Raw genomic sequence first — 115,343 nt, 5'->3', positions numbered from 1 at the left:
CATTTAATGAAGAAGGGCGGATGCATCTTACTGTCTCGCTGCTGTTGCAGTGCGAAGGCAGTATTGAAGGTGGCGAACAGGGCGCGGCGGCGCTGGCGCAGCACCTTTATAAGCTTTGCCAGATGCAGCGGCTGGCCGGCGGCATAATCTACAACCTTGAACGAGTTGATGTAATCAGCTGGCCAGAAGAAGAGCAAGCGACGCGAAAGATCCTGCGTCGTCTGTTGCCTGGCTTTGCGCTGCTGGATCGCTCGCCATTGTTGGCTGAACATTTTAAACAACTTCAGCAGCAGCATCCGCAGGCGGAAATGCTGGATGCCTGGCTTGATTTCGCCAGTCTGAAAATGCGGGCCGTAACGGAAGTCGAAGATCCGCAGCCGGGCGATAAGGCGCGCTGGGAATATCAGCCGAAACCGGCGAGCGGTTTTCTGGTGCCGTTAATGACAGGTTATCGCGCTATCTCCCCAGTATTTGAACCAGGCCAGGTCGCTAACTCACGGGATAACGAGACACAATTCTGCTTTGTCGAAGCGGTATATGGTGTTGGAGAATGGCGCAGTTTGCATCGTATAAATCAGCTCGAAGAGCTGCTATGGCATCATCTGTATGAAAACGAACATTACCTTTGCCGCAGCGGCCAGGCGGTAAGCTCAATGATTTACGAAGAATTCGAAGACGAATTTAATGACGATTAATTAATAAGGAAATTAACAATGGCTAAAGCAACTATCAAAACCGCTTCCGTACTTGCTTTCGAGAAAAAGTTAGCTAATTCCGACGGCATAATGTTTGCCGGGAAATGGCAGCAGGAAGAGCCGTGGCAGCCAATAGCGATAAAGGAAAAAGCAGTGCGCGGCACCATCTCTAATCGTCTTAAAAATGCATTAGCGAGCGATCCGGCGAAGCTGGATGCTGAAATCCAAAAAGCTAATCTTCAGCGTGTGGATGTGGCGGCGCTGTCGGCAGATAACGACACGTTAAAAGTTGTTTTCACACTGCGCGTTTTGGGGAATCTTGCCACGCCTTCAGTTTGTAACGATCAGCCTTACCAGGCTGAACTGACGCAAGTTATTAAGGGGTATATAGCTGAGCACGGTTTTGGCGAACTGGCCGCACGCTATGCCGAAAATATCGCTAACGGGCGTTTTTTGTGGCGCAACAGAATTGGCGCGGAAACGATCAAAGTTAACGTAAGCCGTGGCGAGAAAAGCTGGGAATTTAATGCTCACGATTACAATATGCGTGCTTTTTCTCAACCGCAGGGTGATTTGGCACAGCTGGCGGAGGCTATTGCCGAAGGATTGGCCGGAAAAGCTTTTGTCCTGCTAAACGTGGAGGCTTTTGTACGGCTGGGCAATGGGCAGGAAATCTTTCCTTCTCAGGAGCTGGTACTGGACAGCAACAGTAAAAAAAGCAAGGTGCTGTATCAGGTTGAAGGAACGGCAGCCATGCACTCGCAAAAAATTGGCAACGCGTTGCGCACTATCGATACCTGGTATCCTAAAGCTGACGAACCCGATATGGGGCCGATTGCAGTAGAGCCCTATGGCTCGGTGACCAGCCGTGGTCTGGCTTATCGCCAGCCAAAACAAAAAATGGACTTTTATACGCTGTTAGATAACTGGGTGACCAAAGGAGAGACGCCACCAGTTGAGCAACAGCATTATGTTATCGCCACATTGATCCGTGGCGGCGTCTTTGGCGAGAAAAGCGAATAGGACGGCGGCATGAAATATTATCAGGATGTCATTATCTTACCCGATCCGGAAATTACGGATGAGGTCTTGATGGCTGCGCTTTTCGCTCAACTTCATCTGAAATTAAATCAGGCTGGGGAAGGACGAATTGGCGTCAGTTTTCCTGCCGTAGGATTAACGCCTGGCAACCGCTTGCGGCTGCATGGCAATCAGGAAGACTTAAAAGCGCTTGCTGCTACTCAGTGGTTCGATAACCTTAAGGAATACATTTTTTGCAAATCGATTCGGCCAGTGCCAGAAGGCTGTCGTTATCGTACAGTAAGAAGGGTGCAGTATAAAAGCAGCGCCGAACGGTTACGCCGCCGTTCAATAAGAAAAGGCTGGCTGACGCCAGCACAAGCACAAGAGAAAATCACTGTGCTAAACGAAAAGCGCGGCAGGCTGCCTTTTCTGCCGATGAAAAGCCATTCAAACGGCCATACATGGCTGCTTTTTTTTGAACACGGGCCGCTAAAAGAAAAGCCGTCTGCAGGCATGTTCAGCAGCTATGGCCTGAGCGCCGAAGCAACGATCCCCTGGTTCTGACAGTGAAGACCCTTTTTTTATAGCCTTACGTAACTGATTGAATATAAAGGACGATATTTACAGTCGGAAAAAAGGGTTTTTTAACCAAAAATGAAAGAACTATTAGTTGTACAGATATTTACGTGCTAAAGCTAACAGTTCACTGCCGCACAGGCAGCTTAGAAAATGCCGACGCTCTGTAATGCCCGAATAACCACGTTCACTGCCGCACAGGCAGCTTAGAAAATTATCAACGGCGAAAGACTGGCACATCTCTGGTTCACTGCCGCACAGGCAGCTTAGAAAAATGCCCAGGCCACTATTGATCAGCTGCAGCGGTTCACTGCCGCACAGGCAGCTTAGAAAAGCTGCATTAGATCGACGCGATAATTTTGCCAGTTCACTGCCGCACAGGCAGCTTAGAAAGTCGCCGGATCCGTTGTGGCCTCATGCATATCGTTCACTGCCGCACAGGCAGCTTAGAAACGGTACTTGCCGAAGTCACCGGCGGCCCGAAAGTTCACTGCCGTACAGGCAGCTTAGAAACCAGCCGCCGCTATCAGTGCTGCTGGTGCTGTCGTTCACTGCCGTACAGGCAGCTTAGAAACATTAAAGCCTCCGGAGCCGTTGCGCCTTAGCGTTCACTGCCGTACAGGCAGCAAAAAGAGCCTGGCCGGAAGCGGGCTCGTTTACCGCTATGCCGCCTTAACAACAAGCTCTGACTGGTTAACTGGCTAAATTAACACCCAAGGCAATAAAGATAAGGCTTGCACACTATGTGGATAATTTACCATGTTAACGATGTTGCTTTTTTGTAAACAGATTAACATCGCACCAAAATCCTGCTATGCTGGCCTCCGCGAAACCGGGCACCTCACCCTACAGAAAAGAACGCAAAACCTTTTGCGGTTAGCCTGAAGGCGCCCGGTTATTACACTGTGAGCGAGGAGAACGTCGTGCTAGAAGAATACCGCAAGCACGTTGCCGAGCGTGCTGCCGAAGGGATCGTTCCTAAACCATTAGATGCTTCCCAAATGGCCGCGCTGGTTGAACTGCTTAAAAACCCGCCAGCGGGTGAAGAAGAATTCCTGTCCGATCTGTTAATTAATCGAGTTCCGCCGGGCGTTGACGAAGCGGCCTATGTAAAAGCCGGATTCCTGGCTGCTGTCGCCAAAGGCGAAGCGACCTCTCCTCTGGTTACTCCTGAAAAAGCCGTTGAGCTGCTGGGCACCATGCAGGGCGGCTACAACATTCATCCGCTGATTGAAGCGCTGGACGACGAAAAGCTGGCACCGATTGCCGCCAAAGCGCTGTCCCATACGCTGCTGATGTTTGACAACTTCTACGATGTGGAAGAAAAAGCCAAAGCCGGTAATCCGCACGCCAAACAAATCATGCAGTCCTGGGCCGATGCCGAATGGTATCTGTCGCGCCCAGAGCTGGCGGAAAAAATTACTGTTACCGTCTTTAAAGTTACCGGCGAAACCAATACCGACGATCTTTCTCCTGCGCCAGATGCCTGGTCACGCCCGGATATTCCACTGCACGCGCTGGCGATGCTGAAGAACGCCCGTGATGGCATCGAACCGGATCAGCCTGGCACGATCGGCCCAATCAAACAGATTGAAGCGCTACAGGCAAAAGGTTTCCCACTGGCCTATGTTGGCGACGTAGTAGGTACCGGCTCTTCTCGTAAATCCGCTACCAACTCGGTGCTGTGGTTTATGGGCGACGACATCCCGAACGTGCCGAACAAAAAAGGCGGCGGCGTGGTGCTGGGCGGTAAAATCGCGCCAATCTTCTTTAACACTATGGAAGATGCGGGCGCGCTGCCGATCGAAGTGGATGTCGACAAGCTGAATATGGGCGATGTGATCGACATCTTCCCTTATAAAGGCGAAGTGCTGAACCACGAAACCGGCGAGCTGCTGGCGAATTTCGAGCTGAAAACCGACGTGCTGCTGGATGAAGTGCGCGCGGGTGGCCGTATTCCGCTGATTATCGGTCGCGGCCTGACTACTAAAGCTCGCGAAGCTTTAGGCCTGCCGCACAGCGACGTATTCCGTCAGGCGAAAGATGTGGCGCCAAGCACGCGCGGCTACTCGCTGGCGCAGAAAATGGTTGGCCGCGCTTGTGGCACCGAAGGCGTGCGTCCGGGCGCCTACTGCGAACCGAAAATGACTTCCGTAGGTTCGCAGGATACCACCGGCCCAATGACCCGCGACGAGCTGAAAGATCTGGCCTGTCTGGGCTTCTCCGCCGATCTGGTGATGCAGTCATTCTGTCATACGGCGGCCTATCCGAAGCCTGTTGACGTCTCCACGCACCATACGCTGCCGGACTTTATTATGAACCGTGGCGGCGTATCGCTGCGTCCGGGCGACGGCATCATCCACAGCTGGCTGAACCGTATGCTGCTGCCGGATACCGTTGGTACAGGCGGCGACTCCCATACCCGTTTCCCGATCGGCATCTCTTTCCCGGCGGGTTCTGGTCTGGTGGCCTTTGCGGCAGCAACCGGCGTGATGCCTCTGGATATGCCAGAGTCCGTGCTGGTGCGCTTTAAGGGTAAAATGGAGCCGGGCATTACGCTGCGCGATCTGGTTCACGCCATTCCGCTGTATGCCATCAAGCAAGGTTTGCTGACCGTAGAGAAGAAGGGCAAGAAAAACATTTTCTCTGGCCGTATCCTGGAAATCGAAGGCCTGCCGGATCTGAAAGTCGAGCAGGCGTTTGAGCTGTCCGATGCCTCTGCCGAACGTTCTGCGGCTGGCTGTACCATTAAGCTGGGCAAAGATCCGATCATTGAATACCTCAACTCCAACATCGTTCTGCTGAAGTGGATGATCGCGGAAGGCTATGGCGATCGCCGCACGCTGGAACGTCGTATTCAGGGCATGGAAAAATGGCTGGCGGATCCGCAGCTGCTGGAAGGCGACGCGGATGCGGAATACGCAGCGGTGATCGAAATCGATCTGGCCGATATCAAAGAGCCAATCCTGTGCGCGCCAAACGATCCGGACGATGCTCGTCTGCTGTCGGATGTGCAGGGCGAGCAGATCGACGAGGTCTTTATCGGTTCCTGTATGACCAACATCGGCCACTTCCGTGCGGCTGGCAAACTGCTGGATAGCCACAAAGGCCAGTTGCCGACGCGTCTGTGGGTGGCGCCGCCAACCAAGATGGATGCGGCGCAGCTAACAGAAGAAGGGTATTACAGCGTCTTCGGTAAAAGCGGAGCGCGCATCGAAATCCCAGGCTGCTCGCTGTGTATGGGCAACCAGGCGCGCGTAGCTGACGGGGCGACGGTGGTTTCCACTTCGACCCGTAACTTCCCGAACCGTCTGGGTACCGGCGCGAACGTTTACCTGGCTTCTGCCGAGCTGGCTGCGGTCGCCTCGCTGCTGGGCAAACTGCCGACGCCGGACGAGTACCAGCAGTTTATGGCGCAGGTGGATAAGACAGCGGTGGATACCTATCGCTATCTGAACTTCGATCAGCTTAACCAGTACACTGAGAAAGCCGACGGCGTGATTTTCCAGACGGCGGTTTAACGCTTAAGCTACTAAATAAAAATCCGGGGCTGTTTTCAGCGCCGGATTTTTTTATGCGCCAATAAACACCACTGGCTGTGGAGGTGGTCGCTGTTTTTCCGGCAGATTGTTGCGATAATTATAACTATCGGCGATTATGCGCGCCCTCGGCAAAGCCGTTCAGAGGAAAACAGCATGGAATACGAATTTTTACGCGACGTTACCGGTCAGGTAAAAGTACGCATGTCGATGGGCCACGAGGCTATCGGCCACTGGTTTAACGAAGAAGCGGCAGACAATTTAGTGCTGCTGGATGAGGTGGAAGCCGCCGTAGCGGAAGTTAAAGGCAGCGAGCGCCAGTGGCAACGAGTGGGCCGCGAATACACCATCTGGCTGGATGAAGAGGAGGTGATCGTGCGTGCTAACCTGCTCAGCATTGAGGGCGACGAGATGGAAGAGGGCATGAGCTACTACGATGAAGAAAGCCTCTGCTTCTGTGGCGTGGAAGATTTTCTGGCGGTGATTGCCGCTTACCGCAGCTTCCTGCAGGGACGCTAAACCAGCCTGTAACTATTTGCTCATTTTTAATGTTTTCATCTGCGATCTTGATCATTTTTATTCACGATTGATTTATTAAAATCAACTCGGGATAACAAATGAGGCAGGATGCTAATGAAACTGAAAAAAACCATCGAAAAAATTCCCGGCGGCATGATGGTGCTGCCGCTGGTCACCGGAACCGCCATCAATACCTTCGCACCGCAGCTGCTGGAAATCGGCGGCTTTACCACAGCACTCTTCAAACAGGGTGCCGCGCCGCTTATTGGCGCTTTCCTGGTCTGTATGGGCGCCGGGATTAGCTTCGGCGCGGCGCCAAAAGCCATTCTGCAAGGCGGCAGCATTACGCTGACCAAACTGCTTGTCGCGGTGGCGCTTGGGTTTAGCGTAGATAAACTGGCAGGCGCAGAAGGTTTTTTTGGCCTCAGCAGCGTGGCCATCATCGCCGCGATGAGCAATGCCAACGGCGGTTTATATGCGGCGCTGACTGGCGAGTTTGGCAGTGAAATTGATGTAGGCGCAACGCCGCTGATGAGTATGAGCGACGGCCCCTTTTTCACGCTTATCGCGTTGGGCGCGGCGGGCATGGCAAGTATCCCATTAATGGCGCTGGTCGCCGTCATAGTGCCGCTGTTGATCGGTATGCTGCTGGGCAACCTTGATGCGGAGATGCGGCAGTTTCTTACCGCTGGCGGCCCGGTACTAATCCCTTTTTTCGCCTTCGCGCTCGGCACCAATATCAATCTGGCGATGTTGCTGGAAGGCGGTATCGCTGGCGTGGCGCTCGGTCTGCTGACCACCTTCTTCGGCGGCTATTTTAACGTACGCGTCGATCGGCTGGTGGGCGGAACGGGCGTAGCGGGCGCGGCGGCCTCCAGTACGGCTGGAAACGCGGTTGCCACGCCGCTGGCAATAGCCCAGGCCGATCCTTCTCTGTTGCAGGTAGCTTCAGCCGCAACGCCGCTGATCGCTGCTTCTGTCATAACCACGGCGATCCTCACGCCGCTCTTCACTTCATGGATAGCTAGACGTAACGTTCTGCAGGAGGCTAAATTATGAAAATGCTGGTGATTGCCGATGATTTTACCGGCGCGAATGATACGGGCGTGCAGCTGGCGAAAAAAGGCGCACGTACAGAGGTACAGCTGCAAAGCGGAGCGGCGGTGAATAGTCGGGCAGATGTGTTGGTGATTAATACGGAAAGCCGCGCCGTCAATCCGCAGACGGCTGCGCAACGCGTTACCAAAGCAGTGCTGCAATACGCCTCGCAGCATCCAATTATTTATAAAAAGATTGATTCCACTTTTCGCGGCAATCCTGGTGCGGAGATCGCCGCAGCGCTGGAGGCGACCGGCGCGCGTCTGGCTATTGTCGCGGCGGCGATCCCTGCGGCAGGCAGGACGACGCAGGATGGCTACTGCCTGGTCAATCAGCAGCCTCTGCACACCACCGAATTCGCCAGCGATCCGAAAACGCCTATCCGCAGTTCGCGCATTGCGACCATTCTTGCCAGCCAGACTGCTTTGCCTGTGCAGGAGCTTTCACTGACCGCGATACGCTCGGCTTCCCTCAACGAACAGTTAACCGCGCTGGCGGAACAGCGGCAGACGCTGGTGGTTATGGATGCAGAAACGGAAGAAGACCTGAATGCTATCGCCCATGCCTCAGCGCGGTTGGCTTGTCCCGTCGTCTATGCGGGCGCAGCCGGGCTGGCTAACGCCTTGCCTACAGCCTTATACCTGCAGCCGCGTAGCCGCCTGCCGTTGCTGATAGTTGCCGGATCGATGAGCGAAGCGACTCGCACACAGATTCGCTATGCCAGCGAACGTAATCAAACAGGGATAGTCGATATTTTTCCGGAAGCTTTATTGGACGATGAGGCAGTTTTTTGCATTAACCGGTTGGCTGATGAAGCGGCGGCTATTTTACTACGCCAGCAACACTGCATTTTGCGCACCAGCCGCAGTGAGCAAGAAAGAGCCTTAATCGACAGCCTGTGTGAGCAGTGGAAGCTGACCCGTCAGCAGCTTGGCGAAACCCTCAGCCAACGCCTGGCTGAGTTAACGCTGGCTATTCTCCGCCGGGCGCAAATTGGCGCCCTGTTTCTGACCGGCGGCGATATCGCTACGGCGGTTGCCGCAGGCGTTCACGCTCAGGGCTATCGTATTGCAGGCGAGCTCGCGCCCTGTATTCCCTGGGGCTATTTTACCCACAGCGATATCGACGATTTGCCGGTAGTGACTAAAGCAGGCGGTTTTGGCGGGGAAAAGGCGCTAAGCGAAGTCATTGAATTTCTGGAGCAGTTGGTTGATGCCGGCAAATAACAATATGCACGGGAGATTACAGGCTTTTTTTGCAAGTATTTCGCCAATGAGCCAGTTAGGCTTAGCCCCTTTTAAGAGGTAGCTATGTTCGTTAACAGAGCGGGAAATACATCCCCAACTAATCAGGTATCCTCCACCCAGGAAGCATGCCAGAAAAGCAGCAGTAAAGTCGGTAGCAACTTAAACGGCGTTGGCAACAGCCATGCAGAGCTGAAAAAACAGTTCGGGCATCGGCGACAAAATGCGATTTACATTGAGCCTTATAAAAAAAACGAGGCAAAAGGTCTATCGCGCATTTCAGAGTAAATTCGCCAGCCATAAACAGATAAAGTCCTGGTTTTGCCAGGACTTTATCTGTAATCCAATGCCAGCGCTAAAGAGAAGCGCCGCCGCAGATAACCAGCTCCTGACCGGTGATGGCGCTGGCGGCGGGCGAGAGCAGATAGCTCACCAGCGCGGCCACCTCCTGCGGCTGGATATAGCGCCCGATAGGCGGCAGTTTCGGCGGCGAGCTTTCGCGGCCCGGCTGGCTCAGCATTGGCGTTTGTGTAGCGCCAGGCGCGACGATATTAACGGTAATGTCGCGCGGCGCCAGCTCCGCCGCCCAGCTTCTTACCATGCCTTTCATTGCCGATTTGGTGGTCACGTACTGGCTACGACCCGCCGCGCCGGTAGAGGTACGGCTGCCAAGCAGCACGATACGTCCGCCTTCCGGTAGCTGTGTTGCCAGCTGGTTCGCCAGCACTTCCGCTACGCGAATATGCAGTTGCCAGAGCTTCTCGCTTATTTCCTCATCCAAATCGCCCAGCGGCGCGGCTTTCATCATGCCTGCTGCGTGGATCACCGCGTCTACTTGTGGCAGCGTGGTAAGCGCCTGCTTCAGCGCTGCGGTATCAAACAAATCCACAGAGAGCGAGTTAAAAGCTGGGTTATCGCGCTTAACCAGCGTGCGGCTCAGCCCGGTTACGCGCCAGCCTTCCTGCAACAAAAGCTCAGCGATGGCGGCCCCAATACCTGAGCTAACGCCGGTAATCAGCGCGTGACGGCTCATACTGCCTCCAGAGGGATCTTAAAGACCGCTTTGCGGATCGATGCCGGTTCGCCAACGGCGCAGAGCGCCTGATGCGCTTCGCCAGGATAAAAAATAGCGAAGTCACCCGGCTGTAAATGCACCGAATGCGGGAGTTGCGGCTGCCCAACGATAAACAGATCCGGCTTGCGCTCTTCTGCCTGCTGCTGGCGGGCATCGGCGCAGGAAAAGTAAATGATCTCTTCGCCCTCCAGCAATACCTGAATATCAAGATACTGACGATGGAACTCGGTATGGCGCGTTTCACGCGGCGCGGTTTGCGCCATACCGATGTTACAAAACCAGTTTTCGCCCTGCGGCTGAATCTTTCCGTCATCATGGGCCAGCAGCGCGGAAAGACTATATTCAGGTCTGGAAAGTAGCGCATATAGCGAAGAAGGCAGCGTTGCCATGGTCAGCGTCGCCAGATTACCGGTAATCATTGCGCCTCCTCAGCCCAGGCTTCGTCCACTCGAACATATTTAATCGCCTGGCGGAAATAAGTGTAGGCAATATGCAGTTCGCCGTTTACGCCCTGTTTAATGCTGGGATAGGAGAACTCGCGGTTCAGCTTCTGCTGCGAGTTATTGGTCATGCAGTAGCCGTCTCCCTCGTCGAGATTACGCTGCCACGGCCAGCTTTTACCGCCATCTTTTGAAATCGCCAGCGTCATCGGCGCTCGCGGCGCGCCCCAAAAAGCGGTTTTGCCCCTGTGAACTACAGGCTCTGCGGCAACGGCCACGTCGTCGTCTTCATCCTCGATTTCGTCGTAAAGCGAAAGCCGACGCTCGCTGGCCCCTTCAGCGCTCATAGCATTAAACACCAGCGCCAGATCGCCATTCGCCAGCGTGGTAGCCTGAATCGATGAGTTATTATTTGGTAGCTCAGTCGGCTGCGGCGCTGACCAGCTTTCGCCGTTATCGTCTGAGCGGCTGGCATAGATATTATCCGCCCAGCGGCTGCGGAACAGCGCCAGTAGCGAGCCGTCTTTCAGCAGCGTAATATTCATATGCACGCAGCCGGTGCTTTCCGGCACCGCTACGTCGCGCCAGGTTTTGCCCTGGTCGGCGGAGATTTTTACCGCGCTGGTATCATAGTTACCGACCCATTTTTCGCCGGGATGCGTGGTGCAGTAGAACACCGGCAGCAGCCAGTTGCCATTGGGCAACACCACAATTGGCTGGCGGATAAAGGTGCCGGGCTTATCCAGCAGCGTGGCAATCGGCCCCCAACTTTTGCCGAAATCGTGCGACTGGCGAAAGCGCACGATGGCCGTATCCTGATTGCCCGACTTCTGCGCTGTCCACAGTAGCCACAGCACGTTGTCGGGTGCAAGAAACAGCACCGGATTCTGCTCGGAACGGCTGCTGTCATCAGAGAGCTTCTGCGGCTCGCTCCAGCGCTCGCTGTTTTTTGCCAGCCGCGAGCACCAGACGGAGATATCGGCAATGCCTTCCTGAGTGCCGCCGAACCAGACGCAAAGCAGGTCGCCGTTCGGCAGCGGCAGCAGGTTGGCCGCGTGGTTCTGCGGGCAAGTCGAAGGCAGCATCGCTACCAGCTGGCGTGGATCCTCGTTGGCCGGATGCACCAGGCCGTTACGTTCCACTGTCAGGGATTCACTCATATCAGGCTCCACTTTTTTGCATGCTGTTGTCGGTTTTCTTCAGGCTCTGACGGCTCGGGATCATATAGTCGATAGCCATAATCACTGCTGGCGTAATCAGCGCGATATACATGTTGTTAATGCCGAAGGGGTCGCCCAGCACAAACCAGACGGAAGTCATTACGCAGGCGCCAATCAGTCCCCAGTTCGCGCCGCGAGCGCTTTTAAACATCGGCAGATAGAAAGCGATAATCGCCACCACGGAGATCGACAGGCGGATCGCGCGGGTAAAGAAAGAGAGTTTCAGCACTTCCGGCACGAACAGCACGAAAACCAGCGGCGCGAAGCCGATCGCCAGCGACAGCCAGCGGGTCATTTTAAACTCGCGTTCCGGCGTAGGGTTGCGGTACGGCACGTAGAAATCTTTCACGATCAAGGAAGCGATAGCCAGCGCCACGGTGCCGACGCTGACAAAAATCGAAGCGACCAGCGAAGTGGTGACGACGCCTGCCAGCCACGGGCTCATATCCTGTAAAAATACCGGCAGCGCATAGAGGCTATGAATATCCGGATGCAGATATTTTGCCGCTACGCCAATCAGCGCGATGGCGATACCGATCGGCAAGCAGAAAAAGAAGGCAACCCAGGTCGCGCGCCGCGCCGCAGCGGGACTTTTAGTGGAAGAGATAGCCTGGATCACAAACTGGGTGCAGAAGATCGAGCCGATAGTGCCGATTAACCAGGCGACGATAGTGCTGGCACCCACGTGGCCGTCCCACGTCCAGTAGAAGGAAGGCATTTTCTCTACCATTGGCGTAATGCCGCCGGTCATCTTCAGCGCTACGCCCAGAATAATCAGGATGCCGACATATTTCAGCGCGCTGTGCAGCATAGTGACCCACGCCATGCCTTTCATGCCGCCAAAAGCAAAATAGAAAGTACTGACGACAGCGGTAATAAAAGCCGCCACGGGAAGATTAACTTTTAATACGGTGGAAATAGCCGCCGCGCCGCTGACATAATTACCTACGTTTACCAGTAGCAAGGCGTAAATCATAATAATGGAGATAATATTTTTGGTGGTGCTGCCATATTTCTCCGCTACCGCGCCGGAAATGGTAATTTTGCCGGTATTATAAATTCTTTTAACCAGCAGCAGCCCAAAAATGGGAAAGCCGATCGCTGCGCCTATTACCGACCAGGAAGCGGCGAAGCCATTTTCAAATGCGGCCTGCGCCGTGCCGATAGTGGATTTGGCGCCAATATATTCCGACATCAGCATAATACCGACAATAAAAGCCGGCATGGCGCGCGAGCCTTCCATAAAGTCGCCGGAGCTTTTACTTCTTAATCTGTAGGTCAGCCAGGTAGTAAATAAAATATAGGCGACCACCATGCCAATAATAATTAACGTGCCTTCAGCAGAAAACTCTTTCATTGTGATGCCTCACTATGATTGGGCGCGGCGGCCTTGCGGCTCTTTTCACGTCCCTGTAGGGTTAAGCGCCTGAGGCGGCGCTGGAGTAAAATATTCCCGTACGGCCTGCATACTGCCGCACGGGCGAAAAAACTATGCCCGGCCTGGCACCGCCTGATGTGTTGGTGCCTGCTCTTCGTCGGAAATCGGCTCGACCTTGCCCATCAGGAACAGATAATTAAGGATGCCGATCACTACCAGTGCGGCGGAAAACACCAGCGCCCAGGTAAAGGATCCGGTCGCGGCGACAATAGCGCCAGTAACGATCGGCCCAACGGCGCCGCCCATATTGGAAACCGTGTTCTGCAAGCCGGCCACGATGGAGACGCTATTTTTCGGCGCGACATCGCCAGGCAGCGCCCAAACCTGCGAAGCGGCGACCGTGGTGCCGGATTTCGCCACGCACAGCAGGAATACGGTCATAAATACCGAATCGGTAAAGGGCGCAAAGCCGATGCAGAGCGCCATCAGCAGGCCGATAGTCAGGAAAAGCTTGCGGGTGGCGGTCAGTGACAGCACTTTCTTGTGCACCATTCGGTCGGAAGCCCAGCCCGCGACTACCTCGATAATCATCCCGCACAGCAGCGGCAGCGCGGCGATCATTCCCATCTTGATAAAATCCATGCCTTTCTCTTTCACCAGGTAAGTCGGCAGCCAGGTAATAAAGAAATAGGAGGTGTAATTGATGGTGAAAAAGCCGATGCACATCGCCCAGATATTGCGGTAACGCAGCAGTTTGTACCATTTCATCGGGCGTACGCTTTTGTCGCCATGTTTGCGTGCCTGGCCATCGCGGATTAGGCTGACTTCCTGTTTGCTAATCGCTTTGTGATCTTCCGGGTTCTCCGCATAAATAAAATACCAGGCAATAACCCAGAACAGACCGACCGCACCAATAATCAGGAAGGTCAGCCGCCAGTCGAACATATAGATCATCCAGACGATCAGCGGCATCGCTACCGCGCCGCCGAACTTCGAGGCGCTGTCAAACAGGCCGGAAACGGTAGCGCGCTCTTTATCCGGGAACCAGCGCGCGGTAATGCCCGCGTTGCTGGGATAGGCCGCCGCTTCGCCGACGCCCAGCGCCAGGCGCAGCGCCAGCAGTGATTTAAAACCGGTTGCCAGCCCCATCATGGAAGTGGCGATTGACCACCAGGCCACCGCCAGCCCCAGGCCTTTTTTCTGCCCGAAGCGATCGGCGAACCAGCCCGCCGGGATTTGCAGCAGCGAGTAAGACCAGAAGAAAGCCGCCATAATAAAGCCCATCAGTTCCGGGCTCAGGCTCAGCTCGTCGATCAGGTGTGGCGCGGCCGCCGAAAGCACGGTACGGTCGATATAGTTGATAGCGATCGCCAGCCACATCAGGCCAGCTATCCACCAGCGGATTCGGGTAGTGTTTGCAGTTTTCATCGTCTTAGCCCGCTACAGAGGTTGTTATTGGCCGAATCGGCGTCCGGCTTCTTCAGGGCGGAACGGCCCCGGGTTCGACTACAGGGCGTTCACGGGCCGCTGTTGTTCCTTTACGCACTGAATAATCTGCTGCACGCAGCGCTCGCCGATGGCGCTGATGGCACCGTCGGTATAGCCCGCGATATGCGAGGTCGGCATAAAATTGGTCAGGGAAAACAGCGGATGGCTCTCCAGCGGCTCGTGGTCGAATACGTCCGCGGCGGCACCGGCAATGACGTTGTCGGCCAGCGCCTGGTAAAGGTCGTTTTCATTCACCACGCCGCCGCGCGAAACGTTAATCAGAAAGGCGGATTTCTTCATTCTGCCGATGCGCGCACTATCAAACAGGTTGCGCGTCTCATTAGTCAGCGGCGTATGCAAGGTGATGAAATCGCTTTGTGCGGTCAGTTCATCCAGAGAAACGAACTGAATATTGTGTTCGGCGGCAAACTTCTCGTCGGGATAAAAATCGAAAGCCAGTACACGCATATTAAAGCCGCTGGCGCGCAGCGCGACCTGCTTGCCAATATTGCCCAGGCCAATAATGCCCAGCGTTTTGCCATAAACATCGGTGGCGAAGATGCGCGGCCAGTTACCGGCGCGCGTTTCCGTAACTGCCTGCGTTACCTGACGAGCGGCGTTAAGGATTAGCGCAAAGGCGAAATCCGCTACAGCATGTTTATTGGCGTCCGGCACGTTAGTGACCGTCACACCGCGAGCTTTAGCTGCGGCAAGGTCGATGTTGTCCACGCCGACGCCATGCTTACAGACAATTTTTAACTGCGGTGCCAGCGCCAGCAGCGCCTCGTTTACCTCGGTAAAGGCGACGATCATCGCTACGGTATCGGCCAGATGCGGCATCAGAGCGTCCAGCGTCGCATCGGCGGGTAGCATGACCAGCTCAAAGCCCTGCGCTTTCAGCGTGGCGACGGGCTGCGCATCATATTTTGCGAACGAGGGTGAAGTACAAATCACTTTCATCTTACTTGTCCTGGTATTAAAAGCGGACGCGCCGCAGAAACCACAGCGCGTTGCCGCGCTGCTGTTATCGGATTAATGGGTGTACTGATTGACGATCTGGCGGATGCGCTGCTCTTCTTCAGCGCTGAAGCGCACGGCATAGCGGCTTTCGCCTACCTCATAGCCCATCAGCGCCACGGCTTTTTTCACTGCCGCAGGCGAGAAGGCGACGCTGTAAAGGTCGGTGCGCAGACCGGTGACGTTCTCTTGTGCCTTGCGGGAACCTTCGATATCGCCAGCATTGAAGCGCGCCCAGATGGCGTTAATCTCTTTCGGCGCAACGTTGGCCAGCCCGGAAATACAGGCTGAGCAGCCGTCAACGAATCCCTGATGGATCAGCGAATCCGGGCCGTTCAGCACGCTGAAGTTTTCCGCGCCTTCCGCTGCCTGCAAAAAGCCGCTCAGGCTTTCGTAGCTGCCCGCGCTGTCCTTGATGCCGATGATATTGGGATGCGCTGCCAACTTGCGTACCGTCTCTGGCTGTAGCGTATTGCCGGTGCGCGCCGGGATGTTGTAGAGAAACACCGGCACTTCCAGCGCGTCGGCGACCGCCTCGTAATGAGCGATTAGTTCTTCCTGCTTCAGCGGCACAAAGTAAGGCGTAATCACCGAAACGGCATCCACGCCCATTCTTGCAACCTGCTTGCCCAGCCGAATGGTTTCGCGTGTGGAAATTTCACCCACATGCGCCACCAGTGAGGCTTTGCCCGCCACTTCTTCCACGCAGGTTGCGGTCACGGCCAGCTTTTCCTGCTCGTTCAGCACGAAAAATTCGCCGTTGGTGCCGCCGCAGAAAATGCCGTTACCTGCGGAAAGCTGGCGCTGGATCTGCTGGCGCATCGCGCTTTCGTTGTAGTCGCCGTCAGCGGTAAAAGGGGTAACAATGGCGGTCAGTACGCCGGTAATTTCTTTCATCATGGCCTCGTAATTTGCTTAGTGATTCAGAGTCGGAAACAGCGTCAGATAGACCTCGCGGACATCGCTGGCGCTAACCGTGCCGGGCACGTTTTTCATCAGGCGCTGCACATCCAGCGCGGCCTCGACCAGATAGGGAAGGTGATCGGCGTTGATGCCCAGCTCATCCAGGCTGGCAGGCAGCTTCAGGCGCTGCACCAGCGCGGCGAAATAGTCGACCAGCGCCACGGATTTCTCTTCTTCGCTCAGCGAAGCGTCGGCATCCGGCAGCAGATCGTAAACCTGGGCGAATTTGCCAGTCGCGGCAGGACGCACGAAACGCATGCACGGTGCCAGCAAAATGGCGTTCGCCACGCCGTGCGGCAGATGGTATTTGCCGCCTAGCGGATAGGACATGGCGTGCACCAGATGCGTCCCGGCATGAGCAATAGCCGCGCCGCCGTAGTAAGAAGCCCAGAGCATATCCAGGCGCGCCGCCAGGTTAGCCGGCTCCGCCACCGTTTTTTCCAGGCTGGCGAAAAGCTTTTTCATGCCGATCAGCGCGTAGTTATCACTGACCGGATTGGCGACGTTAGCGGTAAAGCACTCGAATAAATGGCAAAGCGCATCAATACCGGTGGAAGAGGCGATATGCGCAGGCATGCTGGTGGTCAGCTCTGGCGCCAGCACCACGTAATCCGGCAGCATTACCGGCGAAATAATACCGACTTTGGTCTCTTTCTCCGGAATAGCGAGGATCGCGTTCGGCGTGGCTTCCGAGCCTGTGCCTGCGGTAGTAGGGATTAATAGCGAGGCGGTACGACGCTGCGGCTTTTCACCAGCCAGCAGCGCTTCCAGCGAAGGCGCGTTATCGCTACAGAGCACGGAGAGCAGCTTGGCGACATCCAGCACGCTGCCGCCGCCGATACCGATTACCAGATCCGGCTTTTGCGCCCTCAGCGAAGCAAGCACGGCGGAAACGTCATGCTGGCTTGGCTCCGGCGGCACCGAATCAACGATGCTGAGCGTTGTCTGGCCGCCAACCTGCTCAATCAGCCTTTGGACAGCCGGAAGAGTGACGATATTTTTGTCCGTCACTATCAGCACCTGCTGATGCTGCTGCAGCAGATAGCCAATATCGTTAAGCGTCTGGTAACCCGCGATCACGGTGCTGTTGATATGCATGCCTTTCACCCTGTTTTTGCCGCTATGATTGCGCGGCGTGATTGTATTTGCTCATTTAGTAATTTCCCCAGCGGGGCGATGGCTAATTTTATAGGACAAATTGATTTTGATTAATTTGATCATGCTCACATATAATCAATCATGATTGAATATAATCATATCCAGCGAGAGCACATCGCTTTCGTATCTGTCAGGAGAGAAGATGACGCGCTTAAGGTGGAAGACGCCTGTTCTGGTGATTGCCGATGACTTTACCGGTGCGAACGATGCAGGCGTTGGGCTGGCCAGCGTCGGCGCGCGTGTTCATGTGCTGTTCGATGCAGCAATGCCAGCAGAACAAAGCGATGTGCGGGTAGTGAATACGGACAGCCGGGCGGTAAGCGCAGAACTGGCGGCAAGCCGCACTGCTGCTGCTGTAAGCGCGCAGCAGGAAATGACGCGCGACGGCTGGCTGTTTAAAAAAATTGACTCAACGCTACGTGGCAATCCCGGCGCAGAAATCGAGGCTGCACTGCTGGCAAGCGGCAAAAAAATTGCGCTGATTACACCAGCGGTGCCTGCGCTTGGCCGCACTACTCTGGAAGGCTGCTGTTATATCGATGGCCGCCTGCTGACGGAAACGGAATACGCCAGCGACCCCAAAACGCCGGTAACCAGCGCCAGCGTAATAGCGCGGCTGAGCGAGCAAAGCACTTTGTCGATCGGCCTGATCCCGCTTGCAAAACAGGAGAATCTGCCGGGGCAAATTGAAGCGGCTATTGCTGAAGGCAAGCGGCTGATAGTGCTGGATGCGCAAACAAATGAAGATCTGCAACGTATTATGCAGGCGGCGGACGAGCTGGCAGAGCGGCCTTTACTGGCTGGCGCAGCCGGGCTGAGCGACGCGCTGGGCAGACAGCTGGCTGGCAGGGCGCAACAGGAATACGGGAGCACGACACCGAATTCGGTAACGCCTGCCTCCGTCAGCCGATTCTCCTCAATATTGCAGCAAGCTAAAGCCGGTTCGGCAAAGCCTGTGCTGGCAGTTATAGGATCGATGAGCGAGGCAGCGCAGCGGCAGATCGCCCGGCTGGCACAGCAGCAGCCGATCCAACTGATTGATGTGGATATCGGCCAGCTTTTTAACGCCAGCAGCCTGGCATGGCGACAGGCTGCGACGGAAGCGCTCCAGCAAGGCCGACACTGCGTCATTCGCACCTGCCAACAGCTTGAACAGCGTCAGGAAATTGCCGCGCTGTGCGAGCGCTACGGCCTTAGCCGCCAGCAGCTTGGCGAACAGATTTGCACTTACCTGGCAGAGCTGACCGCCGATGTGCTGCGTGATGTTACTCCTTCAGCGCTTTATCTTTCCGGCGGCGATGTGGCGATAGCAGTAGCGCGTGGGTTAGGCGCACAAGGCTTTCAGATTAAAGGGCAGGTAGCGGGCTGCGTGCCTTACGGCTACCTGTTGCAGGGCAAAGATAACCTGCTGGTGCTTACCAAGGCTGGCGGTTTTGGTGATGAAAACACCCTGGTAGAAGTTTTTCGTTTTATTGAGGAGAAGGCGAGTGAGTAAAATTATTGCGGTTACCATGGGCGATCCGGCAGGCATTGGCCCGGAAATTATCATCAAATCCCTGGCCGAGGGAGAACTCTCAGGCGCGCCAGCCGTCGTAGTGGGCTGCGCCAGCACACTGCGGCGGATCATGTCGATGGGCATTACGCCACAGGCTGAACTGCGCGTACTGGATAAAGTGGCCGACGCGCACTTTGCGCCGGGCATAATTAACATTATTGATGAGCCTTTGGCCGATCCTGAAGCTTTGAAACCGGGCGTGGTACAGAAAGCGGCAGGTGATTTGGCTTACCGCTGCGTTAAACGCGCTACCGAGCTGGCGCTGGCGGGCGAAGTGCAGGCTATCGCTACCGCGCCGCTGAATAAAGAGGCATTGCATTCGGCCGGGCATCTTTATCCGGGCCACACTGAATTGCTGGCGAAGCTGACCGACAGCAAAAACTACGCCATGGTGCTCTATACCGACAAGCTGAAGGTCATTCACGTCACCACGCATATCGCGCTGCGTAAGTTCCTGGATACGCTGAACCGCGATCGTGTGGAAACGGTGATTGGCATGGCGGAAACTTTCCTGAAGCGCGTCGGCTATGAAAATCCGCGTATTGCGGTAGCGGGCGTCAATCCGCACGCGGGCGAAAACGGCCTGTTCGGCGACGAGGAGATCAAAATTGTCGGGCCATCGGTGGAAGCGATGAAGGCAAAAGGCATTAACGCCTTCGGGCCGTGCCCGCCAGATACGGTCTTTTTGCAGTGTTACGAAGGGCAATACGACATTGTGGTAGCGATGTATCACGATCAGGGACATATCCCGCTTAAGCTGCTGGGCTTCTACGACGGCGTTAATATTACCGCTGGCCTGCCGTTTATCCGCACCTCGGCCGACCATGGCACGGCGTTTGATATTGCCTGGACAGGTAAAGCGAAGTCTGAGAGCATGGCGATTTCCATTCAGCTGGCAATGCAGCTTGCATAAGGACGTATGAAGGGACAAAGTCGCCTTGACCAGATCATGGACTATCTGAAAAGCCATAATCTGGTAACCGTCGATCAGCTGGTGGCGGCTATTTCCGCGTCACCGGCCACGATCCGGCGGGATCTCATTAAATTGGATCGGGAAGGGGTAATCAGCCGTACGCACGGCGGCGTTACTCTTAACCGCTTTATTCCCGCTCAGCCTACCACGGTCGAAAAGATGCAGCGTCATCTTAGCGAGAAACAGGCTATCGCTATGGCTGCCACTAACCTGGTAAAAGCTAACGACGCCGTAGTGTTGGATGCAGGCACCACCATGCTGGAGCTGGCGCGCCAGCTAACGCATCTGCCGCTGCGGGTCATTACTGCCGATTTGCATATTGCGCTGTTTCTGTCGGAGTTTAAACAGATTGAAGTCACCATTATCGGCGGGCGAATCGATGACTCCAGCCAATCCTGCATTGGCGAGCATGGTCGCAGGCTGCTGCGCAACATCTACCCCGACGTGGCTTTCGTCAGCTGCAACTCCTGGAGCCTGGAAAAAGGCATTACCACACCGACCGAAGAAAAAGCGGGGCTGAAAGAAGATCTGCTGCTTAACGCCCGGCGCAGAGTACTGCTGGCGGACAGCAGTAAGTATGGCTCCTGGTCGCTGTTTTGCGCCACGCCGCTGCAAAACCTGACCGATATTATTACGGATGAACAGCTGGGTGAGAAAGAGATGCAGGAGCTAAGCGGCCAGCCGTTTACGCTGACGCTGGCGCGTTAACTGGCTGGCGAGGTTTTCAGGCGTTTAAGCCCATGCAATGAGGCTGTTAAAACGAAAAAAACCGGTTTGGAAGACCGGTTTTTTTCGTTCCTGCTACGGTTGGAAGCCGCGCCAGGAAGCAAGGTGCTGCATGTATCGACTCGCAGCATAATTTTAGCACGCTTAAAGGCATGGTCAATATAGCACCAGCTAAAAATTGACTTTATAATCACCAGGCGTGTCGGCAGTAGATGTAGCGCCAGCGGGTGAAAAGCAACGCATTCTCCCGACCGGAAACGGGTGGAGCCGTCTGGTTTGCTCCCACTCAGAGGTGCTGCATGTATCGACTCGCCATTGATACGCGCCGTGAGGGAAGTTCAAGAGCATAAGCGGTGTGCGGCAGCTCCTGAAAGGGAGTAGCCAGGTGATAACGCTGGGATTTATCCTGCTAATATTGCAAATAGTGCATGTTAGCTTAGGCATTATCGTTGTTATCAAGCAACTAACCGGACGCCGTTAAAAGCGGAAGGGACCTGAACAAAGGCGGGGATTTTCCACCCCGCCTTTTTTCGTGCCGGAGCCGTTTTACAGCGTTTTAAAACCTACGGATGGAATATTGCGGCCGTAGTAGATTTCCCGCATTTCCTTCCACAGCAGATCGGTAATACGCTTGTGCTCCTGCGGCGTAAGATCTTCCGGCTTGGTATGGAACAAATAATGTTTTAAATCAAACTCTTTCAGCAGCATCTTGGTATGAAAGATGTTCTCCTGATAGACGTTGACATCCATCATGTCATACATCGACTTCATATCTTCCGACATAAAATTCTGGATTGAGTTGATCTCGTGATCGATAAAGTGCTTCACGCCGTTCACATCGCGGGTAAAACCGCGCACGCGATAGTCGATAGTGACGATATCTGACTCAAGCTGGTGAATCAGGTAGTTCAGCGCCTTCAGCGGTGAAATCACGCCGCAGGTTGAAACCTCGATATCTGCGCGGAAGGTGCAGAGGCCGCCTTCAGGATGGCTTTCCGGGTAGGTGTGCACGCAGATATGGCTCTTGTCCAGATGCGCGACCACCGAACCGGGCAGCGGGCCGGGATGCTCCGAATTGTCGATATCTTTTGGATCTATCGGCTCCTCGCTCACCAGAATGGTGACGCTGGCGCCCTGCGGCTCGTAATCCTGACGCGCGATATTCAGCACGTTGGCGCCGATAATCGAACAGGTTTCGCTGAGGATCTCCGTCAGACGGTTAGCATTGTACTGCTCATCAATGTACGCAATGTAGCCGTCACGCTCCGCATCGGTATTTGCGTAACAGATATCGTAGATACAAAAACTCAGGCTTTTCGTCAGGTTATTGAAGCCATGTAGTTTAAGCTTTTGCAATTTCGTTCACCCCCTTAACATGCCCGGTTAGTCAGCCAGCGCATTCAACAAATATTGCGGCAGGGCAAAGCTGCCGGTGTGGATCGCCGGATTGTAGTAGCGGCAGGTCAGGCCGGATTGCTGATAGCGTGCCGCAAGCGTGACCGTATCCAGCTGGCGCAGCGCCGGGTTATCGCTCGCCCAGGCGAAGGTCATGATGCCGCCATAGTAAGTCGGCACCGCCGCCTGATAGAAGCTGACGTCTTTGAAATAATGGCTCAGCTTACGGTGGCTGTTAACGGCTTCGTCCTGCTGGAGAAAGCAGACGCCATTCTGCGCCACAAAAATGCCGTTTTCATTGAGGCAGCGCCGGCATCCTTCATAAAATTCTGAAGTAAACAGACTTTCGCCCGGGCCGATAGGGTCGGTACAGTCAGAAATAATAACGTCGAATTTTTCGGTGCAGTTGCGCACAAAATTTACGCCGTCATCGATAACCAGATTGAAACGCGGATCTTCATAAGCGCCTGCATTATGGTTCGGTAAGTACTGCTTGCAGAAGGTCACGACGCCGGCGTCGATCTCTACCATCGTAATCTGTTCGATATTTTTGTGGCGGCTGACCTCACGCAGCATCGCGCCATCGCCGCCGCCGATAATCAGCACGCGCTTCGCTGCGCCGTGCGCCAGCAGCGGGACGTGAGTCATCATTTCGTGATAGATAAACTCATCGCGCTCGGTGGTTTGCACTACGCCGTCCAGCGCCATTACGCGACCCAGCTCGGCGTTTTCAAAAATCACTAAATCCTGATGCCCGGTTTGCTCGCGGTAGAGGATTTTATCTACGGCGAAATACTGTCCAAAACCGGTATGAAGCGTCTCATACCACATCTCTTTATCGGCCATGATAAGGCTCTCCTGGTGATAACAGCCACGAAAAATGGGCGCAATATGATAGCTAACTCTGACCGTGGTTGCACGGTCAAACTATCAGCAGAAACGGGCGGACAGGCGGGGATTATTTCACGTAGGCAAGCAGGCTGAGCGAATCGCGGGCCAGCGATTTGCATTTGGTATCGTTGGGCACGGCGATGCCGCTTAAATCCTGATAGCTGTCCGCGCCCAGCGATTTCATATTGAAACTGCCGTAGTTGCTTAAATCCCAACGGTTTTGCCGGGCGAAAAACACCAGCGCCCGCCGGATTTGCGCATCCGGCAGATCCTGATAGCCGCAATCATTTTTCAGATAAACAAAAACGGCGGTCAGATCCGCCAGATCTTCCGCTTCCGACTCGCTCAGCGCAAAACTTGTCGATGAGAAGCCAAACAGACTCAGTAACAACAGAGCCTTGATGCTTTTCTTCATAACTCTACTCAATCAATGACGATACTCTGACGTTAGCACAGTTACCGCGGGGCAGCAGTTAATTTCAGCGGGGAAATGTCCGGAAAGGGTAATTTTCAGGGCAGGCGAGGCGAAACTTGACCTTCCCTCGGGGGAAAGGTTTATGCTGCGGGCAGATAAGTAATAGCCGGGTTGAGGAAGGACTGATGCAACGTCGAGATTTTATCAAGCTGAGCGCCGCGTTGGGGGCGGCCAGCGCTTTACCGTTATGGAGCCGTTCGCTGATGGCCGCACAGCCGCGACCCGAGCTGCCAATCCCTAAACTGCTGACGCCAGATGCGCGAGGAGCGATGACCATAACGGCGCAGCAGGGCACCACCAACTGGTTGGGACAATCAGTATCGACATGGGGCTATAACGGCAATCTGCTGGGCCCGGCGATTCAGCTGGAACGTGGAAAGCCGGTAACGCTGAACTTACGCAATCAGTTACCGGAAGCCACCACGGTTCACTGGCACGGGCTGGAACTGCCTGGCGAAGTGGATGGCGGCCCGCAGGCGCAGATTGCGCCTGGGGCCACGCGTACCGTTAATTTTACGCCCGATCAGCCTGGCGCGACCTGCTGGTTCCATCCGCACCAGCATGGCCGTTCCGGCTATCAGGTAGCTCAGGGTCTGGCTGGGCTGGTCATTTTGAAAGACGAGGCAACAGAAAAACTACTGCTGCCAAAAATCTGGGGCATCGACGATATTCCGGTGATCATGCAGGACAAAAGGCTGTCGGCAGACGGCAGCAAGATTGACTATGAGCTGGATATTATGAGCGCTGCCGTAGGCTGGTTTGGCAATACCATGCTGACCAATGGCGCAATCTATCCGCAGCATGCTGTGCCACGCGGTTGGCTGCGTCTGCGTCTGCTTAACGGCTGTAATGCTCGCTCGCTGAATATTACGGCCAGCGACCATCGGCCGCTTTATGTGATCGGCGGCGACGGCGGCTTACTAAGCGAACCGGTAAAAGTTACCGAGCTGTCAATGATGCCTGGCGAGCGTTTCGAGGTGCTGGTGAATACGCTGGACGGCAAACCATTTGATTTGCAGACGCTGCCGGTGCGGCAGATGGGTATGCCGCTGGCGCCTTTCGATCGGCCGCTGCCGCTGCTAAGTATCAAGCCGTTACAGGTGATGGCGAGCGGATCGCTGCCGGATAAGCTGGTGGAAATACCGCCGCTGTCCGCGCAGGACAATCTGAAAAGTCGTTGGCTGCAGTTGTCGATGGATCCTGAACTGGATCGGCGCGGCATGCTGGCGCTAATGGAGCGCTACGGCCACGCAGCCATGGCGGGAATGAGCGGCGACGCGCATGATAACGAATCAATGGGTGGAGGCTCGCATAGCGGCCATCAAATGAACACTATGGAAAATGGCACGGCTCAGTCAATGCCAGGGATGGAAGGGCATACGATGGAGCATAACCCAGGCAGTGCCAGCAAAGGGGATGCGCCGTATGATTTCCGTAATGGCAACAAGATCAACGGCGTTGCCTTCGATATGACCAAACCTTCTTTCGATGTAAAGCAGGGCGTTACGGAAAAATGGACGATTTCTGGCGAAGGCGACGAAATGCTGCATCCCTTTCATATTCACGGCACTCAGTTCCGCATTATCTCTGAAAACGGTAAGCCGCCAGCCCCGCACCGCAGCGGCTGGAAGGATACGGTGCGCGTAGAAGGCTGGCGTAGCGAAGTACTGGTGCGTTTTAATCATCTGGCGGATAAAGAGCGAGCCTATATGGCGCATTGCCATCTGTTGGAGCACGAAGACACGGGGATGATGCTGGGCTTTACGGTTAGCGCATAGCGCTCGCGCGAAAACCTCTTTTTTTGTGCTGTTGTATAACCCATTGATTTATTGTTATTTTATAACAAGCGTGGAAAAAGGGTTTTCTGTTGGTTTTGTTCGAATTCTTATCGCAGGCAACGGGTTAGATGCTTTCGCAACGTTCACTGCCGTACAGGCAGCTTAGAAAGCACAGGTAGTCAAAAAACATCCGAAATATTGGAGCCAGCGCGCAAAAAACAGGCTGAGACATTGAACAGGTGGGCAGTCTGAGTAGTATGGCTATGGGTGCTTGAGGCTTTCTGCCTTAAGCATTAGCCGACGGCAGAAAGAGAAAAGCCCCAGATGACTATAAATCACTCTGAGGCCCATCTTTATGCTTCGACAACATAAAGGTAGCTTCTTACGCGCTGAAAGGCAAGGAGAGCAACCATGAAACAGCGAACAGCGATATTAATCGCCGCAATCGTCATAGTGGCAGCGGCAGCTGTCATCCTGATAACGCGAAAAGACCTCTGTGAGGTTCGAATCCGAACCGGCCACACGGAGATTGCTGTTTACATGGATTACGAACCCAGGTAAGGGCAACCGGCGGGGAATATTCCCCGCCGCTTCTTTGTTGTTTTAGCGTAATCTCACAGCACCCGCTTTTTATTGGCCTGAGGCCGATAAAATATAAATTACCAACTTTATTCTCCTTTTTAGGCTATCTGGCGATAGTACCTGACGGAAAAATTTTCAAGCCAAAAGGAGATCTGAGCCGAGAGCCTAATCCACTCATTTCCGCTGGTCAGAATAATCTACTTGACCCTTACGCTACGTCAGCCTTTACCCTTACTGTCCTGTTTGCAACCGGAGAAAAAGATGAAAGTGGGAGAGCTGGCAAAGCGCAGCGGCGTCACCGTCCGTACATTGCACCATTATGATGAGATTGATTTACTGACGCCGTTAAAAAGAAGCAATAACGGTTATCGCATCTATGGCAAAGAACATATATCGCGGCTGCATCAAATTCAGGCTTTACGCCGTTTTGGCCTTTCGCTAAGCGAGATCTCGGCCTATTTTGCGCAACCTGATTTTTCACCGGCTGATATCATTGCCCGACAAATTGCCGTGCTGAAGCAGCAAATGGAACAGGCATCGCGGCTTTGCGATCGTCTTATTGGTTTGCAAAACCTGCTGCAGGAAGGCCAGCAACCTGACGTTAACGACTGGTTTGCCGCCATGGAGATGATGACCCTGTACGATAACTATTTTTCTCAGCATGAGCTTACGCAACTGCCGAAAAACTGGAACGGCTTTAAGCCCGATCCACAGTGGCGCGCCAGAATAGATGAAATCAATCAGCTGATAGCAAGCGATACGCCGCCGGAGGCCATTAGCGCGCAGGAAGCGGCCAAACGCTGGATGACATTGCTGATACAAGATACAAAGGGCGATGCGCGTCTGCTAAAAAAGCTGAATCTGATTCTAAATAAGGAGCCTGTAGCACAGCAACACAGCGGTATCTCAACGCAAGTTCGCGACTATGTGTTGCACGCTTTTGCTGAATCCCAAATGGTGATTTACGAAAAATATTTGCTACCAAACGAAGCGGCTTTGATGCGAGCCAACTACGTTAACAGCGCTGCGGCCTGGCCGGAATTAATGGCCGATGTTCGCGATGCCGTCGAAGCTGGTTGTGCGCCGGATTCACCACAGGCAAAAGAGCTGGCTTTACGCTGGATAAAACTTTTCAGTGCCTACGCAGGCGAACATCCCGATACGCAAAATAAATTTCGTCAGGCCATGCAGAACGAACCGGCGCTGGGAAGGGCAAGCTGGGGAAATCCGTCTATGTTTAGCTTTATTTCTGAAGCTATAGCCATAATGGCTGAGCAGAAATAAATCTCTTGATGGGCAAGGAGGCCTTATATGGATTATTCAAAATTAGTGCGGCAGGCTTTGCAGAGAGTTTTAGAAAATAGCGGTGAGCCACATCATTTTTTCTCCGCTGGCTATGAGCAGAGAGTAAATGGAAAGAAGCTCAACTTTACGCAGTTCTGCGAGCATATTGCCTGTCTGCGGAAAACATTAAAGATGACAGAGGTGAAGATTTTTTCACTGGCGACGAAAGGAAACAACGTGCATAGCTACCATCTTATTAAAGCTGTAAAAGCGGCGGGCAGTGCGAAGTATTTTCCCGTTTTCGCTGTGCAGATAGAAAAATAGTTTCCTGCTATGAGCTGACCCGATAGTTATATGGTGATATAAAGGACGGAGGTTTAGCTTCCCGGCTTTAAAAACAAGGAGGAAGTTCAATGGTTTTCGAAAAGAGGAAGCAGCTGGCAATACAGCTTGCCAGCGAAAAGGGCATTGCGGAAAAGCGCTGCACGTCGCCGTTGCACCGGTGGTTCTGGCGAAAAGGAATAAAAATCCCGCCGCCGCTTTTTGCGCCTTTATGGCTGAACACGCTGCTGTCTGGCACGCTATTTGGTCTGTTCTGGGGCATTTTAATGTGGTTGATAAGCTGGCGCGCTCAGGGTACGGATCCGCGAATCGCGGTTTTTAGCGCTGTGTTGGCTGGCGTGCTGTACGGTCTGTGTATGGCACTGATGCAATACCGGCAAAGAAAAAAGCATAATTTGCCGGGCTGGAAGGAAATAAACTAAGCGCTGCCGTGGGATTATCCGATCTCTATTTTTTCTGTAGCGATGCCGTATCAATTTGCAGCCTTTCCGGCACCCGCGTTAGCATCCAGTCAATAAAGCTGCGGTGTCTGGCGCTGGCGTGCAAATCCTGACGCCATAGCAGATGTACCGGCCGCGGCTCCGGCAGCTCGCTCTCCAGCAAAGAAACCAGCCTGCCTGCTGCGATATCTTCTGCCAGCAGAACGGCTGGCTGCAAAATAAGCCCGGCGCCGGAAAGGGCGGCGCGGCGCAGCGCCTGACCATCATTGCAACTAAAGGTCGCGCTTTCCGGCCAGATAAGCGCATCGCCGCTGCGCCATGCGTTACGTTTGTTCCAGAAGCTATAACGCAGGCAGCGATGGCTGGCGAGATCGTCCAGGGTTTTCGGTACACCGTGCAGGGCTAAATAATCTGGTGCACCAGCAATGACCATCTGATAGCTGCCAACAAGCCGGGCGATAAACGGCGTATCAGGCGGCAGATCGCCGGAACGGAAAGCAAAATCAAATCCTTCTGCCACGATATCGACAAATCGGTCGCTCAGCTCCAGCTCAATATGCACGTCTGGATAATGCAGTTGAAACTCGCTGCACAGCGTGGCTATAGCGCAGCTTCCCAGAGTAGAAGAAGCCGTAACGCGCAGGCTACCGGCCGGAAAGCGGCGTAAACTCTCGATCCGATTTTCCGCGCTACGCAGCGCGGCCAGCACCTGCAAACTCTCTTCGTACCAGGCGCGGCCCGCTTCTGTCAGCGCCTGGCGGCGAGTATTGCGCTGCAGCAGGCTGGCCTGAAGCGCCTTCTCCATCTGCGCCACCAGCTTGCCGACCATCACGGCGGAAATATCCAGCTGCTTTGCCGCCTCGCTAAAGCTGCCGTTTTCGACCACGGCGACAAAGACTTCCATCCAGCGCAGTTTATTCATCATTCCTAACCCAGAGTTTATTATCTTTAAATTTTTCGGCTATTTTTCTCCGAATTGCAATATCGCAGGATGGAATCTGGATGAACTGGAGGGCAAAAAATGAAAGTAATGGTGATTGGCGCAAGCGGTACAATTGGTCGTGGCATTGTAGAGAACCTGCAAAAAGATCATGAAATCATTCGGGTAGGTAAAACCCAGGGGGATTTGCAGGTCGATTTAACGGATGAAGCCAGCGTAAAACAGCTATTTACGCAAAGTGGCAAGGTTGATGCCATTATCGCAGCAACCGGCAGCGTGCATTTCGGGCCGCTGGCGGAAATGAGCAGCGAACAGTTTAACTCTGGCCTCCAGGATAAGTTGATGGGGCAGGTTCGGCTGGTACTGACTGGCAAAAATTATTTGAATGCAGGCGGTTCTTTTACGCTGACTACCGGCATTCTTACGCAACACCCCATTCGAACCGGTGTGAATGCGACAGCGGTAAATGCCGCTCTGGAAGGCTTTGTTCTGGCAGCAGCCAACGAGCTGGGATTTCGCATTAACGCTGTAAGTCCTACCGTGCTTACTGAAGCACTGGATAAGTACGGCCCATTCTTCCCTGGTTTTGAAAGCGCGCCAGCCAGCCGCGTAGCGCTGGCCTATCGGCGCAGTCTGGAAGGTATAGATACCGGCAAAGTTTATCGGGTCTGGTAAAAAGGTTTGCCTGAAAATAAGTTTTTCTGTGAACTGTGATAAAGACAGATGAAAGTCAGGCATGAGTAAATGCGCTTCTGTCTGGCTAAGCGTTTTTCCGACTAGCCTGATTGGCAGATAAGTAAGCGTGCTGTGCTGGTGAAAGGCAGAATGCTGCAAATCGGTTTTTATTTTTTATTAAATATCAATTGGTTGATTTTTATGCGGTTGGCTGTTTTTTTGGTGGGATTTTATGGAAAGTAAAATCCCTTATATTTCATCTATATAGTTTTAGAGTGTTCCCCACGCGAGTGGGGATAAACCGAGGATGTAGCCAGTTGTCATACTGTACGCCATGTGTTCCCCGCGCTCGCGGGGATAAACCGAAGGCGAGCGACGCACATTCCAGCTTTTCAATGTGTTCCCCGCGCCAGCGGGGATAAACCGCGCGGTATCTTGTTGTTCGTTGGCGCGGTCGAGTATTTCCCACGCGCCAGCAAACATAATCAGGCTTATCACTCAGAGTTTGTGCGATGTATTTGACAGCCGCTCCAGCTCGCGGAAGTCGTGACTGCAAAACAGCGTAATTTCTGAGGAGTGGGCAGCGGCCAACTCGCGTAGGCGCTGCTGATTGAGCAGCCTTACATTGTTATCGGCAGCCATAAACCATTGATAGAATCGCAGCCCTGGCGTGCAGTGGCGCTGGTGCTCAAGCTCGCGCTGATAAAACCACGCGTCGCCGCCGTGCAGCAGCCAGCCGGAATCGGTCTTAACAGCGATGCCCGCATGGCCATGCGTATGGCCGGGCAGGGGAATCAGCAGTATCTCCGGCGGCAATCCCTTCAGGCCGGTCACGGCGTCAAAGCCAAACCACTTCTCGCCGGAAACGTCATAGCCCGACCAGCCAGAAACGCCGCTCCACTGGCCCGGACGATAACGGGAACGGGCCAGCCAGCTGTCGCGCTGGCGGGATGTGTCGATTTCCCGCTGCATAAGATGAATTTGCGCCTGTGGAAAATCGGTTAATCCTCCGGCATGGTCAAAATCCAGATGAGTCAGCACAATATGGCGCACGTCAGAGGCCTTATAGCCCAGCGCTAAAATTTGCGAGAGCGCGGTCAGAGAAGGCTTACGCTGGATATTATTCATTACGCGGAAAAAGGTAGCTATACGCCCGTCCGGTGCTCGCATATCCTCAGTGCCGAAGCCGGTATCAATCAGCACCAGCCCGCTGCTTTCTGTTTCGATCAGCAAACAGTGACAGGCTAAATGCGCGCGGATGCCTTTGCTAAAACCATCATAAAGCGCGCCGCCAACGGGGCACATACAGCCACAATTAAGATGAATAACTTTCACTGATTCGCCTCCGGTTAATGGTGCGTTTAAGGCCAGACGGTAATCTACAAGTATGGGTAGCAGAGCGGCGGTTAACAAGTTTCAGCGTAGCGAGCTGGCCAGAGAGCGAGTAAATAAACATTAAGAGTTTTTGTGAAAAAGCTTCCAGTCTGGACGCGATAACATTTCCTGTTACAATCCCCGCTCTCTAAAAAGACAGGATAAACAGATGAAAACGAAAGCATTACTGGGCGCGGTATTGGCAGGGAGTTTGTTGCTCAGCGGCTGCGGCATGGTGGATAACGCGGTACGTACCGATGAAAGCATTAAAGAAAAAGCCGCGTTCGCGCTGGGCACCACGGCGGATCGGGTCACTATCACTAATCGTACCAGCGATATTGATTCTGTAAGATTCCACGCTACCACGCAGGGTAAAGTTTTCCAGTGCTACTATTCTACGGCTGGCATCAGTAGCGATGCGATCTGTTCGCCAACAGACGGCTCTTCTCTGCCGACGGCTGCGGGTTCAGCTTCCTGCAACGCGCTGCTGAAAGCGGCGCATAAATGCTAAATTCCGCATATTAAACCAGCGCCCGACTTATGTCGGGCGCTGGCACGCTGGTCAGGCCATCAAACCTGCGCCAGCGCCAGCCGCAAATCCTCAATCAGATCGTCTTTATTTTCGATGCCGATAGAAACCCGAACGGTAGCTTCATTAATGCCGATGCGCGTGCGAACGTCCGCAGGCACGCCGGAGTGCGTAGTGCTGGCAGGATGGCTGGCAAGCGATTCGGTGCCGCCAAGGCTGACCGCCAGCTTGAACAGCTGCAAAGCGTTTAGCAGCTTAAAGGCCGCAGCCTGGCCGCCGACGACATCGAATGAGAAAGTGGAACCCGCGCCGCTACACTGTTTCTGAAAAACCTGCGCGGCAGGTGAACCCACTTCCAGAAACGGCAGATAATGCAGCTTTTCGATTTTATCGTGCGAGCGCAGAAACTCCGCGACGGCGGCAGCGTTATCATTGGCACGTTCCATGCGCAGCGATAACGTCTCCAGCGAGCGGCCGATCATCCAGCAGGAGTGTGGATCGAGCTGGGTGCCAATGGCGCTGCGCAGTGCTTTAATCTGTTTAACCAGCGCTTTGCTGCCCATTACCGCGCCAGCGATCAAATCTGAATGCCCGCCAACATATTTAGTCAGCGAATAGAGCGATAGATCCGCGCCATGCTCAATCGGGCGCTGAAACACAGGCCCCAGCAAAGTATTGTCGCAGGCGATGATCGGCCGATGCTGCTGCTGCCGTTCGATCTCGTCCGCCACGCGCTTAATCAGCGCGATATCCACCAGGCTGTTGGTTGGGTTTGCAGGTGACTCAATTAAAATAATCGAGACGCGCCCTTTGCTTATCGCTTCGGCGGCGGCTGCCTGTACGGAGGCTTCGCTCACGCCATCGGCGAATCCTACAGAAGCTACGCCCAGGCGATGAAAGGTTTTAGTCAGCAGGGTTTCGGTGCCGCCATATAAAGGCTGTGAATGCAGAATAACGTCGCCAGGCTCGACGAAGGCCAGCAGCGCGGTAGAGATGGCCGACATGCCGGAAGAGAACAGCGCCGCGCTTTCGCTGCGTTCATAAATCGCCAGGCGATCCTCGACGATTTCGCTGTTGGGATGATTAAAGCGGGAATAGACCAGACCGTTGCCTTCGCCTTCCGGCGGTTCCCGACGGCCAGAGACGTAATCGAAAAAGTCGCGGCCTTCTTCTGCACTGTTAAAGATAAAGGTAGAAGTCAGAAACACAGGCGGCTTAACCGCGCCTTCTGACAGCGCCGGATCGAAGCCGTAATTTAGCATCTGCGTGTCGGGTTGCAGCTCACGATCGCCGAGATGCGTTTTTTTTGCATGTTGCGTAGCCATAAGATCTCCTGCCGCGAGGGCAACGGTTTATTCTGAGCATAAGCTAGCACGGTGAGGTCTGAGCATTTAAATAAGTTAAAACACTAAGGTTAAAACTTAATGCATCATTAAATTCGGCAAAACACACATTTGGAAGTCTATATGTCTGAACGTCTACTCTCCATACGGGATACGGCAGTCTCGCAAAAGCCAGCTAAAAATGTGATAAACTTCGCTGCTTCTCCTGAGCCATTGACGAAATCGACGTAACCTATGAAACACACTGTAGAAGTCATGATCTCCGAGCAAGAGATCGCAAAACGTATCGCGGAACTGGGCCAACAAATCACCGAAGACTATCGCGACAGCGGCAGCGAAATGGTACTGGTCGGCCTGCTGCGCGGCTCCTTTATGTTTATGGCGGATCTTTGCCGCAAGATTGAAGTCTCGCACGAAGTCGATTTTATGACGGCTTCCAGCTACGGCAGCGGCATGTCCACCACGCGCGATGTGAAAATCCTCAAGGATCTGGATGAAGATATCCGTGGCAAAGATGTTTTGATCGTGGAAGACATTATTGATTCTGGCAACACGTTGAGCAAAGTGCGGGAAATTCTGCGCCTGCGCGAGCCGAAGTCGCTGGCGATCTGTACGCTGCTGGATAAGCCTGAGCGGCGGGAAGTGGAAGTGCCGGTGGAGTACGTAGGCTTTACTATCCCGGATAAATTTGTCGTGGGTTACGGCATCGATTACGCCCAGCGCTATCGCCATCTGCCTTATGTAGGCCACGTAGTGATGCTGGAAGAGTAAGCTTACCGCACGATCAACTAAGGCCGGATTTTCCGGCCTGATATATGATGCCGACTCGAAATCAGCTCGGGTTTTGCAAGCCTTTCAGCGCGTTAGCGATACCGGCATGGTGACGTTGTTCCAGCACGTCCATGCTGGAGGCACCGACCTCCAGGTCATGCAGATGGCCGTCCTGAATACCGTAAACCCAGCCGTGAATTTTAACATTCTGGCCGCGCTTCCAGGCGGACTGCATGATAGTGGAGTGGCCGAGGTTATAAACCTGCTCGATCACGTTGATTTCACAAAGTTTGTTAAAACGTTGCTCCGGCGTCGGCAGCTGTTTCAATGCCGAACTATGCTTGTACCACAGGTCGCGGATATGCAGCAGCCAGTTGTTGATCAGGCCCAGCTCCGGGTTTTCAACCGCTGCCTGCACGCCGCCGCAGCCATAGTGACCGCAGATAATGATGTGCTCCACCTGCAGAACTTCCACAGCGTACTGAACAACGGAAAGGCAGTTCAGATCCGTATGGATAACCAGGTTAGCCACGTTGCGATGAACGAACAGTTCGCCCGGCTCCAGGCCGGTTAAACGTTCGGCTGGTACACGGCTGTCGGAACAGCCAATCCAGAGGAAACGCGGCTTTTGCGCCAGCGACAGGCGTTCAAAAAAAGCCGGGTTTTCTTCTTTCAGCAGGCGAGACCACTCGCGATTGTTACTGATGAGAGTATCAATATCTTTCATTTTTATAGCGCCATAACTTGATATGCGTGGCAGTAATATAGGCCATCAAACTGTGATTTAAAACGCTAAACAAGAAAACCATACAAAACAGGGCACACTTTTACCTATGACTTATGCACTGGAACTCGAAAAACTGACCAAAACCTATGCAGGCGGCGTTCAGGCTTTGAAAGGAATCGACCTTAACGTCGAAGCGGGCGATTTCTATGCGCTGCTCGGCCCCAACGGCGCGGGCAAATCTACCACTATCGGCATTATCAGCTCGCTGGTGAACAAAACCTCCGGCAAGGTGCGGGTGTTTGGCTATGACCTGCAGCAGGATGTGGTCAACGCCAAGCGCCAGCTGGGCCTGGTGCCGCAGGAATTCAACTTCAACCAGTTTGAAACCGTGCAGCAAATCGTGGTCAGCCAGGCGGGCCTTTACGGCGTCGAGAAGAAAGATGCGCTGAGCCGGGCGGAAAAATATTTAAAGCAGCTGGATCTCTGGGATAAGCGCAACGAGCGCGCGCGTATGCTTTCCGGCGGCATGAAGCGCCGCCTGATGATCGCCCGCGCGCTGATGCACGAGCCAAAGTTGCTGATTCTGGATGAGCCGACAGCCGGCGTGGATATCGAACTGCGTCGCTCAATGTGGAGCTTTTTGCAGGATCTGAACGCCAGAGGCACCACCATTATCCTCACCACCCACTATCTGGAAGAGGCGGAAATGCTTTGCCGCAATATCGGCATCATTCAGCACGGCCAGCTGGTGGAGAACACCACCATGAAAGGGCTGCTTTCCAAGCTGAAATCGGAAACCTTTATTTTCGACCTGGCGGCGAAAAGCCCGCTGCCGCAGCTGGAAGGGTTTCAGTACCGGCTGGTGGATACCTCGACGCTGGAGGTAGAAGTTATGCGCGAGCAGGGGCTGAACAGCGTATTTAGCCAGCTTAGCCATCAGGGCGTAAAGGTATTGAGTATGCGCAACAAGGCCAACCGTCTTGAGGAGCTGTTTGTCGACCTGGTTAACGGGCGCAAAGGAGAAAAAGCATGACACATCTGTATTGGGTAGCCCTGAAAAGCATCTGGGGAAAAGAGATTAACCGCTTCGCCCGCATCTGGATCCAGACGCTGGTGCCGCCGGTAATCACTATGACGCTCTACTTTATTATCTTCGGCAACCTGATTGGTTCGCGTATCGGCGATATGCACGGCTTCAGCTATATGCAGTTTATCGTGCCGGGGCTGATTATGATGGCAGTGATCACCAACGCCTACGCTAACGTGGCATCTTCTTTCTTCAGCTCCAAGTTCCAGCGCAATATTGAGGAGCTGCTGGTAGCACCGGTGCCGACGCATGTGATTATTGCGGGCTACGTGGGTGGCGGCGTAGCGCGCGGCGTTTGCGTAGGTATTCTGGTTACAGCCGTTTCGCTGTTCTTTGTGCCTTTCCATGTGCACTCCTGGCTGATGGTGGCAGTGACGCTGCTGCTGACGGCGATCCTGTTCTCGCTGGCGGGCTTGCTGAACGCGGTTTTCGCCAAAACCTTCGACGATATCAGCCTGATCCCAACCTTCGTGCTGACGCCGTTGACCTATCTGGGCGGCGTGTTCTACTCGCTAACGCTGCTGCCGCCTTTCTGGCAGACGGTGTCAAAGCTGAACCCGATCGTCTATATGATTAGCGGCTTCCGCTTCGGCTTTTTAGGCATTAACGACGTGCCGCTGGTGTTTACTCTCGGCGTGCTCGTGGCCTTTATCGTGGTGTTCTATCTGCTGGTCTGGACGCTGATCCAGCGCGGAAGAGGGCTGCGTACCTGATTTTGTCTGTTTTGCTAAACCCGGCTTTGCGCCGGGTTTTGTTTTTTACAGGCCTGGAGTCAGCGCGGCTAATGACGGATGGCGCAGCCGCATTGCGACATTTCTCCTGGTTTCGCCTTGCCCAGGTGGGAGTGCCTGCATTGCAGCTGGCCCTCGCGCCAGGCGCCGCCGATATCGGTACGCTCTTCCAGCAAACGATTCAATGCTTCGGCAACCTGTAAATCGCAGGGCTGTGACCAACTGGTAAGATGCCAGGTTGTCGCGCGCGCCTCGTCCAAATCGCCAAAGCCGACCACGCCGATATGCGCGCCTTGCCCGAAATCGCGGATAGCCTGCATAGCGCCAAAGGCCAGCAAATCATTTTCACAGAACAGCGCGTTAATACGCTCGGAGGCGCGAGCCTGTTTCAGATAGGTAGTCATCGCCTGCCAGCCCAATTCGCGATCGCTGCCGCCTGCGGTTAACACCACATCCAGCCTGATCCCTTCAGTTGCCAGCGAGGCGGCATAGCCTGCCAAACGCGGCGAATGAAGATCGCTGACGCTCATGTAGCCGAAGCGCTGATAGTGCTGGCTCAGCAGCAGGCGGCCAATCTCTACGCCAGCACTGTAGTCATCCACGCCGATAGATTCCGCATGGGTGCTGCACAGGTGCACGGCCGGAACGCCGACCGGAGCCGCTTCGGCAGGCATATCGCCCAGCAGAATCGCGCCGTCAACGGGCATCTGTTCCGCCAGCGAACCGCTGTCGTTAAACAACAGCGGCACGCCGCCACGCAGGGCGAGCTGGCGGGTAATTTCATTCAGCATTTTTCCATGCTGCGGCTGGGCAAAATCAGCGCTGATAACCGCAATCCGCTTTGCGGGCGCGGCTTGATCGCTCTTGTTCATCATAGGGCTGCCTTGTTAACCAAAGATTAACAAAATAGAGTAATCCGTCGTGCGGTAACAGCCTGGAAGCGTAATTGTGTGGCGAGGTTCATTTTTTTCAGAAATGGCGGCGCGCCTGGCTTAGCCACGGCGCGCCGTTAAAACAGAGCGGAAAGGGGATCAGGCGACCTGAACCGGCACCGCTTTCGCCAGGCGCTTCATCACGTTATCGCCTTCGAAATAGGCGACCTTCGGCTGCCATTCGCGGGCTTCGGCATCCGGCATGGTCACGTAAGAGCAGATAATCAGAATATCGCCCTCGCAGGCGCAGCGTGCGGCGGCACCGTTGACGGAAATGATTTTCGATCCGCGTTCGGCGGCGATGGCGTAAGTGGAAAAACGCTGGCCGTTGGTCACGTTATAAATATCGATCGCTTCATACTGCAGGATGCCGGAAGCCTCCAGAAAATCCTGATCGATGGCGCAGGAGCCTTCATAGTTGAGATCTGCCTGGGTCACTTTAACCCGGTGTAGTTTGCCCTGCAGCATGGTACGGTTCATCTTTTACCTCTGGTGAAAATAAAAAGGCGCTAGGCCGTTAAATCAACCTGCTGATTATCTATCAGGCGCGCTTTGCCCAGCCAGGCCGCCATCAGGATCACCGCGCTTTTGCTCTCGGTGGTCAGCGGCAGTAACGTTTCGGCATCGACAATCGCCAGGCCATCGGCACGCAGACCGTGAATCGCCAGGGCGGCTTCCGCATCGGCGATAATCTCATCCACATGGCGCTCTCCATTGGACAATCTTTCCGCCATGCTGTTCATTACGCGGCTGAGCGCGGGCGCAATTTTGCGCTCATCCGCGCTCAGGTAGCCGTTGCGTGAGCTGAGCGCCAGGCCATCTTTGGCGCGCACGGTCGGCACGCCGACAATTTCAATATCGTAGCCCATATCCGCGACCATTTTGCGGATTAGCGCCAGCTGCTGAAAATCTTTCTCGCCGAAGCAGGCCAGATCGGGCTGGACCAGGTTAAACAGCTTGCTGACGATGGTGGAGACGCCGCGAAAATGGCCCGGACGGCTGGCGCCTTCCAGCAGCGACGAAAGGCCCGGCACCTCGACAAAAGTCTGCTCGCCCAGCCCTTGCGGGTAGATGTCCGCAGGCGCGGGCGCGAAAACCAAATCGACCTTGCGGCGGTTCAGCTTTTCACAGTCTTCCTGTAACGTGCGCGGATAGCGAGCCAGATCGTCAGGACGCTCGAACTGCATCGGGTTAACGAAAATGGTGGTGACAACGATATCGGCGCGCTCGCGGGCTTCGTCCACCAGCGTCATATGACCGTCATGCAGATTGCCCATGGTAGGCACCAGCGCGATGCGCTTGCCTTCCTGGCGCCAGCGACGGATTTCGCGCCGCAGCATGGGTAAAGTTTCAATAATCAGCACTTGCAGCTCCCGTCTCAGTAAAAACTGTGTTCTGCAGCAGGATACGTTCCCGCTTCGACTTCCGCCACATATTGCCGAATGGCCGCTCGCATTTCCCCAGCTTCCAGCAGGAAATTTTTGGCGAATTTAGGAATATGCCCGCCGGTAATGCCAAAGGCGTCATGCATCACCAGGATTTGGCCATCGGTGACATTGCCCGCGCCGATGCCGATAACCGGAATAGCCAGCGCCTCGGTGACGCGCTGCGCCAGCTCCACAGGTACACATTCCAGCACTACCATCTGCGCGCCAGCCGCTTCCAGCGCCAGCGCGTCGGCCAGCAGCTTGTCTGCCGCCTCGCTTTCGCGGCCCTGCACCTTATAGCCGCCAAAGATATTCACCGACTGCGGCGTTAAACCCAGGTGACCGCAAACCGGTACGGCGCGATCGGTAAGCTGGCGGACGGTTTCGCTCAGCCAGGCGCCGCCTTCGATTTTGACCATATTGGCGCCCGCGCGCATCAGCTCGGCCGAACTGGCGCAGGCCTGCTCTGGCGTGGCGAAGGTCATAAATGGCAGATCGGCCATCAGCAGCGCGGCAGGCGCGCCGCGACGAACAAGACGGGTATGATAAACAATGTCTTCCAGCGTGACCGGTAGCGTGGAGTCGTGGCCCTGAACGACCATGCCAAGCGAATCGCCGACCAGCATTACCTGAATGCCTTCATCGGCAAACAGACGGGCAAAGCTGAAGTCATAAGCGGTAATGGAGGCGAACTTGCGCCCGCTCTTTTTCCACTGGCGAAGGGTGGAGACCGTTGTCGGTTTCATCACAACCTCTGAGTAAAAATTTAGGTGGGCGTATCTTAATGGAACTGCTGTAGCCTGGCTACCAGGGGCGAATGGCGCTGCTGTCCAGGGTGGCAAGAAGGGTCTTAAGCGGAGTACCGTCCGGGAAAACCAGCTCTGGCGCAATCTCCAGCAGCGGCGCCAGCATAAAGGCGCGATTGTGCATATCGTAGTGCGGCACGATCAGACGCGGCGTGTTTAGCGTCAGATCGCCGAACAGCATAATATCCAGATCCAGCGTGCGCGGCCCCCAGCGTTCATCCTTGCGGACGCGGCCATGCTCCAGCTCAATACGCTGGGTCTGGTCAAGCAGCGCTTCCGGCGCCAGATCGGTTTCCAGCAGCACGGCGGCATTAAGATAGTCTGGCTGATCTGGCGGCCCGTAAGGCGGCGTGCGGTAAAGCGAAGAGACGGCGCGCAGGCTGGTTTGCGGCAATGCGGCCAGTGCATCAAGCGCAGACTGCACCTGATGCAAAGGATCGGCAAGATTGCTGCCTAAGGCGAGATACGCCCTCATGCGTTGCTGTTGCTGCCATCGCGGCGTGGGCCAGGCACGCGCTTGCGCGGGCGTCGGGTACGGCGGCGCGGCACCGGATCGTCGCCCAGTGTATTCAGCATAGTTTTCTGCTGTGGCGGCGCGGCTACCTGGAATTCGTTCCACCAGGCTGAGAGGCGCAGCAGCTCCTGGTTGTTTTCCACTTCGGCGCGTAGCGCCAGCAGATCGTAAGCTGCGCGGAATTTAGGATGCTCCATCAGCTTCCAGGCGCGCTTGCCGTGACGGCGAGAAAGGCGTAGCTGCAGCTGCCAGATATCGCGCACCAGCGTAGTAATGCGTTTTGGAATAGCCAGCGAGCGGCAGGCTTCGTCCAGCACGTCGTTCATCGCCAGCGCAAAAGCATCGTAGTAGGCCAGGCCGCTCTCCTGTGCGATCTTCTGCGCCGCTTCCAGTTGCGGATACCAGAAAATAGCAGAGAACAGGAAGGCCGGATTCACGCGCATATCGTTATGAATGCGGTTATCGGTGTTTTTCAGCACCTGAACGATCATCCGTTCCATATTGCTGTCGCCCTTATCCGTAAAGTAACGGGTAATCAGCGGGAACAGCGGCTGGAACAGCTGATATTCACGCAGCTGCAAATAGGTGGTGTAGCCGTAACCGGCCTGCAGCAGCTTCAGCGTCTCTTCAAACAGGCGCGCTGGCGGGATATCGTGCAGCAGCGTTGCCAGGCGTGGGATTGGCTCTGCCGTTTCAGCAGCGATGCTCATATCCAGTTTGGCGGCAAAGCGGATCACGCGCAGCATGCGCACCGGATCTTCGCGGTAGCGCGTTTCCGGATCGCCAATCAGGCGGATAATGCCCTGCTGGAGATCTTTCAGGCCGCCGACATAGTCGCGCACGCTGAAATCCGCCACGCTGTAATAGAGGCTGTTGATGGTCAGATCGCGGCGCTGGGCATCATCTTCAATGGTGCCGAAGATATTGTCGCGCAGCAGCATGCCGTTCTGGCCGCGCTGCGAGCTGTTGCGATCGGATTCCTGCTGTTCCGCTTCATGATGGCCGCGGAAGGTGGCGACCTCGATGATTTCCGGGCCGAACATCACGTGGGCCAGGCGAAAGCGGCGGCCAACCAGACGGCAGTTGCGGAACAGCTTGCGCATCTGCTCCGGCGTGGCGTTGGTGGTCACATCGAAATCTTTGGGTTTTTTGCCCAGCAGTAAATCGCGGACGCCACCACCAACAAGGTAGGCCTCATAACCGGCTTTATTCAGTCGGTACAATACCTTGAGGGCATTTTCACTGATGTCTTTACGCGAGATAGCATGTCCGTCGCGCGGGATCACGGTCATCTCAGGCGCTTTTGCCTCCTCAACGGGCGCTTCGCCTTCGCGGCTCAAAACTTTTCGGCAAAAATTAGCAACTCGGGTAAAAATGGGACACCTCGATAGTGACGTTAAAGCTGGGCGATAAAAAACAGCGGCTAATCATAGCTCAGTGCGACGCGTTTGAGAATGCTCATCTCCGATCCTGCCCTTTTTCAGGCCAGAGCGGATGCGCCTGTTCACCTTTCGCTAACCATCCTGCAACAGGATATTCCGGCGCGGCACGCGGGTTAAATCCCAGGCGGCGACAGCTTTTTCCAGCAGCGTGGGAAGCGTTTCGTCCCGCCATCCTTCGCTAACCGGCTGGCCTAAAAAGCGTAGCGCCTGCACCAGCACGGGACGTGGATCGCCTTCCGGCAGCGGCGGCGCGTGATTCTGCTTGGAAAGCTTGTTGCCGTCGGCGCTGACCGCCAGCGGCAGATGCAGATAGCCCGGAACCGGCCAGCCGAAACGCTGGTAAAGGTTGATTTGCCGCACCGTAGGCTCGATCAAATCGGCGCCTCTGACAATTTCCGTCACGCCCTGGAAATGATCGTCCACCACCACGGCCAGGTTATAGGCAAACAAACCGTCGCGGCGATGAATAATAAAGTCTTCCTGCGCCAGTGCTGCATCGGCAACCACTTCGCCACGCAAAATATCAGAAAAATGCTTAACGGGTTGGTCGACTCGTAAACGCAGTGCCGCATCGGCCGGGCCGTGGCCGCGCGTCCGGCAATAGCCGTCATACAGACCGCCGATTTGGCGGATACGGCTGCGCGTGCAGGTGCAGTAATAGCTGTGACCCTGCTCATTAAGCCAGGCCAGCGCTTCCCGATAGGCCTGGTGACGCTGCGACTGCCAGAGCACCTCGCCATCCCAGTGCAGGCCATACTGCTCCAGCTGCTGAAGAATGCGCTGCGCGGCACCCGGCACTTCACGAGGCGGATCGATATCTTCGATGCGCACCAGCCATTTGCCCTGCTGCGAGCGAGCCTGCAGGTAACTGCCAAGCGCGGCGATCAGCGAGCCGAAGTGAAGTTCACCGGAAGGGGAAGGGGCGAAGCGCCCGATGCAGGTTGACACGGAAACAGAGACAGGCAGTGAAGCCGGAGCCTCACTGCACAATCCATTAGCCATTAACCGGCCATTTGTTTTTCGCGGATTTCCGCCAGCGTTTTACAGTCGATGCAAAGATCGGCGGTAGGACGTGCTTCAAGGCGACGAATACCGATTTCAACGCCGCAGGAATCGCAGTAGCCGAAATCGTCATCTTCTACTTTCTTCAGCGTCTTCTCGATCTTTTTGATCAGTTTGCGCTCGCGGTCACGGTTACGCAGTTCAAGACTGAACTCTTCTTCCTGTGCTGCCCGGTCAACCGGATCGGGGAAGTTAGCGGCTTCATCTTGCATATGCGTGACCGTGCGATCAACTTCATCCCGAAGCTGGTTACGCCAGGCTTCAAGGATTTTCTTGAAATGCGCCAGCTGGGCTTCATTCATGTACTCTTCGCCCGGCTTCTCCTGATAAGGTTCCACACCAGCGATGGCGAGAATACTCAGGGACGAGGTTTTACGGTTTTGCCCTTCTTGCATGTTGTTTCTCCTGGATAACACGCACTATCGATCCCCAGCGGGGATAAAAACAGGTCGCTATAAATAGCAGAAGCGATCAAGGTTGGCAATTATTCCTGAACATCCCTTGACAAGGCTGTGAGGAAAAGCGTATCTGATGCGACTTAAGACCCTTCATATAACAGTTAATTGCGTCAGACTTAACAATTCACCATCAGTTCCTTCTTTAATACCAAACCTTCAGGCGAGAAGCTCGCTTTACAGGCAAGCAGCTCGACCCCGCTTGCGCGCGCCTGAGCCATGAGTTCTGCGTATCGTGCATCTATATGACGCGCCGGGGCGACGTCCTCAATCCCCGAGTGCAGAACGGCAAATAAAAGCACCGCGCGTTCGCCGTTTTCCGCAATCTTCGCCAGTTCGCGCAGATGCTTCTGGCCCCGCTCGGTGACCGCATCCGGGAAGTAGCCCTTACCCTGTTGTAAGAGCGTCACGGATTTGACTTCAATATAGCAGTTGACGCGATCCTCTGCCTTTAACAGGAAATCAATTCGGCTCTTTTCGGTGCCGTACTTCACTTCGCTGCGTAGATCCGTGTAGCCGCTTAAGGCCGGGATTTGCCCGGCCAGCAACGCTTCCTTTACCAGCATATTGGCGCGCAGCGTATTAACGCAGATCCAGTGATTCTGCTGGGTCTGCGTCAGTTCCCAGCTATGCGGATATTTCCTGGTTTTACTCTCTGACGTGGAGTACCACACGGTATCGCCTGGCGTAGCGCAGCCGGTCATCGCACCGGTATTGGCGCAGTGCAGCGTCAGCTCTGTGCCGTCTGGCGTAATGACATCGGCCAGAAAGCGTTTATAGCGTTTAACCAGCGTGGCCTGGCGCAGCGGCGGATCAAAATTCATAAAATTTCCTGTTGCAGCTCCCAGCTCGCCAGTTCCCGGTAGCGCGTGCGGCCTTTACTGAACAGCGACTCGAAAAGCGCAAAGCGCTCTACGCGAAACTGCCAGCTGAAATTACGCGGCGGCAGCGCGACCGGCTGATGAGCATTACGGAACAATGTTACATGCGGATGAAAGGGCAGCGGACTTTGATAACAGCCGCTGCGCGCGGCCTGTGAGCGCAGAAGACCAGCCAACTGCAATAGCCCGCGCGGCGCCTGCTTCGGCCCAAGCCAAACCACGCCCGAACGCGGCCAGTGACCAGCATCGTCCAGCTTCAGGGTAAACGGCGGCTGTTTAATTTTTCCGGCCATTTGTATTAGCGCACGGCGCTTCTCTGCGCTGATTTCACCAAGAAAAGCCAGCGTCAGATGCAGATTGGCGGCCGCTATCGGGCGTCCCGTCTCTTCTGCAAAGGTCGCGGCTCGCCATTCAATCACGCTCTGGCTGCTCTCTTCCGGCAGCGCGATGCCGAAAAACACTCTTTTTTGCTCGCTCATGGCGCTCTCCGGTATTCCAGAAGCAGGAATGCTACAATGCCCGGCAACTTAAGGCCAGGAGCAGAGAAGTGAGTTCATTACCAGTCAGCGCTGTATTGCCCGAGCTGCTGGCGGCCCTGCGGGATGCTCCGCAGGTGCTGCTGGCGGCACCGACCGGCGCGGGAAAATCAACATGGCTGCCGTTGCAGCTTCTGCCGCAGGTTAGCGGGCGTATTCTGCTGCTGGAGCCGCGCAGGCTGGCGGCGCGCAACGTGGCGCAGCGGCTGGCGGAACAGCTTGGCGAAGAACCGGGCCAGACTGTGGGCTATCGTATGCGCTCAGAAAGCCGTAGCGGGCCGTCCACGCGGCTGGAAGTGGTCACGGAAGGCATCCTTACCCGCATGCTACAGCAGGATCCAATGCTGGAAGGCGTGTCGCTGGTGATTCTGGATGAGTTTCACGAACGCAGCCTGCAGGCCGATCTGGCGCTGGCGCTATTGCTGGACGTGCAGCAAGGGCTGCGCGAGGATCTGAAAATCCTGCTGATGTCGGCCACGCTGGACAACCAGCGCCTGCAAAAACTGCTGCCGGACGCGCCGTCAATCTGTTCTGAAGGGCGTTCTTTCCCCGTCGAGCGACGTTATGCTTCCCTCTCTGCCAGCTATCGGTTTGAAGAGGCGGTCGCCCGCCAGGTCAGCGAACTGCTGCGGGAAGAGCATGGCTCGCTGCTGCTCTTTTTGCCTGGCGTAGGAGAAATTCAGCGGGTGCAGACGCAACTGGCTTCGCTGGTCGGCAGCGATGTCGATCTCTCTCCTTTATATGGCGCGCTGCCGCTGGCGGATCAGCGCAAGGCTATTCTTCCTGCGCCTGCTGGCCGCCGTAAAGTGGTGCTGGCGACCAATATCGCGGAAACCAGCCTGACGATTGAAGGCATTCGGCTGGTAGTGGACAGCGCGCTGGAACGCACGGCGCTGTTCGATACGCGTACCGGCTTAACTCGCCTGCAAACGCAGCGCGTCAGCCAGGCTTCTATGACCCAGCGCGCCGGACGTGCGGGACGTCTGGAGCCGGGCATTTGCCTGCATCTGCTGGCAAAAGAGCAGGCGGAGCGCGCGGCGGCCCATAGCGACGCGGAGATATTACAGAGCGATTTAAGCTCGCTGTGGCTGGATTTGCTGCAGTGGGGCTGCCATAACGTCGCGCAGCTTACCTGGCTGGATACGCCGCCCGCAGCGAACCTGGCGCAGGCGCAGCGGCTGCTTGTCCAGCTCGGCGCAGCTACTGAGGCAGGCCAACTGACGGCCAAGGGCAGAAAAATGGCTGCGCTCGGCAGTGAGCCGCGCTTCGCCGCTATGCTGATCGATGCGGGCGATGATGCGGACAGCGTCGCCACGGCAGCTATGCTGGTTGCGATACTGGAGGAGCCGCCGCGCGGCAGTAGCGATCTGCGCGATGCGCTGCACCGTCGCCAGCCTAACTGGCAGCAGCGGGCCAGACAGCTGCAACAGCGGCTGCGGCTAAGTGGCGGCGCGGTTGATACGGGGCTGGCGGCTTCCCTGCTGGCGGGCGCTTTTCCCGATCGTATCGCCCGGCGTCGCGGTATGGAAGGACGTTATCAGTTGGCTAACGGCATGGGCGCAATGCTGGATCGCGAAGATGCGTTCACGCGTTACGAATGGCTGCTGGCGCCAAATTTGCTTCAAAGCGGCGCGCAGCCGGACGCCAGAATATTGCAGGCTTTGCCGCTGGAGATCGATACGCTGATCAAACAGCGGCCGCAGCTGGTTGGGCAGCGCGTAGAGGTAGAGTGGAACGACGAGCGCGGCTCACTTTCCGCCTGGCGTCGCGAGCAAATTGGCGAACTGGTGCTAAAATCGCAGCCGTTAAGCAAACCAGATGAAGAAATACTGCATCCGGCAATGCTGCGCTGGATCCGCAACAAAGGGTTATCGGTGCTGAACTGGACAACAGCGGCAGAGCAGCTGCGCGTGCGGCTGGTCTGCGCCGCGCAGTGGCTGCCGGAGCAGGCCTGGCCAGCGGCCAGCGAGGCAGACTTGTTGGCTAGTCTTGAAGAGTGGCTGCTGCCGATGATGAACGGCGTGCGCGATGCAAAAGGGCTAAAGCAGATCGACTGCGTCAACGCGCTATTACAATTGCTCACATGGTCGCAACGCCAGCAGCTGGATACTGTGCTGCCAACTCATTACACTGTGCCCACCGGAAGCCGGTTGCCGATCCGCTACGATGAAGAGAAACCGCCAGCGCTGGCCGTGCGGCTTCAGGAAATGTTCGGCGAGGCGCAAAATCCCAGCGTGGCCGAAGGGCGTGTTCCGCTGGTGCTGGAGCTGCTTTCGCCCGCGCAGCGGCCATTGCAGATTACGCGCGATCTGGCGGCGTTCTGGCAGGGCGCATATCGCGAAGTGCAGAAAGAGATGAAGGGACGCTATCCCAAACATCTCTGGCCCGACGATCCGGCCACGGCGCTGCCGACGCGGCGCACCAAAAAGTATTCTTCGCCTTCCTGAGCCGCGTTTCGGAAGGTTCCCGTTCCACAGCAACAGATGTAAGAACAAAGTAGTCGGCCTTGCCGACTACGGCCCCGGAGAAAAGAAACAAATGTCAGACGATCGCGAACCTATCGGGCGTAAAGGTAAACAGCCCAAACCCCCGGGCAAAGCGCCGGGACGAGGTCGCCGCAGGGATGTTGCTTTTCAGGAAGACGATTATGATAACGAGGAGACAGTACCCGTGCCACGTAAAGGAAAAGGGCGCCCGCCGCGTAAAAAAAGAGGCTGGCTGAGCTTAATCATCAAGCTGCTGCTGGTGTTTATCGTCATTATGGCGGTTTATGGCGTTTATCTCGATTCACAGATCCGCAGCCGCATCGACGGCAAAGTCTGGCAGCTGCCGGCCGCGGTCTATGGCCGTATGGTCAACCTTGAGCCAGGCATGGCTTACAACAAGAAAGAGATGATCGCGCTATTAGAGGGCACGCAGTACCGCGAGGTTACGCGCATGACGCGTCCTGGCGAATTCACCGTGCAGGCTAACAGCATTGAGCTGATCCGCCGTCCTTTCGATTTCCCGGACAGCAAGGAAGGCCAAATCCGCGCGCGGCTAAGCTTTAATAACGATTCGCTTACCGAAATCAAAAACCTCGATAGCGGCCGCGATTTCGGCTTCTTCCGCCTCGACCCGCGCCTGATCACCATGCTGCAATCGCCGAATGGCGAGCAGCGGTTGTTTGTGCCGCGTTCGGGCTTCCCGGACCTGCTGGTAGATACGTTAGTAGCTACCGAGGATCGGCATTTCTATCAGCACGACGGCATCAGCCTTTACTCCATTGGCCGCGCCTTCCTGGCAAATATCACGGCAGGCAAAGCGGTGCAGGGCGGCAGTACGCTGACGCAGCAGCTGGTGAAAAACCTCTTTCTGACCAATAAGCGCTCGCTGTGGCGTAAAGCCAACGAAGCCTACATGGCTTTGATTATGGATGCGCGCTACAGCAAGGATCGCATTCTTGAACTGTACCTGAACGAGGTTTACCTGGGTCAGGCAGGCAACGATCAGATCCGCGGTTTCCCGCTGGCGAGCCTCTATTATTTTGGCCGTCCGGTGGACGAACTGAGTCTGGATCAGCAGGCGCTGCTGGTGGGCATGGTGAAAGGCGCATCGCTTTATAACCCGTGGCGCAATCCAAAACTGGCGCTGGAACGCCGTAACCTGGTGCTGCGTCTGCTACAGCAGCAAAAGGTGATCGACCAGGAGCTGTACGACATGCTCAGCGCGCGTCCGCTAGGCGTGCAGCCGAAAGGCGGCGTGATTACGCCACAGCCTGCATTTATGCAGATGGTGCGCAATGAGCTGCAGGCGAAGCTGGGCGATAAAGTAAAAGATCTTTCCGGCGTGAAAATTTTCACTACGCTGGATCCGGTCTCGCAGGACGCGGCAGAAAAAGCGGTGGAGGATGGGATTCCGGCGCTGCGTAAACAGCGCAAGCTGAACGATCTGGAAACAGCGATGGTCATCGTCGATCGCTTCAGTGGTGAAGTACGCGCGATGGTCGGCGGTGCCGATCCGCAGTTTGCAGGCTATAACCGTGCGCTACAGGCGCGCCGCTCGATCGGCTCACTGGCGAAGCCAGCGACCTATCTGACCGCGCTGAGCCAGCCGGATACCTATCGCCTGAACACCTGGATCGCCGATAACCCGATTGCGCTGAAACAGCCAAACGGGCAGCTCTGGAAACCGCAGAACGACGACCATCGTTTTAGCGGCCAGGTAATGCTGGTGGATGCGCTGGCGCACTCTATGAACGTGCCGACGGTCAATCTGGGCATGACGCTGGGGCTGCCGCAGGTCGTGGATACCTGGGGCAAACTGGGCGTGCCGAAAGATCAGCTTCAGGCCGTGCCGGCCATGCTGCTTGGCGCGCTGAACCTGACGCCAGTAGAAGTGGCGCAGGCTTTCCAGACCATCGCCAGCGGCGGTAACCGCGCCCAGCTTTCCGCGCTGCGTTCGGTGATTGCGGAAGATGGCACCGTGCTTTACCAAAGCTTCCCGCAGGCGGAGCGAACTGTTCCGTCTCAGGCGGCTTATCTGACGCTTTATGCGATGCAGCAGGTAGCGGAAGAAGGAACGGCGCGCGCTTTAGGCTCACGCTATCCAAAAGCGCATCTGGCCGCTAAAACAGGTACCACCAACAACCAGATCGACAGCTGGTTCGCTGGTGTGGACGGCAAAGAAGTGGCGATTACCTGGATTGGCCGCGATAACAACCAGAGCACTAAGCTTTACGGTGCCAGCGGTGCGATGCAGATTTATCGCCGCTATCTGGATAACCAGGCGCCAATGCCGCTGATCTCGACGCCGCCGGAAGATATCGCGCCGATGAACGTCGATTCCGCCGGCAACTTTGTTTGCGGCACGGGCAGCAGCAGCTGGCGTACGCTACCGGTCTGGACCACGGATGCCAATGCGCTCTGCCAGCAGCAGATGCAGATCCAGCAGCAACAAATGCAGCAGCAACAGGATCAGCAGCAGATGCTCAACCCGTCGCAGCCGCAAAATGAGCAGAAGGATGCTGACGGCGTAGCTGGCTGGATCAAGGACATGTTTGGTAAATAACTGAAGTGTTACGAAAAGCCGGTTTCTGACGAACCGGCTTTTTTTGCTTTCAACCTCGGCGTCAGCCTTGCAGTAAACAGAAAAAAAGCCGCTTTTCGTTCAGGCTTGCTTATCGATGACTTATTTTCCTGCCTCAGGCTGGTACAAATCCGGGTTCTTCAGGAGAGAAAGGCCCCGATTTTTTCTTGCGAAAGTTCCGGCAATTCGCCTATTATCCTGTCGTTATAATAATAATTCTCGTTTACATTCCAATTTTTCATTCAGAGAATCGCTAAATGGCTATTTCATCTTTGAAATCATCGGCTTCGCCAGTGAATACTCCTTTATGCCTTCTGGCCTGCCTTGTTGCTGCCGCGCTTTCCCCTTCGGCTTTTGCCGCTGGCGAACAGACCATTACCGTTAGCGCAGATGCCGCAGCGTCCGCCGAAAATGCCTGGGGCCCGGCGCCGACCATCGCCGCCAAACACAGCGCTACCGGCACTAAAACCGATACGCCGATTGAAAAAAATCCGCAGTCCGTTTCCGTGGTGACGCGCCAGGAGCTGGATACGCATCAGTTTCAGTCGGTCAAGGAAGCACTGGGCTATACGCCAGGCGTTACGGTAAGCAGCCGTGGCGCTTCCAACACCTATGATTTAGTCATTATTCGCGGTTTCTCCGCTGTTGGACTAAATCAAAACAATTACCTTGACGGCCTGAAGCTGCAGGGCGATTTCTATAATGATGCGGTCATTGATCCTTACATGCTTGAGCGTGTGGAACTCATGCGCGGCCCAACGTCGGTCCTGTATGGCAAAAGCAGTCCTGGCGGAATTGTCTCAATGGTCAGTAAACGTCCAACGACCGAACAGCTACGTGAAGTTCAGTTTAAAATGGGCACGGATAACCTGATGCAAACCGGTTTTGACTTCAGCGATGCGCTGGATGACAGCGGCGAGTTTTCTTATCGCCTGACCGGTGTGGCTCGTTCAAACAATGAACAGCAGGAGAGCGCAAAACAGCAGCGTTATGCCATTGCGCCATCATTTACCTGGCGTCCGGACGATAGAACTAATTTCACCTTCCTCTCTTATTTCCAGAACGAGCCGCAGACGGGCTATTACGGCTGGCTGCCGAAAGAGGGCACGGTTCAGCCGCTGCCGAACGGCGGCCGTCTCTCATCCAGCTTTAGCGAGGCGGCCAGCAATAATAGCTATTCCCGTAACCAGAAAATGGTCGGCTACAGCTTTGAACACGGTTTTAACGATACTTTTACCGTGCGGCAAAATCTGCGCTTCTCGCAGATGAAAACTTCACAGCAGAGCGCGTACGGCACTGGGCTGTGTAATAACAGCATGAACGGGTTCAACGCTTACTGTCAGGCGCTAACTGCAGAACAGCAGGCCCATTATCTGGGACGCGGCACTATTGTTGATCAGGAGCGCTTGCAGAACTTTAGCGTAGATACGCAGTTACAGAGCGATTTTGCCACTGGCTCAATGAAGCATACGCTATTGACCGGCCTGGATTTTTCACGGATGCGCAACGATATCAGTGCGCTATACGGTAATGCTCCTTCGCTGGATCTGAATAATTTGCCGTCAATGAGCGATGTCGATTTTGGCAACGCCGTACCTTATCAAATGAATGAGTCTAAGCAGACCGGGCTGTACGTGCAGGATCAGGCTGAATGGGACAAATGGGTGTTTACCCTGGGCGGTCGTTACGACTGGTCGACTCAGGCAACAACCGTTCGCGCCGACAATGGCTATATTGAGCGCAACGATCGTCAGTTCACCTGGCGCGGCGGCGTGAACTATTTGTTTGATAACGGCATTACGCCATACTTCAGCTATAGCCAGTCTTTCGAGCCGAATGCGTTCAGCCTTTATAGCACGCCGCGCGTCGCCTACACGCCTTCCAAAGGCGAGCAGTATGAAGCGGGCGTGAAGTATGTGCCGAAAGATATGCCGGTTGTGGTAACGGGCGCGCTGTATCAACTGACTAAAAGCGATACATTGACGACCGATCCCAATAACGCGCTTAATCAGGTTCCGGCTGGCGAGATCCGCGCCCGCGGCCTTGAATTAGAAAGCAAAGCCGCGTTGACACAAAGTATCAATGTAACCGCGTCTTATACCTATACAGAGGCACAATATACTAAAGACACAACCCTGAAAGGCAATACGCCAGTACAGGTTCCTAAGCATATGGCTTCCCTGTGGGGCGACTACACCTTTAATAGCGGTGCGCTAAGCGGCTTCACCGTCGGCGCGGGCGGACGCTTTATCGGCTCCAGCTATGGCGATCCGGCCAACACTTTTAAAGTCGGTAGCGCTGCGGTAATGGATGCGGTAGTAAAATATGATCTGGGGCGTTTTGGTCTCTATGGTTCCAGCGTTGCGCTTAACGTTAATAACCTGCTGGATCGTGACTATGTCGCCAGCTGCTTCGAAACCTATGGCTGTTTCTGGGGCGCAGGTCGCCAGATTGTCGGCACCGCCACCTTCCGTTTCTAATCTTTAAATCGGGCGCGGCCAGCCGCGCCCACCAATCAGAAGATCGTTATGCACTCTCCGCACGCTACAGATAGCACTTTCTCTCTGCATCAAACCTCTTTCGCCGTGCCCGGTCGTATTCTGTTGCAACCACTGTCGCTGACTTTTCCCGCTGGCAAAGTTTGCGGTCTGATTGGTCATAACGGCTCCGGCAAATCCACGCTGCTTAAGCTGCTGGGCCGTCATCATGAGGCAACCAGCGGCGAAGTGCGGCTTAATGATAAAGCGGTGGCGCAGTGGCCTGCGAAGCTATTTGCCCGTGAGGTCGCCTATCTGCCGCAGCAGCTGCCAGCGGCTGAAGGCATGACGGTGCGGGAACTGGTATCGATGGGGCGCTATCCCTGGCACGGTGCGCTGGGGCGTTTTGGTAATGAAGATCGCGAATGTGTCGAGGAGGCGATTGCGCTGGTAGGCCTGAAACCTTTCGCCTCCAGGCTGGTTGACAGCCTGTCCGGCGGCGAACGGCAGCGTGCCTGGATTGCAATGCTGGTAGCGCAGAACAGCCGCTGCCTGCTGCTGGACGAGCCGACTTCTGCGCTGGATATTGCTCATCAGGTTGAAGTACTGGCGCTGATCCAGCAGCTTAGCCGCGAACGAGGGCTGACGGTAATCGCCGTACTGCACGATATCAATATGGCTGCACGCTATTGCGACCACCTTGTTGCGCTGCGCAGCGGCGGCATGATAGCGCAGGGTGATGCCGCCGCGATTATGCAACCGCAGGTGCTGCAGGAAATTTACGGAATTCCAATGGGGATTTTGCCGCATCCGGACGGCGGCACGCCGGTAAGCTTTGTTTACTAAAGGGACGACTATGCCGGATTTTGATCGCCGCCGTTTATTAATGGCGATGGCGCTTGCGCCTTTGCTGCCTGTTTTTTCAGGCCGGGCCGCCTCAGATATTGACCCTACGCGCATTATCTCGCTGGAGTGGCTACCGACCGAGCTGCTGATGGCGTTGGGCGTCGCGCCGATGGGCGCAGCGGAAATGTATAACTATCAGCTGTGGGTCGGCGAACCGAAATTGCCTGATACAACAGTCGATGTCGGCCTGCGTACCGAACCCAATCTGGAACTGATGGTGCAGATGCGGCCTTCGTTAATTCTCTATTCTGCTGGCTACGGCCCGGCAAAAGAAAAGTTTGCCAAAATCGCGCCTGCAATGGGGTTTGCCTTCAGCGATGCCAGCGGCGAGCCGCTGACCGTAGCGCGGCAGTCGCTAATGCAGCTGGCTGAACGTATTGGCCGTGTGCCGCAGGCGCAGCAGCATCTGACAGAGTTTGATGCCTTTATCGCTGCGGCCAAAACGCGCCTTGCCAGCAAAACCCGGAGGCCCGTACTGCTGATGTCGCTACTGGATCCGCGTCATGCGCTGGTATTTGGTAAAGGCAGCCTTTTTTTGCAGGTAATGGATGAGCTGGGACTGGAAAACGCCTGGCAGGGCGAAACCAACTTTTGGGGTAGCGCAGTGATCGGGCTGGAAAGACTGGCGGCGATAAAAGATGTGGATGCGATCTGCTTTGCGCACGGCGACGATAATTTGATGCAGCAGGTCAGTGAGATGCCGCTCTGGCAGTCATTTGATTTTGTACGTAATAAACGGCTCCGTCGAGTGCCGCAGGTGTGGTTCTACGGCGGGACGCCTTCCGCCATGCGCTTTTGCCGTTTGCTCGATAAAGCGCTGGGGACATTATGAACGCATCTATCCGTTTTCCTGTCGCGCTGTTAACGCTTCTTTTTGTGCTGGCGCTGGGCCTGACCTGGTTTAACTTCAGCCAACAGCTTGCGCCTGCGCAATGGTTTAGCCCGGTTAATCCAGCGAACCTCAGCCAGATGATTTTTCATTACAGCCTGCTGCCGCGGCTGGCGCTTTCGCTGCTGGTGGGCGCGGGCCTGGGGCTTGCGGGCCTGTTGTTTCAGCAAGTCTTGCGCAACCCGCTGGCGGAACCGACTACGCTGGGCGTTGCAACTGGCGCGCAGTTGGGTTTAACGGTGGCCGCACTCTGGAGCCTGCCGCTGTTTGGTCAGCAGATAGCCGCGATGGCTGGCGCACTTGTGGTTGGCGCGATTGTTTTCGGCATTGCCTGGGGCAAGAGACTTTCACCGGTTACGCTGATCCTCGCCGGACTGGTGATGTCGCTTTACTGCGGCGCGGTCAATCAGCTTATTGGGCTGTTTAATCACGATCGGCTGCAAAATATTTTCCTGTGGGGAACCGGTTCGCTGAACCAGATGGACTGGAGCAACGTCGCTTTCCTGTGGCCGAAACTGCTGCTGGCCTTTCTGCTGGCGCTGCTGCTGAGAAGGCCAATGACGCTGATGGGGCTGGACGATGGCGTGGCGAAAAACCTGGGGCTGGCGCTTTCGCTGGCACGGTTTGCCGTGCTGGCGCTGGCGGTAACGCTTAGCGCGCAGTTAGTTAATGCGGCAGGCGTAATCGGCTTTATCGGCCTGTTTGCGCCACTGCTGGCAAAGATGCTGGGCGCAAGGCGACTGCTCAGCCGTATGCTGCTGGCGCCGCTGATCGGCATGCTGCTGCTGTGGCTGGCCGATCAAAGCGTCATCTGGCTGACCGACCGCTGGCTGGAGGTTTCTACCGGCACGGCTACCGCGATTATCGGCGCGCCATTATTACTATGGTTACTGCCTCGCTTGCGAGCCTCTTCAGCGCCGCCAGCGCTGAACCAGGGTGATAGAGTACCGACCGAGCGTGGTCATTTACTGTTATGGAGCCTGGGCGGCATGATAGTGCTGCTGGTGGCAGGCGCAATTGCGCTTAGCTTTGGCCGTAGCGCGCAGGGCTGGCAATGGGCGACAGGCGAGCTGTGGCAGCAACTGCTGCCGTGGCGAATGCCGCGAGTGGTGGCGGCACTCGCGACAGGAATGATGCTTGGCGCGGCGGGCTGTCTGGTACAGCGCCTGACCGGTAACCCGATGGCAAGCCCGGAGGTATTGGGTATCAGCTCCGGCGCGGCATTCGGCGTAGTGATTATGCTGTTTCTGGTGCCGGGCGATGCGTTTGGCTGGCTGCTGCCTGCCGGAAGCCTGGGCGCAGCGGGCACGTTGCTGATTGTTACCCTGGTCGGCGGTCGCGGCGGTTTTTCTCCCGAGCGGATGCTGCTGGCAGGAATGGCGCTGAGCACGGCGTTCGCAACGCTGCTGATGCTGTTATTAGCCAGCGGCGATCCAAGAATGGCAACGCTGATGACGTGGATTTCTGGTTCTACCTATAACGTCAATGGCGCACAGGCGATACGTACGGCGATAGTAGCGGCCGTGTTGCTGGTGCTGACGCCGTTGTGCCGTCGCTGGCTGACGCTGTTGCCGCTGGGTACAGATACGGCGCGTTCATTGGGCATGGCTTTGAAAACCTCGCGCATGGCGTTGCTGCTGCTGGCAGCAGCGCTGACGGCGGCGGCTACGCTAACCATCGGGCCATTAAGTTTTGTCGGGCTGATGGCGCCGCATATGGCAAGGATGCTGGGTTTCCGGCGAGCGCTGCCACAGTTGTGTAGCGCAGTGCTACTGGGCGGCGGGCTGATGATGATAGCGGACTGGTGCGGACGTATGGTGGTTTTCCCCTCGCAGGTTCCTGCCGGGCTGCTGGCAACCTTTATCGGCGCGCCTTATTTTGTTTATCTGCTGCGGAAAATATAAAGGGCGCGGTTTTGTGCTGGCATGCAGAGGAACCGTTGTGGAAAGGCGGCTGGCGAAAAATAGATAGTTATCTGTATCGCCTGTAGCCAAAGGGCTGCTTGAGGGCAGCCCTTTAATCATCCACTTATTGCCTAATCATTATTCAGTTTCTGGCTCTTTATAACGCGGCGTTTTAAGTTCGTCTGCCTGATAATTTACCAAATCGAACAGCAGATCGTTAAGCACCAGCCTGGCTTCTGTATCGGCAGTGCCGTTGATTAATACCTGCATCAGCGCATGACAATATTTTGTGATGACATCCGCTTCCGTAAGAAAATCGACTTTCCGGAAAGCCGGAATATTTGTCGCTATTATTCGTGGGGGGGGGCCACCGCGCGCATGATCGGTACAGGCGGCTTCCAGTTTTTCGAGACTGGCGACTAATTCTTTATAAAGTGAAAGATGTTCCATATCATTATCCATTTTGATTGTGGCGGGTACAGATATTGATAGTATTCCGCCAGGTTAATAAAATTAGCTTCTGCGATTAGTCAGAAGTATTTTAAAGACAGGGCGCATTTAAAAACCCTGTATTAATGCCAGGGGGTGACTCCATTTAAATTTGAGTTGAGCGTTCCGTCGATGCTGCTGTACTGACGGGTTCGCTATTGATTAACGCCTTTTGTTGCGGCGTTTTTTCACTTTATTCTTTTTTTTCTTCGCGTCAATGCCCGGTAAGCCCGTATTTATCAATTAACGCTTTCGGTGTTTCAGTTATGGAATATGGCTCGTAAAAAGATATGATAAAATGAAACGACTAAAATTAATTTGCGAGGCAACTCGTAATAATAAATCAATGCTATTTATTACAATAAAAATTGGTGAAATACTTCAGGCATGGAATGGTTATGGATTGTCTGATAGAAAGGTGGCGTATTTATTTATAACAAAGGGTTATCTTTATCATATTACTTTAGTCAGCCCGCTTGATAGCTGAAAATATGGGTTTTTGCTGACATCCTTTCCGGGCAGATAAACCAGGAGTCGGATGCAGCAGCCAGCCCCTGGTTTTAACTTACCGCTGGCCTGGAAATTGTCGGGCAGCGCTCTGCTTCTGAGCGCCGCCCGACGTCCTGAGCCGTTTGGCTATCAGGCCAGCTTAGCGAAGCTGCGACGAGCTGCGTCTACGGTGCGCTGGATATCTTCCGGACTGTGCGCCAGCGACATAAAGCCCGCCTCAAAGGCAGAAGGTGCCAGATAGATACCTTCCTCCAGCATCAGGTGGAAGAACTGCTTAAAGCGCGCCACGTCGCATTGGGTAACGTCCTGATAGCTGGTTACCTGCTCAGCATCAGTAAAGAACAGGCCGAACATGCCGCCGACATGGTTGACGACCAGCGGAATATTGGTCTCTTCCGCCGCTTTGCGCAGGCCCTCTGCCAGCTGCGTAGTGAGATCGGAAAGCGTGGCGTGCGTGCCTGGTTTGGCAATCTCGCTCAGGCAGGCGAAACCGGCCGCCATTGCAATAGGGTTGCCAGAAAGCGTACCCGCCTGGTAGACCGGGCCGGTCGGCGCCAGCGCTTCCATCACCTCGCGACGGCCGCCGAAAGCGCCCACCGGCATGCCGCCACCGATGATTTTGCCCAGGCAGGTTAAATCCGGCGTTACGCCATAGTGCGCCTGCGCGCCGGCCAGCGCTACGCGGAAGCCGGTCATCACTTCGTCGATGATCAGCAGCGCGCCGAACTCATCGCACAATGCGCGCAGGCCAGGCAGGAACTCCGGCCGCGGCGGGATACAGTTCATATTGCCTGCGACCGGCTCAACGATAATGCAGGCGATTTCGTGAGGATACTGCTCAAAAGCGGCGCGCACGGAATCAAGGTCGTTATAGGTGCAGGTCAGGGTATGTTTGGCAAAGTCAGCCGGTACGCCTGGCGAGTTAGGCTGGCCCAGCGTCAGCGCGCCGGAACCCGCTTTTACCAGCAGGTGGTCGGCGTGGCCGTGATAACAGCCTTCGAACTTGATGATTTTGTCGCGATGAGTAAAGCCGCGAGCCAGGCGAATAGCGCTCATGGTCGCTTCGGTGCCGGAATTTACCATACGTACCATATCCATGGTCGGCACCAGTTCGGTTACCAGCTCGGCCATTTTGACTTCCATCTCGGTCGGCGCGCCAAAGCTCAGGCCGCGCTCTGCGGCCTCGATAACGGCATTGCGAATGGCAGGATGGTTATGGCCCAGCACCATCGGTCCCCAGGAACCGACGTAATCGACATAGGCTTTACCGTCGGCGTCATAAAGATACGCGCCGTCGGCACGTTCAATAAAGAGCGGTACGCCGCCAACGCCGGTAAAGGCGCGCACCGGCGAGTTAACGCCGCCGGGAATAACTTGCTGTGCCTGAGCATAGAGATTTTCAGACTTACTCATGGTTCCGCTCCTGAGGATGCATTAAGAAAAACCCCGTTATTCTAGGCAACATGCGGCCGGGTTAAAAGGCCGGACGCGTTTTTGACACGAAAGGACAAGCATTTATCCGCGACATCTCTGGCGGGATGAGTAAAATATCGGCTTCGACTGAACTGCTAACGAATGGACTATGCATCAGACAACCTCTTCGTCCGACCAGTTAAACGTTGTGCCGGCGCGACGCGGCGATTTCCTCCGCCTGTTGTTAAGACGTGATAAAACGCCTGTCATCGTATTTATTATGGCCGGAATTGTCGGCCTGCTGGCCGGTCTGGTCGGCGTCGCTTTTGAAAAAGCGGTGCATGCGGTAAGCCTTTGGCGGCTGACAATGCTGGCTGGCGTAGAGAAACACTGGATCCTGCTTTTTCCGCTGGCTTTTATTCTTTCCGCGCTGCTGGCCGTTATTGGTTATTACCTGGTGCGCCGCTTTGCGCCGGAAGCCTCAGGTTCAGGCATCCCGGAAATCGAAGGCGCGCTGGAAGAGCTGCGGCCGGTACGTTGGTGGCGCGTTGTTCCCGTTAAATTTATCGGCGGCATGGGAACGCTTGGCGCGGGCATGGTGCTGGGACGCGAAGGGCCGACAGTGCAGCTCGGCGGCAATATTGGCCGTATGGTGCTGGATATTTTTCGCCTGAAAAGCGCGGAGGCACGGCACTCGCTGCTGGCGACCGGCGCGGCGGCCGGGCTTTCTGCGGCCTTTAATGCGCCGCTGGCGGGCATTCTGTTTATTATCGAAGAGATGCGTTTGCAGTTTCGCTACAGCGTTATCTCTATTAAGGCCGTTTTTATCGGCGTGATTATGTCGAGCATCGTATTTCGCGTCTTTAACGGCGAGCATGCGGTGATTGCGGTCGGCAAACTTTCTGTTTCACCGGTCAATACCCTGTGGCTTTATCTGCTGCTGGGGATGATTTTCGGCGTTGTCGGGGTGGCCTTTAACGCGCTGATTTTTAAAACGCAGGATATGTTTCAGCGCTTTCACGGCGGCAATTTGCGAAAAATTTTGCTTATCGGCGCGATACTGGGCGGCATCTGCGGCGTGCTGGGCGTGATTGAGCCAGAGGCAGCGGGCGGCGGTTTTGAACTTATCCCAATAGCGGCGGCAGGGCATTACACCGTCGGTATGCTGCTGTTTATTTTTATCGCTCGCGTGGTTACCACGCTGCTTTGCTTTGGCTCCGGCGCGCCGGGCGGGATTTTCGCACCTATGCTGGCGCTGGGCACGCTGTTAGGCACCGCTTTTGGCATGGCCAGCGCCTCACTGTTTCCCGCTTATCACCTGGAGGCGGGCACTTTTGCCATTGCAGGAATGGGCGCGCTGTTCGCCGCCTCCGTAAGGGCACCGCTGACCGGCATCGTGCTGGTACTGGAAATGACCGATAATTATCAGCTTATTTTGCCGATGATCATTACCTGTCTTGGGGCAACATTACTGGCGCAGTTTCTTGGCGGTAAGCCGCTCTATTCCGCGCTGCTGGCCCGCACGCTGGAAAAGCAGCAGCAGGCGGATGACGCGGCAGCAGCGGCTGCTAACACGTCGGCGGCTAAACAGGCGCATACTTGATTGCTATACTGGTGTGTAAGATAATGGTGCGATTAATGGTCGAATTCTGACCGGCCGAGTGCCTGATGGAGTAAGAAATGAGTGAAGATGTAGCTCTGCCCCTGCAATTTACTGAAGCAGCGGCCAGTAAAGTTAAAAACCTGATCTCAGACGAAGAGAATCCCGATCTGAAACTGCGCGTCTATATTACCGGCGGCGGCTGTAGCGGCTTCCAGTACGGTTTTACCTTTGACGATAAGGTTAACGATGGCGATATGACGATTGAAAAATCGGGCGTGGCGCTGGTGGTGGATCCAATGAGCCTGCAGTATCTGGTGGGCGGTTCCGTAGACTATACCGAAGGGCTGGAAGGTTCGCGTTTTATCGTTACTAACCCTAATGCCAAGACTACCTGCGGCTGCGGTTCCTCTTTCAGTATCTGAATAAAAAACCCCGGCGAGCCGGGGTTTTGCTTTACCATTCTACAGTAACCAGTTTCGACGTCTGGCGAGTTTCGCGATTAGACGAAATCACCGTCTGCGTGATTTTTGGCTGGGCGGCGACCTGCTGGCCGCAGTCCACTGTAGGCTTTGCTGCTGTGATAGTACTCTGCCCGTCAATGTGACACTGCGAGTAAATGGTCAGCCTGACGCCAATGCTGCCGGTAGTGGAAGCAGCAGAAGCCTGACCTGCCATCATCAGGCCTAAGGCCATATAAACGGCTTTCATTGCTGTAGTTTCCTGGTGTAAAAGGGCAAAAGCCCTGAATATACGGGCGACGCTTATAACCGCTTTGCCGCCTCGTAATTAGGTTAACGACCATGCGCGTTGAAACTTTAACCGACTTTAGTACAGGGGCAGGTGCGCTTAAGGCTGTAATTTGGCGCACAACTGCCGTGCGGCCTGAATAATACGGGGCCCAGGCCGGCTGAGCCAGTCATCATTTATTACAATTACCTGCACGTTTAGCTGCGGTTGCCAGAAAGCGCTGACGGCTGCGGCATCGCCACCGGTAATGATTGCCGCCGGATGGCGCATCAATACCTGTTCACGGCTGACCTGGGGCCAGGCAACGCGGCTGTCAGCAAAAATATTTTCCCCACCGCACAGCTCTACAATTTCGTTTTGCAACGTATTGCGCGAGGCGGTGAAAAGCGGTCGCTCGCCAAACTGCAGGAACACCGGCAGTTTAGAAACCTTTTGATAACGCTGTTTTAAAGCATTCCACTGACGTTGCAGGCTGGCCGCTTCCTGTTCCGCTTGTTCAGGATGCGGGCTAAAAGTTTTAAGCTCGCCTACGCTGGCGATCATCTCATTGACCGTGGCGGGCGCCAGCCAGATAACCTTAATGCCGAAAGCAGCCAGCTGATCTACCTGACGCTGTGGATTGCCTCCGCGCCATGCCAGTACCACGTCCGGCTTCAGGCTGAGAATACGTTCAACGTTAATGCCTTGCCAGTTGGCAACTTGCTCAATGCGCGCCGCAGCGGGTGGATAGTCGGAATAAGCACTGACGCCTACTGGCGTAATGCCTGCGGCGAAAGCGAGTTCGGTTAGGTTTGGCGCCAGAGTAATGACGCGGGGCGTAGCGGCTGCTGCCCCACAACAGAGCAGCAGCAGAAAAGCGAAAAGCTTAGCCATGGAGATGCGACAGCAGTTTTTCCACCAGCAGCGAAGATTGCTTAGCGGCAACAACCAGGAACTCGTCGAAGCTAAGATGGGATTCCTGATCGGCTACGTCGGAAATGGCGCGTACTACCACAAACGGCGTGGCGAACTGGTGGCAAACATGAGCAATAGCGGTCGCTTCCATTTCCACGCCTACGGCCTGCGGGAAGGTGGCGCGAATACGCGCCAGCGGCTCGGCGCCGTTGATAAAGGCATCGCCGCTGACCACCAGGCCGCGTACGGCATTCAGACCAAGCTGAGCAATGCAGCTTTCCGCCGCGGCAATCAGCTTTTTATCAGCGGCGAAAGCAGCCGGGCAGCCAGCCATCTGGCCTGGCTCATAGCCGAAAGCGGTAACGTCGGCGTCGTGATAGCGCACTTCATCAGAAACCACGATATCGCCAACTTTCAGGGTTGGCGCCAGGCCACCAGCGGAACCGGTATTGATAACGAAATCCGGCTTGCACAGCTCCAGCAGCAGCGTAGTGCCCATGGCTGCGGAAACTTTGCCGATACCTGATTTAAGCAGGGCGACCTCAACGCCGTTCAGCGTGCCGGTATAAATTTCGCAGCCGGCCAGCGCGATAGTCTGGCGGTTTTCAATTTTGTCGCGCAGCAGGGTTACTTCCTGCTCCATCGCACCAATAATGCCTGCTTTCATAGGGATACTCGCTATTGTTGTGGAATTTGTTCAATGTGGTGCATAGTTTAACATGATTACCATGTTTAACTCATCAGGGCAGGTCAGTATGACAGCGACAGATTTCAGGACGAAATTCAGTTTTGAGCGGCCCTTTAATAACCGCGAAAAGCCAGAGGGCGAATATTATATAACCCGCCATTTTGAAAGCGATCGCGGCAGGATTATCAATTCGGCAGCTATTCGCCGACTGCAGCAAAAAACGCAGGTCTTTCCGCTGGAACGCAATGCCGCCGTACGCTCGCGGCTAACGCATTCGCTGGAGGTACAGCAGACGGGTCGCTATATCGCTAAAGAGATTATTCAGGCGCTGAGGAAGCAGCCGGGCGGTCTGGAAGCCTATGGCCTGACCGACCTGACCGGCGCGTTTGAAAGCCTGGTAGAAATGGCCTGTCTGCTGCACGATGTCGGCAATCCGCCATTCGGCCATTTTGGCGAAGCGGCTATCAACGACTGGTTCCGCGTCAATTTGCCTGGCATGCTGACCGAGCCGCAAGAGGCAGGCGTGGAAAATAGCGAACAAAGTGAGAAATTTCTCGCGATGAACGCACGGCTTCGCCAGGATCTCTGCCATTTTGAGGGCAACGCGCAGGCTATACGTCTGGTGCACACGCTGCTTCAGCTTAATCTTTCCTATGTCCAGGTCGCCTGTATTTTAAAATATACGGCCCCGGCCTGGTTTCAGGGCGAGAAGCCAGAGCAGTTTAGTACGCTAATGAAAAAACCGGGCTATTATCTCTCAGAAGAAAAATACGTTGCCGATTTGCTTAAGGCTACCAATACACAACAATATCACCGTTTCCCTTTGACCTATATTATGGAAGCAGCCGATGATATCTCTTACTGTATTGCCGATCTGGACGATGCCGTAGAGAAGGCGATCTTTAGCGTCGACCAGCTCTATCAATTTTTACGGGATGAATGGACGCTGCTACTGAAAAATAAAAAGGTTGCTTCTGATGATCTTTTTGTAAAGATTGTTGGTTCAGCTTACACAGAAGCGCAAAGCAAAGAGCGTTATCGTAGCCGAAGCGATACTTTTTTTATGAAGCTACGGGTGAAAGTTCAGTCTGCGCTGGTTGAACATGCCGTTAAGCGTTTCGTGGATAATATTGAACCGGTCTGGCAGGGAAGCTTTAATCATTCCCTGCTGGAAGACGATGGTGATGAAAATCAGCTACTGAATCTGTTTAAAAGGGTGGCAAGAAAACACGTATTTAATCATCCAGAGGTCGAACAGCTTGAGCTGCAGGGATATCAGGTTATTAAGGGGCTGCTGAATATTTATAAGCCTTTATTGCAGCTTTCTTATCAGGACTTTAACATGCTGATAAACGAGGATTTTCATAAAGATTATCCCATTGAAACAAGGCTGTTTCACAAATTATCCGGTAAGCATCGGAAAGCTTATTCGGTGCATATGAAGAACCTGAAAATTGAACAACGGTTTGAACGTCTGCTTTGGGAACGTTATTATCGGGCCAGGCTGCTACAGGATTATGTTAGCGGCATGACCGATCTTTATGCCTGGGACGAATATCGTCGTCTGATGGCGGTGGAATAAACGCTTTTACCGGCGGCTTTGTAAAGAAAGAGAATAATTTTTTACTTTTCGCTGAAACTTCGACATGAACTTAGCGATAAAAAATGACTCTTATCAGCACGTCCGCTGCAAGTTTTTCCTGTCAAATCAGAAGAGAATAAAACGCATGAAAAAAACACTTTTAGCCAGCGCGCTGGCCCTGAGCCTGGGAATGGCGATGGGCCCGCTGACCGCTACGGCCGCAGAAACGGCATCCTCTTCCAGCCAACAGCTGCCAAGCCTGGCGCCGATGTTAGAAAAAGTGATGCCTTCAGTAGTGAGTATCAACGTTGAAGGAAGCACAACGGTACGCACGCCGCGTTTACCTCAGCAGTTTCAGCAGTTCTTTGGCGGCAACTCGCCATTCTGTCAGGATGGCTCACCGTTCCAGAGCTCGCCGATGTGTCAGGGCGGCGGCCAGCAGGGCGGGGCCGATAGCCAGCAGGAAAAATTCCGCGCGCTGGGTTCCGGCGTAGTCATTAACGCAGAAAAAGGCTATGTGGTTACCAATAACCACGTGGTGGACAATGCGACAAAAATTCAGGTGCAGCTGAGCGACGGTCGCAAATATGACGCCAAAGTCATTGGTAAAGATCCGCGTTCCGACATCGCCCTGATCCAGCTTAATGACGCCAAAAACCTGACGGCGATTAAAATGGCGGATTCCGACGATCTGCGCGTTGGCGACTATACCGTCGCTATCGGTAACCCGTATGGCTTAGGCGAAACGGTGACCTCCGGCATTGTCTCCGCGCTGGGGCGAAGCGGCCTGAATGTGGAAAACTACGAGAACTTTATCCAGACGGATGCGGCTATAAACCGGGGTAATTCCGGCGGTGCGCTGGTAAATCTGAACGGCGAGCTGATCGGCATTAATACCGCCATCCTGGCGCCGGACGGCGGCAATATCGGCATCGGCTTCGCTATTCCGAGCAATATGGTGAAAAACCTGACGGCGCAGATGGTCGAATATGGCCAGGTAAAACGCGGCGAGCTGGGCATCATGGGCACCGAGCTGAACTCCGAGCTGGCGAAAGCAATGAAGGTAGATGCGCAGCGCGGTGCCTTTGTCAGCCAGGTGCTGCCAAAATCTTCTGCTGCTAAAGCGGGCGTGAAGGCGGGCGACGTGGTGGTCTCCATTAACGGTAAGCCTATTTCCAGCTTCGCTGCGCTGCGTGCGCAGGTAGGCTCGCTGCCGGTTGGCACTAAAATGGCGCTGGGACTGATCCGCGACGGCAAGCCGATGACGGTAAACGTCGAGCTGCAGCAGAGCTCGCAGGCGAAAATTGATTCCGGCAATATCTATGTCGGCATCGAGGGCGCCGATCTCAGCAATTACGATGCGAAAGGCGTCAAGGGCGTGAAAGTTGATAGCGTGAAAGCGGGCTCCGCCGCGGCGCGTATCGGCCTGAAAAAAGACGATGTGATTTTGGGGGTAAACCAGCAGGCGGTCGCCAACCTGGGCGAACTGCGCAAGATCCTCGACAGCAAGCCTTCCGTGCTGGCGCTGAATATTCAACGCGGCGACAGCTCAATCTATCTGCTGATGCAGTAATTTTTGGTGCCGGAGCTTCTCCGGCCCTTAATTTTCTGCGCATCTTCAATGCCGGTTGCCCACCGGCATTTTTTGTCGCTGCTTCTGCCAGTATTCTCCGATTTTCCCGGCGTGGATCACGCCTTGTGCATTTGCCTGATGTCGCGGCGCTGGCCTGAGGTTATGCTGATTCCTTAAGCCTTTTCAGGAGTGACGGATGGCCACCTATCATCTCGATGCCCGCCTGGCGCAGGAAATCGTAGCCCGCACCATGAAGATAATCGACAGCAATGTCAACGTGATGGATGCGCGCGGCCGCATTATCGGTAGCGGCGATCGCGAACGTATTGGAGAAATGCACGAAGGCGCGCTGCTGGCGCTCTCTCAGGCAAGAATCGTTGATATTGACGATGCCGTAGCCAAACACTTACACGGCGTTCGACCCGGCATCAATTTACCGATGCGTATCGACGGCGAGATCGTGGGTGTAATCGGCCTTACAGGCGAGCCAGAATCGCTGCGGCACTATGGCGAGCTGGTCTGTATGACGGCGGAAATGATGCTGGAACAGGCGCGGCTGCTGCATATGCTGGCACAGGACAGCCGCCTGCGTGAAGAGTTAGTGTTGAATTTAATTCGTAGCGATACTATTTCACCCGCGCTGGCGGAATGGGCGCAGCGGTTGCGTATCGATCTTAATCAGCCGCGCGTGGTAGCGGTGGTGGAAGTCGATAGCGGGCAGCTTGGCGTGGACAGCGCTATGTCAGAGCTACAGCAGCTGCAAACATTGTTAACCACGCCGGAAAGGGACAATCTGATCGCCATTGTCTCGCTGACCGAAATGGTAGTGTTGAAGCCTGCATTTAATGCACATGGCCGCTTTGATGCCGAAGATCATCGTAAGCGGGTTGCGCTGTTGCAGTCCAGAATGAAAGAGAATGGCCATCTGCGGATGCGTATTGCGCTGGGTAACTTTTTTACCGGGCCAGGCAGCATTGCGCGCTCCTATCGTACTGCTCGCACTACTATGCTGGTGGGTAAACAGCGTATGCCGGAACAGCGCAGCTACTTTTATCAGGACCTGGTGTTGCCAGTGCTGCTGGATAGCCTGCGCGGCGGCTGGCAGGCGGGCGAGCTGTCGCGACCGCTGGCAAAGCTCAAGGCAATGGACAATAACGGCCTGCTGAGAAGAACGCTGATTGCCTGGTTCAGCCATAATGTACAGCCCTCGGCGACGGCGAAAGCGCTCTATATCCATCGTAATACACTGGAGTACCGGCTTAACCGTATTTCAGAGCTGACAGGGTTAAATCTGAGTAATTTCGATGACAGACTGCTGCTTTATGTCGCGTTGCAGCTTGACGATGAAGCCTGACGAAGGGCTTGCCCGTTTTCTTTTATTCAGATCGCTAAGTTTTCTTACAGAACGACTAAATAATAAGAGCTAAGCAGACTAGCAATTAAAGTTAAATAGCGTGATCGGAGGTTTTTTATATCCGGAATTACCGGCGTATTTTAAAAAGTATCCTTTAAGCTGTAAAGCTGGCTCCATCATTGCTAAAAACTCTGCATTAAGGAGCCAGAAAATCAATTTAACGACCGCTGCGCGTAAGCTTTTCCAGGTCGGCCTCTATTTCGGCAATCTTATTGGTTACTACGCCTTCCAGGTGACGCAAATCATCGAGGATTTTACGTTTTAGATCCACTTCGACCTGGTCACGCTGGCAAATCTGATCCAGCTCGTCGATAACGTAGCGCAGGTTAGGGCTGATCTCCTGAATTTCTTTAAACCCCTGGCTGACATTATCGGCCACAACGGTTTTACGCTGGCGTGGATATTTAAACTTCACGCTTTTCGCAAAAAACTCGCCTTTATCTTTACGGAAATAGATTTTCAGAATGTCGTTGCTGGCTTCCTGACGCAGACTGTAGCGATCGATGTCGTCAGGATTGGCGATACCTAAACCTTTCAGATTGTCATACATAAGCTGTTTTCCTGTGCGGGAGAAGGATAATTCGGCTGCGCTTGATAAATACGCCGTGGTGCAAGGTGCTCTTTGTGCCGGATACGGCGGCGCGTTGCCCATGCTATTTTTGCCAGGTCTGCTCGTCCCGTGCTCAGCTGAGTATATGTGAAAATTGGCAAAGGAGGGGGAAGCCTGAGCGCTAACTGACGCGGATTATCGCCTGTTTATTGCCCGATAGCACTACTTATTTTGCGACAGAAAACATCTTTTTTGCGGCGGGAATGTAAAGTAAAGATGACGGGCCGCCTGAAGCGGCCCGAAAGTAAATCAGTCGATGGTACGCAGCAGTTCGTTAATGCCGACTTTGCCACGGGTTTTCGCATCTACTTTCTTCACGATAACCGCGCAGTACAGGCTATAGCTGCCGTCTTTGGACGGCAGGTTACCAGAAACCACCACAGAACCGGCAGGCACGCGGCCGTAATGAACTTCGCCCGTTTCACGGTCATAGATTTTGGTGCTCTGGCCGATATAAACGCCCATTGAGATCACCGCACCTTCTTCTACGATCACGCCTTCGACAATTTCTGAACGCGCGCCGATAAAGCAGTTGTCTTCAATGATTGTTGGGTTTGCCTGCAGTGGCTCAAGTACCCCACCGATGCCTACGCCGCCGGACAGGTGAACATTTTTACCAATTTGCGCGCAGGAGCCAACGGTTGCCCAGGTATCCACCATTGAGCCTTCATCCACGTAGGCGCCGATGTTAACGTAAGAAGGCATCAGCACGGTATTGCGAGCGATAAACGCGCCCTGGCGAACCGCAGCAGGCGGTACCACGCGGAAACCTTCTTTTTTGAAACGCGCGTCGTCGTAGTCGGCGAACTTCATTGGCACTTTGTCGTAATAGCGGCTTTCGGCGCCGTCAATTACCTGATTGTCATTGATGCGGAAAGAGAGCAGCACGGCTTTTTTCAGCCACTGATGCGTTACCCACTGGCCGTCGATTTTCTCTGCCACGCGCAGCGCGCCGCTGTCCAGCAGGGCAATAACCTGATTGACCGCTTCCCGCGTGACCGTATCGGCGTTTGCCGGGGTGATTTCAGCGCGGCGCTCAAAGGCGCTCTCGATAACACTCTGTAATTGTTGCATTAATTCAGCTTTCCTGTATCAAATCATGTTTCGGACTTAGCCTGCCGGCCTGACTGCGTCAGGGCTGGCCAGGCGATGCCGAAAACGGGGTAAAAGTAAATCCTGGTCACACTTTATCGTTTGGATTAAGGGCCTCTGTCAACCGTTGTTGCAATTCATGGCGTAATTCGCGGCCGAGCGCCCGACGATCGCTGTTGCCCAGGATAAAAAGATCCTCAACTCGTTCGCCGATAGTGCTGATGCGCGCGCCGTGTAGCGAAATATTCAGATCGGCGAAGATCTCGCCCACTCGCGCCAGCAAGCCGGGCTGATCCAGCGCGATCAGCTCCAGATAAGTTCGTCTGTCGGTATGGCTCGGCAGGAATTTTACTTCGGTATCGACGCTAAAGTGTTTTAGCCTGGCCGACTGGCGACGCACTCTTGCTGGCTGGAAGCTACCTTGTCCGATAGCCTGTTCCAGCGCCTGGCGGATAGCGCCATGACGATCCGGCGCCAGCGGGCTGCCGTCCGGCTCCAGCACGATAAAAGTATCCATTGCCATGCCGTCGCGGCTGGTAAAGATTTGCGCATCGTGCACGCTGAGATTACGACGATCTAATTCGCCTGCTACGGTAGCGAACAGATAAGGCCGGTCGGGACTCCAGATAAAAATTTCCGTGCCGCCGCGCGTTGCCTGCGGACTTAATAATACCAGCGGCTTCGACAGATCGTGCTCCATCAAGTGGCGAGCGTGCCAGGCCAGCTGGTTCGGCGTATGGCGTAGAAAATAGTCTGCCCGGCAGCGCGCCCAGATATCGCGCAGCGCCTGCTCGTCCAGATTATCCATACGCAACAGCGCCAGTGCCTGCAAACGATGATGCCGCACGCGTTCGCGCAGATCGGGGCTGTGCTCCATACCTCTGCGTAGCTGCTTTTCCGTAGCAAAGAACAGCTCGCGCAGCAGGCTTTGTTTCCAGCTGTTCCACAGCGTCTCGTTGGTGGCGCAGATATCTGCGACCGTCAGACAAACTAAATAGCGCAGGCGATTTTCATTTTGCATCACCTCCGCGAACTGCTGTATTTCTGTGGGATCCTGAATATCACGGCGTTGTGCCGTTACCGACATCAGCAGATGATGCCGCACCAGCCATGCAACCAGCTGCGTTTCCCGTGAGTTCAGCCCGTGCAGTTCAGCGAATGCCAATACATCCTGAGCGCCCAGTATCGAATGATCGCCGCCGCGGCCTTTGGCGATATCATGGAACAGCGCAGCCATTAACAGAAGTTCTGGCTGTGGCAGACGCGGCCAGATCTCGACGCAAAGCGGGTGACGTGGACGAGTGGCCTCATTAGCAAAACTTTCCAGCTTTTGCAGTACGCGGATCGTATGTTCATCTACGGTATAAGCGTGAAACAGATCGAACTGCATCTGGCCAACGATATTGCCCCATTGCGGCATATAGGCCCACAGTACGCTGTGACGGTGCATCGGCACCAGTGCGCGGCTGACCGCACCCGGATGGCGTAAAATCGACATAAAGAGTTGCCGGGCTTCGGGAAGAGAGCAAAGCGGTTGTTGCAGATGGCGACGCGCGAAGCGCAACTGGCGTAGGGTTGTGGAATAGATACCGGTAATATTCGGCGTCCGCACCATGGTATAGAACATGCGCATGATGGCAATTGGATCGCGAGCAAATAGCTTTTCGTCGATTAAATCGATTAAGGAGCCGCGCAGCTGGAATTCATCGTCAATAGCACGCGGTTTTTCATCTTCGCCCAGCGCCAGAATCGCCTCATCAAACAGCTGTAACAGCATCTGGTTCAGTTCGCCGATGCGGCCGGTAACGCGATAAAAATCTTTCATCATCCGTTCAACCGGCTCGTTGCCTTCGCCCTGATAATTCAGGCGCTGCGCTACGTTCAGCTGTCGGTCGAACAGCAGCCGGTTATCGTAGCGGCTAAGCGTCAGGTGCAGCGCAAAACGAATACGCCAGAGCAGAGTCTGACACTCGTTAAGTTCGTTGCGCTCGGCCTGGGTTAAAAAACCAAAGCCGACCATTTCATCCAGCGAAGTGGCGCCAAAATGACGGCGCGCCACCCAAAGCAGCGTATGGATGTCGCGTAGCCCGCCCGGACTGCTTTTGATGTCCGGCTCAAGGTTGTAGCTGGTGCCGTGATAGCGCTGGTGGCGTTCCTGCTGCTCGGCTATTTTGGCGGCGAAGAAGCGATCTGAAGGCCAAAAACCTTCGCTAAAAACGTTTTTCTGCAGTTCCAGAAACAGGGCAACATCGCCGGTTAACAGTCGCGATTCTATCAGGTTAGTGGCAACGGTCAGATCCGACAGGCCTTCCAGCAGGCACTCTTCCAGCGTTCTTACGCTATGGCCTACTTCCAGCTTGAGATCCCACATCAGTGTTAACAGCTCGCTGGTGCGCTGAGCATCCTGCGCTGAGAGGGGAGCACGGCTTAAAATTAATATGTCGATATCGGACAGCGGATGCAGCTCAGCGCGTCCATAGCCGCCCACGGCAACTAAAGCGATATCCTGCTGCTCGGGAAAACCATAAAAACGCCAAAGGCGGCGCAATAGTCGATCGATAAACAGTGTACGGGCAGCGATAAGCTGCTCAACAGCTTCACCTGCATCGAATGCCTCCGCCAGCAACTGCTGAAAATTGTCAAGGTGCTGTTTTAGCGTTTCGCGCGTTAGCTCCGCGTCTTCCCAGTCGGCGACCTGCCCGTAATTTTTCAATGTTGTGCTCACGCCAGCGCTCCCGCATTCTCTACCGCTTAAAGATAAGCAGTGACAATAGCCTTAGCTGACCTCTGAGATCAAAACAATCCGGCGGCACGCATTTAAATTTTCTTGTACGGCTGCGATTGGGCGAAGGCTAAACAGAGACAGCATCCAGGAGCGAATAGCTTAAATCTGCTCATAAGAAACCAGAACGAGGCGACTATCTGAACCAGGCTCCAACGGCGGCAATAGCGGCCAGCGTTGCAGGAATGATAGTCAGCAGCAGCGCCGTTTGCCTGTTTATGGCCTGGCGTAATTCTGCCTGGAAACTGCCGCGCATATCCGCCATTTCACCTTTAAACTCACCGCGCATATTTGCCATATCTTCTTTGAGTTCGCCGCGCATGGCCGCCATATCTTTTTTAAACTCGCCGCGCATGGCCGTCATTTCTTCTCTGAACTCGCCGCGCATGGTCGCCATTTCCGTACAGATATTCGCAATGTCCACTTTGGTCGCGAAATTTTCGGAACGAATAGTCAGCGTGTTAACATCCTGCCGGATAACGGCAACGTCCTGCTCAAGTTTTCCTACGCGCTGTGCAAGGTCGTCTGTCATGTTTCCTCCTCCATCACCACCGCCAAAAGCGGGCAAACCGGGTAATCTTCGTTCATTGTTAAAGTCAATTAAGGCCGCATGGCTCATGGTCGCCTCCCTTTCCTTTGGCAACCCCCATACGCTGAAAAAGCTTAAACAGACGTCTTATGTAGATTCTTACGGATGCAGATAATATCGCCACGATCACAATCTCCTTATGTCGCTAAAGTGCTTCCGGCACGAACAGCAGCCCTGAATACCCACACAACCAGAGTGGTGAGCGCAATTAATAACCACATAATCATTAATGTCCAGAAAAACTTCCTGTAATTTCCAATAAAATGTGAGAAAGGACGCATTTCACGGGCTTTGCGGGTTGAAAGACGCGTTTTATAAGAAATAAATTGATCCAGTGAGTGGAACAGAGGGGGGAAATCTTCACGTCAGGTCGGTTTATAAGCCCGGCAGCAAGTAAACTGCCGGGCCTTGCTACAAATTAAGCGCCGGCGGTCAGAATGGCCGGAATAGTATCGTCTTTACGCAGCGTCATGATTTCGCAGCCGGTTTCCGTTACCACGATAGTGTGCTCATACTGTGCGGAGAGGCTGCGGTCTTTGGTTTTTACCGTCCAGCCATCTTTCATGCTGCGAATGCGATAGTCGCCCGCATTGACCATAGGTTCAATAGTGAACGCCATGCCGGCCTGCAGCACCACGCCGCCATCGTCCGCATCGTAATGCAGTACCTGAGGCTCTTCATGGAAACCTTTGCCGATGCCGTGTCCGCAGTATTCACGAACCACAGAGAAGTCCTGCGCTTCGACAAATTTTTGGATTTCACGGCCAATAGTGCGCAAGCGAATGCCTGGCTTCACCATGCGCAGCGCAAGATACAGGCTCTCCTGAGTGACGCGGCACAGGCGTTCGCCCTGAATGGTTGGTTTACCGGCGATAAACATTTTGGAGGTGTCGCCGTGGTACTCATCTTTAATAACGGTAACGTCAATATTGACGATATCGCCATCCTTGAGGATTTTCTCGTCGCTGGGGATGCCGTGGCAAACCACTTCGTTGACCGAAATGCAGACGGATTTAGGGAAGCCATGATAACCCAGGCTGGCTGAGACGGCCTGCTGGGTATTAACGATATAATCATGACACAGGCGGTCAAGTTCGCCGGTGCTGACGCCAGGTTTAACGTGCTCTTCGATCATTTCCAGCACTTCAGCCGCCAGGCGGCCAGCCACGCGCATTTTCGCTATTTCTTCGGGGGTCTTGATTGTAATTGCCATTAATTTAGTCCGCAGCTGTCGCTATTTTCGACAATAATAAAGGAAGTGCTGCAATGGTAGCAGCCCGCCTGGCCGCTGCCAATTCCCGTTTACGGCAGGGCACGGCAAAGCTAACAATCGTTGGCTTCGCGGGCGTCTTTATGGTATAAAGCGCGCCGACGATTCTCTGTGGGCAAGATTGCAGAGAAACGCATAACTCTCACTATGTGTAAATAACACACATGTATCGACACGTACGCCGGGGTGCCTTAAGCGCTGCGCAAGCGGCCCGAAAGGTCGGTCGTATGGGATACATGGAGGCTTAACCCCAATTAATTTACAGAGGTAATCATGGCAACTGTTTCCATGCGCGACATGCTCAAGGCTGGTGTACACTTCGGTCACCAGACCCGTTACTGGAACCCAAAAATGAAGCCATTCATTTTTGGCGCTCGTAACAAGGTTCACATCATCAACCTTGAAAAAACCGTACCAATGTTCAACGACGCTCTGGCTGAGCTGAGCAAAATCGCTTCCCGTAAGGGCAAGATCCTGTTCGTTGGTACCAAGCGCGCTGCAAGCGAAGCGGTAAAAGAGCACGCTCTGAGCTGCGATCAGTTCTTCGTAAACCACCGCTGGTTGGGTGGTATGCTGACTAACTGGAAAACCGTTCGTCAGTCCATCAAGCGTCTGAAAGATCTGGAAACTCAGTCTCAGGACGGCACCTTTGACAAGCTGACCAAAAAAGAAGCGCTGATGCGCGATCGCGAGCTGGCCAAGCTGGAAAACAGCCTGGGCGGTATCAAAGACATGGGCGGCCTGCCAGATGCGCTGTTCGTTGTTGACGCCGATCACGAACACATCGCTATCAAAGAAGCAAACAACCTGGGCATCCCGGTTTTCGCTATCGTTGATACCAACTCTGATCCAGACGGCGTTGATTACATCATCCCAGGTAACGATGATGCAATCCGTGCTGTAAGCCTGTACCTGACCGCTGTGGCTACCACCGTGCGTGAAGGTCGCTCTCAGGACCTGGCTCAGCAGGCTGAAGAAAGCTTCGCTGAAGCTGAGTAATAAGGTTTGCTCCACAGAGAGCCCTTATACCCGTTTGGGTAAAATCAGATGTTAATCTGTAAGGGGCCTTGATTGGCCCCTTTATTTTGAATTCGCTTTGCCGCTGCAACCCGGCGGCAGGGCAATATTTCTCCCGCGAACAGGCATCTGTCGCCAAATCGGACAGGTGCTGAGCTAACCGAGGATTCGAGAATGGCTGAAATTACTGCTGCTCTGGTAAAAGAACTGCGCGAGCGCACTGGCGCTGGCATGATGGATTGTAAAAAAGCGCTGACCGAAGCGAGCGGCGACATCGAGCTGGCGATCGAGAACATGCGTAAATCCGGCGCGATCAAAGCGGCGAAAAAAGCAGGCAACGTGGCTGCTGACGGCGTGATCAAAACCAAAATCGACGGCAACTACGGCGTGATCCTGGAAGTTAACTGCCAGACCGACTTCGTTGCTAAAGACGGCGGTTTCCAGGCGTTCGCTGACAAAGTACTGGATGCGGCTGTTGCCGGTAAAATCACCGACGTTGAAGTGCTGAAAGCCCAGTTCGAAGAAGAGCGCGTAGCGCTGGTCGCTAAAATCGGCGAAAACATCAACATTCGTCGCGTTGCTTCTCTGGAAGGCGAAGTGCTGGGCAGCTACCTGCACGGCGCGCGTATCGGCGTTCTGATCTCTGCAACCGGTGCTAACGAAGAGCTGGTTAAGCAGCTGGCAATGCACGTTGCGGCAAGCAAGCCAGAATTCGTTAAGCCAGAAGACGTTTCTGCTGAAGTGGTCGAGAAAGAGTACCAGGTTCAGCTGGACATCGCGATGCAGTCCGGTAAGCCGAAAGAAATCGCAGAGAAAATGGTTGAAGGCCGCATGAAGAAATTCACCGGCGAAGTTTCTCTGACCGGTCAGCCTTTCGTGATCGACCCATCTAAAACCGTTGGCCAGCTGCTGAAAGAGCAGGGCGCTGACGTAGTTAACTTCATCCGCTTCGAAGTGGGCGAAGGTATCGAGAAAGCTGAAACCGATTTCGCTGCAGAAGTTGCGGCGATGTCCAAACAGTCTTAATCGATTGCTAAGAACCGCCATCCGGCGGTTCTTTTTTATCAGCCGTATCCGGCGATTTTCAGTCTCATCCCAATAGTAATTTCCCAGCGCTCGCGGGATGATAGCGCAGATTTAACTCCTCAAAACAGCTTCCAGGAAAAGAAACCATGGCGACCAATGCAAAACCTGTTTATCAACGTATCCTGCTGAAACTGAGCGGCGAAGCTCTGCAAGGCGCGGAAGGCTTCGGCATCGACGCCAGCGTGCTGGATCGTATGGCTCAGGAAGTGAAGGAACTGGTCGAACTGGGCATTCAGGTAGGCGTGGTTATCGGCGGCGGCAATCTGTTCCGCGGCGCGGGCCTGGCGCAGGCCGGAATGAATCGCGTTGTCGGCGACCATATGGGTATGCTGGCAACGGTAATGAACGGCCTGGCAATGCGCGACGCCCTGCACCGCGCCTACGTTAATGCCCGTCTGATGTCTGCTATTCCGCTGAACGGCGTTTGCGATAACTACAGCTGGGCAGAAGCGATTAGCCTGCTGCGTAATAATCGCGTAGTGATTTTCTCTGCCGGTACCGGCAACCCTTTCTTTACCACGGACTCGGCGGCCTGCCTGCGCGGTATCGAAATCGAAGCAGATGTAGTACTAAAGGCTACCAAGGTAGATGGCGTCTATTCAGAAGATCCGGTCAAAAACCCGGACGCCACGCTTTACGATCAGCTGAGCTATACCGAAGTACTGGATCGCGAATTAAAAGTGATGGATCTGGCCGCCTTTACGCTGGCGCGCGACCATAAACTGCCCATTCGCGTTTTCAATATGAACAAGCCGGGCGCGCTGCGCCGCGTAGTGATGGGTGAAAAAGAAGGCACCCTGATTACGCAATAATATCCGTTAGCGCATAAAATAAGGTATATTCTGCCTTTGTAGTGCGTTACGCACGCTAACAGATAGCTAACAGGCTCAGCCTGTCAGGTTAACCAGAATTCAAGGGTTACAACGTGATTAACGAAATCAGAAAAGATGCTGAAACGCGCATGGAAAAGTGCCTGGAAGCATTTAAAAACCACATCAGCAAAATTCGCACTGGCCGCGCCTCGCCAAGCATTCTTGACGGCATCATGGTCGATTACTATGGCGCTGCCACGCCGCTGCGTCAGCTGGCAAGCGTGACGGTGGAAGACTCCCGTACGCTGAAAATCAACGTATTTGACCGCTCTATCAGCGCGGCCGTTGAGAAAGCGATTATGGCTTCCGATCTGGGCCTGAACCCAAGCTCTGCAGGCAGCGATATTCGCGTGCCGCTGCCGGCATTGACGGAAGAGCGCCGTAAAGACCTGATCAAAATCGTTCGTGGCGAAGCAGAACAGGGACGCGTTTCCGTGCGTAACGTGCGCCGCGACGCCAACGATAAGGTCAAAGCGCTGCTGAAAGATAAAGAAATCAGCGAAGACGAAGAGCGTCGTTCTCAGGATGATATCCAGAAAATGACCGACCTTTTCATCAAGAAAGTCGATGCCTCGCTGGCCGAGAAAGAAGCGGAGCTGATGGACTTCTGAGTCGATCCGCGCCGTGACTTAACGCCGTACAGATTGCCATTTTTACATGGCCGTCTTACGGCGTTTTGCGTTTTATTCCTACCTGACGAGCCGCTCGCAGGTCACCATACAGAGCACCTTCATGAAGCAACTGACCCTCCTCGGTTCCACCGGATCCATCGGTACCAGCACGCTGGCCGTCATTAAAGCGAATCCCGATCTTTTCGCCGTTAAGGCGCTGGTGGCCGGGCATAACGTCGGGCTGATGGCCGAACAGTGTCTTGCTTTCCGGCCCGCTTACGCGGCAATGGCGGATGAGATTTCTGCCAGCGCGCTGCGGCTGAGGCTAAAGGAACTGAATGTCGCGACGGAAGTGTTGAGCGGCGAGCAGGCTGCCTGCGATCTGGCCGCACTGGACGAGGTGGATCAGGTGATGGCGGCGATTGTCGGCGCAGCGGGACTGCTGCCGACGCTGGCGGCTATCCGCGCCGGCAAAGCTGTGCTGCTGGCGAATAAAGAGTCGCTGGTAACTTGCGGCCAGCTGTTTATGGAGGCGGTCAGCAAATTTAAAGCGCAGCTTCTGCCGGTCGACAGTGAGCATAATGCCATTTTTCAGAGTTTGCCCGCTTCCCTCCAGCGCCAGTTAGGATACGCTTCCCTGCGGGATAACGGCATTGACAGCATTATCCTTACGGGATCGGGTGGCCCTTTTCGTGAGACGCCGCTGGCGGATCTGGCGCAGATGACGCCGGATCAGGCCTGCGCGCACCCGAACTGGACGATGGGGCGTAAAATCTCCGTTGATTCGGCCACCATGATGAATAAAGGTTTGGAATATATCGAAGCCCGCTGGCTGTTTAACGCTACCGATGAGCAAATGGAAGTGATCCTGCATCCGCAGTCGGTGATCCATTCGATGGTGCGCTACCGTGACGGCAGCGTGCTGGCGCAAATGGGATCGCCTGATATGCGCACGCCGATTGCCCACGTAATGGCATGGCCGCAGCGCGTGCAGTCCGGTGCGAAACCGCTGGATTTTGCCCGTATGAGCGCCATGACCTTTGCCGAGCCGGATTATGCCCGCTATCCCTGCCTGAAGCTGGCGATCGACGCCTGTAAAACCGGGCAGGCCGCCACTACGGCGCTGAATGCTGCTAATGAAATAGCCGTCGCCGCTTTTCTGGATGCGCAAATTCGTTTCACCGATATTGCGCGCGTGAATATGAGCGTTCTGGAGACGCTTTCCTGCCGTGAACCGGAAAGCGTAGAGGCGGTGCTGGAGATCGACAGGCAAGCGCGAAACGCGGCGAAAGCCGTACTGGCGCGTTTTCCGTCGGCAGGCTGATACGTGGTGGTTTGTGGGGCAGGGATGGAGGTGCTACAATCTGCGCCCGTCCTGATAATGACGCAGCGAGACTGCGGTAGTCGCCATGCACGGCACGCTTTTACGTCGAGCGGGAAAATATTTCAGAAACCAACATATTTCTGAGTAAAGGAAATAATTACGCGTTATGTCGTCCGAAAAGCAAATAAAAACCGATGACCAGCAGGGACTCAATCCTCGTCACGTGGCCATCATTATGGATGGCAATGGCCGCTGGGCCAAAAACCAGGGCAAAATGCGCATTACCGGGCATAAAGCGGGCGTTAAATCCGTTCGTCGCGCGGTAAGCTTCGCCGTCAGTAATAATCTGGATGCGCTGACCCTGTACGCCTTCAGCAGCGAAAACTGGAATCGCCCTCCGCAAGAGGTGATGGCGCTGATGGAGCTGTTTGTCTGGGCACTGGACAGCGAGGTGAAAAGCCTCCATAAACATAATGTTCGCCTGCGTATTATTGGCGATACGGGCCGTTTTAACGCTCGTTTGCAGGAGCGTATCCGACGCGCCGAGGAACTGACTCAGCAAAATAATGGACTTACCCTGAACATTGCCGCGAATTATGGCGGACGTTGGGATATTATTCATGGCGTCAGGAAAATTGCAGAACAGGTACAGGAAGGTCTGATACGTCCGGACCAAATCGAGGAAGAAACCCTCGCGCCGTATCTGTGCCTCAACGATCTGGCACCGGTGGATCTGGTAATAAGGACAGGGGGAGAACATCGAATCAGTAACTTTTTGCTGTGGCAGGTTGCCTATGCGGAGTTCTTTTTTACCGATGTGCTCTGGCCTGATTTTGATGAACAAGTTTTTGAAGGTGCACTGAATGCGTTTGCACAACGAGAGCGCCGTTTTGGCGGCGCAGCACCCGGCGGCGCCTGAGCGCTCTGGGGGTAATCCTTGCTGAAGTCACGCCTGATTACCGCATTGATACTTATCCCGATTGTGATTGCAGCGCTGTTTCTGCTGCCGCCTCCCGGATTCGCCATAGTCACGCTGGCCGTTTGCATGCTGGCGGCCTGGGAATGGGGACAGTTCGCTGGCCTGGCCTCACGCTCCCAGCGCGTCTGGCTGGCCGTCCTTTGCGGACTGCTGCTTGCCGTCATGGCCTTCACGCTTCCCGCCTATCATCATTCCGTTCATCTACCGCAGATTGCCGGTTCGCTGTGGGCGGCGCTGGGCTGGTGGATAGTCGCGCTAATGCTGGTGCTGACTTATCCGGCTTCGGCGGCGCTGTGGCGCTCCTCGCGCCCGCTGCGCCTGCTGTTTGGCGTTCTGACCATAGTGCCTTTTTTCTGGGGCATGATGGCGCTGCGGCAATATCATTATGACAGCGACCATTTTGCCGGCGCCTGGTGGCTGCTTTACGTTATGTTTCTGGTTTGGGGCGCGGACTCTGGTGCCTATATGTTTGGCCGTCTGTTTGGCAAACACAAGCTGGCACCAAAAGTTTCACCAGGCAAAACCTGGGAAGGCTTTTTCGGCGGCCTGGTTACCTCGGCCGTTATCGCCTGGCTGTTCGGCCTGTGGGCGCCGCTAAGCGTACCCACTGGCGTTTTACTGGGCTGTTCTCTCGTTGCCGCGCTGGCCTCCGTGCTGGGCGATCTGACCGAGAGCATGTTTAAGCGTGAAGCCGGCATTAAAGACAGCGGACAGCTGATCCCCGGCCACGGCGGTATTTTGGATCGTATTGATAGCCTGACGGCGGCGGTGCCGGTGTTCGCCTGCCTGCTGCTGCTGGCTTTCGGCACGCTATAAGGGAAGTTATGCTAAATATACTCTGGAGCCTCGGGGCCTTTATCGTTGCGCTGGGCATTTTGATTACCGTGCACGAGTTCGGCCATTTTTGGGTGGCGCGCCGCTGCGGCGTTAAAGTCGAACGCTTTTCTGTCGGCTTCGGCAAAGCGCTATGGCGACGCCGCGACAGCCAGGGCACCGAGTATGTTATCGCGTTAATTCCGCTTGGCGGCTACGTTAAAATGCTCGACGAACGCGTCGAAAGCGTGCCGCCTGAACTCCGCCATCTCTCTTTCAATAATAAAACCGTGGCGCAGCGTGCCGCTATTATCAGCGCCGGGCCGCTGGCTAATTTCCTGTTTGCCGTCTTTGCTTACTGGCTGGTATTTATGATCGGCGTCCCTGGCGTTCGGCCGGTGGTTGGCGAAATAGTAAGCGGTTCGCAGGCCGCCGCAGCGCAAATTGCGCCAGGAATGGAACTTAAGGCCGTTGACGGTATCGAAACGCCTGACTGGGAAGCTGTGCGTATGGCGCTGGTAGCGAAAATTGGCGACCAGCAAACTACGCTAAGCGTGGCGCCTTTTGGCACCAGCCAGGTGAAGGATGTTCGGCTTGATTTGCGCGACTGGCATTTCGCCCCGGACAGAGAAGATCCGGTTGCTTCGCTGGGCATGCTGCCACGCGGCCCGCAGGTAGAAACCGTACTGGCGGAAATACAAACCGGCTCGGCTGCGGCCAGAGCAGGTTTGCAAGCAGGCGACAGGATCGTTAAAGTCGGGGGTCAGCCGCTGAACCAGTGGCAGCAGTTTGTCGCTGCAGTTCGCGACAATCCGGGCAAGCCGCTGACGGTGGAGGTCGAGCGAAAGGGCGCTTCGGTGGCCCTGCAGCTGACGCCGGATGTGAAACCGGGCAGCAAAGCGGAAGGGTTCGCGGGCGTTATTCCGCGCATTGTTCCGCTGCCGGATGAATATAAAACGGTACGCCAGTATGGGCCGCTTGCGGCCGTTGGCGAGGCCAGCGCGAAAACCTGGCAGCTGATGAAGCTGACGGTGACCATGCTGGGCAAGCTGATTGTCGGCGAAGTGAAGTTGAACAATCTCAGCGGGCCGATTTCAATCGCCCAGGGTGCTGGGATGTCGGCGGAATATGGCTTGATTTACTACCTGATGTTCATTGCGCTGATTAGCGTGAATCTCGGGATTATCAATCTGTTCCCCTTGCCGGTATTAGATGGTGGACATTTGCTGTTTCTGGCGATCGAAAAGATCAAAGGTGGGCCGGTGTCTGAGCGAGTTCAGGACTTCAGTTATCGCATTGGCTCGGTTTTGCTGGTGCTGTTAATGGGGCTTGCACTATTCAATGATTTCTCGCGCCTGTAGCGGCCAGTCCGCTTGTTGCGAGAACCAGTTAGGAAGAATGCATAACAACGATGGCGATGAAAAAGTTGCTCATAGCGTCGCTGCTGTTTAGCAGCGCCACCGTATACGCGGCTGACGGCTTCGTGGTGAGGGATATCCATTTCGAAGGTCTGCAGCGTGTCGCCGTCGGGGCGGCATTGCTCAGTATGCCTGTCCGCGTGGGAGATACCGTCTCCGATGATGATATCAGTAATACCATCCGCGCTCTTTTCGCGACCGGGAACTTTGAAGACGTTCAGGTGCTGCGCGACGGCAACACGCTGATCGTTCAGGTAAAAGAGCGCCCAACCATTGCCAGCATCACTTTCTCCGGCAACAAAGCGGTGAAGGACGATATGCTGAAGCAGAACCTGGAAGCTTCCGGCGTGCGCGTGGGCGAAGCCCTGGACCGCACTACCATCTCATCCATTGAGAAAGGGCTTGAGGATTTCTACTACAGCGTCGGTAAATATAGCGCCAGCGTAAAGGCGGTAGTTACGCCGCTGCCGCGCAACCGCGTCGATCTTAAGCTGGTCTTTACCGAGGGCGTCTCCGCTAAAATTCAGCAGATCAACGTAGTCGGCAATAAAGCCTTCAGTTCAGACGAGCTGATCTCCCGCTTCCAGCTGCGCGACGAGGTGCCGTGGTGGAACCTTGTGGGCGATCGCAAATACCAGAAACAGAAACTGGCGGGCGATTTAGAAACGCTGCGTAGCTTTTATCTGGATCGCGGCTATGCGCGCTTTAACATCGACTCCACGCAGGTCAGCCTGACGCCGGATAAAAAAGGCATCTATATCACCATCAACATCACCGAAGGCGATCAGTATAAGCTTTCCGGCGTGGTGGTAAACGGCAGCATGGCCGGGCATTCGGCGGAAGTCGAATCCCTGACTAAAATCCAGCCGGGCGAACTCTATAACGGTGCCAAAGTCACCAAAATGGAAGACGACATCAAAAAGATGTTCGGTCGCTATGGCTATGCCTATCCACGCGTTATGACGCAGCCTGAAATCAACGATGCGGATAAAACCGTTAAGCTGCACGTTAATGTGGATGCGGGCAACCGCTACTACGTGCGTAAAGTGCGTTTTGAAGGCAACGACACTTCAAAAGATTCCGTCCTGCGTCGCGAAATGCGCCAGATGGAAGGCGCATGGCTGGGCAGCGATCTGGTCGAGCAGGGCAAAGAGCGCCTGAACCGCACCGGCTACTTCGAAACTGTTGAAACCGATACGCAGCGCGTGCCAGGCTCGCCTGACCAGGTTGATGTGGTGTACAAAGTTAAAGAACGCAACACCGGTACCTTTAACTTCGGCGTGGGCTACGGCACCGAAAGCGGCGTCAGCTTCCAGGTCGGCGTCACCCAGGATAACTGGCTGGGCACGGGTAACACTGTCGGCATCAGCGGCACCAAAAACGATTATCAGACCTATGCTGAATTCTCATTGACCGATCCCTACTTTACGGTTGATGGCGTTAGCCTGGGCGGTCGTGTCTTCTATAACGACTTTAAAGCGGACGATGCGGATCTTTCCGACTATACCAACCGAAGCTATGGTCTGGACGGCACGCTGGGCTTCCCGGTTAATGAAAACAACACGCTGCGCGTTGGCCTGGGTTATGTGCATAACGACCTGTCTAACATGCAGCCGCAGATTGCAATGTTCCGCTATCTGCGTTCAGTGGGCCAGGATCCAAGCCTGACCAGCGATGCAGACTATTCAGCTGATGATTTCACCTTTAACTACGGCTGGACGTATAACACGCTGGACCGCGGTTTCTTCCCGACTTCAGGTAACCGTACCAACCTGAACGGTAAAGTCACCATTCCGGGATCGGATAACGCCTTCTATAAAGCGACGCTGGATACCCAGCAGTACGTGCCGCTGAACCAGGATCGCACCTGGGTGCTGTTGGGACGCGGTCGCGTAGGCTATGGCGATGGCCTGAACGGTAAAGAGATGCCGTTCTACGAGAACTTCTACGCCGGCGGCTCAAGCACCGTGCGTGGTTTCCGTTCCAACACCATCGGTCCGAAAGCGGCTTACTACAATAACGGTTCAAGCACCTGTTCAACCGGTACGCTGTGTGACTCCAGCGATGCGGTTGGCGGCAACGCGATGGCGACAGCCAGCGCCGAGCTGATTACGCCTACGCCTTTCCTCAGCGAGAAATATGCCAACTCCGTGCGTACCTCACTGTTCGTCGATGCCGGTACCGTTTGGGATACCGCCTGGGAAAATACGGCAGAGACGCGTGCGGCAGGTATTCCGGACTACAGCGATCCGGGCAATATCCGCATGTCGGCAGGCCTGGCGCTGCAGTGGATGTCGCCGCTGGGGCCGCTGGTGTTCTCTTATGCCCAGCCGTTCAAGAAATATGATGGAGATAAAGCCGAGCAGTTCCAGTTTAATATTGGTAAAACCTGGTAAGCTGCTACGCTTTGCAAACTTTGAGAAAAGCGCAGTCTGGCTTTTCTCAACGCTCGCGGTGTTGTACCGCGAGTATCGCGCCGTTCACTGGCAGCCCTGAGCTGCCTTAACGCGCAACACATGTGTCCTGGACACAAACGTTGATGGTAAGGAGTTTATAGTGAAAAAGTTGTTGTGTGCCGCAGGCCTTTCTCTCGCTCTAGCGGTTTCCGCTGGCGCTCAGGCCGCTGACAAAATTGCAGTGGTAAACGTTTCCAGCATTTTCCAACAGTTACCGGCGCGTGCGACAGTTGCGAAACAGCTTGAAAACGAGTTTAAAGGCCGTGCGACTGAACTTCAGGGTATGGAGCGCGACCTGCAAACCAAGATGCAGCGTCTGCAGCGTGATGGTTCCACCATGAAAGCAAGCGAGCGCAGCCGTCTGGAAAAAGACGTGATGACGCAGCGTGAAACCTTCTCCAGCAAAGCGCAGGCTTTCGAGCAGGATAACCGTCGTCGTCAGGCGGAAGAGCGTAACAAAATCCTGAGCCGTATTCAGGACGCCGTGAAGAAAGTGGCGGCCGATGAAGGCTACGATGTGGTTGTCGATGCTAATGCCGTGGCTTACGCCAGCTCATCCAAAGACATCACCGCTGATGTTCTGAAACAGGTTAAATAATCAATGTCATCAATTCGACTGGCTGATTTAGCCCAGCAGTTGGATGCAGATTTGCACGGAGATGGCGATATCGCCATCTCCGGCATCGCTTCTATGCAATCCGCTCAATCCGGTCAAATCACATTTCTTTCTAACAGTCGTTATCGCGAACAGCTGGCCGCCTGCAAGGCGTCCGCCGTGGTACTGCAGGCGGCGGATTTGGAATTTTTCCAGGGCGCAGCGCTGGTAGTGAAAGACCCTTACCTGACCTATGCGCGTATGGCGCAGATTTTGGATACCACGCCTCAGCCTGCCACAAACATCGCGCCGAGCGCGGTGATCGACGCGGCGGCGAAGCTGGGTAAAAATGTTTCCGTCGGCGCAAACGCCGTTATTGAATCCGGCGTTGAGCTGGGCGATAACGCAGTGATTGGCGCTGGCTGCTTTATCGGTAAAAACACCCGTATTGGCGCAGGCACACGCCTGTGGGCGAATGTCTCTGTCTATCACGAAGTGCAGATCGGCGAAAACTGCCTGATCCAGTCCGGCACGGTGATTGGCGCGGACGGCTTCGGCTACGCTAACGATCGCGGTAACTGGGTAAAAATTCCGCAGCTTGGTACGGTGATTATCGGCGATCGCGTAGAAATCGGTGCCTGTACCACTATAGATCGCGGCGCGTTGGATAACACTCAGATCGGGAATGGTGTTATCATTGACAACCAGTGCCAGATTGCACACAACGTGGTGATTGGCGACAATACCGCGGTGGCGGGCGGCGTGATTATGGCGGGCAGCCTGAAAATAGGCCGCTACTGCATGATCGGCGGCGCCAGCGTGATTAACGGCCACATGGAAATTTGCGACAAGGTAACGGTAACGGGAATGGGAATGGTCATGCGACCAATCACGCAACCTGGGGTATACTCCTCCGGGATCCCGCTGCAACCGAACAAAAACTGGCGTAAAACCGCCGCGCTGGTGATGAACATCGATGAGATGAGCAAACGCTTAAAAGCTATTGAGCGTAAAGTCAGCACGGACTAAGCGTCCGGTTGTCGACCAGCCTTCACTATTTCGCCGCAGCTCGCGAAATATAAAAAGAATGCTAAGCATGGAAGGCTGGGGCACGGAAACTGATTTGCGGCCTGCGGACGACTCTTCGTTGCAGGCCGTGTTATTGATGCCATCAGAATTTTTAGGACAGGAAGAGTATTTTGACTACTGAAACTCATACTCTGAAAATTGAAGAGATTATTGAACTGCTGCCGCACCGCTATCCGTTTCTGCTGGTCGATCGCGTACTTGAATTTGAAGAGCACAAATTTCTGCGTGCGGTAAAAAACGTATCGGTCAACGAACCGTTTTTCCAGGGCCATTTCCCTGGTAAACCGATTTTTCCAGGCGTGCTGATTTTAGAAGCCATGGCGCAGGCGACCGGTATTCTGGCGTTTAAAAGCGTAGGCAAACTTGAGCCGGGCGAGCTTTATTACTTCGCTGGCATCGACGAAGCCCGCTTCAAGCGTCCGGTTGTCCCTGGCGATCAGATGATTATGGAAGTGACCTTCGAGAAAACCCGCCGTGGTTTGACGCGCTTTAAAGGCGTGGCAACCGTTGACGGTAAAATTGTCTGCGAAGCAACCATGATGTGTGCCCGCAGCCGGGAGGCGTAATTCGTGATTGATGAAACTGCTGTTATCCACCCCAGCTCCGTGATTGAAGAGGGTGCCGTTATTGGCGCTCGCGTGCAGATCGGCCCGTTTTGCTTTATCGGTGCCGATGTTGAAATCGGCGAAGGCACCGTGCTGAAGTCGCATGTGGTTATTAATGGCCACACTAAAATCGGTAAAGACAACACGATTTACCAGTTTGCGACTATCGGCGAGGTCAACCAGGATCTGAAATACGCTGGCGAGCCTACCCGTGTTGAAGTTGGCGATCGCAACAGCATCCGTGAAAGCGTAACTATCCATCGCGGTACAGCGCAGGCAGACGGCCTGACCAAAGTCGGTAGCGATAACCTGCTGATGGTCAACGTTCATATTGCGCACGATTGCGTGATTGGCGATCGCTGCATCCTTGCCAACAACGCCACGCTGGGCGGCCACGTAACCGTGGACGATTTCGCTATTATCGGCGGGATGACAGCCGTTCATCAATTCTGCACCATCGGCGCGCACGTGATGGTCGGCGGCTGTTCGGGCGTTGCTCAGGATGTGCCGCCGTTCGTTATCGCCCAGGGCAACCACGCTACGCCGTTTGGCATTAACCTGGTAGGTTTGCAGCGCCGCGGCTTCAGCAAAGAAGCGCTGCACGCTATCCGCAATGCTTACAAGGTGCTTTACCGCAGCGGTAAAACGCTGGATGAAGCGAAACCGGAGATAGCCGACATTGCTCGCGAACATCCGGAAGTACAGCCGTTCTTTGATTTCTTCGCCCGTTCTACCCGGGGCCTGATCCGTTAAGCTATGCCTCAGCCACTAACGATAGCCCTGGTCGCCGGAGAAACCTCCGGCGATATTCTTGGCGCTGGCCTGATCCGCGCCCTGAAAGAAAAGCACCCGAATACGCGCTTTGTTGGCGTGGCCGGGCCGCTGATGCAGGCCGAGGGCTGTGAAGCCTGGTATGAGATGGAAGAGCTGGCGGTGATGGGCGTGGTGGAAGTGCTGGAGCGCCTGCCGCGCCTGCTGAAAATCCGCCGCGATCTGACCCAAAGATTCAGCGAGCTGAAGCCGGATGTTTTTGTCGGCATCGATGCACCGGACTTCAATATCACGCTGGAAGGCCGCCTGAAACAGCGCGGTATCCGCACTATTCATTACGTTAGCCCTTCGGTTTGGGCATGGCGTCAGAAACGCGTCTTCAAGATTGGCCGCGCCACTGACCTGGTGCTGGCGTTTTTGCCGTTTGAAAAAGCCTTCTACGATCGCTATAACGTTCCCTGCCGTTTTATTGGCCATACCATGGCTGATGCAATGCCGATCGAACCGGACAAGCGTGCCGCAAGGCTGGAATTGGGCATCGCAGAAGAGGCGCTCTGCCTGGCGTTACTGCCCGGCAGCCGCAACGCGGAAGTAGAAATGCTCAGCGCGGATTTCCTGAAAACGGCAATGCTACTACGGGAAAAATGGCCCGCGCTGGAAATCGTGGTGCCGCTGGTTAACCCGCGCCGCCGCGAGCAGTTCGAAAAAATTAAGGCGGAAGTGGCGCCAGATTTACCGATGCATTTACTGGATGGTAAAGGCCGGCAGGCTATGGTCGCCAGCGATGCGGCGCTGCTTGCTTCCGGCACGGCGGCGCTGGAGTGCATGCTGGCGAAATGCCCGATGGTGGTCGGTTACCGCATGAAGCCTTTTACCTTCTGGCTGGCGAAAAGGCTGGTGAAAACCGACTACGTGTCGCTGCCAAACCTGCTGGCAGGGCGAGAGCTGGTAAAAGAGCTGCTGCAGGATGAATGCCAGCCGCAGCGGCTGGCGGCCGCGCTGGAACCGCTGTTGGCAAAGGGCGAACCTCGTAACCGTCTGCTGGCGACCTTTGCCGATTTGCACCAGCAAATTCGCTGGAACGCCGACGAGCAGGCCGCCGCTGCCGTACTGGAGCTTTGTAAATGAGTTTTATCTATCCCCAGGCCAGCCTGATTGCTGGCGTGGATGAAGTGGGCCGCGGTCCGTTAGTGGGCGCTGTGGTGACCGCCGCAGTGATCCTGGATCCCGCCAAACCGATTATCGGCCTGGCCGACTCAAAAAAACTGTCGGAAAAACGCCGTTTGTCGCTGTTCGACGAGATCAAAGAGAAGGCGTTAAGCTGGAGCCTGGGGCGCGCGGAGCCGGAAGAGATCGACCAGCTGAACATTCTGCATGCCACTATGTTGGCAATGCAACGCGCTGTAGCGGGGCTGTCGGTCGTGCCAGACTTCGTCCTGATCGATGGCAATCGCTGCCCGGCGCTGCCGATGCCCGCGCAGGCCGTGGTGAAAGGCGACAGCCTGGTAGCGGAAATCAGCGCCGCCTCGATTATCGCCAAAGTTACGCGCGACAGAGAAATGGCGGAACTGGATCTGCTGTTCCCGCAATACGGCTTCGCCCAGCACAAGGGCTACCCGACGGCGTTGCATATGGAAAGGCTTGCGCTACACGGCGCTACACTACACCATCGCCGCAGCTTCGCGCCGGTACGCAACGCGTTGCTGGATGCCGAAGTGCTCGCTGCGGCGCGATAACAGTTAGTTTTCAGCAGGATTAAAGATGGCCGAACCTCGTTTTATTCATTTACGCGTACACAGCGACTACTCCATGGTGGATGGATTAGCCAAGACTGCCCCGCTGGTGAAAAAAGCGGCCGCGATGGGCATGCCGGCCATAGCCATCACCGACTTCACTAACCTGTGCGGACTGGTAAAGTTTTACGGTACGGCGCACGGACAGGGAATGAAGCCGATTATCGGCGCGGATTTCAACGTCGCCAGCGAGGCGATGGGCGATGAGCTGTCGCAGCTGACCGTGTTGGCCGCAACCAACACTGGCTATCAGAATCTGACCCTGCTGATCTCCCGCGCCTATCAACGTGGCTACGGCGCGGCTGGCCCAACCATAGACCGCGACTGGCTAATTGAGCTAAATGAAGGGCTGATCCTGCTTTCCGGTGGTCGGCGCGGCGATGTCGGCAAAATGCAGCTGCGCGGCAACCAGGCGCAGGTGGCGGAATGCCTGGCGTTTTGGCAGCAATATTTCCCTGACCGCTACTATCTGGAGCTGAGCCGCACCGGCCGGCCGGATGAAGAGAGCTGGCTGCATGCCGCCGTCGAGCTGGCCACGGCTAAAGGCATTCCGGTTGTCGCTACCAATGAAGTCTGTTTTCTGGAAGAGAGCGACTTCGACGCGCACGAAATTCGGGTCGCGATCCATGACGGCTTTACGCTGGACGATCCAAAACGCCCGCGTAATTACAGTCCTCAGCAATATCTGCGCAGCGAAGAGGAGATGTGCGAGCTGTTTTCGGACATCCCGGAAGCGCTGGCGAACAGCGTGGAAATTGCTAAGCGTTGTAACGTCACTATTCGCCTGGGCGAGTACTTCCTGCCGCAGTTCCCGACCGGCGATATGACCACCGAAGATTTCCTGGTGATGAAATCGAAAGAGGGTCTGGAAGAGCGTCTGGAATTCCTGTTTCCGGATCCCGAAGTACGGGCGCAGAAAAGGCCGGAATATGACGAGCGCCTTGAGGTTGAGCTCAACGTAATCAACCAGATGGGTTTCCCCGGCTACTTTCTGATCGTAATGGAATTTATCCAGTGGTCAAAGGACAACAACGTGCCGGTAGGGCCGGGGCGTGGTTCCGGTGCCGGTTCGCTGGTAGCCTATGCGCTGAAAATCACCGATCTCGATCCGCTGGAGTTTGACCTGCTGTTCGAACGTTTCCTTAACCCGGAACGTGTTTCCATGCCCGACTTCGATGTCGACTTTTGTATGGAAAAACGCGACCTGGTAATCGAGCACGTGGCCGAGATGTACGGCCGCAAAGCTGTATCGCAGATTATTACCTTCGGTACAATGGCGGCGAAAGCGGTAATTCGCGACGTGGGCCGCGTGCTGGGGCATCCTTACGGCTTTGTCGACCGCATCTCCAAGCTGGTGCCGCCCGATCCGGGCATGACGCTGGAGAAAGCCTTTGCCGCCGAGCCGCAGCTGCCGGAAATCTATGAGGCGGACGAGGAAGTCAAAGCGCTGATCGATATGGCGCGCAAGCTGGAAGGCGTTACGCGTAACGCCGGTAAACATGCGGGCGGCGTGGTAATAGCGCCAACGCAGATCACCGACTTTGCGCCGCTCTATTGTGACGAAAACGGCAACCATCCGGTCACCCAGTTCGATAAAAACGACGTAGAGTACGCCGGGCTGGTGAAGTTCGACTTCCTGGGTCTGCGCACGCTGACCATCATCGACTGGGCGCTGGCGATGATCAATGCCCGCCGCAAAAAGCAGGGCGAGCCGCCGATCGATATCGCAGCGATTCCGCTTGATGACAAAAAAAGTTTCGATATGCTACAGCGCTCGGAAACCACGGCGGTATTCCAGCTTGAATCGCGCGGCATGAAGGATCTGATCAAACGTCTGAAACCTGACTGCTTCGAAGATATGATCGCGCTGGTGGCGCTGTTCCGTCCCGGCCCGCTACAGTCGGGCATGGTAGATAACTTTATCGACCGTAAGCACGGCCGCGAAGAGATCTCCTATCCGGATATCCAGTGGCAGCATGAGTCGCTGAAGCCGGTGCTGGAGCCAACCTATGGCATTATTCTGTACCAGGAACAGGTAATGCAGATAGCGCAGGTGCTGGCGGGCTACAGCCTGGGCGGCGCGGATATGCTGCGTCGCGCAATGGGTAAAAAGAACCCGGTTGAGATGGCCAAGCAGCGTGGCGGTTTTGAAGACGGGGCGAAAGCGCGCGGCGTCGACGGCGAGCTGGCGATAAAAATCTTTGACCTGGTAGAGAAATTTGCCGGTTATGGCTTTAACAAATCGCACTCCGCCGCCTATGCGCTGGTTTCCTACCAAACGCTGTGGTTGAAGGCGCACTATCCGGCAGAATTTATGGCCGCGGTGATGACGGCGGATATGGATAACACCGAAAAGGTGGTTGGTCTGGTGGACGAGTGCTGGCGTATGGGACTGAAAGTCCTGCCGCCGGATATCAACTCCGGGCTTTATCCGTTCCACGTTAACGACGACGGCGAGATCGTTTACGGCATAGGCGCAATCAAAGGCGTGGGCGAAGGCCCGATCGAAGCGATTCTGGAAGCGCGTAATAAAGATGGCTACTTCCGTGAACTGTTCGATCTTTGCGCGCGTACAGATACTAAAAAGCTTAACCGGCGAGTGCTGGAAAAGCTGATTATGTCCGGCGCGTTCGATCGTCTTGGCCCGCATCGCGCGGCCCTGATGAGCGCGTTGAACGATGCGCTGAAAGCGGCGGATCAGCATGCCAAAGCCGAGGCCATCGGCCAGGCGGATATGTTCGGCGTGCTGGCGGAAGAGCCGGAACAGATTGAAAAATCTTACGCCGACGTGACGCCGTGGCCGGAGCAGGTCAGGCTGGATGGCGAAAGAGAAACCTTAGGGCTTTACTTAACCGGGCACCCGATTAATCAGTATCTGAAAGAAATCGAGCGCTACGTGGGAGGAATGCGCCTGAAGGACATGCACCCGACCGAACGCGGCAAAATGACCATGGCCGTGGGTCTGGTGGTGGCGGCCCGCGTAATGGTAACAAAGCGCGGTAACCGCATCGGTATCTGTACGCTGGACGATCGCTCCGGTCGTCTGGAAGTTATGCTGTTCACCGATGCACTTGATAAGTTCCAGCATTTGCTGGAAAAAGACCGTATCCTGATCGTCAGCGGACAGGTGAGTTTCGATGACTTCAGCGGCGGCCTTAAAATGACCGCTCGCGATGTGATGGACATTGACGAAGCCCGTGAAAAATATGCGCGCGGGCTTGCTATCTCGCTGACGGACAGGCAAATTGATGACCAGCTTTTAAACCGTCTCCGCCAATCCCTGGAGCCTTATCGTTCCGGGACTATTCCGGTACATCTCTATTATCAGAGAGAGGATGCGCGAGCGAAGCTACGCTTTGGCGCGGCATGGCGCGTATCGCCCAGCGATCGTTTGCTAAACGATTTACGATCGCTAATAGGGTCGGAGCAGGTGGAACTGGAGTTTGACTAAAACAGGAATATTATGAGTCTTAATTACCTGGATTTCGAACAGCCAATCGCAGAACTTGAGGCGAAGATAGATTCGCTGAAGTCGGTTGGCCGTCAGGATGAAAAACTGGATATTAACCTGGATGAAGAGATTCAGCGTCTGCGCGAAAAAAGCGTCGAGCTGACTCGTAAGATCTTCTCCGATTTGGGTGCATGGCAGATCGCGCAGCTGGCGCGTCATCCGCTGCGTCCTTATACGCTGGACTATGTCCGCAACGTGTTTACCGATTTTGACGAGCTGGCAGGCGATCGCGCCTACGCGGACGACAAAGCTATCGTTGGCGGTATTGCTCGTCTGGAAGGGCGTCCGGTGATGATTATCGGTCATCAGAAAGGGCGTGAAACCAAAGAGAAAATCCGTCGTAACTTCGGCATGCCAGCGCCAGAAGGTTACCGTAAAGCGCTGCGTCTGATGGAGATGGCCGAGCGTTTCAATATGCCGATCATTACCTTTATCGACACGCCAGGCGCTTACCCGGGCGTGGGCGCGGAAGAGCGCGGACAAAGCGAGGCTATCGCACGCAACCTGCGTGAGATGTCTGGCCTGACCGTGCCAGTAATCTGCACCGTAATCGGCGAAGGCGGCTCCGGCGGCGCGCTGGCGATCGGCGTTGGCGATAAAGTAAACATGCTGCAGTACAGCACCTACTCGGTGATTTCGCCGGAAGGCTGTGCGTCGATTCTGTGGAAAAGCGCGGATAAAGCGCCGCTGGCTGCGGAAGCAATGGGCATTATCGCGCCGCGTCTGAAAGAGCTGAAGCTGATCGATACGGTGATCCCGGAGCCGCTGGGCGGCGCGCATCGCAACCAGCTGGCAATCGGCGAATCAATGAAGGCGCAGCTGCTGGCCGATCTGGCGGAGCTGGACGAGCTGACCAAAGAAGAACTGCTGGATCGTCGCTACCAGCGCCTGATGAGCTACGGCTACGCCTGATAGCTTAACTGCCGCGCAAAGAGCGGGTTCTGAACAAAGTTGGGTCTGAGTTAAGGCCGAGCGGCGTTTGGAGCCCGCTTTTTTATTGCGCTGTGAATAAATCCGTATTAGCTATGCGATAAAAATTGTCAGGATAGCGGCATCGGCCAATAACCATAAAAAAACCCGGCCTGGTGGGCCGGGTTGATTCTCTGTTCCGAAACGGCTGGTGACCGCTTGTGGAACGGTACTGCCTGTACCTGCTAACTATGAAAACTTTATCGCCGATTGATAAGCTCGTCAATGCAAGAATAATTGCTATGGTAATGCTCGAGTTTTATACTCGTCACGGTAGGTTGCGGGACGCTGTTGTAGCTTCTCAAAGGTGGGTGGGCTGTTAATGCAAATTTTCATCCCGACCGGAAACAGGTGGTGCTGTCCGGTTTGCTTCCACCCCTAAAGAGCTGCCTGTACCTGCTAACTACCGGTACGCGCCGTCAGGGGAAGCCCATAGGCACTGGCGGCGTGTGGCGCTCTTCTGCATAAGGAGAGGCAGAAGTGATAATGCTGACAGCGGTACTTGTAACGTTGAAGATCATTCACGTTGCCCTGCAGATTATCGTTGCATACAGGCAACTGACCAGACGCCCATAAGGGTTGATGGAACTTGAACAAAGGCGGGACTAACCATCCTGCCTTTTTTCACTTCTTAACTTTTACGATTAGCGTCTTAACCGATCTTTGTTATTTCCTCGTCTGCTCCACGCTTTATACTAAGCAAGGAATTTCAATTAAAATCACCCGGCTGGAAAGCGCCCGCTTTGACCTGCACTGGCGTGACCACGCCCGTATCCAGCACCCAACCGCTAATCAGCGCCGCTGGCGTGACATCAAAAGCCGGGTTATAAACCTGCGCATTTTCCGGTGACCACTGCACTGCACCAAAGCTTCCCGCCACGCCGGTAACTTCGCTGGCAGCCCGCTGCTCAATAGGAATAGCTTCGCCATTTGGGCAGTTCGGATCCAACGTGGTATGCGGAGCCGCGACATAGAACGGGATATTGTGATAATGCGCCAGCACCGCCAGGCTGTAAGTACCGATTTTATTGGCTACGTCGCCGTTAGCCGCAATGCGATCGGCGCCAACCCAAACGGCATCCACCTGTTTTGCCGCCATCAGGCTCGCTGCCATGCTGTCGCAGATTAGCCGGTAAGGAATGCCCAGCTCGCCCAGCTCCCAGGCGGTCAGGCGGCCGCCCTGCAGCAGCGGACGGGTTTCATCCACCCAGACATTTTCCACATGGCCTTGCTGCCAGCCGCGCGAGATTACGCCCAGCGCCGTTCCCACGCCAGCAGTAGCCAGTCCGCCCGTATTACAATGGGTCAGCAGACGGCTGCCGGGTTTGATTAACTCTGCGCCTGCAGCAGCGATGCTATCGCATAGCGCTTTGTCTTCTTCAACCAGGCGAAGCGCCTCAAAAGTCAGCGCGGTTTTGTAATTCTCCTGCGCCAGCGCCAGTTTCATGCGGTCAAGATTGTTCATCAGGTTAACGGCGGTAGGACGGGAAGCTCGCAGTACTTCCAGCGACTCACTCAGCGCCGATTTCGTCATGCCGTTTTCCGCCAGCAGCGCCAGTAACAGGCTGGCCGACAGACCGATCAGCGGCGCACCGCGTACCCGCAGCGTTTTAATATGGTCTACCAGCGCCGCCACGTCCGGCGTAGGACACCAGATTTTCTTTTGTGGCAGCGCCTGCTGATCGAGGATCCAGAGCTGGTTATCACGAACTTGTAAGCTGGTTGTGCTCAGTGTCTGCATGAAAGTTAAATCCTGGTTGCGTAATTACAGCATATTGTGCCAACATGCTTAGCGGATGTATAGACGTCTGAACGGCTTGAGGTAAAGAAGGCGGCAGACGAAATGAAAAACAGTGATGAGGGTAGAGTTAATGTCGCAATACCGTACGTTCACCGCAGCGGACGCCGTGGAATATGCCCGTGAATTTGGCGGCATTGCCGATGCTGAAAACCTGATCGACGCGCAGGAAATTGGCGACGGCAACCTTAACCTTGTCTTTAAAATTTTCGATCGCGACGGCATCAGCCGGATTATCGTCAAACAGGCTTTACCCTATGTGCGCTGCGTTGGCGAGTCCTGGCCGCTGACGTTGGATCGCGCGCGCATTGAAGCGGAAGTGCTGCAAATTCACGGCGGATTCTGCCCGGCACATACGGTAAAAATTCTGCATTACGATCCGGTGCTGGCGGTAATGGTGATGGAAGACCTTTCCAGCCATGCTATCTGGCGCGGCGAGCAGGTGAAAGGCGTCGATTATCCACAGGCGGCCGCTCAGCTGGGCGAATATCTGGCACAGACGCTGTTTCATACTTCCGATTTTTATCAGCATCCGTATGAGAAGAAAGCTGACGTGATTCGTTTCACCAACCCGGAACTGTGCGACATCACCGAAGAACTGTTCTTTAACGAGCCGTATGAAGTGCACGAGCGCAACGGCTATCCGCGCGCGCTGGAGTCGCTGGTGTCACAGCTGCGCAGCGACGACGAGCTGCGCTACAAGGTTGCAGGACTAAAACACCGCTTTCTTTCTAATGCTGAAGCGCTGCTACATGGCGACGTGCACAGCGGCTCCATCTTTGTAGCGGAAGGTAGCCTGAAAGTGATCGACGCGGAGTTCGGCTTTTATGGCCCGATCGGTTTTGATGTCGGCAGCGCTTTAGGCAATTTGCTGCTTAACTACTGCGCGCTGCCCGGCCTGCTGGCGCCGCGTGAAGCGGCAGACGCCCGCGAAAAGCGTCTTAACGACGTGCGCACAACCTGGCAGAGCTTTGCCGAAGGCTTTCTGGCGCTGGCAGCAGAGAAATCGCGGGATCGTGCGCTGGCTTATCCTGGCTATGCCGCAGCGTTTTTGCATAAGATCTGGTGCGATACGCTGGGCTACTGCGGGACAGAACTGATCCGCCGTACCGTCGGCATGTCGCAGATTGCCGATTTTAAATCCATTCGGGACGAAGCAATGAAAACCGAGTGCTTTCGCCAGGCGATAACATTAGGCAGAACGCTGATTCTGGCTGCCGATCATACCGAAGATATCGAAGCGCTGATCGCGCGCGTAAGGCAGAACGGCTGAGCATCGCCCGCCGCTTGTTATAAGCGGCGGCGTACCCGGCTTCACAACGTTAGCCTGTTTGTTCCGATTACGGCTTTTGGTAAACATCCGGCCGGACGATTTGCCAGACAAAATTTTCGTTGTTTACCGGGCTGAACCCCATTTTTTCATACAGCCACGGCGCAGTGGAAGTCACCAGCATAATGCGCCGCAGACGCTGTAACCCAGGATGCTCCAGAACACAGGCCATCAGCAAGCGCGAGAGTTTCTGCCGCTGCCACTCTTCCAGAATATAAACATCACAAAGATAGCCAAATGTGGCACCGTCGGTAATCACTCGGGCAAAGCCGATTTGCTTTTTTTCTGCAAACAGTCCAAAGCTGAGACTGTTATTAACGGCGATATGTACGGTTTCCCGGTCAATTCCTGCCGCCCAGCTGGAACGGGTCAGATAGCTGTGAATAGCGTCGATATCCATTTTTTGCGGATCGGTGATAATCGAATATTGCTGTTCCTGCCACCTGTAGCTTTTAAACATCGTTATTGTCCTGAGTCAGCGATTTCAGCCAGTCTCAAGACTACTCATAGCCGCGGCCTCTTGCTATATAACCAATGCGATAAGCGGTTTTATCTGGATCAACAGAAGGGCGATCTTTAGTAAAATCAGCTGTCAGCAAGCGCCATCGGCTGGTATCCCAGCCACACAACATTGCCTCGCTGGCAACAGTATTAAGATCGCTAAAAGGTAAAATCTTTTTCTGTCCGATGACGGCATAACTGGCCTGGTCAAGGGTTGCAGCATCAGGAGCATGCAGCACTGTCCAGACATCAACCCGCGGCCAGCCGAAATCACGAGTAAGCGCGGCAAAACCAGGCGACTGCAAAAACCGCTGCATTGATAGCGTATCCCGCCAGAGGTAAAAAGGCGCATAACGATTCTCCGGGCTGCCTTCTTTCTTACAGCAATAAAGAAAGGTCTTAAACAACAGGCCAGGAAAATTATCCAGTTTAGGGCCAGCCAGCTCGATGCGTTTTTTAATAATCGCCATATCGTAGTCGGCGGGAAGCGTAAACCTGTACTGCATTGCTAACATAATTCCTCCGGACAATACATTTTACCGCCGCTGAAGCTCCATTCATCCGCACTGTTAAACTGCATAATGACCATGAGATCATCAGAAGGAATCCCGCACTGAGTAAAAAGCCTTTCACTTAATACCCGATAGAAGTTCTTTTTCTGCTCACGGCTGCGCGGCTTTCCTGCCACCATGTGGAAAAGGATGAATTTTTCACTACGCATTCTACTTAAATAACGACGATTAAAAATAAACTGGCTATCGGGTAATATTTCAAAAATCTGAAAACAATCATGTTCAGGCACGGCAAACTCTTCGAACAAAGTCTGCTGCAGGATGGCCGACAGCTGACAAAGATGATTTTCCATATGGTGCTGACGTAGTGAAATACGGGTAAAGGGCATTAGTTTTACTCCTTATCCAGACAGGATAAAGCCGTTACGGCAGCTGGCCATCCTGCGTAAAAAGCCAGATGGGTGAAAATCTCTGTTATTTCTTCACTTGTCAGGCCATTTTGGCGGGCGAAGGTAATATGCCAGCCGAGCTGCTGGTCGCGTCCCAGCGCGGTTAAAGCCGCCAGCGTAACTAAACTTCTGTCGCGTGTGGAAAGCGCAGGGCGCGTCCAGATATCTGCGAATAAAACTTTTTCAGTTAGTTCCGCCAGCTTAGGGGCGATCTGAGCAAGTGTTTTTCTATCCAATGATTGAGCCATTTTATCTCCTTCTTCAAGATGGCGTTATAGTGGCTCGGTGATACAATCCTGAAAATCAAATTAATCCGCAGCAATAATCCCGTTTTTAAGGATGGTTATGGATAAAGTACCTTTGTGTCTGGATCTGGATGCCTTACGCAGCTTCGCCACGGGCATAGAATCCGGCAGCTTCGCGCTGGCCGCGCAGCTGCTTTGCCGTTCGACTTCAGCCATTAGTGCGCAGTTGAAAAAGCTGGAGGCTCAGTGCGCTACGCCGCTGGTAACCAGGCAGGGCCGGCATCTGCGGCCTACCGCCAGCGGGGAGCTTCTTCTCAGCTATGCCCGGCGCATACTGGCGTTGAATGATGAGGCGTTCTATGCGGTAAAAGGCGAGCTGCTACAAGGGGAAGTTCGGCTGGGTATGCAGGAAGACTTTGGCGAGTCCCTGATGCCGGGTATCCTGAGCCAGCTAAGTCGCCAGCATCCGGGACTAAAAATGACGGCGCGCATCGACAGAAATCGGGCGCTAACCGATGCGCTGCATGCCCGTGGACTCGATATGGCGCTACTTTGGCAACCGGAAGCCTGCCATCCCAATCTGCTGGGAGAGTGCGAGCTGGAATGGATATCCCATCAGGAATTTGCTATCCGCCCCTTTCTGGAAAGGGGCGAGCCGCTGCCTCTGGTAATGTTTGAAACGCCCTGCATCATGCGGGAGCGAGCTACCGCCGCGCTCGATCGTGCCGGTATTCCGTGGCGAATAGTCTTTATCAGCTATAGCCTGAGCGGGATCTGGGCCGCCGTTCAGGCCGGACTTGGTATTACTGTAAGAACGCGTGTAGGTATGCCAGCAAATCTGCAAAGAGTATGCGGAAAGCTGCCTTCGCCAGGTTATCTGGGGATTGAACTGCGGCAAACCAGTGGGCCGACAGATGCGGCGCGCCAGCTACTGCAACAGCTAATCAAAAAAGCGGTGGCCGCTTTTTAATCCTGAGCCGCCTTTTCTTTCGCATATTGCGCGCGCTGAAGGTTTAGCAGTTCATAGTATTCGCCACGAGCCTGTTCCAGTTCGGCGGGCGTGCCCGTTTCTGCTATCTCGCCTTTTTTCAAAACCAGTAGTTTTGAGGCATTTTTTACCGCGCCAAGGCGGTGGGTAACGATAACGGCTGTTTTCCCTTGCACCATATCCGCAAACTGATTGAGTATCTCGATCTCTACGCGTGGATCCATAGCGCTGGTAGGCTCATCCAGAATGATCAGCTCGCCGGAGGCATAAAGTGCGCGGGCCAGCGCCAGTCGCTGCCACTGGCCACCAGAGAGATCGGCGCCGCCGTACTCTTTTCCCAGCAGGCTGTCCGCCAGTTCTGCGCCGCTGGTGAACTGCGCTTTCCGGCAGGCCGCTAAGAACGCCGCGCGATCCGGTTGGCTGCTGAAGGTGACATTTTCCAGCGTACTAAGATTGTAATGACCAAAATCCTGAAAAACGGCGCTCAGCTGGCGGCTCCAGCTTGCGCTGTCTATCCGGGCAATATCAATGCCGTTACAGGTTATTTTTCCGGAGTCAGGCTGGTATAAACGGCACAGCAATTTTATCAGCGTGGTTTTACCCGCGCCGTTTTCACCAATAATAGCCAGATGCTCGCCTGCCCGCAGCGTAAAACTGATATTGTTCAGCGCGCGAGTGCCGTTCGGCCAGCTAAAGCAGACATTTTCAAAAACAATTTCTTGCAGCGGGAAAAGGTTATTATGGGTAAGCGCTGGCTGATTTTTCACCGCTATGCTTTCCAGCTTTTTCAAACGGGCAAAGAAGCTCAGGCAGAGACTAACATTAGCGAAAGAATAAACCATTCCCTGACAGGCCATGGCAAAGAAAGAAACCGACTGAATGATCCCTAACAGCGCGCCAAAAGAAATTTTCCCCGAAGAAAGATAGCCGACAAACCAGTACATCACACCCAGAGCCGACATTAAATAGAGCAAATTCCAGGGCTGTGGCCGCCACAGCTGCTTTTTCCTGGTCTGATTCAGCTCGCTTTCCATTTCGCTAAAAGCCTGCCGGTGCTTATCCATAAAAAAGCCCGACAGATTAAAAGTGCGGATCTCCTTTGCCAGTTTTACGTCCAGTAGCACGGAAAGAAAATATTTAATTAGCCGCGCCGACATGCCTTTCCCTACCAGCGATTTATAAATCTCCATTTGTGAGCGCGTAACGGCAACGGTGACCGGGATCAGCGGAAGCAGAAAAGCCAGAGGCAGCCACCAGGCCAGCGTGGCTAAAACTACAGATAAAGAAATTAAGGTTAGTGAACTGCGGAATATCTCTACCAGCGTAACCAGTAAATTTAACGCCCGATAAGGCGCATCTCTGGATAAAACCTCCAGATCATCGTGGATCTCCGGCGATTCAATTAGCTTTAAATCCTCAATTCTACAGGCAGCCTCCATGACTTTGCGCTGCGTCAGAAAGGTTGCCTGAGAATTAAGAACGCTTTGCAGCGTGGAAATAACAGGTGAAAGCGCGCCGGGAACGACCAACGTTAAAGCCCAAAGCAAAGCGACAGGCAATAAGCCAGCGTGTCCGGCATCGCTCAAACTATTGCCGAGGCGAATACTGACTATTACGCTTAGCGTTGGCATCAAGCCCTGAAAACTAATCAACATCAGAAAGAGTATGGATAATTTAGGAGAAGATTTTAACAGCAGAGAACTGGCATAAATAACCAGTTGAAAATGTTTTTTAAATCCACGCGTTATCATCTTTATCGCCAGCATAAAAGTGAATATCGGGATTCCCAGCATAGCCTGTTAATCTGATTTGGCTAATTTATTTTTGGCACTGGTGGGCCAGCGGTTGAAGAGAGCAAAATCAACCGCTGCCAAAGATTAAAATAGAAACGTGTTGAAAATAGTTGCCGAAAGATAAAGCCCAAAGCCAAAAATGAGATGCGCCAGCAGGCTCATCAGTCTCGCCTGACGTGGATTCGCGGTTGCAGATGCCGCCATGCCGAAGCCCAGTGCGGGCTGCATAATTAAAAAGGGCGCGGCAAGACTTACCAAAGCTGTGGTTATGGCTGTGCTCAAGTCAGGCGCGAGGAGCCACTGTGAGCCTGATAATAAAACCGGGATAAAAGCGAAAAGAAAGCCAGTAGCATAATGAAAAAACCAGCCAATAACTTTTTCTCCGGCTAACGAGGGAGTATTAACAATAGTTCGGTGAATAAATCTGCCCTTTAGCATCCACAGCAGCCATCGTCCCGGCAAAGCATAATCAAGCGAGATAATTCTCCATAGCCGCTTCAGTAGCAATGCCCAGATATCCATACAAAGCGTGGCGCCAGCACCGATAAAGAGCGTGCGTAAAACAATTTCCGTACTCATCTATTTGCTCCTGATTTTTAAATGTTAAGCTGGCAGGCATTGTGCAACTTAAAGCTCACTTCAGGTCAACCATGCAGGAACTGGATATTGCAGAAGTCGCCAGGCTCGCTGGCATCACACCTTCCGCGCTGCGGTTTTATGAGGAAAAAGGTTTAATTCGCTCCGTTGGGCGTCACGGTTTGCGCAGACAATACAGCGCTGATGTAGTGAATAAACTGGCGCTGATAGCGCTGGGCCAGACGGCGGGCTTTAAGCTTAGTGAAATCGCAGAAATGTTTGATGAACGGGGCAGGCTGACGCTTGAGCCGCAGCGGCTGTTGGCGAAAGCCAAAGAGACAGAAAGCAAGATCGAACAGCTTAAGAAAACCAGCGAAGGGCTAAAACATGTGGCTGGCTGCACCGCGCCTAATCATATGCAGTGCCCGCAGTTTTTAAATATTTTGCAGAAAGCTTTGCCTTCAGAGGCATCGGCCCTGCTAAAAAATTCTTTTTGAAGCGGCAGCCTTTAGCTGTGCCGGGCGGCATAATTAATTACAACATACTTATTTGCGGCTGAGGCAGAAAAGCCGCCCGACAGAGTTAATATCAGGCGGCCTTACTTTAATAGCGACTTCAGGCGGCTTCCGTTTTATCCGCCGTTTGTTGATGCGCTAATTCTTCCTCGTGTCCGTCAGGCTCTTGCGCCTTTACCGGCATTGTCGCCAGTTCATCCGCCTCAAACTCGTCAACGTTGATGGAGCGCAGTCGGCTGGCTTCGGCGCGCGTCAGCACCGCAGCTTCTTCTTCCGTCAGCCATTTCTCCTGCAGGCCTTTTTGTGCCAGCTTATCCAGGCGAGTAAAGGAGAGCGGTTTTTTCGCCTGTTTGCTCAGGCGGTCATGAATGATTTCTGCCGCCATTACATCCTGCAAAGCTTCCTCAAGCTGGCCTGCCGGATTATTCTCGCCGGGCGTCAGATACTGGCCGCGCCCCAAACGTGTACGCGTTGCAGAAGGGATTTGCAGAATACGCGCCAGCTGATGATCCAACCGATCGGAAGGCATGCGACAGTGGCGACCCAGCGGGAAAATCACTACCTGCATCAGGCCAGCCACCAGATGATTCGGGAAGTTACGCAGCAGCTCTTCAATCGCCGTTTCCGCCTGGTTCAGCGCATCCTGCACGCCCCAGTGCAGCAGTGGCAGATCGGCTTCGTTGCGGCCTTCGTCTTCGTAACGTTTCAGCGTAGCTGAGGCAAGATAAAGCTGACTCAGCACATCGCCAAGCCGGGCAGAAATACGCTCGCGGCGTTTCAGGCTGCCGCCAAGCACCGACATCGAAATATCAGAGAGCAGGGCGAGGTTGGCGCTCAAACGGTTCAGATGCTGATAATAGCGGCGAGTGGCATCGCGGGTCGGTGTGCTACTGGTGCGTCCAGCGGTGAGGCCCAGCCACAGGCTGCGCAGCGTATTGCTGGCAACATGGCCGACATGGCTGAACAGCGCTTTATCAAATGCGTGCAAATCGTGATTTTGCGCCGCCGCCATTTCCGCGAGGATATAGGGATGACAACGAATAGCGCCCTGGCCAAAGATAATCATGCTGCGGGTCAGGATATTGGCGCCTTCAACCGTGATAGCGATAGGCGCGCCCTGATAAGCGCGAGCCAGGAAGTTACTCTTGCCCAGCATAATGCCTTTGCCGCCCGCGATATCCATCGCATCCATAATGGCGCGCTGGCCGCGATGGGTGCAGTGATATTTTACGATAGCGGAGAGCACTGCCGGTTTCTCACCCAGCATAATGCCGCTGGTAATCAGCGAAGCCGCTGCATCCATCACATAGGCGTTACCGGCAATACGCGCCAGCGGCTCTTCGATGCCTTCCATTTTGCCGATTGGCAGACGAAACTGGCGACGGATATGAGCATAGGCACCGATAGCCAGCGCGATGCTTTTCAGGCTGCCGGTTGAGTTGGAGGGCAGCGTAATACCACGACCGACGGAAAGGCACTCGACCAGCATGCGCCAGCCCTGACCGGCCATTGCCGGGCCGCCGATAATATAATCGATGGGAACAAATATATCTTTGCCGCGCGTCGGGCCGTTCTGGAAAGGCACGTTAAGCGGGAAATGGCGTTTGCCGATTTCTACGCCCGGCGTCTGTGTTGGGATCAGCGCGCAGGTGATACCCAACTCTTCTTTATCGCCCAGCAGATGCTCAGGGTCGGAAAGCTTAAAGGCCAGCCCCAGCACGGTGGCTATCGGCGCCAGCGTAATATAGCGTTTGTTCCAGGTCAGGCGCATACCAAGTACCTGCTGGCCCTGCCATTCTCCACGGCAAACCACGCCGACATCCGGGATCGCGCCTGCGTCAGAACCCGCTTCCGGGCTGGTTAGCGCAAAGCAGGGGATCTCTTCGCCACGTGTCAAACGCGGCAGATAATAATCTTTCTGTTTATCGGTGCCGTAATGCTGCAACAGTTCACCAGGGCCAAGCGAGTTCGGTACGCCAACGGTAATAGCCAGGATGCCGGAAACGCCCGCCAGCTTTTGCAGCACGCGAGCCTGAGCGTAAGCGGAAAATTCCAGGCCACCGTACTCCTTCTTGATGATCATGGCGAAAAAGCGCTGTTCTTTCAGATAAGCCCACAGCTCTGGCGGTAGATCGGCCATTTCATGGGTGATCTGAAAGTCGTTTGCCAGCCGACAGGCTTCTTCTACCGGGCCATCCAGAAAGGCCTGTTCCTCCGGTGTCAGCCGCGGCTGCGGATAATTATGCAGTTTTTTCCAGTCGGGCCTGCCGCGAAACAGATCGCCTTCCCACCAGGTTGTACCGGCATCGATGGCTTCTTTTTCCGTGCGCGACATGGGCGGCATGACTTTCTGAAAGGTATTCAGCATTGGCCGGGAAAAAAGTGCCTGACGTAGCGGCAATAAATTAAAGGGCAGGAGAATAATGAGTAACGGCACCAGCAGCCACGGCGTCCAGACATGCGCCATAGCCCAGGCCGCTGTCCAGACTACGACAAGCAAGCTTGCCAGCCGCAGATTGATGCGGTGATAAAACAGCGCGCCAATCAGCACTATTGTCGCTACACAGCTGAAAACCATCATAACGCTAGCTCCCAAGTTGTAAGAGGTCTGACCTGTTGGTTATGGTGTAACAGAGATGATTTTCTTTATCAATCCATTTACAAGATAATCACAACATGGCTCACAAAGCGGGGCGGGCTTCAGCCTGGCGGACGGGCGGCCTTAATTAACGATTTTATTTTTCTCAGGCTGAAGCGTGAGAAGCGGCAGCCGTATCTGATTGTTATAAATGCATTATTTTCAATCCGCTCGGCAGAAAGGCAGTGCTTAATCTGGTTTGATGGCATCAACAATGTTCCTTGTACTGACGTCACTAACCACGGGATTTGTTAGCAGCAATGCTTCCCCCTGGGGACAATTGAAAAAGAGGCTCGCCATCTGGCGAGCCTTTGTTGTTTTCAGCATTAGATCCCGCGACCAGTATTAATAATATTACGAGCGTGCTTGCAAATAAGCTGCGGTTTTCTGAATCCCGGTCAGGTGCCTGACGAAGCGGGCGCTTTTCGCCCGCGCGGCAACTTGCTAAACTGCCGCAGACCTCACTTAAAAGGATTCTCCCTATGTATCAGGACATCATTCGCGCCGAGCTGAGTGAAGCGCAGGACACGCTTAATAACTTCCTTAGCGACGAAACGAACATTCATGCTATCCAGCGCGCTGCGGTACTGCTGGCGGATTCTTTTAAAGCCGGCGGCAAGGTGCTTTCCTGCGGCAACGGCGGCTCTCACTGCGACGCCATGCACTTTGCCGAAGAGCTCACCGGCCGCTATCGCGACAACCGTCCGGGCTATCCGGCGATCGCTATCTCTGACGTCAGTCATATCTCCTGCGTCGGCAACGACTTTGGCTATGACCATATCTTTTCCCGCTATGTAGAAGCGGTAGGCCGTGCGGGCGACGTGCTGTTGGGCATCTCGACTTCCGGTAACTCTGCTAACGTTATTAAAGCGGTAGAAGCGGCGCGCGCGCAGGGCATGAAAGTGATTGCTTTGACCGGTAAAGACGGCGGTAAAATGGCGGGCAGCGCCGATGTTGAAATTCGCGTGCCGCACTTCGGCTATGCCGATCGTATTCAGGAGATCCATATCAAGGTCATTCATATCCTGATCCTGCTGATTGAAAAAGAGATGGCTAAATAGCCTTACGCGAGGAATTGCTATGTGCGAACTGCTCGGGATGAGCGCGAATGTCCCTACGGACATCTGTTTCAGCTTTACCGGGCTTGTGCAGCGCGGCGGAAAAACCGGCCCGCACAAGGATGGCTGGGGAATCACCTTTTACGAAGGCAAAGGCTGTCGCACCTTTAAAGATCCGCAGCCCAGCTTTAATTCACCCATAGCGCGGCTGGTGCAGGATTATCCAATTAAGTCCTGTTCGGTGGTGGCGCATATCCGCCAGGCGAATCGCGGCGAAGTCTCGCTGGAGAATACTCATCCATTTACCCGCGAACTTTGGGGACGGAACTGGACCTACGCGCACAACGGTCAGCTGAAAGGCTATCGCGGGCTGGATACCGGCAATTTTCGGCCCGTTGGCGAAACGGACAGCGAACAGGCGTTCTGCTGGCTGCTGCACAAATTGACCATGCGTTATCCGCGCACGCCGGGAAACTGGCCAGCGGTCTTTCGCTATATTGCAGAACTGGCGGCGGAGCTGCGTGAGAAAGGCGTCTTCAATATGCTGCTGTCAGATGGGCGCTATCTGATGGCGTTCTGCTCGACCAATCTGTTCTGGATTACGCGTCGTGCGCCCTTCGGTAAGGCGACGCTGCTGGATCAGGATGTGGAGATAGACTTTCAGAAGCAGACCACGCCGAATGACGTGGTCACGGTGATCGCTACTCAGCCCTTAACGGGCAATGAGACCTGGCATAAAATTGCGCCAGGCGACTGGGCGCTATTTTGTCTCGGAGAGCGCGAGCGCTGACTGATTAGCTGGCGTGCTGTTCAGTAGCGTACTGTTCAGCACGTACTTGCCGCCGCTGACGCCCACGGAAGGCGGCATGCGATTCTTCACAAACTCAGCGTAGCCCGGCTGAAGCTGCTGCCAGAAGCTGTAGTAAACCGAATAGCGATGGCGTTGCAGATTGCTGTCGGTCATGCGGAAAGGATAGATACTCACTTCCACGCGCGGCTGGCCGTTGCGCAGCGCTGCTTCCACGTAATGATAAATATCGTCAATATTGGCATCCGTCATCGCATAGCAGCCTATTGAGACGCAGCTGCCGTGGATCATCAGATATTTGCCTTCATAACCCTGCTGACGATCGTATTCGTTCGGGAAGCCCGTATTGATCGCCCGGTAAAAGCGGCTGTCCGGCTTGAGCTGGGAAAGACCCACGCTGTAAAAGCCTTCCGGACTTTTAAAATCGCCCTGGCGACGTTTCGGGCCTAAACCGCCGGAGAAATTACAAATGCGGTAGCTGTCGAGCAAGCGGTACTCGGTGCCGATTTTGCCATAGAGCTCCAGCGTGCGTTCTTCTTTGAAGATCTGAATATAGACAGGCGTGCCGAGTAACTGCTTTTTTAACTCTTTGCTTACCGGAGCCAGAGGCGCGATCGGGGCGACAGGCGCGCTGGCGAAAACAACGGCTGGCAGAAAAAACATCGCAAACAGCAGTGCGATTTTGCCCATTCTTGTTCCCTTGATAGTAGGGGTGGAGACGACGTCCGAAGACGCTGTTAGCTGGCTTTTTCAGAATTGTCCTTAAAAGCTGCGTCACATTATCATTGTCTACTTTTTTATCAAGAGAGCCGTGCAGAAAAAACGGAGAAAAGTTGCGCCAGACCGCTGCCGCTGCGCTTCCGTCACCTGTTAAGCTGTTGAAAATGCGCTCGCGGGCTGTATACTTATCCAGTGCTGGCGGAGGAGCGAATGCGCAAGATTATACACGTGGATATGGACTGCTTTTACGCAGCGGTAGAGATGCGGGACAACCCCAGCCTGCGCGATATCCCTATTGCTATCGGCGGCAGCCATCAGAAACGCGGCGTAATCAGCACCGCTAACTATCCGGCCAGAAAATATGGCGTCCACAGCGCAATGGCAACCGCGACCGCGCTCAGGCTCTGCCCGCACCTGAAAGTCATCCCTGGCCGTTTCGATGCTTATAAAGAGGCCAGCGCCCATATTCGGGAAATCTTTTCGCGCTACACCTCACTGATCGAACCGCTGTCGCTGGATGAAGCCTATCTGGACGTTTCTGAAAGCCCGCACTGTCACGGCTCCGCCACGCTGATGGCGCGTGAAATCCGTCAAACCATCGAACGCGAGCTGGATCTCACCGCCTCGGCAGGCGTTGCGCCAATTAAGTTCGTTGCCAAAATCGCCTCGGATATGAATAAGCCTAACGGGCAGTTCGTGATTACGCCGCAGGAACTGCCGCAGTTTCTCCTGACGCTGCCGCTGGCGAAAATTCCCGGCGTCGGCAAGGTTACGGCGAAAAAACTGGAGGAGCTGGGCCTGCTTACCTGCGCCGACGTGCAGAAAACGGATCTGGCTGCGCTGCTTAAACGCTTCGGCAAATTTGGCCGCGTATTGTGGGAGCGCTGCAACGGCATCGACGAGCGCGAGGTAGTAACAGATCGCCTGCGCAAATCGCTGGGCGTGGAGCGCACGCTGTCGGCAGATATTCACGAATGGGAAGAGTGTTTGAAAATCATCGACTATCTCTATGAGGAACTTGAACGGCGGCTAAAGGTAGTAAAACCTGACCTGCATATCGCCAGACAAGGCGTAAAGCTGAAGTTCAATGATTTTCAGCAGACCACGCAGGAGCACGTCTGGCCGGTGCTGAACAAAGAAGATTTTATTAACGTAGCGAAAAAAACCTGGCAAGAGCGGCGAGCAGGGCGCGGCGTGCGGCTAGTGGGATTGCATGTAACGCTGCTGAATCCGCAGCTGGAAAGGCAGCTGTTATTGGGATTGTAGCAGGCAAAAGGAGTCGGCCATGGATGAGGCTTTAGTTACAGGAGTGTTTATCTTTATTGTGCACGAACTGGAAGAGCTGGTTTTTCTGCACGGCTGGGCCAGGCGAAAGTGCCTTAGCAAAATCAACGAACCGTCTGTTGTTCGACTGCTGGGCAACAGCAGTAAAAGACAGTTTGTATTAACCCTCGTATCGCTAACCTGTATGGTGGTTACGACAACAGTTTTTCTGTCGTTATTCTTCGAGAAAGCATTGGTATTTAGCGTTTTTGCTGACGCATTTATGCTGCATGCCTTACTTCATTGCGCATTAACTCTCTGGGTGAAAGAGTATTTCCCAGGTACGCTAAGTGCCTGCGCTGGCGTGCTGATAATGCTGTTTTTGCTGACAAAAAACGACCTGCTTGATCAGGCAATGAGCATGCTTTTTATGCTGGCCGGGTTGGCGCTAAATCTGTTACTGCTGGGATACGTCAGAGCGGTTTTTAAAAAGAAATCTTGAGGTTGGGAAAGTAAAAAGGCCAGCAGATACGCTGGCCTTTTAGACTGCTGACAAACCTAAACCGTTTCTGGACTTTGGCTTTTTTCTACCGCAACACGGCAGCTTGCTAGCGGTAGAGGCAGAGCGGATAAGCGGACCGTTTGGCGCATGGACGCGCCAACCGAGCCCACAGGGACCGTGTTCACGGCGTGTCCGTGTTCCGATCTGCCTCTGCTGCTCTACTACTGATTTAAACGCGACCTGGGGTTTGTCATCAACCTCAAAGGCCAGCAGGTATGCTGGCCTTTAAGCCTTACTTAGCCGGAATCGCCTTTAGCAGCGCGGTAAGCAGCTGCCAGTAAAGGCCGACGCTGCCGATATGCACCTGCTCGTCCGGCGAGTGCGGGCCAGTGATGGTCGGCCCGATAGACACCATATCCATTTCCGGATAAGGCTTTTTAAACAGGCCGCATTCCAGACCCGCGTGGATCACCTGGATATTTGGCGTTTTGTTAAACAGCTTTTTATAGGTCTCTTCCACCAGCGCCATTACTGGCGAAGAAGGATCCGGCTGCCAGCCAGGGTAGCTGCCTTTGGCCACGGTTTTTGCTCCGGCCAGGTCGCCCAGCGCGGTCAGCGTTTCCACCAGATACTCTTTGCCGCTGTCGATCAGCGAGCGCACCAGGCAGTTGATCCGCGCCTCGTCATCTTTAATCGAGACCACGCCGACGTTCAGCGAGGTTTCCACCACGCCTTTCATCACATCGGAATTACGGATAACGCCGTTCGGCGTGCTGTTCAGCAGGGCAATAAAGGCATCCCGGCTTTCAGTGGTCAGCGCCTGCTCGCTGGCGGCGATGTTTTCCACCACGATATTAATGTTCTTCTCTTTCAGGCTCAGCTCGTTCTGCAACGTTTCCAGATAGTGCAGGGCCTGGCCTTTGAGCCGGTCAACTTTATCTGCCGGAACGGCCAGCGTCGCCATCGCTTCGCGCGGGATAGCGTTGCGCAGCGTGCCGCCGGTGAAATCTACCAGGCGCAGATCCAGATCTTTAGCATGAGCAAACAGGAAACGAGCCAGCAACTTGTTGGCGTTGCCCAGACCCAGATGAATATCCGCGCCGGAGTGACCGCCTTTCAGGCCTTTCAGGATCAGCTGAATATGCTCGTAACCTGCCGGCACTGCCTCGCGGCTCAGCGGCAGCGTGGTGGTGAAATCAATGCCGCCCGCGCAGCCCATATAGATTTCGCCTTCCTCTTCCGAGTCGGTATTGATCAGGATATCTGCTTCCAGCCAGCCCGGCTGCAAACCGAAAGCGCCGACCATGCCGGTTTCTTCGGTCATGGTTAACAGCACTTCCAGCGGGCCGTGCTCAACGGTTTTATCCGCCAGTACCGCCAGCGCGGAAGCCATGCCAATGCCGTTATCCGCGCCCAGCGTAGTGCCACGCGCTTTAACCCATTCGCCATCTACCCAGGGCTGAATAGGATCTTTAGTGAAGTCGTGTGCGGTATCGTTGTTTTTCTGCGGCACCATATCCAGATGCGCCTGTAGCGCAACCGGCTTCAGATGCTCCAGACCTGGCGTTGCAGGCTTACGAATCAGAATGTTGCCCACCTCATCGCGGAAGGTGACAAAACCCTGCTCGCCAGCCCAGCTCAGCACGTAATTAGCCAGCTCTTCCTCATGGTAAGAGGGATGCGGGATTGAGCAGATTTTGGCAAAAATATCCCACAGCGGCTGTGGTGACAGTTGAGAAAGTTCAGACACGTCAAATCTCCTGTGTCGGCATCCCCGGCCAGCGGCACGCGGGATAGTGAGCATTTGTGATAGGGGCGGTCAGGTTCTGACGCAGCAAACCTAAAGAATACCATTGTTTCCAGAGGCATGCTTAGCGGGCATTGGCAAAAAAGCGCTTTCCGGGCTATGCGGCGCTGGTTTTTAGCGGCTCAGATCTCTATAATTCCGCGCAACCCATCCCATTGTACATTTTTAAGCCGTTATTACCGGCCGGGACTCCTTTTATGAGTGAAAAATACGTCGTCACCTGGGACATGCTGCAGATCCATGCCCGCAAACTGGCCCAGCGCCTGCTTCCTGTCGAACAGTGGAAAGGCATTATCGCGGTAAGCCGCGGCGGCCTGGTACCTGCTTCGCTGCTGGCTCGTGAGCTGTGCATTCGCTATGTCGATACCGTGTGCATCTCCAGCTACGACCACGATAACCAGCGCGAAATGCACGTGCTGAAGCGTGCGGAAGGCGACGGCGAAGGCTTTATCGTGATCGACGACCTGGTGGATACCGGCGGCACCGCCCAGGCGATCCGCGATATGTATCCAAAAGCGCGCTTCGTGACTATTTTCGCCAAGCCGGCCGGTCGCCCGCTGGTGGATGACTATGTGGTAGATATTCCACAGGACACCTGGATTGAGCAACCCTGGGATATGGGCGTGGTTTATATTCCGCCAATCGTAAAAGGTTGATTAAGCTCAATAAAGCGCCCGGTTCTGCCGGGCGTTTTGCTTTTTAGGGTTCGCGCTGCCTGCCGGGCTGCTATAGACTAAGACGATTCTCCGCGTGCCGAAGGAGCGTGACACCATGGCGCCTAAAAATCTTAGTGAAGAGCTGTTCAAACCCCGCTTTAAGCATCCTGAAACCTCATCTTTGATTCGCCGGTTACATCATCACAAGCCGCTGCCGCTGCATTCCGCGCTGGAAGGCGAAAGTCACGCGGGCTGGTACAGGATGATTAATCGCCTGCTGTGGACGTGGCGCGGCCTGCCGCAGCTGGAAATAGGCGAAGTGCTGGCGAGGGTAGCCAACAGTCGCGTCGAGCATACAGACGACAATTTGCTGGATACCGTTATCGGCTACCGCAGCGGCAACTGGAATTATGAGTGGTCAAAACAGGCCGCGGGCTGGCAGGAAAAAGCCAGCCAGAGCAGCAGCGATAGCGAAGCGGGCCAATGCTGGCTGCATGCTGCCAATCTTTATGGCATCGCAGGCTATCCGCATCTGAAAGGCGACGAGCTGGCCGAGCAGGCGCAGCAGTTGGCGAACCGCGCTTATGAAGAGGCCGCGGCACGTCTGCCGGGCGAGCTGAAAGAGCTGGAGTTCGCTATTCCCGGCGGCAGCCCGATTTTTGGCTTTTTACATATGCCCGAGAAAGCCCGCGCGCCTTATCCTACCGTGCTGTTGTGCAGCAGCCTGGATTCATTGCAGACCGACCACTACCGCCTGTTCCACGACTATCTGGCACCACGCGGTATCGCTATGCTGACTATTGATATGCCTTCGGTGGGTTTTTCCGCTAAATGGAAGCTGACCCAGGATTCCAGTTTTCTTCACCAGCAGGTTTTGAAGCAGCTCGAAAACGTCGCCTGGGTCGATCATACCCGCGTAGCCGCTTTCGGCTATCGCTTTGGCGCTAACATCGCCGTACGGCTTGCCTGGCTGGAAGCGCCTCGTCTGCGTGCAATCGCCTGTTTGGGGCCGGTCGTGCACAGTTTACTGACCGATACGGCCTTGCAGGAAAGCATTCCGGAAATGTATATGGACGTGCTGGCCAGCCGCCTGGGCATGGCGACCGCCGCCGATTCCGCGCTGCGGGTCGAACTGAACCGCTATTCGCTAAAAACGCAGGGACTGCTGGGACGCCGCTGCCCTACGCCAATGCTGTCCGCGTACTGGCCGAACGATCCTTTTAGTCCGGCAGAAGAGTCGAAACTTATCGCTAACTCCTCCACTGACGGCAAGCTGATGCCCGTCGCACTTTCGCCTGCATTAAGCAACTTCGATCGCGCATTACGTGATATTGTTGACTGGTTAGCTAAACGATTAACACGCTGAGTTGCTAAATCTTAACTCTCTGCTAAAACTAACTGGCTTAACAAAGGAGTTTTAACAATGGCGTTACCGAGTGGGCATCCCAAGAGCCGCTTAATGAAGCGTTTTGGCACGTTAGGGCCTTATATCCGCGAGGCCAAATGCGTGGACGATCGTTTCTTCTTCGACTGTCTGGCCGTTTGCGTCAATGTGAAACCCGCGCCGGAACTGCGTGAGTTCTGGGGCTGGTGGATGGAGCTGGAAGCGCAGGAAGATCACTTTACCTACGAGTATCATTTCGGCCTGTTTGATAAAGAGGGCAACTGGAAGCCTTCGGCAATTAAAGGAAAGGAAAACAACGAAAGGCTGGAAGAGACGCTGCGTAATTTCCACGTGCGCCTGAAAGCGCTGCTGGAAGAGCTCGAGCTGGGCCTGAAGCCTGCGGCAAATTTTGCCGACGAGCCGGTGAAGCTGTCCGCCTGAGGCAGAGCGTAAAAAAGGCTGGCGATTGCCAGCCTTGCTCACTTACAGACACATAACGAGGGGCACCACTACCGCATCCGTGCGGCTCACATTTCAGAACTGGTAAGTTACGCCTACCGCAACGATATCATCGCTGTTCTGCGCAAGCTTGTTGTCGTCATCCAGCAGGTTGATTTTGTAATCCACGAATGCCGACATATTTTTATTGAAGTAGTAAGTCGCACCTACATCCGCAAACTTGTAAATATCCGCATCGCCCACACCGTTCTCGATATCTTTCGCTTTGGTCTGCACATAGGCGAGAGAAGGGCGGAAACCATTATCGAACTGATACTGCGCCACCAGCTCAATATTTTGCAGGTAGTTAGCGTAACCGCTTACGGCGACGCTGGTATTATTCACCTGCGCGGTGCCGCTGATGGGTGACATATTGCGGGTTTCCGCATAGGTTGCGGCAAGGTAAACGCCGTTATTGTCATATTTCAGGCCGGTCGCCCAGGCATCTGCTTTTTCACCGCGCCCATAAGCGCTGGCCTGCTGGCCGTTGGTGCGGTCAGAAGAAGAGATTGCACCGTTGATGGTCAGGCCCTGCATCAGCGTATAGGCTACCGAAGCCGCCATACCGTCGCCGTTAGAGGTGGCGTTAGAACGGCTGCTGTTTTCGTTCTTGCCCTGATATTGCAGAGCGAATTTCAGGCCATCGACCAGGCCGAAAAAATTGGTGTTGCGATAAGTCGCCACGCCGTTGGTGCGGGTCAGCATAAAGTTATCGGCTTTAGTGTAGGCCGTGGCACCGAACTCCGGCATCATATCGGTATAGGCTTCGACATCGTAAATCAGACCATAGTTGCGACCATAGTCGATGGAGCCGTAATCGCCGAATTTCAGGCCGGCAAAGCCTAAACGGGTTTTAGTGCCGGTGGTGCCGTCGCTCTCTGCGTTATTCAGCGGCACATGGTATTCCCACTGCCCGTAGCCGGTCATCAGATCGTTAATCTGGGTTTGGCCTTTAAAACCGATACGCACATAAGACTTGTCGCCATCGTTGCTGTCGGTGTCGCTCAGGTAGTGCATCGCTTTTACTTTGCCGTAGAAATCGAGTTTATTGCCGTCTTTATTATAGATTTCCGCGGCCTGAGCTGCTGAGGTCGTAGCCAGAGCGGCGGTCAGGATTGCCAGTGCGCTTTTCTTCATTTTGTTCTCATTCCCAAACGAGTAAAATTTTAAATGGCCCGATATCTTCGTGTAGGGCACGAACGTTTTACCCTGAACAGATGAAGGTTTTATTACATTTACCCTCACTTCTTGTTAAATCCATTTTTATAAGCTAGCGCCGCGAGCCCTGTTTTTACGCCTTTTCTGACGGCGGCTGTTGGCTTCCGGCATCACACCTGATAAAACGTCTGCTTCTACCTTTTAAAGCTATGGCGGGAAATAATGAGCAGCAGCCAGACCCTGGTCGTGAAACTGGGGACCAGCGTATTAACCGGCGGATCGCGTCGGCTGAACCGGGCGCATATTGTCGAACTGGTGCGCCAGTGCGCGCAGCAGCATGCGGCAGGCCATCGGATTGTGATCGTCACCTCAGGCGCGATGGCCGCCGGGCGCGAACATCTGGGCTATCCGGAACTGCCGCCGACCATCGCCTCAAAGCAGCTACTGGCTGCGGTGGGGCAGAGCCGGTTAATTCAGCTATGGGAGCAGCTGTTCTCTATTTACGGCATTCATATTGGCCAGATGCTGCTGACGCGCGCCGATATGGAAGACAGAGAGCGTTTCCTGAACGCGCGCGACACGCTCAGAGCGCTGCTGGATAACCATATCGTGCCGGTAATTAACGAAAACGACGCGGTTGCCACGGCAGAAATCAAAGTAGGCGATAACGACAATCTTTCCGCGCTTGCCGCGATGCTGGCTGGCGCCGACAAGCTGCTACTGCTAACCGATCAGGCCGGTTTATTCACTGCCGATCCGCGTAATAATCCGCAGGCAGAACTGATCCGGGACGTACACGGCATTGACGATGCGCTGCGCGAACTGGCGGGCGACAGCGTTTCCGGGCTGGGAACAGGCGGCATGGCGACCAAGCTACAGGCTGCCGATGTAGCCTGCCGCGCCGGTATCGACACTATCATCGCCGCTGGCAGTCGCGCTGGCGTGATTGGTGATGTGATTGACGGCAAGCCGGTTGGCACGCGTTTTCATGCGCTGCAAACGCCGCTGGAAAACCGCAAGCGCTGGATCTTTGGCGCGCCGCCGGCGGGCGAAATCACCGTAGACGATGGCGCGCTTGCCGCTATGCTGGAGCGTGGCAGCTCGCTGCTGCCAAAAGGCATCAGGGAGATCAGCGGCAACTTCTCGCGCGGCGAAGTTATCCGCATTCGCAGCCTGCAAGGGCGCGATGTAGCGCATGGCGTTTGCCGCTATAACAGCGATGCGATGCGCATGATAGCCGGACACCACTCGCAGCAAATTAGCGAGATTCTGGGCTACGAATATGGCCCGGTCGCGGTTCACCGTGACGATATGATCGTCAGTTAAGGAGCAGCAGATGCTTGAAGAAATGGGGAAAGCCGCGAAAGCCGCTTCATACCAGCTGGCGGTACTTTCTACCGCACAAAAGAACCAGGTGCTGATGACTATTGCGGATCGCCTGGAAACAGAGAGCGCCGCTATCCTTGCGGCTAACGAACAGGATCTGGCGGATGCGCGCCAGAATGGGCTGAGCGAGGCGCTGTTAGATCGTCTGATGCTCAATCCTGCCAGGCTCAAAGGCATTGCGGACGATGTGCGCCAGGTCTGCAATCTGGCCGATCCGGTCGGCGTAGTGATGGATGGCGGTGTT

106 protein-coding genes and 1 CRISPR repeat array (2 of these 107 only partly in view) are annotated in these 115,343 nt (G+C 54.7%); of the genes, 60 read left to right on the top strand and 46 right to left on the bottom strand.

The genetic code is table 11. The annotated features are described in order from the left end of the window. From csy2 to ACETPC_RS13225, 7 genes are all read left to right on the top strand, one after another. Positions 1-695, top strand: partial view of a type I-F CRISPR-associated protein Csy2 gene (csy2, locus tag ACETPC_RS13255; protein WP_380181978.1) — the 3' portion only. 262 nt of this gene lie to the left of the window's left edge; only the last 695 of its 957 coding nucleotides appear in the window; its start codon lies beyond the left edge, outside the window; its stop codon occupies positions 693-695. Positions 696-713: 18 nt separating this feature from the next. Continuing rightward, complete coding sequence (gene csy3 / locus ACETPC_RS13250) at positions 714-1,718, top strand: type I-F CRISPR-associated protein Csy3 (RefSeq protein ID WP_380181977.1); 1,005 nt, start codon at positions 714-716, stop codon at positions 1,716-1,718. A 9-nt stretch (positions 1,719-1,727) separates the two neighbouring features. Beyond that, positions 1,728-2,282 (top strand): type I-F CRISPR-associated endoribonuclease Cas6/Csy4, encoded by a 555-nt coding sequence (gene cas6f / locus ACETPC_RS13245; RefSeq protein ID WP_380181976.1) that lies wholly within the window; start codon positions 1,728-1,730, stop codon positions 2,280-2,282. 137 nt (positions 2,283-2,419) lie between these two features. Then, positions 2,420-2,921: direct repeats of the CRISPR family, unit length 28 nt; unit sequence GTTCACTGCCGCACAGGCAGCTTAGAAA. Between the two features lie 296 nt (positions 2,922-3,217). After that, complete coding sequence (acnB, locus tag ACETPC_RS13240; protein ID WP_380181975.1) at positions 3,218-5,815, top strand: bifunctional aconitate hydratase 2/2-methylisocitrate dehydratase; 2,598 nt, start codon at positions 3,218-3,220, stop codon at positions 5,813-5,815. Positions 5,816-5,989: 174 nt separating this feature from the next. Then, positions 5,990-6,352, top strand: coding sequence for a protein YacL (gene yacL, locus ACETPC_RS13235; RefSeq protein ID WP_380181974.1), 363 nt, complete (start codon positions 5,990-5,992; stop codon positions 6,350-6,352). A 114-nt stretch (positions 6,353-6,466) separates the two neighbouring features. Next, positions 6,467-7,411, top strand: a complete 945-nt coding sequence (locus ACETPC_RS13230; protein WP_380181973.1) for a 2-keto-3-deoxygluconate permease — start codon at positions 6,467-6,469, stop codon at positions 7,409-7,411. Then, positions 7,408-8,676 carry a four-carbon acid sugar kinase family protein gene (locus tag ACETPC_RS13225; protein ID WP_380181972.1) on the top strand — a complete coding sequence of 423 codons (1,269 nt, stop codon included), beginning with the start codon at positions 7,408-7,410 and terminating at the stop codon, positions 8,674-8,676. The genes ACETPC_RS13230 and ACETPC_RS13225 overlap by 4 nt, the downstream gene beginning before the upstream one ends. Before the next feature lie 373 nt (positions 8,677-9,049). On the opposite strand, the gene ACETPC_RS13220 is transcribed toward ACETPC_RS13225, so the two are convergent. The 8 genes from ACETPC_RS13220 to ACETPC_RS13185 form a co-directional block, all read right to left on the bottom strand. After that, a complete protein-coding gene (locus ACETPC_RS13220) occupies positions 9,050-9,727 on the bottom strand; it encodes an SDR family NAD(P)-dependent oxidoreductase (protein ID WP_380181971.1) in 678 nt (225 codons plus the stop codon). Then, positions 9,724-10,188, bottom strand: coding sequence for a YhcH/YjgK/YiaL family protein (locus ACETPC_RS13215; protein ID WP_380181970.1), 465 nt, complete (start codon positions 10,186-10,188; stop codon positions 9,724-9,726). The genes ACETPC_RS13220 and ACETPC_RS13215 overlap by 4 nt, the downstream gene beginning before the upstream one ends. Further along, on the bottom strand, positions 10,185-11,369 hold the full coding sequence (locus ACETPC_RS13210; protein ID WP_380181969.1) for an exo-alpha-sialidase: 1,185 nt from the start codon (positions 11,367-11,369) through the stop codon (positions 10,185-10,187). Before ACETPC_RS13210 ends, ACETPC_RS13215 begins: the two co-directional genes overlap by 4 nt. Before the next feature lies 1 nt (position 11,370). Continuing rightward, positions 11,371-12,786, bottom strand: a complete 1,416-nt coding sequence (locus ACETPC_RS13205; protein ID WP_380181968.1) for a sodium:solute symporter family protein — start codon at positions 12,784-12,786, stop codon at positions 11,371-11,373. Between the two features lie 132 nt (positions 12,787-12,918). Next, a complete protein-coding gene (locus ACETPC_RS13200) occupies positions 12,919-14,235 on the bottom strand; it encodes an MFS transporter (protein ID WP_380181967.1) in 1,317 nt (438 codons plus the stop codon). Between the two features lie 78 nt (positions 14,236-14,313). Continuing rightward, positions 14,314-15,255, bottom strand: coding sequence for a phosphoglycerate dehydrogenase (locus ACETPC_RS13195; protein WP_380181966.1), 942 nt, complete (start codon positions 15,253-15,255; stop codon positions 14,314-14,316). Between the two features lie 72 nt (positions 15,256-15,327). After that, positions 15,328-16,212, bottom strand: coding sequence for a dihydrodipicolinate synthase family protein (locus tag ACETPC_RS13190; protein ID WP_380181965.1), 885 nt, complete (start codon positions 16,210-16,212; stop codon positions 15,328-15,330). A 15-nt stretch (positions 16,213-16,227) separates the two neighbouring features. Further along, positions 16,228-17,373 (bottom strand): iron-containing alcohol dehydrogenase, encoded by a 1,146-nt coding sequence (locus ACETPC_RS13185; protein ID WP_380181964.1) that lies wholly within the window; start codon positions 17,371-17,373, stop codon positions 16,228-16,230. Between the two features lie 202 nt (positions 17,374-17,575). Between ACETPC_RS13185 and ACETPC_RS13180 the strand changes: the two genes are divergently transcribed. Genes ACETPC_RS13180 through ACETPC_RS13170 form a run of 3 tightly spaced genes read left to right on the top strand, consistent with a single transcriptional unit; the run spans position 17,576 to position 20,669 of the window. After that, the gene (locus ACETPC_RS13180; RefSeq protein ID WP_380181963.1) at positions 17,576-18,928 is read left to right on the top strand and encodes a four-carbon acid sugar kinase family protein; all 1,353 of its coding nucleotides are present in this window, start codon (positions 17,576-17,578) and stop codon (positions 18,926-18,928) included. Next, the gene (locus ACETPC_RS13175) at positions 18,921-19,901 is read left to right on the top strand and encodes a D-threonate 4-phosphate dehydrogenase (protein ID WP_380181962.1); all 981 of its coding nucleotides are present in this window, start codon (positions 18,921-18,923) and stop codon (positions 19,899-19,901) included. The genes ACETPC_RS13180 and ACETPC_RS13175 overlap by 8 nt, the downstream gene beginning before the upstream one ends. Before the next feature lie 6 nt (positions 19,902-19,907). After that, a complete protein-coding gene (locus ACETPC_RS13170) occupies positions 19,908-20,669 on the top strand; it encodes a DeoR/GlpR family DNA-binding transcription regulator (protein WP_380181961.1) in 762 nt (253 codons plus the stop codon). Between the two features lie 564 nt (positions 20,670-21,233). Here ACETPC_RS13170 and speD read toward each other — a convergent pair. From speD to ACETPC_RS13155, 3 genes are all read right to left on the bottom strand, one after another. Further along, positions 21,234-22,043 carry an adenosylmethionine decarboxylase gene (speD, locus tag ACETPC_RS13165; RefSeq protein ID WP_380181960.1) on the bottom strand — a complete coding sequence of 270 codons (810 nt, stop codon included), beginning with the start codon at positions 22,041-22,043 and terminating at the stop codon, positions 21,234-21,236. Between the two features lie 27 nt (positions 22,044-22,070). Next, complete coding sequence (gene speE, locus ACETPC_RS13160) at positions 22,071-22,928, bottom strand: polyamine aminopropyltransferase (RefSeq protein ID WP_380181959.1); 858 nt, start codon at positions 22,926-22,928, stop codon at positions 22,071-22,073. Positions 22,929-23,040: 112 nt separating this feature from the next. Beyond that, positions 23,041-23,388 carry a YacC family pilotin-like protein gene (locus ACETPC_RS13155; protein ID WP_380181958.1) on the bottom strand — a complete coding sequence of 116 codons (348 nt, stop codon included), beginning with the start codon at positions 23,386-23,388 and terminating at the stop codon, positions 23,041-23,043. Positions 23,389-23,573: 185 nt separating this feature from the next. On the opposite strand from ACETPC_RS13155, the gene cueO reads away from it, so the two are divergent. The 5 genes from cueO (at position 23,574) to ACETPC_RS13130 (ending at position 27,856) form a co-directional block, all read left to right on the top strand. Next, positions 23,574-25,226, top strand: a complete 1,653-nt coding sequence (gene cueO, locus ACETPC_RS13150) for a multicopper oxidase CueO (protein ID WP_380181957.1) — start codon at positions 23,574-23,576, stop codon at positions 25,224-25,226. Between the two features lie 411 nt (positions 25,227-25,637). Continuing rightward, positions 25,638-25,787, top strand: a complete 150-nt coding sequence (locus ACETPC_RS13145) for a Hok/Gef family protein (protein WP_380181956.1) — start codon at positions 25,638-25,640, stop codon at positions 25,785-25,787. Between the two features lie 282 nt (positions 25,788-26,069). Further along, a complete protein-coding gene (locus ACETPC_RS13140) occupies positions 26,070-27,092 on the top strand; it encodes a MerR family transcriptional regulator (RefSeq protein ID WP_380181955.1) in 1,023 nt (340 codons plus the stop codon). 27 nt (positions 27,093-27,119) lie between these two features. Beyond that, on the top strand, positions 27,120-27,416 hold the full coding sequence (locus ACETPC_RS13135; RefSeq protein ID WP_380181954.1) for a hypothetical protein: 297 nt from the start codon (positions 27,120-27,122) through the stop codon (positions 27,414-27,416). Positions 27,417-27,505: 89 nt separating this feature from the next. Beyond that, positions 27,506-27,856 (top strand): DUF6404 family protein, encoded by a 351-nt coding sequence (locus ACETPC_RS13130; protein ID WP_380181953.1) that lies wholly within the window; start codon positions 27,506-27,508, stop codon positions 27,854-27,856. Between the two features lie 25 nt (positions 27,857-27,881). On the opposite strand, the gene ACETPC_RS13125 is transcribed toward ACETPC_RS13130, so the two are convergent. Next, the gene (locus tag ACETPC_RS13125) at positions 27,882-28,796 is read right to left on the bottom strand and encodes a LysR substrate-binding domain-containing protein (protein WP_380182228.1); all 915 of its coding nucleotides are present in this window, start codon (positions 28,794-28,796) and stop codon (positions 27,882-27,884) included. Between the two features lie 99 nt (positions 28,797-28,895). Between ACETPC_RS13125 and ACETPC_RS13120 the strand changes: the two genes are divergently transcribed. Next, positions 28,896-29,489, top strand: a complete 594-nt coding sequence (locus ACETPC_RS13120) for a short chain dehydrogenase (RefSeq protein WP_380181952.1) — start codon at positions 28,896-28,898, stop codon at positions 29,487-29,489. 498 nt (positions 29,490-29,987) lie between these two features. Here ACETPC_RS13120 and ACETPC_RS13115 read toward each other — a convergent pair whose 3' ends face one another. Beyond that, positions 29,988-30,824, bottom strand: a complete 837-nt coding sequence (locus ACETPC_RS13115) for an MBL fold metallo-hydrolase (protein WP_380181951.1) — start codon at positions 30,822-30,824, stop codon at positions 29,988-29,990. A gap of 208 nt (positions 30,825-31,032) precedes the next feature. Here ACETPC_RS13115 and ACETPC_RS13110 point away from each other — a divergent pair, with 208 nt between their 5' ends. Beyond that, positions 31,033-31,374: a hypothetical protein gene (locus ACETPC_RS13110; RefSeq protein ID WP_380181950.1), complete on the top strand. Its 342-nt coding sequence runs from the start codon at positions 31,033-31,035 to the stop codon at positions 31,372-31,374. Between the two features lie 59 nt (positions 31,375-31,433). Here ACETPC_RS13110 and ACETPC_RS13105 read toward each other — a convergent pair whose 3' ends face one another. Continuing rightward, positions 31,434-32,717, bottom strand: coding sequence for a cystathionine gamma-synthase family protein (locus ACETPC_RS13105; protein WP_380181949.1), 1,284 nt, complete (start codon positions 32,715-32,717; stop codon positions 31,434-31,436). Between the two features lie 252 nt (positions 32,718-32,969). Here ACETPC_RS13105 and hpt point away from each other — a divergent pair, with 252 nt between their 5' ends. After that, positions 32,970-33,506, top strand: a complete 537-nt coding sequence (gene hpt / locus ACETPC_RS13100) for a hypoxanthine phosphoribosyltransferase (protein WP_380181948.1) — start codon at positions 32,970-32,972, stop codon at positions 33,504-33,506. 61 nt (positions 33,507-33,567) lie between these two features. On the opposite strand, the gene can is transcribed toward hpt, so the two are convergent. Further along, on the bottom strand, positions 33,568-34,233 hold the full coding sequence (can, locus tag ACETPC_RS13095; RefSeq protein WP_380181947.1) for a carbonate dehydratase: 666 nt from the start codon (positions 34,231-34,233) through the stop codon (positions 33,568-33,570). A 106-nt stretch (positions 34,234-34,339) separates the two neighbouring features. On the opposite strand from can, the gene ACETPC_RS13090 reads away from it, so the two are divergent. Further along, entirely contained in the window at positions 34,340-35,266 is a 927-nt protein-coding gene (locus ACETPC_RS13090; RefSeq protein ID WP_380181946.1) for an ABC transporter ATP-binding protein, read from the top strand. After that, entirely contained in the window at positions 35,263-36,033 is a 771-nt protein-coding gene (locus ACETPC_RS13085) for an ABC transporter permease (protein ID WP_380181945.1), read from the top strand. Before ACETPC_RS13090 ends, ACETPC_RS13085 begins: the two co-directional genes overlap by 4 nt. A 68-nt stretch (positions 36,034-36,101) precedes the next feature. Here the strand turns inward: ACETPC_RS13085 and ACETPC_RS13080 are convergent, their stop codons facing one another. From ACETPC_RS13080 to thpR, 10 genes are all read right to left on the bottom strand, one after another. Beyond that, the gene (locus ACETPC_RS13080) at positions 36,102-36,926 is read right to left on the bottom strand and encodes a substrate-binding domain-containing protein (protein WP_380181944.1); all 825 of its coding nucleotides are present in this window, start codon (positions 36,924-36,926) and stop codon (positions 36,102-36,104) included. A 156-nt stretch (positions 36,927-37,082) separates the two neighbouring features. After that, complete coding sequence (panD, locus tag ACETPC_RS13075) at positions 37,083-37,463, bottom strand: aspartate 1-decarboxylase (RefSeq protein ID WP_312045447.1); 381 nt, start codon at positions 37,461-37,463, stop codon at positions 37,083-37,085. Between the two features lie 29 nt (positions 37,464-37,492). Continuing rightward, on the bottom strand, positions 37,493-38,347 hold the full coding sequence (panC, locus tag ACETPC_RS13070) for a pantoate--beta-alanine ligase (protein ID WP_380181943.1): 855 nt from the start codon (positions 38,345-38,347) through the stop codon (positions 37,493-37,495). Positions 38,348-38,361: 14 nt separating this feature from the next. Then, a complete protein-coding gene (gene panB, locus ACETPC_RS13065; RefSeq protein WP_380181942.1) occupies positions 38,362-39,156 on the bottom strand; it encodes a 3-methyl-2-oxobutanoate hydroxymethyltransferase in 795 nt (264 codons plus the stop codon). Between the two features lie 58 nt (positions 39,157-39,214). Continuing rightward, on the bottom strand, positions 39,215-39,691 hold the full coding sequence (gene folK / locus ACETPC_RS13060) for a 2-amino-4-hydroxy-6-hydroxymethyldihydropteridine diphosphokinase (RefSeq protein ID WP_380181941.1): 477 nt from the start codon (positions 39,689-39,691) through the stop codon (positions 39,215-39,217). Then, complete coding sequence (gene pcnB, locus ACETPC_RS13055; RefSeq protein WP_380182226.1) at positions 39,688-41,106, bottom strand: polynucleotide adenylyltransferase PcnB; 1,419 nt, start codon at positions 41,104-41,106, stop codon at positions 39,688-39,690. Before pcnB ends, folK begins: the two co-directional genes overlap by 4 nt. A gap of 138 nt (positions 41,107-41,244) precedes the next feature. Further along, on the bottom strand, positions 41,245-42,174 hold the full coding sequence (gene gluQRS / locus ACETPC_RS13050) for a tRNA glutamyl-Q(34) synthetase GluQRS (protein WP_380181940.1): 930 nt from the start codon (positions 42,172-42,174) through the stop codon (positions 41,245-41,247). Then, a complete protein-coding gene (gene dksA, locus ACETPC_RS13045; RefSeq protein WP_246758256.1) occupies positions 42,174-42,629 on the bottom strand; it encodes an RNA polymerase-binding protein DksA in 456 nt (151 codons plus the stop codon). The genes gluQRS and dksA overlap by 1 nt, the downstream gene beginning before the upstream one ends. 179 nt (positions 42,630-42,808) lie before the next feature. Continuing rightward, the gene (gene sfsA / locus ACETPC_RS13040; protein WP_380181939.1) at positions 42,809-43,513 is read right to left on the bottom strand and encodes a DNA/RNA nuclease SfsA; all 705 of its coding nucleotides are present in this window, start codon (positions 43,511-43,513) and stop codon (positions 42,809-42,811) included. Beyond that, a complete protein-coding gene (gene thpR, locus ACETPC_RS13035; RefSeq protein WP_380181938.1) occupies positions 43,510-44,049 on the bottom strand; it encodes an RNA 2',3'-cyclic phosphodiesterase in 540 nt (179 codons plus the stop codon). The genes sfsA and thpR overlap by 4 nt, the downstream gene beginning before the upstream one ends. Positions 44,050-44,117: 68 nt before the next feature. On the opposite strand from thpR, the gene hrpB reads away from it, so the two are divergent. The 6 genes from hrpB to fhuB all read left to right on the top strand — a co-directional run bounded on the left by hrpB (position 44,118) and on the right by fhuB (position 55,349). Beyond that, positions 44,118-46,553, top strand: a complete 2,436-nt coding sequence (hrpB, locus tag ACETPC_RS13030; RefSeq protein ID WP_380181937.1) for an ATP-dependent helicase HrpB — start codon at positions 44,118-44,120, stop codon at positions 46,551-46,553. A 91-nt stretch (positions 46,554-46,644) separates the two neighbouring features. Next, on the top strand, positions 46,645-49,155 hold the full coding sequence (mrcB, locus tag ACETPC_RS13025; protein ID WP_380181936.1) for a bifunctional glycosyl transferase/transpeptidase: 2,511 nt from the start codon (positions 46,645-46,647) through the stop codon (positions 49,153-49,155). A gap of 275 nt (positions 49,156-49,430) precedes the next feature. Next, positions 49,431-51,653, top strand: a complete 2,223-nt coding sequence (gene fhuA, locus ACETPC_RS13020; RefSeq protein WP_380181935.1) for a ferrichrome porin FhuA — start codon at positions 49,431-49,433, stop codon at positions 51,651-51,653. A gap of 48 nt (positions 51,654-51,701) precedes the next feature. Then, positions 51,702-52,496: a Fe3+-hydroxamate ABC transporter ATP-binding protein FhuC gene (gene fhuC, locus ACETPC_RS13015; protein WP_380181934.1), complete on the top strand. Its 795-nt coding sequence runs from the start codon at positions 51,702-51,704 to the stop codon at positions 52,494-52,496. 10 nt (positions 52,497-52,506) lie between these two features. Beyond that, positions 52,507-53,388, top strand: a complete 882-nt coding sequence (gene fhuD, locus ACETPC_RS13010) for a Fe(3+)-hydroxamate ABC transporter substrate-binding protein FhuD (RefSeq protein ID WP_380181933.1) — start codon at positions 52,507-52,509, stop codon at positions 53,386-53,388. Beyond that, positions 53,385-55,349, top strand: a complete 1,965-nt coding sequence (gene fhuB / locus ACETPC_RS13005; RefSeq protein WP_380181932.1) for a Fe(3+)-hydroxamate ABC transporter permease FhuB — start codon at positions 53,385-53,387, stop codon at positions 55,347-55,349. The genes fhuD and fhuB overlap by 4 nt, the downstream gene beginning before the upstream one ends. A 138-nt stretch (positions 55,350-55,487) precedes the next feature. Here the strand turns inward: fhuB and ACETPC_RS13000 are convergent, their stop codons facing one another. Next, a complete protein-coding gene (locus ACETPC_RS13000; RefSeq protein ID WP_380181931.1) occupies positions 55,488-55,799 on the bottom strand; it encodes a hypothetical protein in 312 nt (103 codons plus the stop codon). A gap of 678 nt (positions 55,800-56,477) precedes the next feature. Then, positions 56,478-57,761, bottom strand: coding sequence for a glutamate-1-semialdehyde 2,1-aminomutase (gene hemL / locus ACETPC_RS12995; protein WP_380181930.1), 1,284 nt, complete (start codon positions 57,759-57,761; stop codon positions 56,478-56,480). 169 nt (positions 57,762-57,930) lie between these two features. Here hemL and clcA point away from each other — a divergent pair, with 169 nt between their 5' ends. Beyond that, the gene (clcA, locus tag ACETPC_RS12990; protein ID WP_380181929.1) at positions 57,931-59,364 is read left to right on the top strand and encodes a H(+)/Cl(-) exchange transporter ClcA; all 1,434 of its coding nucleotides are present in this window, start codon (positions 57,931-57,933) and stop codon (positions 59,362-59,364) included. 77 nt (positions 59,365-59,441) lie between these two features. Next, positions 59,442-59,786, top strand: coding sequence for an iron-sulfur cluster insertion protein ErpA (gene erpA / locus ACETPC_RS12985; protein WP_125289078.1), 345 nt, complete (start codon positions 59,442-59,444; stop codon positions 59,784-59,786). Between the two features lie 31 nt (positions 59,787-59,817). Here the strand turns inward: erpA and ACETPC_RS12980 are convergent, their stop codons facing one another. The 3 genes from ACETPC_RS12980 to mtnN all read right to left on the bottom strand — a co-directional run bounded on the left by ACETPC_RS12980 (position 59,818) and on the right by mtnN (position 61,672). Continuing rightward, positions 59,818-60,072 (bottom strand): hypothetical protein, encoded by a 255-nt coding sequence (locus tag ACETPC_RS12980; RefSeq protein WP_380181928.1) that lies wholly within the window; start codon positions 60,070-60,072, stop codon positions 59,818-59,820. Between the two features lie 138 nt (positions 60,073-60,210). Beyond that, positions 60,211-60,984 carry a vitamin B12 ABC transporter substrate-binding protein BtuF gene (btuF, locus tag ACETPC_RS12975; RefSeq protein ID WP_380181927.1) on the bottom strand — a complete coding sequence of 258 codons (774 nt, stop codon included), beginning with the start codon at positions 60,982-60,984 and terminating at the stop codon, positions 60,211-60,213. Then, positions 60,977-61,672, bottom strand: a complete 696-nt coding sequence (gene mtnN / locus ACETPC_RS12970) for a 5'-methylthioadenosine/S-adenosylhomocysteine nucleosidase (RefSeq protein ID WP_380181926.1) — start codon at positions 61,670-61,672, stop codon at positions 60,977-60,979. Before mtnN ends, btuF begins: the two co-directional genes overlap by 8 nt. Before the next feature lie 88 nt (positions 61,673-61,760). On the opposite strand from mtnN, the gene dgt reads away from it, so the two are divergent. The 3 genes from dgt (at position 61,761) to ACETPC_RS12955 (ending at position 66,202) form a co-directional block, all read left to right on the top strand. Then, positions 61,761-63,275 (top strand): dGTPase, encoded by a 1,515-nt coding sequence (gene dgt, locus ACETPC_RS12965; protein WP_380181925.1) that lies wholly within the window; start codon positions 61,761-61,763, stop codon positions 63,273-63,275. A gap of 145 nt (positions 63,276-63,420) precedes the next feature. After that, positions 63,421-64,848, top strand: coding sequence for a serine endoprotease DegP (degP, locus tag ACETPC_RS12960; protein WP_380181924.1), 1,428 nt, complete (start codon positions 63,421-63,423; stop codon positions 64,846-64,848). Between the two features lie 196 nt (positions 64,849-65,044). Next, entirely contained in the window at positions 65,045-66,202 is a 1,158-nt protein-coding gene (locus ACETPC_RS12955) for a CdaR family transcriptional regulator (protein ID WP_380181923.1), read from the top strand. A 217-nt stretch (positions 66,203-66,419) separates the two neighbouring features. On the opposite strand, the gene ACETPC_RS12950 is transcribed toward ACETPC_RS12955, so the two are convergent. The 5 genes from ACETPC_RS12950 to map all read right to left on the bottom strand — a co-directional run bounded on the left by ACETPC_RS12950 (position 66,420) and on the right by map (position 72,548). Continuing rightward, positions 66,420-66,812: a DUF3461 family protein gene (locus tag ACETPC_RS12950; RefSeq protein ID WP_380181922.1), complete on the bottom strand. Its 393-nt coding sequence runs from the start codon at positions 66,810-66,812 to the stop codon at positions 66,420-66,422. A 309-nt stretch (positions 66,813-67,121) separates the two neighbouring features. Then, complete coding sequence (gene dapD / locus ACETPC_RS12945) at positions 67,122-67,946, bottom strand: 2,3,4,5-tetrahydropyridine-2,6-dicarboxylate N-succinyltransferase (RefSeq protein WP_125289086.1); 825 nt, start codon at positions 67,944-67,946, stop codon at positions 67,122-67,124. A gap of 106 nt (positions 67,947-68,052) precedes the next feature. Beyond that, a complete protein-coding gene (gene glnD / locus ACETPC_RS12940; RefSeq protein WP_380181921.1) occupies positions 68,053-70,689 on the bottom strand; it encodes a bifunctional uridylyltransferase/uridylyl-removing protein GlnD in 2,637 nt (878 codons plus the stop codon). Positions 70,690-70,882: 193 nt separating this feature from the next. Then, positions 70,883-71,278, bottom strand: coding sequence for a hypothetical protein (locus ACETPC_RS12935; protein WP_380181920.1), 396 nt, complete (start codon positions 71,276-71,278; stop codon positions 70,883-70,885). A 475-nt stretch (positions 71,279-71,753) separates the two neighbouring features. Next, entirely contained in the window at positions 71,754-72,548 is a 795-nt protein-coding gene (gene map / locus ACETPC_RS12930; protein WP_380181919.1) for a type I methionyl aminopeptidase, read from the bottom strand. A 330-nt stretch (positions 72,549-72,878) separates the two neighbouring features. Here map and rpsB point away from each other — a divergent pair, with 330 nt between their 5' ends. From rpsB to accA, 17 genes are all read left to right on the top strand, one after another. Next, on the top strand, positions 72,879-73,604 hold the full coding sequence (rpsB, locus tag ACETPC_RS12925) for a 30S ribosomal protein S2 (protein WP_380181918.1): 726 nt from the start codon (positions 72,879-72,881) through the stop codon (positions 73,602-73,604). 192 nt (positions 73,605-73,796) lie between these two features. Continuing rightward, complete coding sequence (tsf, locus tag ACETPC_RS12920; RefSeq protein ID WP_380181917.1) at positions 73,797-74,648, top strand: translation elongation factor Ts; 852 nt, start codon at positions 73,797-73,799, stop codon at positions 74,646-74,648. A gap of 146 nt (positions 74,649-74,794) precedes the next feature. After that, positions 74,795-75,520: a UMP kinase gene (gene pyrH, locus ACETPC_RS12915; protein WP_336143124.1), complete on the top strand. Its 726-nt coding sequence runs from the start codon at positions 74,795-74,797 to the stop codon at positions 75,518-75,520. A 113-nt stretch (positions 75,521-75,633) separates the two neighbouring features. Continuing rightward, positions 75,634-76,191 carry a ribosome recycling factor gene (gene frr / locus ACETPC_RS12910; RefSeq protein ID WP_380181916.1) on the top strand — a complete coding sequence of 186 codons (558 nt, stop codon included), beginning with the start codon at positions 75,634-75,636 and terminating at the stop codon, positions 76,189-76,191. A gap of 121 nt (positions 76,192-76,312) precedes the next feature. Beyond that, positions 76,313-77,515, top strand: a complete 1,203-nt coding sequence (gene ispC, locus ACETPC_RS12905; protein ID WP_380181915.1) for a 1-deoxy-D-xylulose-5-phosphate reductoisomerase — start codon at positions 76,313-76,315, stop codon at positions 77,513-77,515. A gap of 166 nt (positions 77,516-77,681) precedes the next feature. Further along, positions 77,682-78,434: a (2E,6E)-farnesyl-diphosphate-specific ditrans,polycis-undecaprenyl-diphosphate synthase gene (gene ispU, locus ACETPC_RS12900; RefSeq protein WP_380181914.1), complete on the top strand. Its 753-nt coding sequence runs from the start codon at positions 77,682-77,684 to the stop codon at positions 78,432-78,434. Between the two features lie 18 nt (positions 78,435-78,452). Next, the gene (gene cdsA / locus ACETPC_RS12895; protein ID WP_380181913.1) at positions 78,453-79,310 is read left to right on the top strand and encodes a phosphatidate cytidylyltransferase; all 858 of its coding nucleotides are present in this window, start codon (positions 78,453-78,455) and stop codon (positions 79,308-79,310) included. Positions 79,311-79,318: 8 nt separating this feature from the next. Beyond that, the gene (gene rseP, locus ACETPC_RS12890) at positions 79,319-80,668 is read left to right on the top strand and encodes a sigma E protease regulator RseP (RefSeq protein WP_380181912.1); all 1,350 of its coding nucleotides are present in this window, start codon (positions 79,319-79,321) and stop codon (positions 80,666-80,668) included. A 50-nt stretch (positions 80,669-80,718) separates the two neighbouring features. Further along, on the top strand, positions 80,719-83,121 hold the full coding sequence (gene bamA / locus ACETPC_RS12885; RefSeq protein ID WP_380181911.1) for an outer membrane protein assembly factor BamA: 2,403 nt from the start codon (positions 80,719-80,721) through the stop codon (positions 83,119-83,121). A gap of 160 nt (positions 83,122-83,281) precedes the next feature. Beyond that, positions 83,282-83,779, top strand: coding sequence for a molecular chaperone Skp (gene skp, locus ACETPC_RS12880; RefSeq protein WP_380181910.1), 498 nt, complete (start codon positions 83,282-83,284; stop codon positions 83,777-83,779). A 3-nt stretch (positions 83,780-83,782) separates the two neighbouring features. Continuing rightward, positions 83,783-84,805, top strand: a complete 1,023-nt coding sequence (gene lpxD / locus ACETPC_RS12875; protein ID WP_380181909.1) for a UDP-3-O-(3-hydroxymyristoyl)glucosamine N-acyltransferase — start codon at positions 83,783-83,785, stop codon at positions 84,803-84,805. A 170-nt stretch (positions 84,806-84,975) separates the two neighbouring features. After that, positions 84,976-85,431, top strand: coding sequence for a 3-hydroxyacyl-ACP dehydratase FabZ (gene fabZ, locus ACETPC_RS12870; RefSeq protein ID WP_024965665.1), 456 nt, complete (start codon positions 84,976-84,978; stop codon positions 85,429-85,431). A 3-nt stretch (positions 85,432-85,434) separates the two neighbouring features. Further along, positions 85,435-86,223, top strand: a complete 789-nt coding sequence (gene lpxA / locus ACETPC_RS12865; RefSeq protein WP_380181908.1) for an acyl-ACP--UDP-N-acetylglucosamine O-acyltransferase — start codon at positions 85,435-85,437, stop codon at positions 86,221-86,223. A 3-nt stretch (positions 86,224-86,226) separates the two neighbouring features. Then, on the top strand, positions 86,227-87,369 hold the full coding sequence (gene lpxB, locus ACETPC_RS12860) for a lipid-A-disaccharide synthase (RefSeq protein WP_380181907.1): 1,143 nt from the start codon (positions 86,227-86,229) through the stop codon (positions 87,367-87,369). Then, the gene (gene rnhB, locus ACETPC_RS12855) at positions 87,366-87,977 is read left to right on the top strand and encodes a ribonuclease HII (RefSeq protein WP_380181906.1); all 612 of its coding nucleotides are present in this window, start codon (positions 87,366-87,368) and stop codon (positions 87,975-87,977) included. Before lpxB ends, rnhB begins: the two co-directional genes overlap by 4 nt. Before the next feature lie 25 nt (positions 87,978-88,002). After that, positions 88,003-91,485, top strand: coding sequence for a DNA polymerase III subunit alpha (gene dnaE / locus ACETPC_RS12850; protein ID WP_380181905.1), 3,483 nt, complete (start codon positions 88,003-88,005; stop codon positions 91,483-91,485). Between the two features lie 12 nt (positions 91,486-91,497). Continuing rightward, entirely contained in the window at positions 91,498-92,457 is a 960-nt protein-coding gene (gene accA, locus ACETPC_RS12845) for an acetyl-CoA carboxylase carboxyl transferase subunit alpha (RefSeq protein ID WP_380181904.1), read from the top strand. A 766-nt stretch (positions 92,458-93,223) separates the two neighbouring features. On the opposite strand, the gene mtnA is transcribed toward accA, so the two are convergent. Next, a complete protein-coding gene (gene mtnA, locus ACETPC_RS12840) occupies positions 93,224-94,255 on the bottom strand; it encodes an S-methyl-5-thioribose-1-phosphate isomerase (RefSeq protein ID WP_380181903.1) in 1,032 nt (343 codons plus the stop codon). A gap of 130 nt (positions 94,256-94,385) precedes the next feature. Here mtnA and mtnK point away from each other — a divergent pair, with 130 nt between their 5' ends. Further along, a complete protein-coding gene (mtnK, locus tag ACETPC_RS12835) occupies positions 94,386-95,585 on the top strand; it encodes an S-methyl-5-thioribose kinase (protein WP_380181902.1) in 1,200 nt (399 codons plus the stop codon). Positions 95,586-95,652: 67 nt separating this feature from the next. On the opposite strand, the gene ACETPC_RS12830 is transcribed toward mtnK, so the two are convergent. From ACETPC_RS12830 to ACETPC_RS12815, 4 genes are read right to left on the bottom strand one after another with little or no spacing between them, the layout of a single operon-like run. Then, positions 95,653-96,102, bottom strand: coding sequence for a GNAT family N-acetyltransferase (locus ACETPC_RS12830; RefSeq protein ID WP_380181901.1), 450 nt, complete (start codon positions 96,100-96,102; stop codon positions 95,653-95,655). Between the two features lie 40 nt (positions 96,103-96,142). Beyond that, entirely contained in the window at positions 96,143-96,658 is a 516-nt protein-coding gene (locus ACETPC_RS12825) for a DUF4865 family protein (protein ID WP_380181900.1), read from the bottom strand. Next, positions 96,652-97,044: a tautomerase family protein gene (locus ACETPC_RS12820; RefSeq protein ID WP_380181899.1), complete on the bottom strand. Its 393-nt coding sequence runs from the start codon at positions 97,042-97,044 to the stop codon at positions 96,652-96,654. The genes ACETPC_RS12825 and ACETPC_RS12820 overlap by 7 nt, the downstream gene beginning before the upstream one ends. Positions 97,045-97,049: 5 nt before the next feature. After that, positions 97,050-97,352, bottom strand: coding sequence for a carboxymuconolactone decarboxylase family protein (locus ACETPC_RS12815; protein ID WP_380181898.1), 303 nt, complete (start codon positions 97,350-97,352; stop codon positions 97,050-97,052). Positions 97,353-97,449: 97 nt separating this feature from the next. On the opposite strand from ACETPC_RS12815, the gene ACETPC_RS12810 reads away from it, so the two are divergent. Then, positions 97,450-98,319, top strand: coding sequence for a LysR substrate-binding domain-containing protein (locus ACETPC_RS12810; RefSeq protein ID WP_380181897.1), 870 nt, complete (start codon positions 97,450-97,452; stop codon positions 98,317-98,319). On the opposite strand, the gene ACETPC_RS12805 is transcribed toward ACETPC_RS12810, so the two are convergent. Together ACETPC_RS12805 and ACETPC_RS12800 are read right to left on the bottom strand one after the other, a co-directional pair. After that, positions 98,316-99,968: an ABC transporter ATP-binding protein gene (locus ACETPC_RS12805; protein ID WP_380181896.1), complete on the bottom strand. Its 1,653-nt coding sequence runs from the start codon at positions 99,966-99,968 to the stop codon at positions 98,316-98,318. The two genes, ACETPC_RS12810 and ACETPC_RS12805, sit on opposite strands and share 4 nt — an antisense overlap. 246 nt (positions 99,969-100,214) lie before the next feature. Then, a complete protein-coding gene (locus ACETPC_RS12800) occupies positions 100,215-100,709 on the bottom strand; it encodes a DUF2938 domain-containing protein (RefSeq protein WP_380181895.1) in 495 nt (164 codons plus the stop codon). 71 nt (positions 100,710-100,780) lie between these two features. On the opposite strand from ACETPC_RS12800, the gene ACETPC_RS12795 reads away from it, so the two are divergent. Further along, positions 100,781-101,203 carry a helix-turn-helix domain-containing protein gene (locus ACETPC_RS12795; protein WP_380182224.1) on the top strand — a complete coding sequence of 141 codons (423 nt, stop codon included), beginning with the start codon at positions 100,781-100,783 and terminating at the stop codon, positions 101,201-101,203. A 118-nt stretch (positions 101,204-101,321) separates the two neighbouring features. On the opposite strand, the gene fadE is transcribed toward ACETPC_RS12795, so the two are convergent. Continuing rightward, the gene (fadE, locus tag ACETPC_RS12790; protein WP_380181894.1) at positions 101,322-103,802 is read right to left on the bottom strand and encodes an acyl-CoA dehydrogenase FadE; all 2,481 of its coding nucleotides are present in this window, start codon (positions 103,800-103,802) and stop codon (positions 101,322-101,324) included. Between the two features lie 539 nt (positions 103,803-104,341). Here fadE and lpcA point away from each other — a divergent pair. Both lpcA and ACETPC_RS12780 read left to right on the top strand, forming a co-directional pair. Next, positions 104,342-104,920 carry a D-sedoheptulose 7-phosphate isomerase gene (gene lpcA / locus ACETPC_RS12785; protein ID WP_380181893.1) on the top strand — a complete coding sequence of 193 codons (579 nt, stop codon included), beginning with the start codon at positions 104,342-104,344 and terminating at the stop codon, positions 104,918-104,920. A 19-nt stretch (positions 104,921-104,939) separates the two neighbouring features. Then, a complete protein-coding gene (locus tag ACETPC_RS12780; protein ID WP_380181892.1) occupies positions 104,940-105,707 on the top strand; it encodes a class II glutamine amidotransferase in 768 nt (255 codons plus the stop codon). Here ACETPC_RS12780 and dpaA read toward each other — a convergent pair. Further along, positions 105,678-106,415, bottom strand: a complete 738-nt coding sequence (dpaA, locus tag ACETPC_RS12775) for a peptidoglycan meso-diaminopimelic acid protein amidase (RefSeq protein WP_380181891.1) — start codon at positions 106,413-106,415, stop codon at positions 105,678-105,680. The two genes, ACETPC_RS12780 and dpaA, sit on opposite strands and share 30 nt — an antisense overlap. Before the next feature lie 240 nt (positions 106,416-106,655). On the opposite strand from dpaA, the gene dinB reads away from it, so the two are divergent. Continuing rightward, positions 106,656-107,711 carry a DNA polymerase IV gene (gene dinB / locus ACETPC_RS12770; RefSeq protein WP_380181890.1) on the top strand — a complete coding sequence of 352 codons (1,056 nt, stop codon included), beginning with the start codon at positions 106,656-106,658 and terminating at the stop codon, positions 107,709-107,711. A gap of 19 nt (positions 107,712-107,730) precedes the next feature. Beyond that, the gene (locus ACETPC_RS12765; protein ID WP_380181889.1) at positions 107,731-108,210 is read left to right on the top strand and encodes an HXXEE domain-containing protein; all 480 of its coding nucleotides are present in this window, start codon (positions 107,731-107,733) and stop codon (positions 108,208-108,210) included. Positions 108,211-108,502: 292 nt separating this feature from the next. On the opposite strand, the gene pepD is transcribed toward ACETPC_RS12765, so the two are convergent. Further along, a complete protein-coding gene (pepD, locus tag ACETPC_RS12760; RefSeq protein WP_380181888.1) occupies positions 108,503-109,960 on the bottom strand; it encodes a beta-Ala-His dipeptidase in 1,458 nt (485 codons plus the stop codon). 254 nt (positions 109,961-110,214) lie between these two features. Between pepD and gpt the strand changes: the two genes are divergently transcribed. The 3 genes from gpt (at position 110,215) to crl (ending at position 112,498) form a co-directional block, all read left to right on the top strand. Next, positions 110,215-110,673 (top strand): xanthine phosphoribosyltransferase, encoded by a 459-nt coding sequence (gene gpt / locus ACETPC_RS12755; RefSeq protein WP_380181887.1) that lies wholly within the window; start codon positions 110,215-110,217, stop codon positions 110,671-110,673. 115 nt (positions 110,674-110,788) lie between these two features. Further along, positions 110,789-112,039 (top strand): esterase FrsA, encoded by a 1,251-nt coding sequence (gene frsA / locus ACETPC_RS12750; protein WP_380181886.1) that lies wholly within the window; start codon positions 110,789-110,791, stop codon positions 112,037-112,039. 57 nt (positions 112,040-112,096) lie between these two features. Next, positions 112,097-112,498 (top strand): sigma factor-binding protein Crl, encoded by a 402-nt coding sequence (crl, locus tag ACETPC_RS12745; RefSeq protein ID WP_380181885.1) that lies wholly within the window; start codon positions 112,097-112,099, stop codon positions 112,496-112,498. Between the two features lie 93 nt (positions 112,499-112,591). Here crl and ACETPC_RS12740 read toward each other — a convergent pair whose 3' ends face one another. Next, positions 112,592-113,692: a porin gene (locus tag ACETPC_RS12740; RefSeq protein WP_380181884.1), complete on the bottom strand. Its 1,101-nt coding sequence runs from the start codon at positions 113,690-113,692 to the stop codon at positions 112,592-112,594. Positions 113,693-113,935: 243 nt separating this feature from the next. Here ACETPC_RS12740 and proB point away from each other — a divergent pair, with 243 nt between their 5' ends. Next, on the top strand, positions 113,936-115,039 hold the full coding sequence (gene proB, locus ACETPC_RS12735) for a glutamate 5-kinase (protein WP_380181883.1): 1,104 nt from the start codon (positions 113,936-113,938) through the stop codon (positions 115,037-115,039). 10 nt (positions 115,040-115,049) lie between these two features. Further along, a protein-coding gene (gene proA / locus ACETPC_RS12730) for a glutamate-5-semialdehyde dehydrogenase (RefSeq protein WP_380181882.1) crosses the window boundary here: on the top strand, positions 115,050-115,343 show its beginning. 960 nt of this gene lie beyond the right edge of the window; 294 of the gene's 1,254 nt are visible here — the first part of the coding sequence; its start codon is at positions 115,050-115,052; its stop codon lies off the right edge, out of view.

Source organism: Pantoea sp. sgz302252 (assembly GCF_042610525.1).
In the GTDB taxonomy this organism is placed as follows: Bacteria; Pseudomonadota; Gammaproteobacteria; order Enterobacterales; family Enterobacteriaceae; genus Erwinia.
The sequence above is the reverse complement of the archived record's forward strand: the minus strand, read 5'-3'. Positions and strand labels throughout refer to the sequence as shown.

Bases quoted from the DNA above. Each gene is read 5' to 3' on its own strand.
- cueO (WP_380181957.1), top strand. From the start codon at position 23,574: ATGCAACGTCGAGATTTTATCAAGCTGAGCGCCGCGTTGGGGGCGGCC.
- ACETPC_RS13145 (WP_380181956.1), top strand. From the start codon at position 25,638: ATGAAACAGCGAACAGCGATATTAATCGCCGCAATCGTCATAGTGGCA.
- panD (WP_312045447.1), bottom strand. From the start codon at position 37,463: ATGAACCGTACCATGCTGCAGGGCAAACTACACCGGGTTAAAGTGACC.
- panB (WP_380181942.1), bottom strand. From the start codon at position 39,156: ATGAAACCGACAACGGTCTCCACCCTTCGCCAGTGGAAAAAGAGCGGG.
- ACETPC_RS13220 (WP_380181971.1), bottom strand. From the start codon at position 9,727: ATGAGCCGTCACGCGCTGATTACCGGCGTTAGCTCAGGTATTGGGGCC.
- ACETPC_RS12740 (WP_380181884.1), bottom strand. From the start codon at position 113,692: ATGAAGAAAAGCGCACTGGCAATCCTGACCGCCGCTCTGGCTACGACC.
- mtnK (WP_380181902.1), top strand. From the start codon at position 94,386: ATGTCGCAATACCGTACGTTCACCGCAGCGGACGCCGTGGAATATGCC.
- fadE (WP_380181894.1), bottom strand. From the start codon at position 103,802: ATGATGGTTTTCAGCTGTGTAGCGACAATAGTGCTGATTGGCGCGCTG.
- yacL (WP_380181974.1), top strand. From the start codon at position 5,990: ATGGAATACGAATTTTTACGCGACGTTACCGGTCAGGTAAAAGTACGC.
- ACETPC_RS13125 (WP_380182228.1), bottom strand. From the start codon at position 28,796: ATGAATAAACTGCGCTGGATGGAAGTCTTTGTCGCCGTGGTCGAAAAC.
- ACETPC_RS13205 (WP_380181968.1), bottom strand. From the start codon at position 12,786: ATGAAAGAGTTTTCTGCTGAAGGCACGTTAATTATTATTGGCATGGTG.
- ispC (WP_380181915.1), top strand. From the start codon at position 76,313: ATGAAGCAACTGACCCTCCTCGGTTCCACCGGATCCATCGGTACCAGC.
- pyrH (WP_336143124.1), top strand. From the start codon at position 74,795: ATGGCGACCAATGCAAAACCTGTTTATCAACGTATCCTGCTGAAACTG.
- ACETPC_RS12795 (WP_380182224.1), top strand. From the start codon at position 100,781: ATGCAGGAACTGGATATTGCAGAAGTCGCCAGGCTCGCTGGCATCACA.
- bamA (WP_380181911.1), top strand. From the start codon at position 80,719: ATGGCGATGAAAAAGTTGCTCATAGCGTCGCTGCTGTTTAGCAGCGCC.
- ACETPC_RS12825 (WP_380181900.1), bottom strand. From the start codon at position 96,658: ATGTTAGCAATGCAGTACAGGTTTACGCTTCCCGCCGACTACGATATG.
- ACETPC_RS13090 (WP_380181946.1), top strand. From the start codon at position 34,340: ATGACTTATGCACTGGAACTCGAAAAACTGACCAAAACCTATGCAGGC.
- frsA (WP_380181886.1), top strand. From the start codon at position 110,789: ATGGCGCCTAAAAATCTTAGTGAAGAGCTGTTCAAACCCCGCTTTAAG.
- degP (WP_380181924.1), top strand. From the start codon at position 63,421: ATGAAAAAAACACTTTTAGCCAGCGCGCTGGCCCTGAGCCTGGGAATG.
- crl (WP_380181885.1), top strand. From the start codon at position 112,097: ATGGCGTTACCGAGTGGGCATCCCAAGAGCCGCTTAATGAAGCGTTTT.
- can (WP_380181947.1), bottom strand. From the start codon at position 34,233: ATGAAAGATATTGATACTCTCATCAGTAACAATCGCGAGTGGTCTCGC.
- ACETPC_RS12765 (WP_380181889.1), top strand. From the start codon at position 107,731: ATGGATGAGGCTTTAGTTACAGGAGTGTTTATCTTTATTGTGCACGAA.
- clcA (WP_380181929.1), top strand. From the start codon at position 57,931: ATGCATCAGACAACCTCTTCGTCCGACCAGTTAAACGTTGTGCCGGCG.
- dnaE (WP_380181905.1), top strand. From the start codon at position 88,003: ATGGCCGAACCTCGTTTTATTCATTTACGCGTACACAGCGACTACTCC.
- ACETPC_RS13210 (WP_380181969.1), bottom strand. From the start codon at position 11,369: ATGAGTGAATCCCTGACAGTGGAACGTAACGGCCTGGTGCATCCGGCC.
- ACETPC_RS13080 (WP_380181944.1), bottom strand. From the start codon at position 36,926: ATGATGAACAAGAGCGATCAAGCCGCGCCCGCAAAGCGGATTGCGGTT.
- fhuD (WP_380181933.1), top strand. From the start codon at position 52,507: ATGCCGGATTTTGATCGCCGCCGTTTATTAATGGCGATGGCGCTTGCG.
- mrcB (WP_380181936.1), top strand. From the start codon at position 46,645: ATGTCAGACGATCGCGAACCTATCGGGCGTAAAGGTAAACAGCCCAAA.
- rpsB (WP_380181918.1), top strand. From the start codon at position 72,879: ATGGCAACTGTTTCCATGCGCGACATGCTCAAGGCTGGTGTACACTTC.
- lpcA (WP_380181893.1), top strand. From the start codon at position 104,342: ATGTATCAGGACATCATTCGCGCCGAGCTGAGTGAAGCGCAGGACACG.
- ACETPC_RS13195 (WP_380181966.1), bottom strand. From the start codon at position 15,255: ATGAAAGTGATTTGTACTTCACCCTCGTTCGCAAAATATGATGCGCAG.
- cas6f (WP_380181976.1), top strand. From the start codon at position 1,728: ATGAAATATTATCAGGATGTCATTATCTTACCCGATCCGGAAATTACG.
- gluQRS (WP_380181940.1), bottom strand. From the start codon at position 42,174: ATGGCTAATGGATTGTGCAGTGAGGCTCCGGCTTCACTGCCTGTCTCT.
- ACETPC_RS12950 (WP_380181922.1), bottom strand. From the start codon at position 66,812: ATGTATGACAATCTGAAAGGTTTAGGTATCGCCAATCCTGACGACATC.
- ispU (WP_380181914.1), top strand. From the start codon at position 77,682: ATGTCGTCCGAAAAGCAAATAAAAACCGATGACCAGCAGGGACTCAAT.
- ACETPC_RS13230 (WP_380181973.1), top strand. From the start codon at position 6,467: ATGAAACTGAAAAAAACCATCGAAAAAATTCCCGGCGGCATGATGGTG.
- map (WP_380181919.1), bottom strand. From the start codon at position 72,548: ATGGCAATTACAATCAAGACCCCCGAAGAAATAGCGAAAATGCGCGTG.
- ACETPC_RS13200 (WP_380181967.1), bottom strand. From the start codon at position 14,235: ATGAAAACTGCAAACACTACCCGAATCCGCTGGTGGATAGCTGGCCTG.
- ACETPC_RS13000 (WP_380181931.1), bottom strand. From the start codon at position 55,799: ATGGAACATCTTTCACTTTATAAAGAATTAGTCGCCAGTCTCGAAAAA.
- ACETPC_RS13140 (WP_380181955.1), top strand. From the start codon at position 26,070: ATGAAAGTGGGAGAGCTGGCAAAGCGCAGCGGCGTCACCGTCCGTACA.
- dgt (WP_380181925.1), top strand. From the start codon at position 61,761: ATGACAGCGACAGATTTCAGGACGAAATTCAGTTTTGAGCGGCCCTTT.
- ACETPC_RS12815 (WP_380181898.1), bottom strand. From the start codon at position 97,352: ATGGCTCAATCATTGGATAGAAAAACACTTGCTCAGATCGCCCCTAAG.
- ACETPC_RS12800 (WP_380181895.1), bottom strand. From the start codon at position 100,709: ATGAGTACGGAAATTGTTTTACGCACGCTCTTTATCGGTGCTGGCGCC.
- dinB (WP_380181890.1), top strand. From the start codon at position 106,656: ATGCGCAAGATTATACACGTGGATATGGACTGCTTTTACGCAGCGGTA.
- gpt (WP_380181887.1), top strand. From the start codon at position 110,215: ATGAGTGAAAAATACGTCGTCACCTGGGACATGCTGCAGATCCATGCC.
- lpxD (WP_380181909.1), top strand. From the start codon at position 83,783: ATGTCATCAATTCGACTGGCTGATTTAGCCCAGCAGTTGGATGCAGAT.
- ACETPC_RS13180 (WP_380181963.1), top strand. From the start codon at position 17,576: ATGACGCGCTTAAGGTGGAAGACGCCTGTTCTGGTGATTGCCGATGAC.
- ACETPC_RS13085 (WP_380181945.1), top strand. From the start codon at position 35,263: ATGACACATCTGTATTGGGTAGCCCTGAAAAGCATCTGGGGAAAAGAG.
- csy3 (WP_380181977.1), top strand. From the start codon at position 714: ATGGCTAAAGCAACTATCAAAACCGCTTCCGTACTTGCTTTCGAGAAA.
- dpaA (WP_380181891.1), bottom strand. From the start codon at position 106,415: ATGGGCAAAATCGCACTGCTGTTTGCGATGTTTTTTCTGCCAGCCGTT.
- ACETPC_RS12935 (WP_380181920.1), bottom strand. From the start codon at position 71,278: ATGACAGACGACCTTGCACAGCGCGTAGGAAAACTTGAGCAGGACGTT.
- ACETPC_RS12820 (WP_380181899.1), bottom strand. From the start codon at position 97,044: ATGCCCTTTACCCGTATTTCACTACGTCAGCACCATATGGAAAATCAT.
- ACETPC_RS12780 (WP_380181892.1), top strand. From the start codon at position 104,940: ATGTGCGAACTGCTCGGGATGAGCGCGAATGTCCCTACGGACATCTGT.
- ACETPC_RS12955 (WP_380181923.1), top strand. From the start codon at position 65,045: ATGGCCACCTATCATCTCGATGCCCGCCTGGCGCAGGAAATCGTAGCC.
- thpR (WP_380181938.1), bottom strand. From the start codon at position 44,049: ATGAGCGAGCAAAAAAGAGTGTTTTTCGGCATCGCGCTGCCGGAAGAG.
- hpt (WP_380181948.1), top strand. From the start codon at position 32,970: ATGAAACACACTGTAGAAGTCATGATCTCCGAGCAAGAGATCGCAAAA.
- mtnA (WP_380181903.1), bottom strand. From the start codon at position 94,255: ATGCAGACACTGAGCACAACCAGCTTACAAGTTCGTGATAACCAGCTC.
- rseP (WP_380181912.1), top strand. From the start codon at position 79,319: ATGCTAAATATACTCTGGAGCCTCGGGGCCTTTATCGTTGCGCTGGGC.
- btuF (WP_380181927.1), bottom strand. From the start codon at position 60,984: ATGGCTAAGCTTTTCGCTTTTCTGCTGCTGCTCTGTTGTGGGGCAGCA.
- ACETPC_RS12805 (WP_380181896.1), bottom strand. From the start codon at position 99,968: ATGCCAACGCTAAGCGTAATAGTCAGTATTCGCCTCGGCAATAGTTTG.
- ACETPC_RS12810 (WP_380181897.1), top strand. From the start codon at position 97,450: ATGGATAAAGTACCTTTGTGTCTGGATCTGGATGCCTTACGCAGCTTC.
- ACETPC_RS13170 (WP_380181961.1), top strand. From the start codon at position 19,908: ATGAAGGGACAAAGTCGCCTTGACCAGATCATGGACTATCTGAAAAGC.
- dksA (WP_246758256.1), bottom strand. From the start codon at position 42,629: ATGCAAGAAGGGCAAAACCGTAAAACCTCGTCCCTGAGTATTCTCGCC.
- ACETPC_RS13190 (WP_380181965.1), bottom strand. From the start codon at position 16,212: ATGATGAAAGAAATTACCGGCGTACTGACCGCCATTGTTACCCCTTTT.
- dapD (WP_125289086.1), bottom strand. From the start codon at position 67,946: ATGCAACAATTACAGAGTGTTATCGAGAGCGCCTTTGAGCGCCGCGCT.
- ACETPC_RS13110 (WP_380181950.1), top strand. From the start codon at position 31,033: ATGAAAACGAAAGCATTACTGGGCGCGGTATTGGCAGGGAGTTTGTTG.
- ACETPC_RS13130 (WP_380181953.1), top strand. From the start codon at position 27,506: ATGGTTTTCGAAAAGAGGAAGCAGCTGGCAATACAGCTTGCCAGCGAA.
- ACETPC_RS13155 (WP_380181958.1), bottom strand. From the start codon at position 23,388: ATGAAGAAAAGCATCAAGGCTCTGTTGTTACTGAGTCTGTTTGGCTTC.
- accA (WP_380181904.1), top strand. From the start codon at position 91,498: ATGAGTCTTAATTACCTGGATTTCGAACAGCCAATCGCAGAACTTGAG.
- rnhB (WP_380181906.1), top strand. From the start codon at position 87,366: ATGAGTTTTATCTATCCCCAGGCCAGCCTGATTGCTGGCGTGGATGAA.
- ACETPC_RS13215 (WP_380181970.1), bottom strand. From the start codon at position 10,188: ATGATTACCGGTAATCTGGCGACGCTGACCATGGCAACGCTGCCTTCT.
- fhuA (WP_380181935.1), top strand. From the start codon at position 49,431: ATGGCTATTTCATCTTTGAAATCATCGGCTTCGCCAGTGAATACTCCT.
- hemL (WP_380181930.1), bottom strand. From the start codon at position 57,761: ATGAGTAAGTCTGAAAATCTCTATGCTCAGGCACAGCAAGTTATTCCC.
- lpxB (WP_380181907.1), top strand. From the start codon at position 86,227: ATGCCTCAGCCACTAACGATAGCCCTGGTCGCCGGAGAAACCTCCGGC.
- folK (WP_380181941.1), bottom strand. From the start codon at position 39,691: ATGAGGGCGTATCTCGCCTTAGGCAGCAATCTTGCCGATCCTTTGCAT.
- fhuB (WP_380181932.1), top strand. From the start codon at position 53,385: ATGAACGCATCTATCCGTTTTCCTGTCGCGCTGTTAACGCTTCTTTTT.
- mtnN (WP_380181926.1), bottom strand. From the start codon at position 61,672: ATGAAAGCAGGCATTATTGGTGCGATGGAGCAGGAAGTAACCCTGCTG.
- ACETPC_RS13185 (WP_380181964.1), bottom strand. From the start codon at position 17,373: ATGCATATCAACAGCACCGTGATCGCGGGTTACCAGACGCTTAACGAT.
- ACETPC_RS12980 (WP_380181928.1), bottom strand. From the start codon at position 60,072: ATGAAAGCCGTTTATATGGCCTTAGGCCTGATGATGGCAGGTCAGGCT.
- sfsA (WP_380181939.1), bottom strand. From the start codon at position 43,513: ATGAATTTTGATCCGCCGCTGCGCCAGGCCACGCTGGTTAAACGCTAT.
- speE (WP_380181959.1), bottom strand. From the start codon at position 22,928: ATGGCCGATAAAGAGATGTGGTATGAGACGCTTCATACCGGTTTTGGA.
- ACETPC_RS13135 (WP_380181954.1), top strand. From the start codon at position 27,120: ATGGATTATTCAAAATTAGTGCGGCAGGCTTTGCAGAGAGTTTTAGAA.
- proB (WP_380181883.1), top strand. From the start codon at position 113,936: ATGAGCAGCAGCCAGACCCTGGTCGTGAAACTGGGGACCAGCGTATTA.
- ACETPC_RS13105 (WP_380181949.1), bottom strand. From the start codon at position 32,717: ATGGCTACGCAACATGCAAAAAAAACGCATCTCGGCGATCGTGAGCTG.
- fhuC (WP_380181934.1), top strand. From the start codon at position 51,702: ATGCACTCTCCGCACGCTACAGATAGCACTTTCTCTCTGCATCAAACC.
- ACETPC_RS13120 (WP_380181952.1), top strand. From the start codon at position 28,896: ATGAAAGTAATGGTGATTGGCGCAAGCGGTACAATTGGTCGTGGCATT.
- erpA (WP_125289078.1), top strand. From the start codon at position 59,442: ATGAGTGAAGATGTAGCTCTGCCCCTGCAATTTACTGAAGCAGCGGCC.
- ACETPC_RS12830 (WP_380181901.1), bottom strand. From the start codon at position 96,102: ATGTTTAAAAGCTACAGGTGGCAGGAACAGCAATATTCGATTATCACC.
- tsf (WP_380181917.1), top strand. From the start codon at position 73,797: ATGGCTGAAATTACTGCTGCTCTGGTAAAAGAACTGCGCGAGCGCACT.
- ACETPC_RS13225 (WP_380181972.1), top strand. From the start codon at position 7,408: ATGAAAATGCTGGTGATTGCCGATGATTTTACCGGCGCGAATGATACG.